Source organism: Metapseudomonas otitidis (assembly GCF_011397855.1).
Taxonomy (GTDB): Bacteria; Pseudomonadota; Gammaproteobacteria; order Pseudomonadales; family Pseudomonadaceae; genus Metapseudomonas; species Metapseudomonas otitidis.
The window spans coordinates 5,527,606-5,642,131 of sequence record NZ_AP022642.1; the positions used below are offsets into that span (position 1 = coordinate 5,527,606).

A 114,526-nucleotide genomic window follows, 5' to 3' on the forward strand; every position below is an offset into this window, starting at 1 on the left:
TGCCGAGCACCACCACCTGCATCTCGTAGCCCAGCTCCTGGAGCACCCGCTTCACCACCTGGGGCGCCAGGCCGCGTACGGCCTGGCCATCGCTCCAGGACACGGGCGGGTACACCGGGTAGTCGCAATAGCGCATGGTCTCGGCCGCCAGCCCGAGGCTGCACCAGCCCCAGGCCAGGAGTGCCAGCCAGCGCATGCTCAGGCCTCGCTGGGGGTGGCGGTGAACAGGTAGCCGGCGCCGTGGATGGTGATGATCAGCTGCGGGTCGGCGGGGTCGTCGCGCAACTTGCGGCGCAGGCGCCCGACCAGCACGTCGATGGAGCGGTCGTTGGGCAGCCATTCGCGGTTGCGGATCTGGTCCATCAACTGGTCACGGCTGAGGGTGTGCCCGCTGTTGCGCAGGAAGGTGCTGAGCAACTGGAACTCGCCCTGGGTGAGCAGCGTTTCATGGCCGGTGGAATCGATGATGCGGCGCCGATCGGTGTCCAGCAGCCAGTCGCCGAACTGCTTGAGCACCTGGCGCACGGGGCCGGGCTCGGCCTGGGCATGGCGGACCCGGCGCACCAGGTTCTTCGCCCGGGACACCAGCTCGCGGGGGTTGAGGGGCTTGATCACGTAGTCGTCGGCGCCGCATTCGAGGCCGACGATGCGGTCGATCTCGTCGTTGCGCCCGGTGATCAGGATGATCCCGATCTCGGAGCGCACCCGCAGCTCGCGGGTCAGGGTCAGGCCGTCCTTGCCGGGCAGGCGGACGTCCAGCAGCACCAGCTCCACGGGCTGGCCGAGGTGGGAGGTCTTGGCCAGCACGGCTTCGGCCTGCTCGGCATCGGCCGCGCAGAACACCTCGTAGCCCTCATCGCCCAGGTAGCTCTGCAGCAGCTCACGAATCACCGGATCGTCATCGACGACCAATACGCGGGGAACCATCGCCATCACCTTTCACCTCCGGCGTGCCGGGGCGTTTCTTGTTCTGGTTGTCGGACGGTGACACCCGGGCCGAGGCTCGGGTGGAAGCAGCAGCCTAGCCACTACTGAACAAACGATCAATAAGCGGACGTATCCTCCTGGAAACGCCGGTAGGCGCCGGCCTGCAGACCATCAACCCAGGCTTCGCAGATCACAACGCCCTGCTCGGGGGTGAAGGTGGCGGGATTGAGGCCGGACTCCAGCCACAGCCCGTCCAGCAGCGCGCTGAGGCTGATGGCCGCGAGGCCGGCGTCGAAGGCGGGCCAGCCCTCCTCCTCCGCCAGCAGGGCGAGGGCGTCGGCCAGCAGGCTGCGGTAGTTGCCGTAGGACTGGTCATGGACCCGGCGGATGGATTCGATGTGGGTCACCGCGCCCCAGAACACCAGCCAGGCGTCGAGCAGCTGGGGGTCGAGCATCTCGGCCGAGAACGAGGCCTGGAAGAAGGCCGAGAGGCGCCGCCGGGCAAGCCCCGGGGCGGACTCCACGGCGCAGCGCAGCAGGCTCATGACCCGCTCGCTGACCGCCAGGTAGGCCTCGGCCACCAGCGCGTCCTTGCCCTCGTAGTGGTGGTTGATGAGGCCGACGGAGACACCCGCCTCGGCGCAGATCTTGCGCACGGAGGCGCCCTGGAAACCGTAGCGCTTGAGGCAGACCAGGGTGGCGTCCACCAGCAGGGCCTTGCGCTGCTCCGGCTCCAGCCGGGAAAACCGCACTTCCGTATTCATCACCACGCTCCTGTTCGTTCAACCGCACGGGGCCGGGAAGCGGCCTCACTCCTCGCTGTGCACCACCACCAGCAACTCGGCCTGCTCCTCGCCCAGGGAGCGCAGGCGGTGCGGCTTCTGGGCGTTGAAGTGCAGCGCGTCGCCGGTTTCCAGGGTCAGGCGCTCGGACAGGAAGTCGACCTCCACCCGCCCCCGGTGAACGAAGATGAACTCCTCGCCCAGGTGCTCCTTGAAGGTCGAATGGCTGAAGTCCCGGGGGGGATGGACGATGAACGGCAGCAGCGCGCGGTCGCCGATCTGCCGGGCGAGGGAGGCGTAGGCCGGGCCCTCGTCGTCCCGCGCCAGCGGCTGCCGCTCGTCGTGGCGCACCAGGCTGTAGCCCTCGCTGGCGGCACCCTCCTCGGCGAACAGCTCCTCCACCGGTACGCTGAGCGCCTTCGACAGCCTCAGCGCGGTGGCGATGGAGGGCGTGCTCAGGCCCCGCTCCACCTTGGACAGGTAGCTCTTGGTCATGCCGGTCTTCTCGGCCAGCGTTTCCAGGGTCATCCCCAGTTTTTTTCTCAATAATTTCAATCGCATGGACATGCAGAACGCCCCTTTGGCGTCGGTGCGGGAAACTTTTCTCTTGCCAATGACACTTTGTGTCATTTAGCTTTGTTTGTGTCATTCGCTTCGACATGACCGCGAGCCCCACTCGCGTCACCCGGCTAAGGATGCTCACATGGCAACTACCATGCACCTCCCTAAGGACCAACTGATCCAGCATGCCGAACGGCAGATGCAGACCAGCCTGCTGGATAATACGTGGACGGCCCGGCAAAAACTGGCCCTGACCTGCCGAATCCTCTTCGAGGGCGGCCATGATTCCGGCCTGGCCGGGCAGATCACCTGCCGTGCCGAGGAGCCCGGCACCTACTACACCCAGCAACTGGGGCTGGGCTTCGACGAGATTTCCGCCAGCAACCTGCTGCGGGTCGACGAGGACCTCAAGGTGCTCCAGGGCCAGGGCATGGCCAATCCGGCCAACCGTTTCCACAGCTGGGTGTACCGCGCCCGCCCGGACGTGAACTGCATCATCCACACCCACCCGCTGCACGCCGCCGCCCTGTCGATGCTGGAAGTACCGCTGGCGGTCTCGCACATGGACCTCTGCCCGCTGTACGACGACTGCGCCTTCCTCAAGGAGTGGCCGGGGGTGCCGGTGGGCAACGAAGAGGGCGAGATCATCTCCGCCGCCCTGGGCGACAAGCGCGCCATCCTGCTCTCCCACCACGGCCTGCTGGTGACCGGTGCCAGCATCGAGGAAGCCTGCGTACTGGCGCTGCTGTTCGAACGCGCCGCGAAGATGCAGCTGCTGGCCATGTCCGCCGGCGAGATCCGCCCCATCCCGCCGGCCCTCGGTCGTGAGGCTCATGACTGGATCTCCACGCCCAAGCGCCACGGCGCGGCCTTCAGCTACTACGCACGGCGCAGCCTGCGTCAGCACGGCGACTGCCTGAGCTGACCGCGCGCCACCACACAAGACCTTTCGCCCATTGCCCCAGGTGCACCCATGTCCTCTTCCATCCTCCACGGCATCATCGGCTACACCATCACCCCCTTCGGCGCGGACGGCGCCCTCGACCTGCCGGCCCTCGGCCACTCCATCGAACGTCTGCTGGACGGCGGCGTGCACGCCATCGCGCCCCTGGGCAGCACCGGCGAAGGCGCCTACCTCAGCGACCCGGAATGGGACGCGGTGGCGGAGTTCAGCCTGAGCACCGTCGCCGGCCGCGTGCCGAGCATCGTCAGCGTGTCCGACCTGACCACGGCGCGCACCGTGCGCCGCGCCCGCCTGGCCGAGCAGCTGGGCGCCAGCGCGGTGATGGTGCTGCCGGTGTCCTACTGGAAGCTCAGCGAGGCGGAGATCCTCGCCCACTACCGCGCGGTGGGCGAGGCCATCGGCATCCCGGTGATGCTCTACAACAACCCGGGCACCAGCGGCACGGACCTGCCGGTGGAGCTGATCCTGCGGATCGTCCGGGAGGTGGAGAACGTCACGATGGTCAAGGAGAGCACCGGCGACATCCAGCGCATGCACCGGCTGCACCTGCTCTCCGACGGCCAGGTGGCCTTCTACAACGGCTGCAACCCGCTGGCGCTGGAGGCCCTGGTGGCTGGGGCGAAAGGCTGGTGTACCGCCGCGCCCAACCTCATCCCCCGGCACAACCTGGCGCTCTACGAGGCGGTGCGCGAGGGGCGCCTGGACGAGGCGCGGGAGTCCTTCTATCGCCAGCTGGCGCTGCTGGACTACATCACCCGCCGGGGCCTGCCCACCACCGTGAAGGCCGGCCTGCGCCTGACCGGGCTGGACGTGGGCGTCCCGCGCCTGCCCCTGCAGGCGCTGGATGACGAAGGGCAGCGCTACCTGAGCGGCCTGCTGGCCGAGCTGCGCTGACCGGCGGCCCCGCCCGTCGCACGGCGGGCGGGGCGGCTCAGTCGCGGTAGTCCGGTGCCACCCGGTCCAGCAGGCGCAGCAGCGCCTGCCAGGCCAGTTCGTTGGCATCCGGGTCGCTCAACTCGCCGTCCGCCAGCGGGCGCGCGGGTTCGTTGAACTGGCGCTGGGTGTGTTCGCAGACCTCGTGGGACGGCAGCAGCAGCTCGCCGCCGGCCTGGGCGGCCAGCTGGATGTCGCAGGCCTTCTCCAGGTAGTACATGCGCAGGAAGGCCTGGGCCACCGTCTCCCCCACCGTCAGCAGGCCGTGGTTACGCAGGATCATCACCGGCTTGTCGCCGAGGTCGGCCACCAGGCGCTTCTGCTCGTCGAGGTTCAGCGCCACGCCCTCGTAGCCGTGGTAGGCCACGCGGCCATAGAACTCCATGGATATCTGGTTCACCGGCAGCAGCCCGGCCGGCTGGGCGGCCACCGCGCACCCGGCGCGGGTGTGGGTGTGCAGCACGCAGCGGGCGTCCTCGCGGGCGGCATGGATGGCGCTGTGGATGACGAAGCCCGCCGGGTTGACCTTGTGGCGGGTCGGCTCCACCGGGCGGCCCTGCAGGTCGATCCTCACCAGGTCGCTGGCGCGGATCTCGTCGAACATCAGCCCGTAGGGGTTGATCAGGAAGTGGTGCTCGGGCCCCGGCAGGCGCACCGAGATGTGGGTGAAGATCAGGTCGGTCATGCGGAAGTGCGCCACCAGCCGGTAGCAGGCGGCCAGCTCCTGGCGCAGGGTGCGCTCCTCGGGGGAGCAGGACGAAGGGGGCAGCGGGGCGTGCAGCGGCGTCATGGAAGGCTCCGGGGTCGGTGGAAGGTGAAGTGGCCCACCAAGAGGGCGGGCCGGGTAGCGGCACCCTATCAGCGCACCGCCCAGGCGTTGAAGCGCTCCTCCAGCTCCTCGCCGTGGTCGACCCAGAACTCCACATCCATGGGCAGGGCGTCCGCCAGGGCCTGGGGCGTGGCCGGAATCCAGCGCGCCTGCTCGGCGTCCAGCGCGGCGGCGGCCTCACGGTTGGTCGGGCCGTAGGGGATGCGGCCGATGTAGTCCAGCTGCGGCGCCTTGCGGTTCATGTAGGCGACCAGCCGTTCGGCCTGGGGCAGGTGCCGGGAGCCCTTGATCACCGCCCAGTAGTCCATGCCGTAGAGGCTGCCAGGCAGCACCAGGGCGAAGTTGCGCCCGCCCTGGTGCGCGGCGGCCACGCGTCCGGAGTAGGAGGAGGTCATCACCACATCGCCTGCCGCCAGCCACTGGGTGGGCTGGGCACCGGCCTCCCACCACTGGATCTGCGGCTTGATCTGGTCGAGCTTGGCGAAGGCGCGGTCCACCCCGGCCGGCGTGGCCAGCACCTTGTACACCTCGCCGACCGGCACGCCGTCGGCCAGCAGGGCGAACTCCAGGTTGTACACGGCGCGCTTGCGCAGGCCGCGCTTGCCGGGGAATTTCTCCAGGTCCCAGAAATCCGCCCAGGAGGTGGGCGCCGTCTTCAGGCGGTCGGCGTCGTAGCTCAGGGCCACGCCCCACACCATCGCGGCCGAGCCGCAGTCCTGGGCGGCCTGGTCGATCAGTGCCTCGCGGCCCCCAAGGCGCGACCAGTCCAGCGTCTCGAACAGGCCGCTCTCGCAGCCGCGCACCAGGTCGGGCCCCTCGATCTGCACCAGGTCCCAGTCCACGTGGCCGGTCTCGGCCATCACCCGGATGCGCGCCATCTCGCCGTTGTATTCGGTCTGGATCAGCCGGTGGCCATCCTCGGCCGCGAAGGGTTTGAAGAAGGCTTCGTCCTGGGCCTTCTGGCCGTCGCCACCGTAGCCGACCACCACCATGTCGGGCGCCGCCTGGGCACCCAGGGCGGGCAGCAGCAGGGCCAGGCAGGTGAGCAGGCGGGGCAGGAACGGCGCGCTGCGCCGGTGGAACGGAGATGAGGTGTGGTTTCGCATGAACGTGCTCCCAGTCTTGTTGTTGTTCAGGGATGCCCCGTCGAGGGGGGGCTTTCACGCTAGGGCCGCGCCATTAAAAAAACAAGTTGATTTTTTACTGAAAACAAACAAGTAATGAATTTATAAGAAACGACCTCGCCGAGGCCCCCATGACTGCCTTCCCCCACCTGTTCGAGCCCCTGCACCTGCGCGGCAAGCGCCTGAAGAACCGCATCATGTCCAGCGGGCACGACACCAGCATGCCCACCGACAACCGCGTCAACGACACCCTCATCGCCTACCAGCGCGCCCGCGCCGAAGGGGGCGTGGGGCTGATCGTGCTGCAGGTGGCCGGCGTCCACGACAGCGCGCGCTACACCTCCCACGTGCTGATGGCCACGGACGACACCTGCATCGAGGGCTACCGCGAACTGGCCGAGGCCTGCCACGCCCACGGCACGCTGGTGCTGTCGCAGCTGTTCCACCCCGGGCGGGAGATCATGGAGACCGCCAACGGCCTGCTGGCGGTGGCCTACGCGCCGTCCGTCACGCCCAACGAGCGCTTCCGGGTCATGCCCCGGGCCCTCGACCAGGCCATGATCGACGAGATCGTCGCCGGCTACGGCGCCGCCACCCGGCGCCTGCGCGAGGCCGGGCTGGATGGTGTGGAAGTGGTGGCCAGCCACGGCTACCTGCCGGCGCAGTTCCTCAACCCCCGGGTCAACCTGCGCGAGGACGGCTACAACGGCGACCTCGACGCCCGCCTGCGCTTCCTCCGCGAGGTGCTCGAGGCGGTGCGTGAAGCCGGCGGCGAAGACTTCATCGTCGGCCTGCGCATCTCCGCCGACGAGCGCGACCCTCAGGGGCTGACCGAGGACGAATCCCTCAGCGCCGTGCTCGCCCTGCAGCCGCAGCTGGACTACGTGCACCTGGTGGCCGGCACCTCCGCCTCCTTCGGCGGCGCCGTGCACATCGTGCCGCCGATGGCGGTGGCGCCGGCCTACCTGGCCGAAACCGCCGGGCACTTCAAGGCCCGGCTGGGCATCCCTCTGTTCGTCACCGGGCGCATCAACCAGCCCCAGGAAGCGGAGCAGATCATCGCCAGCGGCCAGGCGGACGTATGCGGCATGACCCGGGCGCTGATCTGCGACCCGCAGATGCCGGAGAAGACCGCCAGCGGCCGGGTGGACGACGTGCGCGCCTGCATCGCCTGCAACCAGGCGTGCATCGGCCACTTCCACAAGGGCTACCCCATCTCCTGCATCCAGCACCCGGAAACCGGGCGCGAGCAGCAGTTCGGGCGCCTCGTCCCCACCGATCGTCCGCAGCGGGTGATGGTGGTCGGCGGCGGCCCGGCCGGCATGAAGGCGGCCGCCGTAGCGGCCCGCCGTGGTCACCAGGTCACCCTCTACGAAGCCGGCGCCCAGCTCGGCGGGCAGGTGCTGCTGGCCCAGTTGCTGCCCCGGCGCAGCGAATTCGGCGGCGCCGCCACCAACCTGCAGCGCGAGCTGGAGCTGGCCGGCGTGCAGGTGCAGCGCAACACTCGGGTGGACCTGGCCCTGGTGGAGCGGGAGCGCCCGGACCGGGTCATCCTCGCCACCGGCGCCCGCCCCTACTGGCCGGCGTTCGAACGCGGCGGCGACCTGCAGGTGGTGGATGCCTGGCAGGTGCTGCGCGGCGAGGTGAAGGTCGGTCGCTCGGTGCTGGTGGCCGACTGGCGCTGCGACTGGATCGGCCCCGGCATCGCCGAGCACCTGGTGCGCCAGGGGCATGCGGTGCGGCTGGCGGTGAACGGCACCCACTGCGGCGAGAGCCTGCCGCTGTACGTGCGCGACCAGATGGCCGGCGAGCTGCATCGCCTGGGCATCCCGGTCACCCCCTACGCGCGGCTGTATGGCTGCGACGACGACACGGTGTACATGCTGCACAGCGCCAGCGGCGAGCCGATGCTGTTCGAGCAGGTGGACACCCTGGTGCTGTGCCAGGGCCATGCGCCGTTCGATGAGCTGGGCAGCGCCCTGGAAGGCCGGGTGCCGTTCCAGCGCATCGGCGATTGCCTGGCGGCCCGCACGGCGGAAGAGGCGATCTTCGAGGGGCTGCAGGCAGCCTGGACGCTCTGAAGCCGGGGCGCGCGGCAAGGGTCGAACCTGCCTTACAATGCCGCGCCCGACACACCGGGCCGCCGGCCTACAAGGACAGCCAGACCATGAGCCCACTGCCGCCCTCGCCCCAGGCCGTACCGCCTGAAAGCCAGTTCCTCGGCACCCGCATCCGCGGCCTGCGCAAGCGCCGCGGCATGACCCTGAGCGAGCTGGCCGAGCAGAGTTCGCTCACCGCCGGCTACATCAGCCAGCTGGAACGCAACCTCGCCTACCCCTCGATCCCGGCGCTGTTCAACATCGCCCGCAGCCTGGGGGTGACCATCCAGTGGTTCTTCGGCAGCGAAGCCCCCGTGGCCGAGGCCGACCGGGGCTACGTGGTGCGGCGCAACGCCCGCATGAGCCTGCATTACGAGGACGGCATCACCGACGAGCTGCTCAGCCCGCAGCCCAGCCGCTCGCTGGAGGTCCTCCATTCGCGCTTTCCGCCCGGCACCTACAGCGAGGAGAGCTACAGCCACGAAGGCGAGGAAGCCGGCTACGTGCTGAGCGGGCAGTTCGAGCTGTGGGTCGGCGAACGCCACTTCCTGCTGAACGAAGGCGACAGCTTCGCCTTCTCCAGCCAGGAGCCGCACCGCTACGGCAACCCCGGCGAGCGGGATGCCCTGGTGCTGTGGATCGTGACCCCGCCGACCTTCTGATCCGGCGCCGCCTCGGCGACGCTCCTCAATTCCTGATTCGGGCAGCCAGGCCAGCCAACAGGCGCTCCAGCGCGCCCTGGTTCGCCCGCAGCACGCCGAGCCCGGCATCGCGCATGGCAGCGGCGCGTGCGGCGTCGGCCCAGAGCGCTTCGACGTCGCGGGCCAGGGCCTCGGCGCCGTCCACCTCCAGCAGGGCGCCGGCATCGCGCAGTTGCGCGGCGATTTCGAGGAAGTTGAACAGGTGCGGGCCGGACAGCACGGGTTTGCCCAGGGCCGCCGGCTCCAGCAGGTTGTGCCCGCCGTTGGGCACCAGGCTGCCACCGACGAAGGCGCTGTCGGCCAGGGCGTAGAGGAACAGCAGCTCACCCATGGTGTCGCCCACCAGCACCTGGGTCTGCGCCGCCACCGACTCGCCACTGGAACGGCGCTGACTGGCGAAGCCGGACTGGCGGCTCAGCTCGTACACCGAGGTGAAGCGCTCCGGGTGGCGCGGCACCAGGATCAGCAGGGCATCCGGACGCAGGGCCAGCACCGCGCGATGGGCCGCGAGGATGATCTCGTCCTCGCCGGCATGGGTGCTGGCGGCGATCCACACCGGTCGCCCGCTGGCGCCCCAGGCGGCGCGCAGCTCGGCGGCACGGGCCGGCAGGGCCGGGTCGATGGTGAGGTCGTACTTGATCGAGCCGGTCACCCCCACACATTCCGGGCGCGCACCCAGTTGGCGGAAGCGCTCGGCCTCGGCCTCGGTCTGCACGGCGATCCAGTCCAGCTCGGCCAGCATCGGCGCGGTGAGCTTGGCGAAGCGCGCATAGCCCCGTGCAGAGCGGGCCGACAACCGTGCGTTGGCCAGCACCACCGGGATCCGGCGCCGCGCGCACTGGTGGATGTGGTTGGGCCAGAGTTCGGTTTCCATGATCACCGCCAGCTTCGGCCGCACCCGGTCGAGGAAGCGCGACGCGGCCCAGGGCAGGTCGTAGGGCAGGTAGCAGTGCTGCACGCGGTCGCCGAACAGCGCCTGGATGCGCTCGGAGCCGGTGGGGGTCATGCAGGTGAGGGTGATGGGCAGGTCCGGGTGGCGCGCCATCAGCTCGCGCACCATGGGCGCGGCGGCGATGCTCTCCCCCACCGACACGGCGTGCACCCAGATGCCCCCCGGCTTGAGCGGTGGCAGGCCGAGGGCGAAACGCTCGCCGATGCGCCGGGCATAGGCCGGCGCCCGCCAGGCGCGCCAGGCCAGGCGCAGGGCCACCAGGGGCAGGCCGAGATGGAACAGCAGGGTGTAGAGGATGCGATTCATGGTGAGGCCAGTGATGCGGACAGGGGGCGGATGATAACTGAGCGGTCCGCCAATCGAAGCGCTTTCGGGCGCCGACGGCGGGGCTTCACCCCAGGGCCTGCAGGTGCTCCGCCAGTTGGTCGGCCAGCCACAGCGCGGCGGGGCCGAGGGCTTCGTCGCGCCGGCAGACCAGCTCCACCACCAGCGAGGGCGGCGTCCAGTCGCTGCGCAGCTCCACCAGGTGGCCCTGGTAGGCCGGGTACTGCGCCACGTGCCGGGGCAGCCAGGCCCAGCCCAGCCCGCGCATCACCAGCTCGGCCATGACGTAGAAGCTGTCGGCGCGCCACACCTGCGGCCCGAGCTGCTCGCCACCGGGGTAGTGGCTGTCCTGCGGGGCCATGAGGATCTGCCGGTGGCGCACCAGCTCGCGGCGGTCGGCGTAGCCGCTGGCGGCCAGGGCATGAGTCGCGCCGCAGACGGTGACCATCTCGATGGTGCCGAGGCGCTGGCGCTCCAGGGCGTCGGGCATGTGTTCGTGGTGGAACAGCAGGCCGAGGTCGGCGCGGCGCTCCAGCAGCTTGCGCGCCACGTCGCCCTGGGCGCTGCTGGCCAGTTGCACCTCCAGCAGCGGGAAGGCTGCCCCCAGCGCCTCCAGGCTGGCCAGCACCGGCTGGTAGGGCATGGCCTCGTCCTGGGCCAGGCGCAGGCGTGCCTCCTCGCCACGGGACAGCCCCTGGGCGCGGCCCTCCAGGCGCTGGCACTGGCGCAGCACTTCGCGGGCCTCCTCCAGCAGGGCCGCCCCTTCCAGCGTCAGCCTGGGCTGGCGCCCGCTGCTGCGGTCGAACAGCGCCACCCCCAGGTCCTCTTCCAGCAGGGCAATGGCGGTGCTGACGGCGGACTGGGCGCGGCGCAGATCCCGTGCGACGGAGGAAAACGAGCGCCCCTCGGCCACGGCGACGAAGACGCGGATCTGTTCGAGGTTCCAGTGCATGGCGGCTCAACCTATCTCTGATTCAGATGGGTAATGACTTTATCCCATCATGGAAAACTCTAGAATCCGCCCACCTGACAGGAGGGCCCCGACCATGACCGGCTACATCTACCTCGCCATCGCCATCGCCGCCGAAGTGGTCGCCACCACCTCGATGAAGGCCATCGACGGCTTCAACAAACCCCTGCCGCTGGTGCTGGTCATCGGCGGCTACGCCATCGCCTTCTGGATGCTGACGATGGTGGTGAAGAGCATCCCGGTGGGCATCGCCTACGCCATCTGGGCCGGGCTCGGCATCGTCCTGGTGAGCATCGCCGCGCTGGTGATCTACCAGCAGAAGCTCGACCTGCCGGCCGTGGTGGGCATGGGGATGATCGTCTCGGGGGTGGTGGTGATCCAGCTGTTCTCCAGCAGCACGGGGCACTGATCCAGCGGCGAACGGCCACGCACGGCTCACGCGACAGGGGCGCTATACTGCGCCCCTGTTTTTTCCCAGGCGTCGTCTCCCATGGCCGAACCCCTCAGCACCGACATCCTCATCCTCGGCGGCGGCATCGCCGGCCTCTGGCTCAACGCCCGCCTGCGCCAGCTGGGCTACGCCACGCTGCTGGTGGAATCCGCCAGCCTGGGCGGCGCCCAGAGCGTGAAGTCCCAGGGCATCATCCATGGCGGCACCAAGTACGCCCTGCACGGCGCCCTCACCGGCGCCTCCGAAGCCATCTCCGACATGCCGCGCCGCTGGCGCGAAGCCGTGGCCGGCAGCGGCGAGCTGGACCTCTCCGGCGTGCGCCTGCTCTCCGACGCCCACTACCTGTGGTCGCCGGGCAGCCTGTTCGGCAACGTCACCAGCTTCTTCGCCAGCAAGGCCATGCGCGGCCGGGTCGACCCGGTCAGCGGCAGCGAGCTGCCCCCGGCGCTGCAACACCCGAAATTCAAGGGCAAGGTCTACCGCCTGGCCGAGCTGGTGCTGGACGTGCCCAGCGTGATCGCCCGCCTGGCCGAGCTGGCCGGTGACAGCCTGCTGGCCGGTCACCAGGTGGAGCCGCTGCGCGACGGCGAGGCCCTGGTGGGCCTGCGCGTGGACGGCCGCGAGATCCGCGCCCAGCGCATCGTGCTCAGCGCCGGCGCCGGCAACGAGGCGCTGCTGCAGGCGCTGGGCATCCAGCAGCCGGCCATGCAGCGCCGCCCGCTGCACATGGTCATGGCCAAGGGGCCGGGGCTGAAGCCGCTGTATGCCCACTGCCTGGGCGGCGGGCCGAAGCCACGGGTCACCGTCACCAGCCACCCGGCGGCCGATGGCCAGTGGGTCTGGTACCTGGGCGGCGACCTGGCGGAAGCCGATGGCGTGGCCCGCAACGAGGCCGAGCAGATCGCCGCTGCCGAGCAGGAGATGCAGCAGTTGCTGCCGTGGATCGACTACACCGGCACCCAGTGGGCGACCCTGCGGGTGGAGCGCGCGGAGCCGGCGCAATCCGGCCTGGTGCGCCCGGACAACGCCTTCCTCGCCGAGCAGGGCAACCTGCTGGTGGGCTGGCCGACCAAGCTGGCCCTGGCGCCGGACTTCACCGACCGTGTGCTGGCCAGCCTGGACCGCGACGGCATCCGCCCCGGCCAGCACGCACCGCTGCCCGCCCTGCCCCGCCCGCCGGTGGCCCAACCGGCCTGGGAGGAACTGCTGGGATGAACAGCCTGCACCACCTGCACCGCCCCCTCGGCGACACCGGCCTGCGGGTCTCCCCCCTGGGGCTCGGCACCGTCAAGCTGGGCCGCGACCAGGGCGTGAAGTACCCCTCCGGCTTCACCATCCCCGACGATGCGGAAGCCCGCCAGTTGCTGGCGCTGGCCCGCGACCTGGGCATCAACCTGATCGACACCGCACCGGCCTACGGCCGCAGCGAGGAGCGCCTCGGCCCGCTGCTGCGCGGCCAGCGCCAGGACTGGGTGATCGTCAGCAAGGTGGGCGAGGAGTTCGAAGCCGGCCAATCGCACTTCGACTTCAGCCCGGCCCACACCCGCCGCTCCGTGGAGCGCAGCCTCCAGCGCCTGGAGACCGACGTGATCGACCTGGTGCTGGTGCACTCCGACGGCAACGACGTGGCGGTGCTGCGGGACAGCGGCGTCTACGAGGCCCTCGCCGAGCTGAAGCAGGCCGGCAAGATCCGCGCCTTCGGCCTCTCCGGCAAAACGGTGGAAGGCGGCCTGCTGGCGCTGGAGCGCGGCGACTGCGCGATGGTCACCTACAACCTCAACGAGCAGGGCGAGCGCCCGGTGCTGGACTATGCTGCCCAACACGCCAAGGGCCTGCTGGTGAAGAAGGGCCTGGCCAGCGGCCATGTCTGCCTGGCACCCGGGGTGGACCCGGTGCGGGCCAGCTTCGAGCTGATCTTCGGTCACCCGGGGGTGACCAGCGCCATCATCGGAACCATCAATCCGCTGCACCTGTCCCATAATGTCGCGACGGCCGCCGCGGTACTGGGTGGGCCAGCCTGACGCCGCGCCCGCGGCCGACCCCGACGCAAGGAGGAGCCGCCATGCCGCGCACCCTGGCACGCAAGGACCCGACCCTCTTCAAGACCCTGCCCCTGCAGGTGGACGCCAGCCCGGACGGGCTGGCCTACCGCAGCCTCGGCCTGCCGATGAACTTCGCGCAGATGCTCGAACGGCGTCGCCAGCCCCTGGTGATCGACGACAACCAGCGCTTCTCGGTGCAACTGGCCAACCTCGGGGTTTCGGTGCGCCTGACCCTGACCCTGCACGGCCAGACCTATTGGGTGGTGGTGCGCCAGCGCCGCCAGGACCGGGGCGACACCGTGCTCAAGCTGATTTCCGGCTATGTGCCGGCCCATGAACTGAACCTGCCGCTGCTGACCGCCATCCAGGAAGTGGCCGAGGAATGCCTGATCGAGACGCCGGACGGCTGGCTCGCCGGCCGCTTCGCCGACACCTGGCTGCCGACGCCCTACCCCAAGGCCCTGCACTACCTGGAGCACGCCTACTTCCGCCTCAGCCCGCTGTCCGGCGCGGCGCGGCCGGTGCAGAGCGGCAGTCTGACGCTACTGGAGCGCCCCCACGCCTACGTGCACCTGCCCACCGCTTCCCTGCAGCTGGTCTACGACCTGGCCCTGGAGCTGCCCCGCGAGGCGCGCCAGCCGAGCCTGTTCCACGTCGATGAAGTGCTGCAGGGCGAAGCCCTGGTGGCCAGCCTGGAGCGCCGCCGGCCGGACATCTACCTGCTGCCCTGCCAGGACGGCCAGCCCACCGGCGAGCTGTTCACCCTGCTGGACGGCGAGCTGAAGCCGGCCAGCACACGGGGGCTGTGGCTATCGGAAGGGTTTGCCGAGCAGGACGGCTGGCTGGTGCGGGACGAGCGGGTGCGCTGGAAGGACTGGCTGGCACGGGTCGGCACCGCGCCGATGAGCCGGCGGCGACTGGCGGGCTGAGCCCGCCAGCCGCACTTGCGGCCTACTTCAGCTCGCTGGAGCTCTTGCCCAGCAGGCGCCGGGCCACGATCAGCAACTGGATCTGCTGGGTGCCTTCGAAGATGTCGAGGATCTTCGAGTCCCGCGCCCATTTCTCCAGCAGTTCGTCTTCCCCGTAGCCCAGCGCGCCACACAACTCGACGCACTTGAGGGTGACCTCGTTGGCGACGCGCCCGGCCTTGGCCTTGGCGATGGAGGCTTCCTTGGAGTTGGGCAGCTTGTTGTCAGCCATCCAGGCGGCCTTGAGGGTCAGCAGCCGCGCCGCTTCCCACTCGGCCTCCAGGCGATAGAGGGTGGCTTCGGCGTGGCTCACGCTGAGCAGCGGCTTGCGGTAGTCGAAGCTGCAGCCGGCCTTCTTCAGCAGCTCGCGGGTCCTGTCCAGCGCGGCCTTGGCGACACCGATGGCCATGCCGGCCACCAGGGGACGGGTGTTGTCGAAGGTTTCCATCACCCCGGCAAAGCCCTTCTGCACGTCGATCTCGGGGTTGCCCAGGAGGTTGGCCGCCGGCACGCGGCAGTCGTTGAAGCTGATGGAGGCGGTGTCGGAGGCCTTGATGCCGAGCTTCTTCTCCAGGCGGGTGACGGTCATGCCCGGGGTGCCCTTCTCCACCACGAAGGACTTGATCGCGGCGCGGCCGAGGCTCCTGTCCAGGGTGGCCCAGACCACCACCGCATCGGCACGCTCGCCGGAGGTGACGTAGATCTTCTCGCCGTTGAGCACGTAGTGGTCACCGTCCTTCACCGCCGTGGTGCGGATGGCGGCGGAGTCCGAGCCGCAGCCCGGTTCGGTGATGGCCATGGCCGCCCAGGTGCTGCCGAAGCGCTTGAGCTGCTCCTCGTTGGCCACGGCGGCGATGGCGGCGTTGCCCAGGCCCTGGCGGGGCATGCCCAGCAGCAGGCCGACGTCGCCCCAGCACAGCTCGATGACCCCCAGCAGGGCCGAGAGGTTGCCGCCGTTGCGCACGCCCTCCTCCGCCTGGCCACTGCCGCGCTTGCTGGCGGAGGTGGCGCCGACGGCATCGGGGGAGCCGGCGTTCATGCCGTCCAGCAGGGCGGCCAGCAGGTCCAGCTCCTTGGGGTAGGCGTGCTCGGCCTTGTCGTACTTGCGGGAGATGGGGCGGAAGTAGTTCGCCGCCACCTGGTGGGCCTGGTTGGCCAGGCCGCGGAATTTCTTCGGGGTTTCCAGGTTCATCACAAAGTCCTCAGGACCGGATTTCGACCGTTCGAGCTAGACGCGCAATCGGTAGAAAACGGTTCTCACAAGTGCAGGCCGCCGGCCATGACGGCCACGGCACGCAGGTCGCGGTACCAGCGCTCGGCCGGGTGTTCCTTGGTGAAGCCGTGGCCACCGAGCAGTTGCACGGCGTCGGTGCCGATCTTCATGGCCTTCTCGGCGCACAGCAGGCGCGCCAGGTAGGCCTCGCGACGGAAGTCCTCGCCGCGCTCGGCACGGGCGCAGGCCCGCCAGACCATCAGGCGCATGGCATCCAGCTCGATGCCGATGTCGGCCACCATGAAGGCCACGCCCTGGCGATGGCTGATGGGCTCGCCGAAGGCGACGCGCTCGTTGCAGTAGGTCACCACGTAGTCCAGCGCGGCCTGGGCGGTGCCCACGGCGAGGGCGCACCAGGCCAGGGTGGTGTAGGCGAGAAAGCGCTCCAGATCGAAGGCGCTGCCGGCCAGGCGGTCCTCCACCGGCACCCGCACGCCCTTCAGGCTCAGCCGGGCGGTGGCGCAGGCCTTGAGACCCATGGCCGGTTCGGGGCGCAGGTTCAGGCCCTTGGCACCGACATCCACACGGAACAGTGCCGGGCCGTCGGCCGTCTGGGCGGCGACCAGGATGGCGCTGGCGTTGAGGCCTTCGAGCACCAGGCATTTCTCGCCGTCGAGCTGGTAGTGACGCCCCTTGCGCTTGGCCCGGGTGGCCAGGCGCAGCGGATCGACCAGCAGGCCCGGTTCGCTGACGGCAATGGCCATGGCCGGCGGGCGCGCAGTCCCGACGAAGGCGGGCAGCCAGCGGGCCTGCTGCTCCTGGGAGGCCCAGCGGCGGATGCAGTTGGCCACCGACAGCGGCACCAGCAGCGAGGCCGCCAGGGACAGGTCGCCCCCGCCGAGGGCTTCGGCGATCAGGGCGTTGGTGACAACGGTGCGCTCACCGGCCATGCCGCCCAGCGCTTCGCTGACGCCGTAGTGGGCCAGGCCCAGTTCCAGGGCCTGGTTGATCAGCTCGGCGGAGACGCAGCCCTGGGCATCCGCTGCTTCCGCAGCGGGTCGCAGGACCTCGCTGGCGAAGGCGCCGAGCATTTCCACGAGCATCTGCTGCTCGTCGCTGAGGGACAGGTCGAAGAGGCCGTCCGGGTCCGCCGGGCGCGGGGCCTTGGCAGATTTGGCGGGCTTGGCCGCCATCCGGAAGCCGGCACGGCTGCCGGTGTACAGGAGGCGTTCGAAGGGTTTGCGCAGCTTGAACCGGTCCGGCCAGTCGGCCTGGGCCACACGGTTCAGCACGGACAGGGCACGGCCCTGCACATCGGTACTCATGGCATCGCTCCACGCGGGGTGAGGATGCCGGGATGATGCGCGCGCGCCACGAGGGGCGCCTATGACCGGGCCGACGCGCCGCTGTGGCGCATCGGCCAGTGGGAACCCCGTTCAGGGGCTGCTGGGCGTCGGCCCTGCCGGACCGTGGGAAAGCTCAGCGAATCAGCGGCTGCGGATCTTCTCGACGATGGCGGTGGTGGAGCTGTTCTCCACCAGGCCGAGTACCCGCACTTCACCGCCGTAGGCACGGACCAGATCGGCACCGACCACCTGCTCGACGCCGTAGTCGCCACCCTTGACCAGGATGTCCGGCTTGACCTCGCCCAGCAGGCGCTCGGGGGTGTCTTCGCTGAAGCTCACCACCCAGTCCACGGCGCCGAGACCGGCGAGCACGGCCATGCGCCGGTCCACCGAGTTGATCGGCCGGCCGGGGCCCTTGAGGCGGCTGACGGAGGCGTCGTCGTTGATCGCCACCACCAGGCGGTCTCCCTGGGCGCGGGCCTGCTCCAGGTAGGTCACGTGGCCGGCGTGGAGGATGTCGAAGCAGCCGTTGGTGAAGACGATCTTCTCGCCGTGGGCGCGGGCGTCTTCGATGGCCAGCAGCAGTTGCTCCAGGCTCAGCACGCCGCGCTCGGAGCCCTGCTCGCGCTGCACCGCGCGGCGCAGCTCGGGGGCGCTGATGGCGGCGGTACCCAGCTTGCCGACCACGATGCCGGCGGCCAGGTTGGCCAGGGCGACGGCCTGGGGCAGGTCTTCGCCGGCGGCCAGGCTGGCGGCCAGGGTGGAGATGACGGTGTCGCCAGCGCCGGTGACGTCGAACACTTCGCGGGCACGGGCCGGCAGGTGCAGGGCCGGGTGGCCAGGGCGCAGCAGGGTCATGCCGTGCTCGCCACGGGTCACCAGCAAGGCACCGAGGTCCAGCTCCTGCATGAGCCGGGCGCCCTTGGCGACCAGCTCGGCCTCGTCGGCGCAGCGGCCGACGATGGTCTCGAATTCATTGAGGTTGGGGGTGATCAGGCTGGCGCCCCGGTAGATGCCGAAGTCCTTGCCCTTGGGATCGGCCAGCACCGGGATGCCCTTGCGACGGGCCGCCTGGATCAGCGCCTGGTGGTTCTTCAGGGCGCCCTTGCCGTAGTCGGACAGCACCAGCACCTTGACGCCGGTGAGCAGGCGTTCCACCTCGGCGGCCAGGGCCTCGGCGTCGGTGTCGAAGGGCTCTTCGAAGTCCATGCGCAGCAGTTGCTGGTGGCGACTCATGACCCGCAGCTTGACGATGGTGGGCTGCCCGGCGATGCGCTGGAAGCGGGCATCCACGCCGGCGGCGCCGAGGCTGGCGAGCAGGCTCTCGGCGGCTTCGTCCTCACCGGTGACGCCGACCAGGGCCGCCGGTGCACCCAGGGCGGCGATGTTCAGCGCCACGTTGGCGGCACCGCCCGGACGGTCTTCGATCTGGTCCACACGCACCACCGGAACCGGCGCCTCGGGGGAGATGCGCGAGGTGCCGCCATGCCAGTAACGGTCGAGCATGACATCGCCCACCACCAGAACGGGGGCCAGATCGAAACGGGGCATGGTGAGCTTCATGAAGACTCCAGGGCATGGAAAAACGGCGCGGATCATACCATAGCAGCCGATCCACCCCGGCGAAGGCGCCCGTCAATCGGAAAGCCGGCGGACCCAGAACAGCTCGTGGCGACGCACGGCCTTGCGGAAGAATTCGTCCTCGCCGGTGGCTGGCCAGCGGCGGCCTGCGAGGCAGCGCTGGATCAGCCGGCGCAGGCGTTTCTTGGTGGGCAGCGGCCCCTGCAGGTCATGCTGCATGGCCAGGGCCTGGGCCTTGTCACGCTGTTGCGCGGCATGCAGGCAGAGGCTCCACAGCGGGTCGGCCGGAAGCGGCTCGATGGCCGGCGGCAGCGCGATGCCCTGGCCGGCGGGCCCCATGGGCCAGCGGTCGTTGTCGTGCAGGTGGTTGGCGTAGAGCAGCAGGCTGGCGGGCTGCCAGTCGGCTTGCTGGATGGCCGCGAGCAATGCCTGGGTCGCGGCGACGTGATCGCTGTGGGGGTCCAGCTCGGGATGGGGCGTGACCACCACCTCGGGGCGGAAATACTCCAGCAGGCGCGCCAGGTCAGCCACCAGATTGGTCCAGCTGGGCACGCCGTCGGCGTCGCCGGGCAGCTCGATGGGGTTGTGCTGGCGCACGGTGCGGACGTCGGCATCCCTGGAAACCTTCGAGCCGAAGCCCTGCTCCGGCGCCTGGGCCATGGCCGGGAGTTGCAGGCAGTAGTAGCCGAGCTGCACACAACGGGATTGCGGGACGCCGCCCCAGAGCGGGATGGCCTGGCTGTCCCAGCTGCGCAGGCGCCCTTTGAGGCGGGCGGCTTCGGCGGCGTCCAGGCCGAGCCGCTGGTAGTGCTCGGCTTCGATCTCGCCCTGGGTGAGGGTGACGATGCTGGCCTCGGCGGCCTGGCTGTACAGCCCGAATGCGGCCAGTTCGGCGTCGTCGGCGTGGGGGGCGATGACCATCACCCGCTGCTGGCGGAAGTCCGGCTGGGCGAGGGCGTAAAGAGTGGCGTCGGCGGCGACCCGGCAGAAACGCCCACGAATGACGAGGGTGCCGGCCTGCAGCGCGTCGTGCTGGCCGGTCAGGTTGAGGTAGCGCCAGCCATCGACGCCGCGCTCGAAGTCCTGGCGGTCGTCACCCACGCAGACTGCCGGGTCCAGCCAGCGGCCCAGCCAGGACGCGCGCAGGCGCACCCGCAGGATCAGCGTGTCCGCCGCGCCTGCGCCCTCGGGCAGGTGGACGCGGCCGCTGGCCAGGTCGAGCGGCCACTCGGGCGTACCGGCCGGGAAGGCGTAGCGGTAGTCATCGCTCGGGGCGTAGAACAGGTGGTCGGCGAACCAGGCCTCATGGGCGATCCAGCCCAGCACCAGGGCCAGCGGCACCAGCCACCCGGCCACGCCGATGCCCAGTGCCACCAGCAGGACGAGGGCCACCAGCAGCGCGATGCGCTTCTGCCGGCGGTGGCGTTTCAGCAGTTGCTGCTTGCGTCCGCTCATGGGTTCACACCTGGTAGACGGGCACGCGGTGGCACCAGCGGTCCTTGTATTCGCGGTCGGCACGCCCAAAGGAGTAGCGCAGCGGCTTGTCCAGGGCGCGGGCCTCGGCCCAGGCGGCCTGGGTGTTGACGAAACTGAGGACGCTGCCGGGGCTGAAGGCGCGCTCCTGGGGGTCGACGCCACCGTTGATGTATTCGAGGCTGACCCAGCGCGGGGCCTCGACCCGGTAGAGCACCTGGATGGCTACGGGGCGGTCCTCCAGGTAGATCAGAGAGCCGGTCATGAACTCACGCATCAGGCCGAACACCTCGGCCAGGTGCGCCTTGCCGGTGGCGTCGAAGCCCCAGCGGCGGTGGAAGAGGTCGGCATAGATGGCCGCCTGCTCCGCCGGTTCCAGCTCCAGCATGGGGCGGATCACGCCGCCCGCCTCTTCCAGCAGGCGTTGCTCGCGGCGCTGGTTGTAGCGGAACTTCTTGCTGTAGTCCTCCGGCTCGCGGGCCAGGGCCAGGCCCTCGGGCTGCTCGCGCAGGCCGGTGATGCCGCTGAGGTTGAGGGCCGAGACATAGCGGGCCCGATGACGCAGGGCTACGCCGGCCTGCTCGGCGATGGGCAGGATGATTTCGGCGTTGCCCAGGTCGAACAGGCCGCGTTTGCCCTGTTGCTTGAGCACGTCCTTGGACAGTGCCAGGTGTCGGCCCCAGGTGGGCAGTGCGGCGACCAGACGACCGCCCTGGCTCCAACCCAGGTAGCGCACGGGGATGCCGGCCAGGCCGGCCAGCCGCTCGACCACCTCGGGGTGGGTGGCGACGCTGCCGCCGAACTCATGCCAGGCACGGGCATAGGTGGCGGCGTCGATGGGCTCCCAGCCCCGCTCACGCCAGGCACGCAGGTAGCTGAGCATCAGGCGTCCTGCTCCACCGCGTCCTTGCCGTCGTCTTCGAACTGCTTGGCGTGCAGGCGGGCGTAGTAGCCGTTGAGGGCCAGCAGCTCGCGGTGGGTGCCACGCTCGACAATACGGCCCTGGTCCATCACCAGGATCAGGTCGGCCTTCTCGATGGTGGAAAGACGGTGGGCGATCACCAGGGTGGTGCGGCCCTTCATCACTTCGTCCAGCGCGGCCTGGATGTGCCGCTCGGACTCGGTGTCCAGGGCGGAGGTGGCCTCGTCGAGGATCAGCAGAGGTGCGTTCTTCAGCAGGGCGCGGGCAATGGCCAGGCGCTGGCGTTGGCCGCCGGACAGCAGCACACCGTTCTCGCCCACCAGGGTGTCGTAGCCCTGGGGCATCTTCTCGATGAACTCGGCGGCGAAGGCGGCTTCGGCGGCGGCCTTGACGTCTTCCAGCGGGGCGCCGGCGAGGTCGCCGTAGGCGATGTTGTTGGTGACCGTGTCGTTGAACAGGGTGACGTGCTGGGTGACCAGGGCGATGTGCCGACGCAGGTTGCGCAGGCGGTAATCCTCGATCTCGACGCCATCCAGCAGAACCTCGCCGTTCTCGTGGTGGTAGAAGCGCGGGATGAGGTTCGCCAGGGTCGACTTGCCGCTGCCGGAGCGGCCCACCAGGGCCACCATCTGGCCGGGTTCGGCGACGAAGGAAATGTCGTCCAGGACGGGCTTCTCGCTGCCCGGGTACTGGAAGTTCAGGTGGCGGACCTCCAGGCGGCCTTCGACGCGCTCACGCTCGACGGTGCCGCGGTCGATCTCGGGCTCTTCGTCGAGCTGTTCGAAGATGCTCTCGGCACCGGCGACACCGCGCTGGATGGTGGAGCTGACTTCGGACAGCTGGCGGATCGGCTTGGGCAGCAGGCCGGCCAGGGTGATGTAGGCCACCAGGTCACCGGCCGAGGAATCACCACGCATATAGAGGACGAGGAACATCAGCACAGCCATGGCGCTGTAGATCACCAGCTGCAGCATGGGGGTGTAGACCGCCGAGGTCTTGGTCATCTTCAGCTGGCGGTCGGTGTTGCTGGTGCTGGCGTCGAGGAAGCGGCTCGACTCGTAGGACTCGCCGCCGAAGCTGCGAACCACCCGGTAGCCCTGGATGGTCTCGGAGGCGACGTGGGTGACATCCCCCATGGCGACCTGGATCTTCTTGCTCTGCTTGCGGAACTTGCGGCTGGCGCTGCTCACCATGAAGGCGATCAACGGCAGGATGGCCACCATCACGAGGGTCAGCTGCCAGTTCATCCAGAGCAGGGAGGCGAACAGGAAGACCACCGTCATGCCTTCGCGGATCACCACCTTGATGGCGTCGGTAGCGGCGCCGGTCACCATGGTGACGTTGAAGGTGATGCGGGAGATGAGGTGCCCCGAGTTGTGGTTGTCGAAGTAACGGTTCGGCAGCACCAGCAGGTTGTTGAACAACGCCAGACGCAGGTCATGGACCAGACCGAGCGAGACCTTGGCCAGGAAGTAGTTGCCCAGGTAGGAGCCGATCCCCTGCCAAAGCGCGATGAACACGATCAGCAGCGGCACGGCCTGCAGCAGTTGCAGGCGCGCCAGCCAGGGGTGGTCCTGCACGAAGGGCACGCCGGCGAAGAAGCTGGCCTCGGGGTTGTTCAGCCCGTCGACGAAGTACTTCAGCACATAGCCGAACATGGGCTGGGTCGAGGCGAAGATCAGGAACCCAACGATGCTGATGAGGAAGAGGCCGATGTAGGGCTTTACGTAGGAGAGCAGCCGGAAATAGATCTTCAGGCTCGAGGTCGATCGCGAGTCTGCAGAGTTGTCGGTCATGGAAGTGCGCCATGGGCAGAGCGGGCGCATATGCTATCACAGCCCCTCGGCCCCGCCAGACACGCGAAATATCCGGCTGTATCCCGTAGAATCGCGCCTCGATTCGACATCAGGGATGCGGGCTCAATGTCTCTCGCTTCACGCGCCTGGCAGCGCAATGCGTTCAACTTCATCAGCGACTGGGTACTACCAGCCGGTCTGTTCTGCCTGCTGACCGGTCTTGCCTGGTTGGGTGAGCGCAACCAGTACCACAAGCTCTTCTATGCGCTCATGGCCGCCCCTGCGCTTATTGCCTTCCTGTTGCAGCCTGCCCAGACGCTGCGTGTGCTTCGGACTCCCGTCACGCTTGCCTTCATAGCATTCTCCGCCTGGGCATTGCTCAGCATCGCCTGGTCCACTACAGATGAATCCGTAAGTTCACTGTTAAAGAGGCCGCTGTACATCCTCATGCTGTTTGTCGCCTGTGCACTGATGGCGCGTGACAACTGCTCGCGCCTTCAGACGACTGTCCATCTGGCCGCACTGTTGATGATTCCGATTGCGGCCTACTCACTGGTCGATTTCGTCCGTCATTACACAGAGGGGGCCCGCCTGATCGGAAGCGGCGCGCTGGACAACCCCCTGCTCAGCTCGCATCTGTTCGGCTTTTTCTGCATCCTCTGGCTCGGCTATGCTATGACCGCCGCGCCTAGAAATGGTCTTGTCGCACTTTTACCTCTGGCTCTGCTGTTCATGGCCCTGCTCGCTACAGGCTCCCGAACACCATTGATTGCAGTTGCAATTGCGTCAGCCTGGATGATGATCTGCTGCTGGAATAGGCGTGCGGTATTGCTTGCGACGATGGGTGTTACCGTCTTGATCTGCCTTCTCCTGCTGTACCCGGAAAGCCTTCTGAACCGTGGCACCTCCTATCGCTTCGATATCTGGCAATTGGCGTTGGAGAAAATCCAGCTCCACCCTCTGATAGGCCACGGGTTCGACGCACCTGTTTCTTTCGTCATCCCAGAAATTGGTTATGCGTTAAGTGAACCCCACAGTTTTTTCCTGGGCGTGCTCTTCTATACCGGCTTAGTGGGAGGGCTGTGCTGGCTATTCATGCATGCCAGCGCCCTCTGGATTTGCTGGAAGCGGCGGAGTGACGTCTGCTTCATCATCGCCGGGGCGTTGGTGCTCTACGGGCTGGGGGCAGGACTGACCGAAGGAGGGGGCATCCTGCCACGCCCCAAAGAGCACTGGCTGCTGACGTGGATCCCCTTGGCATGGGTCGCCACACTGAGCATTGGACGCCAACATGAGAAATCAACCTGATGCTCTTTCTTTCCAACGAGCAGCTGCAGGCGCTAAGTCACGACTCGACCGTTCTGGAGCAGGACGGGCTCGGCCCGAAGGTTCTCCGATTGAGCGACGGCAGCTTTCTCAAGCTGTTTCGCAAACGCCGCATGCTATCCAGCGAAACACTGAAACCCTACGCTCAGCGTTTCGCCGACAACGCCAAGCGCCTGCAAAGACTCGGCCTCGCCACACCGGAGATCGTTGAGGTCTATCGCCTCGAAGATCCTATCAATCGCACAGCCGTGCGCTATCGCCCCCTCCCCGGTGAAACCCTGAGGCACGCCTTGGAGCAATCCGGGCCTTCGCAGCAACAGCCGTTGGTCAAGCAGTTCGGCCAACTGCTGGGCCTATTGCATGAGAAGGGCGTTTACTTCCGCTCCATTCACCTGGGCAACGTACTGCTGCTGCCAAGCTCCGAACTCGGCTTGATCGATCTTGCCGACATGAAAATTGGCCGTCGGCCACTGAGCCTGCGCCTAAGGCTACGCAACCTCAAACATATGCGCCGCTACGACAAGGACAGATCTTGGCTGTTCGAGCAATTCAACGACGCACTGGCTGAGGGCTATGCCCAGCACGCAGGGCATTACGCCAAGGCAGTTCTGGCAAACGATCAGTCAGCATGAAGCTGCCGGTTACTGCTTCTCCAAGGGAGAGAAAAGCAGTCGACCCAATCCACGCCAGGTTTTCTTGTTCCAGGAGCGGAACGGAATCTGGCGGAGCAGTTGGCGAGCATACTGACGATCACGATTGGAGCACTTCAGGAACATCGAGCTGAGGAAGCGCGTTCTGACGAACTCATATTGGGGATGGGCGCTGAACAAGGCATAGGTGCGCAAGATACTGTCCACCATGAACGGCGTGTTCTTGGATGAGTTGCTGCCGTGTTTCCGGTACTGCGCCAATACCTCGCCAAGGCAATCGATAAAATACCCCGCATGGGTGATCTTGAGTTCAATCAGCAGGTCTTCCAAGCGTATCTGCGGATCGAACCCCCCGACGAGCTCCAGCGCTTCCTTGCGGAAAAGCAGCGTAGGCGCCGGAGGGTAAGGTTTGCGTTCCATGAATACATCATCGAAATCCAGCCGGCGGAACGCAGTGTCACGACGTTGACGTGACTCTGGAAACAGTTGGCCAGCCGAATCGATCAGCTCGATGTTCCCGGCACATATCCCGACCTCCGGTTTGTCCTGCATGTAAGCGACTTGCTTGGCGATACGCTCGGGAACCATGATGTCGTCCGAGCCGAACGGGGCAATCAGGCTTCCCTGGGCTCGTGCCACACCTTCGTTAAGAGTATGGGTCAACCCCTTGTTCTGCTGCACACGGAAATCAAATCCGTATTGCTGTTGCAAGCGCTGGATACGCACAACACTGTCGTCAGTGGAGCCATCGTCGATAACCAGCAGCTCAATGTTCGGATAGGTCTGCTGGACGACACTCAAGATGCACTGTTCGATGTAAGGCGCATGGTTATAGGACGCGACGATGACGGTCACCAAAGGCTGTTGCTGGGTCATTTCGCTACCTCTTCCAAAGCCGTTTCAATCAGTTCCAGATACTGCTGGCGAAAAACATCTATGTCGTGCTGCTCCTGCAGATAGCGATAAGCGTTTTCGCCTTTCTCTGCGAGTTGGACATCGCTTAGCGCGAGGTATTGGGACAATGCCTCTTTCAAGGCAGGCACATTGGCCGGCGGCACAGCCAAGCCGCCGGCCCCCTGGATCAATGGCAGCATGGCGGGTACATCGCTCGCGATAACCGGCAGACGCCCACTCATGCCCTCGAGCAGCGCCAGGCCCAACCCTTCAGCCAATGAAGGCATTGCCCAGATGTCGAACGCACGGACATAGCGCAAGGCGTTATCGCGGAATCCGAGCAAGTGAACTCGTCCCGCCACCCCCAGACGTTCGATCTCCTGTTGCAGACGATCATGCTCTCGCCCGGCGCCGATGATTGCCAGGTGGGCATCAGGAAATTGTCCCGCAACTTGCGAGAACGCCTGCACCAGATATATGTGCCCCTTTACCGGAACCAGACGCCCCAGCGCCCCCACCAAACGTGCATGCATGGGAAGCCCCAGCTTCTCACGCGCAACCTCACGAGGCAGTTGCAGCGCTTCCGCCTGGACAATATCGATGGCATTGGTGATCGCAACCGTGTTGCGCTCAGTAAAACCACAGCGACACTCCAATAGATACTGCCGCACAGCTGGAGAAACCCCGACGAAGCGCCAGGATGCGCTGACCAGCCGAGCGGTCTGGCGCCGCCTGTAAGCGCGGTCATACTCTCCAAAACCATGTGCGATACCGATGCAAAGCGGAATCTTCAACCAGCGGTTGAGCATCAGCATCATGTTCACTGGTTTGAAACGATTACAGATCACCACATCGAAGCGCTCGCTTCGGCAGTACTGGTAAAGACGCCACATGGCGCGAATTCGCATGCCTTTGAGCTGGCTGTCGGAAAAGCCGAAGTAAACCGAGCGTTCGGCTCGACTCGCAGGCTGTCCAGCAGCCGGGCGCCCCCGCAGAAAGGCGTTGACAGTTTCGAATCGCTCCGACGGCAAGGCCCGGAAAATCTGTTCCCCCAGATCTGCAAAGTCATGCGCCTTGATGTTGTAGCCAGGGTGCAACTGCAGGACCTTGATACGGCGTCCTTTGTTCATTTCCACTCTGCGAATCCTTTTTCGTCGATCATCCAGGCGTGCGTTTCGGCAAGCGCTTGCATCACCTGCAAGGCGGGTTCCGACTGAGTATTCCATGCATCCCGCTTCCAAATAGCGAAATGGAAATAGGGGTATTGGCGGTCACCATCCATGTCGTTGGTCAAGCTACCGCTTTGCCAGAACCAGCGCTGAGGAAAACGGAAACTGCCATCAATCCATGGAATACACCCATTAGGTGTACTGAACGCCTCGGTGAATTCACTGCGCCGACGCAATGGATTGAATCGACCGACCAAGTTGAAAAGCGGTTCGGGGAAGTTCTTGCGCCACAGAAACAGACGACTGAATGCCCCCTCGTCGAGCGCATGATGCAACTGGTCACTCAATCGCTTCTGCCATTCCGGCATTTGCATGAAAACTTCACGCATCGCTGCGGTGTTGCGCAGCAGGCATAAATGGCCCGAAACGCGACGAGCGTGAGTGGAATAAAGGTCATAGCGCGCCAGTCGCTCGGGGGTGAAGTATTCGCGCAAGCGCCCGTAAAGAACATCAAGATCACCGAAGGCCCAAAAATCGTAGCCCCGCAGCCTGTCCTCATGGATGTAGCCGAGGGCCGGCTTGAGATCACAGAGCTTGTACGGATTTGCCGGCGCGAATGGAATGCCGAGGCGCTGAGACACCCATGCGCAGTAGCTTGCGTAGTCAATAGGCTCGATACGGACATTCGGCGGCAGATGCTCGGGCTCACCACAATCACTGAAGAGCAGCCAATCAATGTCGGAATTGAGCCGGCAGCTTTCCAGAAACAACGGCATCCAGAATGGCCAGCGCCCGAAATAGGGGATGACAAAGCAAATGCTCGGGGACACGGCCACGCTTCCAAACCTCAACTAAAAGAGAACCAATCCTCTATGGGCGCCCCATTCAACACACCAACGCGCGAGAACCAGACACACCCTGCATTCATGTGCGAAACGCCAGGCACAATTCCACTTAGATAGAGGAACAAGGCAAACCCGGGCGTGTTATCTCAACACAACTTTCTCGCCTGTTCGAGCAGATCGCCCAATCGTTGCGCCTGGGAAGCCGTAAGGAGTTTCCGCCAACTTGGCGGCAAATCCTGCTCACCCTCCTCAGATTTGAGAGCGTTCAGGCAATCAAGAGCATAGGCAGGCGCACACGACCGGGAATATCGATCACCGGGCACTTGCAACGCAAAAAAAGCCGCACGCGCGCCCTTGCGAGCTTGTTTATCCAGCCCAATTGCAAGCAGGCGGAACATGAGCCGTTTCAGCAATGAAGGCTTGGGCCGTTGCGAAGGCAATTCGGCGGAAACAGCAACTAGACGCTCGGAAAACTCTTCCCCGTGAATCGAGAAGAACTCAGCGATCATCAGGCGCCAGAAAAGCTTGTCGCCATAGTAGTGGTTGACAATTCCCTGGGCATTCGCGGGCGCACCCAGCCTTCTTAAGTATGCGGCACACCCGACAGCGAACTGCTCGACAACATGGACATCAGGTGCCAGCGGGTAGATCTCGTCAATCAGACGGATCGCCAGATCCATACAAGCATCCGGCTCGTTTCTGAGAGCCAATACGCCAGAGTTGATCAGCGGCATATCGCCCTTGATCTGGTATTCACGCTCCAGCACTTCGGCTGCGGCGTCATGGAGACGCTCGCCCCGCCAGTCATCCCAACGCGCCTCGACTTCATCCACCAACCAATCGGCCTTTTCCAGGCGCTCGAACAATCTGCTCGCAGAGCCCACAAAAAAAGTATCGGTATCGATGAAGATACTGGCGCCTGGGAGGTTGAAAGCATCGTGCATCACTGCTGCTTTCAACCGGTGCATATAACCCTGGCTACCACGCCACTGCTTGAGCCGGTTGTCATCAAGCACTTCCAGATCGACGGGCCAGCCATGGAAATCCTCAGGCCTATCGGTGTACACGAGGATCTGAGGAAGCTCTTCTCGCGGAGTCTGCCGCAGCAGTGAAAGCAGACTGTACTTCGCCTCCCACCGATAATCCGCCTGCCCGCCGTACAGGAGATACACGAGACGACGCTGACAGGCGCTCATTCTGCCTCACTCCAGCGCGAGACCATTGGTAACTCCCAGAAGCATCTTTTCGCTGCAGAGTCAGAAAACACATGCTCAAGGCAAGCAGGTATAGCACTGCAAGGACTCTGAGCGGATTCAATGAGAACGGCAGACAACATAGATGAGTTCGGATAGTTGAATAATCGCCCAGCGCCTTGAACAATCTCGCAAGCCCCTCCGTTGTCACTGGAAACTACGGGGACTTCCGCCGCCATCGCCTCCAGCAGCACCATGCCGAAGGGCTCGTGATCGGACGAGAGCACGAACAGGTCGAACGCACGGAAATAACGCCGACCTTCCGGGACCTGCCCAAGGAAGCGTACCCGGGCAGTAACGCCCAATTGCTCGGCCAGTGCTTTCAGGGAAGCCTCAAGCCGGCCACTGCCCATGATGGCCAGCAGGCTGCCAGTTGGCAGTTGCGGCAACGCTTCGGCGAATCCACGGATCAGCGTGGCCTGGTCCTTGTCCGGGTGCAGGCGGCCGACATTACCGACCACCCAGGCATCCTGGGGCAGGCCCAGCGCCTCGCGCGCTTCTTCGCGAGACTTGAGGCCAGCCTGGACTGCCGCGATATCGATCCGGTTGTAGAGGGTCTCGATCCGTTCAGCAGGCCAGTCGGGCAGGCAACGGCGCATGTCGTCACGCACCGCGTTGGACACCCCCAGCAACGCCAGGCGCTTACGGAAGAAGTTGGCGAACACCCGGCGCGACAGCCGCTGGTAGTCACCGAAGGCATGGTGCACGCCGATCACAGGCAGCGATGTGCCCAGCAAGGCGATGTAGATCGGCTTGAAACGGTGGGCAATGCAGAAGCGGAAATCGCGACCTGCCACGATCTTGCGGATCGCACGGAGCGCTCCGAGCTTGAGCCCCCTCACGTCACGGCTGCTTTGACCGAGGAAGATCACTTCATCGGAAGCCGATCCCTGCACCACCGCCTCACTCGGCTCGCCGGTGAGGTAGACGGTGGTCACCTTGTAAGGGGTACCCTCGAACAGCACGGCGTACTGACGGGCGCAATCCAGAAAGGGCCCGTCATAGCCGTGGCAGAACTGCAGGACGCGCGGTTCAGAGCTGCTCATACCACTCGGCGCCTTCCTTGACCACGAGGATGTCTTCCATGATCAGGTACTGCAGGTCAGACCCGTAGAACATGTTCAGGGCATCGGTCGGCGAGCAGATCATCGGCTCGCCGCGACGGTTCAAGGAAGTGTTCAGCGACACGCCGTTACCGGTCAGCTTCTCCAGCTCGAGCATCAGGTCGTACCAGCGCGGGTTGTGCCGACGCTCCAGCACCTGGGCCCGAGAGGTGCCGTCCTCGTGCACCACCTCGGAGACACGCTCCTTCCACTCCTCGTTGACCTCGAAGGTGAAGGTCATGAAGGGGCTCGGGTGGTCCACCTTGAGCATCTTCGGGGCAACGGTATCGAGCATCGACGGGCAGAAGGGCCTCCAGCGCTCGCGGAACTTGATCTGTTCGTTGATGCGATCGGCAACGCCCGGAACGCTCGGGCAACCGATGATGGAACGACCGCCCAGGGCACGCGGGCCGAACTCCATGCGCCCCTGGAACCAGGCCACCGGGTTGCCGTCGACCATGATGCGGGCGATGCGCTCCGGGGTGTTCTCGATACGCTTGAACACCGGCTTGTTCGGGTGCTTGGCGCAGGCGGCGATGACCTCCTCGTTGGAGTAGGACGGGCCGAGGTAGACGTGCTCCATCTTCTCCACCGGCACACCGCGCTTGTGGGAGACATAGGCCGCGGCGCCCACGGCGGTGCCTGCGTCGCCGGAGGCCGGCTGCACGAACAGCTCCTTCACATCCGGGCGGGCGATGATCTTCTGGTTCAGCTTGACGTTGAGCGCACAGCCACCAGCGAAAGCGATCTTGCCGGTGTCACGGATGATGTCGCCCAGGTAGTAGTCCATCATCTCCAGCGCCAGCTTCTCGAACAGCGCCTGCATGCTGGCGGCGTAGTGGATATAGGGATCGTCGGCGATGTCGCCCTGGCGCTTCGGTCCGAGCCATTCGATCAGCTTGGGCGAGAAGTAGTAGCCCTTGCCGTTCTCCTTGTAGCGGCGGAAGCCGATGACGTTGGCGTAGTCGGTGTTGATCACCAGCTCGCCATTCTCGAACTTGGCCAGGCGGGAGAAATCGTACTTGGCGGCGTCACCATAGGGCGCCATGCCCATGACCTTGAACTCACCGTCGAGCATCTCGAAGCCGAGGTACTCGGTGATCGCGCCATAGAGGCCGCCGAGGGAGTCCGGGTCGAAGAATTCCTTGATCTTGTGGATCTTGCCGTTCTCGCCCCAGCCGAAGAAGGTGGTGGCGTACTCGCCCTTGCCGTCGATCCCGAGGATCGCGGTCTTCTCCTTGAAGCCGGAGCAGTGGTAAGCACTGGAGGCGTGGGCCAGGTGGTGCTCCACCGGCTCGATCTTCACCTTCTTGGCGTCGAAGCCCAGTTGCTCCAGGCACCAGACGATCTTGTTGCGGTAGCGCTTGTAGCGGCGGTTGCCCATGAGGATCGCGTCCAGGGCGCGATCCGGTGCATACCAGTAGCGCTTGGCGTATTGCCAACGGGCCTTGCCGAAGAGGCTGATGGGGGCGAAGGGGATGGCCACCACATCCACATCGGACGGCTTGATACCCGCCTGCTCCAGGCAGAACTTGGCCGACTCGTAGGGCATGCGATTCTTCGCGTGCTTGTCGCGCACGAAGCGTTCTTCTTCGGCGGCCGCGATCAGCTTGCCGTCGATGTAGAGCGCGGCGGAAGGATCATGGCTGAGGGCGCCGGAAAGGCCGAGGATCGTCAGTGCCACAGTGTTAAGCCTCTATCAAAGCGGCCGGGCGTCGTGACGCCCGGCAAGTTGTCCAGTACACAGCCCCTCGGGGCTCATTCCCAGCTTCAAGCCTCGGGCTTCAAGCTGGCCTTGGGTAAACGTTCATCCAGGTGGCGGTACAGCGCCGAATCCGCCGGCCAGTTGCGCAGGAAGCGCTCGCGATCCCGGGCATAGGCCCTGGCGAAGCTGCGCTCGCTGCCGTGTTGCCGGACCGCATCCAGGTCGATCAATGACCAGTGCCCGTCCTGCCAGAACAGGTTGTGCCCCTTCAGGTCGCCGTGGCTGATGCGCTCGCGGATCAGCGCGGCAAACAGGCGATCCAGGGCTTCCAGCTCGGCTTCCGGCGGCAGGCCCTGGTTCGCACCGACCGCCTGGGCGTCTCGAAAACGGGCGATTATATCTTGACCCGGCAGATATTCGGTAATCAGGTACGCGCGCCCGCGCAGGCCCAGCCAACGGTGCTCCACCACCGCCAGCGGACGCGGCGTGGCGATGCCGAGGAAGGCCAGGCGATGACCCTCGCGCCAGCTGTGCCAGGCACGGGACGGCCGCCAGAAGCGTTTTAGCCAGTGCAGCAGGTTCTTGATGTTGTAGCGCTTGACCAGCAGCGTCTCGCCGCCTTGCTCCACCCGTGCCACCGTTGCGGCACCGCCGTCCTTGAAGCGATGACCGGCGGCGATGGCGGCATCCGGCGCAGCCAGCAGCGGCGCCACGCGCGCCTCGGCATCCCGACGAACGGCACGCAGGCCGAACAGCGAGCGCCGGACGCTGAACAGGCTGCATTCGCGGCCAACCTTTTCGAGGAAGTCACGCAGACGCCAGCGGCGGACCCGGGCGATTTCCTTCTCCAGCATTTCCAGCGGCAAGGCGTGCTCGCCGTTGGCCAGCAGGTAATGCACCAGCAGCTCTTCCAGGTAAGGCGCAAGGGTGGCGGGCAACTGGGCGAAGAACACCCCGAGATTGGCGAGCACCTGCTCGCGGGGCAGGGGTTCGCCCTCGCAGACGGCACGCACACCGCCGCCATCGATCAGCTTGAGCTGCCCGTCATGCCGGAGGATGTTGTCCAGATGCAGGTCCTCTTGCACCAGGCCGCGAGCATGCAGGTGGGCGACCAGCTCCAGGGCTTCACCCACGACGCGCTGCTGGCCGTCGGAGAGCAACGGCTCGCCTTCGACCCGGCGCCACTCGTCCCACAGGCTGCTGGCGCCCTCGAGGAACTCGAAAAACAGCCAGCCACCCTGCCCGGGCACCAGCCCGCTTTCCAGCAGGGCCGGAGTCGGCAGGCCCTGGCGCGCCATCAGCTCGGCGCCCTGGCGCTCACGCTCGAAGTGACGGGCTGCCTTGCCCCCCACCAGCAACTTGGCCAGCACCCGGCGCCCTTTCCACATCGCGGCGCCTACATAGCGCTGGCCCGGCAACACACGCAGCAGAGTCTCCAACTGCAGCAGCTCTCCGTTCAGCTCAAGCTGCAGGGGCAAGGCAGGGGAACGCCCCATGCCAGCAAGTTCAACGAGCCTCATGCGCGGCTCTCCTTGTCCCGCTGGCGTCGCATCAGGAGCTGTTCCCAATGCTCGACATCGGCGCTGCTTCCCAGGTAGGCAACCAGGAAGCGCCGGATATCATCGGCGCTCCAGATACGCGCACGGCGCAACAGAGGCTCCAAGTCCTTGATCCGGTCGCGACGACCGAACAGCAGCGGACGCGTCTTCTCCAGGTCGATCAGGCACGCTTCGCAACCAACGGCGGCAGGGCGCAGGAAGATGTGCTTGGGGTAGAAGCAGCCGTGCATCTGCCCGGCTCCGTGAAGCTGCCGCGCCAAACGGCCGCAGGCGTCCAGCAGGGCCTCGCGCTGGCCGGCTTCGACCGCAGGCCATTGGTCGAGCCAGTGGTTGAGTTCCTGCCAACCATCCAGGGCGCGAGTCACCAGGATGGCGTGGCGCTCGCCCGGACGACGGCGCTCGCCAAAGAACACCGCTTGCAAAGCGGGAATCCCCAGCTCGGTATAACGGCGGATATTGCGGAACTCCCGGGCAAACGTCGGCTCGCCGAAGGGGTGCGTCAGGCTGCGGGTCAGGTGGTTGGATTGGCGCTTGAGGTAGTACGCCCGCTCACCCAGCTCCAGGCGGAACACGCTGCTCCAGCCACCGCGCTCGGTGTTGGGAAGGTCCACGGCTTCGAGCTTGAGCGCCCACAAGGCATCGAAGTCGGCCAGGCCGTGGGCCTGCAGGCAGGCCAGGTCGTCAGGGGCCACGAAGTCGTTCATTCGCGCCCCTCGAAGTAACCCAGTACGCGGCGGACCTGAGCCTTGCCGCTGCGATCCAGGCGCGCGAGCCCACGGTATTGCAGGTAGAAGCGCATACGCTGAACGCGGGACAGCTTGTACTTGGCCACCTTGTCGAGGCAGGCGAGGTCCTTGACGATCCGTCGCTCCAGGAAGCGCCCCCACCAGAAGGCTCCCGTGGGGCAATCGATGAAGAACAGCTTCCCGGCCGGGTCCACCAGCAGGTTTCGCCATTTCAGGTCGTTGTGCGCAAACGCGTGATCGTGGAGGGTCCGGGTCGCCTTGGCCAGTTGCCGGCTGATGCCATCCACCCAGCGCCGGTCGAGCAGACGCGGATCATCGGTGAGCGCCAAGTGCGCCAAATCCTCGGTGTCCAGCAGCTCCCGAGTGATCAGCGCACCCCGCAGAAAAGCACCACCCCGGCGCTCCATGCCGTAGGCGACGATGGGCGCGGTGGGTATGCCCCACTTGGCGAACCAGCGCAGGTTCTGCCACTCCGCCTTGACCCGGGGCCGCCCGAGGTAGCGACGCAGGCCCTTGCCCGCCCCCCAGTAACGCTTCACGTAATAACGGATGCCGTTACGCTCCAGGCGTACGACTTCGGACAGCGGATCGCTGGTGATGCGCTCCGCCTCCAGGGCAAAGACGCGATCCAGGCTGCCAAAGTCCTCCGCCAGCGCGGCGTAATCGGGGGCCAGTGTCCAAGCCGCCATCAGAGTGCATCTCCATAGCGCTGCTTGCGCGCATAGAGCTTCGCCGCCTTGCGAGCCAGGTGGGCCAGCAGGGGCCGCTCCTGGCGCAAGACCTCGCTCAATGGCCGGTCGAAATAGACCCGCAGGAAGCGAAGCCAGTCATGTCGGGTCAGCCCGATATCCAGGGCCGAGAAATAGAGCGCAGCCAGGTCCTTGTCGCGCCAGCGGCGCGGCAGGCTCGGGCGGACCTGGGCGCGGTGCAGGTCGATGACCGACAGGCGGAAGTCGCTCGGGGTCACCGGCCGGTCGGTGTGCAGCAGGAAGTGGCAGATGTAGCAGTCGCGGTGGTTGACGCCCGCGCGGTGCATCTCACGCACCATTCGCGCCACCTCGTCGATCAGCGCGCGCTTGAGCGCCAGGGGCGGCGGGTTGCGCGGCCAGTCGAGGGAGAAGTCCTCCAGGCTGACGGTTGGCGCCAGTTCCTCGGTGATGATGAAGGAGTGCTGCTGGGCCGGGTTGTCGCCCCGCTCGCCAAAGGCGACGGCGGTCATGGTCGGCACGCCCACCTCCTGCAGGCGATGGATCGCCCGCCACTCCTGGCCGGCGCCGAGCACCGGCAGCTTGGCGGTGACCAGGTTCTTGAGGATCTCGCCCCAGCCGATGCCACGATGGATCTTGACGAAGTAGCCCCGCCCGTCGACTTCGGTACGCAGCGTGCGGCGGCCGTCCAGCTCGCGATAGACCTGGCCCTGCAGGGCCTCTACCGCTTCGAAGGCGTCACGCCCGCGCCACAGCTGTTCGAAAGGCGCCCTCAGTTCCAGCTTCATGGACGCTCCTGGAGAATCAGGTCGGCCGCCCGCTGGGGCATGCTGTACAGGTCGGCATGATCGGCGAAGGCCAGGCCATTGGCCGACCACCGCTGGCGTGCAGCGTCGTCGATGAGCATCTCGGCAAGCATGCGATTGAGGGTGTCCTGCTCGAAGGGGCTGGGCACCACGCGGCCGGCATCGGCCTCGTCGATGTAGTGGGCATAACCGCAGACGTCGGTGACCAGCACCGGCAGGCCGGCCACCAGCGCCTCCAGCAGCACCGTGCCGGTGTTCTCGTTGTACGCGGGGTGGATCAGCAGGTCGGCCCCCAACAGGAAACGCGGGATGTCACTGCGGCCCTTGAGGATGTCCACCTGGTCGGAAATGCCCAGGGCCTTCACCTGCAGCAGGAACGGCTTGGGGTCGTCCTGGCCGATGACGATCAGCCGGGTGCGCTTGCGCAACTCCCGCGGCAGGGACGCCAGCGCCTTGAGGGAGCGGTCCAGCCCCTTGGTCTTGAACCCGGAGCCGATCTGCACCAGCAGCCGGTCGTCGTCGGACAGCTTGAACTCCCGGCGGAACTCGGCACGGATGTCCGCCGCATTGGCCGGAGCACGACGGTCACTGGCGATGCCCGGTGGCAGCAGGTGGAAGCGCGACGCCGGGGTGGCGTAGTGCTTCACGAACAGCGGCTGCTGCACTTCGGAAATCATCAGCACGTCGGTCTTCGACTCGGGGGCGAACACCGCGCGCTCGTAGTCGGAGAAGTGTTTGTAGCGCCCCCAGCGACGGTATAAGCCGTTGCGCAGGGTCTGCGCCTTGTCCTCGAAGCAGGGGTCGGCGGCGTAGTAGACGTCCAGTCCGGGCATCTTGTTGAAGCCGATCACCCGCTCCACCGGCTGGCGCGCCAGGTCGGCCTCGACCCAGGCGGTGAATTTCTCGTTGCGCTTGTGGTTGAACAGCGCCTTCACCGGCGCGACCCGCACGTCGAAGCCGTCCGGCACGTCGCCTTCCCAGATCATGGTGTAGACGCGGATGGCGTGGCCACGACGCTGGCATTCCTGGGCGATGCGCATGAAGTCGCGCTGCAGGCCGCCGAAGGGGAAGTACTTGTAGAGCACGAAGGCCAGTTGCATCAGTGGGAGTCCTCGGTCAGCAGCAGGGCCTCCAGCTGGGTGGCCACCCGCTGCGGGTTCAGCCGGGTGAAGCACAAGGGCTGCTCGCGCTTGAGGTCGAAGCGACGGCGCTCCTCTTCGCTCGGCTGGTAGGCGCACTGCTTTTTCAGGCAGGGCGCACAGGGGAAGTCGCTGCCCAGGTGGACCTGCGAACGCCCGTAGGCACCGGTGAAGCCCGGGTTGGTCGGGCCATAGAGCGACAGGGTCGGCACATCCAGGGCGGCGGCCAGATGCCCCAGCCCGGTGTCCACCGCCACACAGGCGCGCGCGCCGGCGAGCACCTTGGCCATGCCGGCCAGGGACAGGCGCGGCAGTACGGCGGCGCCATCCAGGCCTTCGGCGAGGCGTTCGGCCCTGGCCTTCTCTGCGGCATTGCCCCACGGCAAGCGCAGGTTCCAGCCATGCTCGCAAACCCGCTCGGCCAGCTCGCGCCAGTAGGCTTCGGGCCAGTGCTTGGTGTCCCAGGTGGTGCCGTGGAGGAACAGCAGGTAAGGCGCGGCGCCCGGCGCGTCGGCCAGTTGCGCGCGATTCAGGCCGTAGTCACCGGTGCTCTGTGGCAACGGGTAATCCAGTGCCTTGGCGAACAGCTGGCGCACCCGCTCGACGGCGTGTTGCCCCCAGGCGACGGCATGGGGCTGGTCGTAGAAACGCGCGGCGATGGGCTCACGGGCGGACTCGCGATCGAGCCCGGCCACCGGAGCCTTGGCGTAGCGGGTCAGCCAGGCGCTCTTGAACAGCCCCTGGGCGTCGATCACCAGGTCGTAGCGGGTCTCCCGCAGGCGCCGCTTGAAACGCCCCCACTCACCACTGCGCAGGGTCTGGAACAGGTTCTTGCGCCAGCGGCGGATTGCCACCGGAATGACCTGGGCCACCGCCGGGTGCCAGGCGGGAATCTCGGCGAATCCTTCCTCCACCACCCAGTCGAACTGGATGCCGGGGATGGCACGTGCCGCATCGGTGATGGCCGGCAGCGTGTGGATCACATCGCCAAGGGAAGAGGTCTTGACCAGCAGAACCCTCATCCGGCGACCTCGATCGGGTCCGCCACCAGGCGCTCGAGGGCCTCGATGACCGGGCGCGGCTTGAGCTGGCGCAGGCAGTTGTAGTGCCCGAAGCGGCAAGTGCGCTCGAAGCAGGGACTGCACTCCAGACCCAGGCGGACGATTTCGACGTGCTCGGCCAAAGGCGGCGTGAACTGCGGCGAGGTGGAGCCGTACACGGCCACCAGCGGGCGGTTCAGGGCGGCGGCGACGTGCATCAGGCCGGAGTCGTTGGAGACCACCGCCTCGGCACAGGAAAGCAGGTCGATGGCTTCGGCCAGGCTGGTCTGCCCGGCCAGGTTGACCACCTCTTCCCGCAGGCCGGGAATGAGGCGCATGCGAATGTCTTCGCCGCCGGGGTGGTCATTCTTCGAGCCGAACAGCCACACCTGCCAACCGGCGCGGATCTTCACTTCCGCCACCTTGGCATAGTGCTCGGCCGGCCAGCGCTTGGCCTCGCCGAACTCGGCACCGGGGCACAGGGCCAGGACCGGGCGATCCAGTCCCAGCCCGAAGCGGCCGAGGGCGGCGTCGCGGCTATGTGCCTCGATGCGCAGGGACGGGCGTGGATACGGCTGGGGCAGCTCGGCGCCGGGCTCGAATGCCAGCGCCATGAAGCGCTCGATCATCAGCGGGTAACGGGCCTTGTCCAGCGTGCGGATGTCATTGAGCAGGCCGTAGCGCATCTCGCCCTTCCAGCCCGTGCGCTTGGGAATCCCGGCGAAGAACGGCACCAAGGCCGACTTCAGCGAGTTGGGCAGCAGGATGGCCTGGTCGTACTGGCCGGCCAGGGACTTGCCGATGCGCCGGCGGGTGGCGAGTTCGAGCACGCCATGCCCGAGCGGGAAGCTCAGCGCCTGGCGGACTTCCGGCATGCGCTCAAGGATGGGGCGGCTCCACTCGGGGGCCAGAACGTCGATCTCGCAGTCAACAGGGCGCGCCTTCAGACACTGGAAGAGCGTCTGGGCCATCACCATGTCACCGACCCACGAGGGGCCTACGATCAGAATTTTCATAAGCGGGCAGCTTCACGCCTCAAGCGACAAGCCGCAAGCTCCAAGCGGTCGCCCACTTGCAGCCTGCGGCTTGCGGTATGCAGCTCAGTCGGATTACTTGACCAGGGTGCGCCATTCACCGTGGGCGGCAGTCTTGCCGGTCACCAGGTCGAAGTAGGCCTTCTGCAGTTTCTCGGTCACCGGGCCGCGGCGGCCGGCACCGATCTGGCGGCCATCCACTTCACGGATCGGGGTCACTTCGGCGGCGGTACCGGTGAAGAAGGCCTCGTCGGCGATGTACACCTCGTCGCGGGTGATGCGCTTCTCGACCACCTTGATGCCCAGCTCGCCGGCCAGGGTCAGGACGGTGTTGCGGGTAATGCCGTTGAGGCAGGAGGTCACTTCCGGGGTGTACACCACGCCATCCTTGACCAGGAAGATGTTCTCGCCCGAGCCCTCGGCCACGTAGCCTTCCGGGTCCAGCAGCATGGCCTCGTCGGCGCCACCGGAGATGGCTTCCTGAAGGGCCAGCATGGAGTTGATGTAGTTGCCGTTGGCCTTGGCGCGGGTCATGGCGATGTTGACGTGGTGACGGGTGTAGGAGCTGGTGCGCACCTTGATACCCGCTTCCAGCGCGGCTTCGCCCATGTAGGCGCCCCAGTGCCAGGCGGCGACGATGACGTGCACCTTCAGGCCGGAGGCGCGCAGGCCCATGCCTTCGCTGCCGAAGAACACCATGGGGCGCAGGTAGGCGCTTTCCAGGCCGTTCTCACGGACGGCGGCGCGCTGGGCTTCATTGATCTCCTCCTTGGTGAAGGGGATCTGCATGTTGAAGATGTGGGCGGAGTCGAACAGGCGGTCGGTGTGGGCCTGCAGGCGGAAGATGGCGGTGCCGTCCGGGGTGTTGTAGGCGCGTACGCCTTCGAACACGCCCATGCCGTAGTGCAGGGTGTGGGTCAGGACGTGGGTGGTCGCATCGCGCCACGGCACCAGTTCGCCGTCATACCAGATCACGCCATCACGGTCGGCCATCGACATATTGCCAGCTCCTCAAGAGTTCGATTGATTCAGCACGGCGAGTTGGCAGGCAGTTAGCTCAAGCCCAACTCGCGCCAGATCCGCATCACGCCGTGGCGTTCCGCCTGGAACTGGTCCCCACTCACCACGCCGGGCTGCTTCTGCAGGGCCAGGCGATGCGCTGCGGAACGATAGGCCTTGTAGGCCTCCTGCAGCAGGCTGACGGTCTCGGCGGTCAGCAGTCCCACCGCGCCGAGACCATCCAGAATGCGGATGTTGTCGGTGTAGCGAACCAGCTCTGGATGCCGTCGCGACCAGGCGAGGGCCGCATATTGCACCATAAATTCGATATCGACGATACCGCCGGCGTCCTGCTTCAGATCGAACGGCGATGCGGCTTCGAAGGCATTCTCGCCGGTGCCGGCAGCGGTCGAGCGGCTGCCCAGGCTGTCGCGCATCTTGGCGCGCATCTCGCTCACTTCGCGGCGCAGGGTGTCGATGTCGCGCTCGCGCCCGAGCACCGCCAGGCGGACCGCTTCGAAGGCCGACGCCACGCGCGGGCAGCCCACCAGCACCCGCGCCCGCACCAGGGCCTGGTGCTCCCAGGTCCAGGCTTCGCTCTCCTGGTAGCGCTGGAAGGCGCCCAGGGAACTCACCAGCAGCCCTGCAGCACCGGAAGGCCGCAGGCGCATGTCCACTTCGTAGAGGTCGCCAGAGGTGGTCTGGGTGGTCAGCAGGTGGATGATGCGCTGCCCCAGGCGGGTGAAGAACTGCGCGCCATCGATGGGCTTGGCGCCGTCGGTTTCGGCCTGTGGATCGCCGTCATGGATGAACACCAGGTCCAGGTCGGAGCCGTGACCGAACTCGAGCCCGCCGACCTTGCCGTAGCCAACGATGATGAAGTCCGGATCGCAGGCCGAGCCATCGGCCCGACGCGGCGTGCCGTGGCGCGCCACGGTGTGGCGCCAGGCCAGGGCCAGCACCTGGTCGAGGATCGCCTCGGCCAGCCAGGTCAGGTAGTCGCTCACCTTCATCAAGGGCAACGTGCCAGCGATTTCCGAGGCCGCGACCCGCAGGCTGTGGGCCAGCTTGAAGTGCCGCAGCGCTTCCATCTGCTGCTCCAGGTCGTCTTCCGGAATCCGCGTCAGGCGCTCACGCAGCTCAGCCGCCAGTTCGGGTGCCAGCGGCGGGTGATAGAGACGCCCTTCGTTCAGCAGTTCGTCCAGCAGCAGCGGGTAGCGGGCGATCTGCTCGGCGACCCAGGGGCTGGCGGCGCAGAGGGTGATCAGGCGTTCCAGGGCGCCCGGGTTCTCGGTCAACAGGACCAGGTAGGCAGAGCGGCGCGCGACCTTTTCCACCAGCGGCAATACCCGCTCCAGCACCAGGTCGGGGGTGGCATGCTCGACGGTCATTGCCAGCAGCCGGGGGATGAAGGCGTCCATCCGTTCGCGTCCCAGGCGCTGCATGGCACGCAGCTGGGGGCCGTTGCGCAGGTCGGTGAGGCGCTTGAAGGCAGCTGGGGCATCCCGGAAACCCGCCTCCTCCAGTTGGCGCTCGGCGCTCTCAGGGTCCAGCGCCTCTTCCCAGAGCGGCAGCCATTCGGCACCGATGCAGGCCTCACCGACACCGCCAGCCTCGTCCTCATCGGGATCGGCAATCACCTGCTGGAAATGCCACTCCACCCGACCACGCCAGTACATCAGGCGCTCATGGAACGCCGCCCAGTCGTCGAAGCCCATGATGAAGGCAACGCGTGCGCGGTCCAGCTCGTCGTCCGGCAGCATCTGGGTCTGGCGGTCAGCGATGGCCTGCAGGGCGTGCTCGGTGTAGCGCAGAAAGGCATAGCCTTCGCGCAACTCGTCGACCACCTTGCCCGGCAGGTAGCCCTGGCCCGCGAGTGTGGCCAGGACCTTCAGCAGCGGACGCTGCTGCAGGCTGAGGTCGCGCCCGCCATGGATGAGCTGGAAGGCTTGGGCGATGAACTCCACCTCGCGGATGCCACCCGAGCCGAGCTTGACGTTCTCGGTCATGCCCTTGCGGCGGACTTCCTGCTGGATCAGCTGCTTCATCGAGCGCAGCGCCTCGATGGCGGAGAAGTCCAGGTAGCGGCGGTAGACGAACGGCCGCAGCATCTCCAGCAGTTGCGCCCCGGCAACAGGGTCGCCCCCCACCACACGGGCCTTGATCATCGCGTAGCGCTCCCAGTCCCGCCCCTGGTCCTGGTAGTACTGCTCCAGCGCATTGAAGCTGAGCACCAGCGCACCGGAGGAACCGTAGGGGCGCAGGCGCATGTCGACACGGAACACGAACCCATCGACGGTGATGGCGTCCAACGCCTTGATCAGGCGCTGCCCGAGGCGGATGAAGAACTCCTGGTTGTCCAGCGCACGGCGCGCGCCTTCCGTCTCGCCGCCCTCCGGGTAGCCGAAGATCAGGTCGATGTCGGAGGACAGGTTCAGCTCATGCGCCCCCAGCTTGCCCATGCCCAGGATGACCATGTGTTGCGGCTGCCCTGACCTTCGGCCCATGGGCGTACCGAACTGGGCGCAGTGGCGCGAGTAGAGCCAGTGGTAGGCACGATCGATACAGGCGTCGGCGAGGTCGGAGAGGTCGCGGCAGGTTTCGGCGAGATCGGCCTGGCGAGTCAGGTCGCGCCAGATGATTCGCACCTGCTGCTGGTTGCGAAAACGCCGCAGGCAGCGACCTAGCGCCTCATCGTCTGCGCAATCGACAAGGAGTTCATCAATTTTTGTACACAATTCTCCGAATTCGAGTGTACATTCAAGCCCGCCCGACTCCACCAACTGCACCAGCAGGGCCGGATCGCGACGCACCTGTTCAGCCACGAAGTCACTGGCTGCACAGACCCGGCGAAACGCCTCCCAGCGTGCCTCGGGCCACTGCTCGAAGGTCGCGCGCAGCGACTCGGGGAGGTGCTCGAGCCCGGCAAGAAAGCTGGTGCGGGCGCGCTCGGCAAGGGGTTGCAGCAGGTGGGGCAGGGCGACAAGCGGGGGCAGGCTCATGGTCTATCCTGTGATCGGCGCGCGCCGGGCCTCGGTTCCAGAGGCCTCGCATCGTGGATCTGTAGTTTTACTACGAAAGATTGTGCCCAGAGAGCTGAATCCGCCGTCGATTTGTAGTAAAACTACACAAGGCCGGTTCGACCCCCCGGTTAATCCAAGAATTAGCTTCTGCCTGCCCAAAAGGCCGGCAGTGAACATAGGCATCCGATTCTGGAAGCCTTTCCGCCCTGGAGCAAGCCATGCAAGACCTCGATACCGTCGAAACCCAGGAATGGCTGGACGCCCTGGAGTCCGTACTCGACAAAGAAGGTGAAGACCGCGCGCACTACCTGCTGACCCGCATGGGTGAGCTGGCCGCCCGCAGCGGCACCAAGCTGCCCTACTCCACGACTACGCCGTACCGCAACACCATCCCGGTCTCCCACGAAGCACGCATGCCGGGTGACCTGTTCATGGAGCGCCGCATTCGCTCCCTGGTGCGCTGGAACGCACTGGCGATGGTGATGCGTACCAACCTCGAAGACCCGGACCTGGGCGGCCACATCTCCAGCTTCGCCTCCTCGGCGACCCTCTACGACATCGGCTTCAACTACTTCTTCCAGGCTCCCACCGAGGAGCATGGCGGCGACCTGATCTTCTACCAGGGCCACGCCAGCCCCGGCATCTACGCCCGCGCCTTCATGGAAGGCCGCCTGAGCGAAGAACAGATGCAGAACTTCCGTCGCGAAGTCGACGGCAAGGGCCTCTCCTCCTACCCGCACCCGTGGCTGATGCCGGACTTCTGGCAGTTCCCCACCGTGTCCATGGGCCTCGGCCCCATCCAGGCGATCTACCAGGCCCGCTTCATGAAGTACCTGGAAGCCCGCGGCTTCATCCCCGCTGGCAAGCAGAAGGTCTGGTGCTTCATGGGCGACGGCGAGTGCGACGAGCCCGAATCCCTCGGCGCCATCTCCCTGGCCGGCCGCGAGAAGCTGGACAACCTGATCTTCGTCATCAACTGCAACCTGCAGCGCCTCGACGGCCCGGTTCGCGGCAACGGCAAGATCATCCAGGAACTCGAAGGCGTGTTCCGTGGCGCCCAGTGGAACGTCAACAAGGTTGTCTGGGGTCGCTTCTGGGACCCGCTGTTCGCCAAGGACAAGGACGGCTCCCTGCAGCGCCGCATGGACGAAGTGGTCGACGGCGAATACCAGAACTACAAGGCGAAGGACGGTGCGTACGTCCGCGAGAATTTCTTCAACAGCCCCGAACTCAAGGAAATGGTCCAGGACCTTTCCGACGACGAGATCTGGAAGCTGAACCGTGGCGGCCACGACCCGTACAAGGTCTACGCGGCCTACCACCAGGCTGTGAACCACACCGGCCAGCCCACCGTCATCCTCGCCAAGACCATCAAGGGCTATGGCACCGGTGCCGGCGAAGCGCAGAACACCGCCCACAACACCAAGAAGGTGGACGTGGACAGCCTGCGCCAGTTCCGCGACCGCTTCGACATCCCGGTCCGCGACGAAGACCTGGAAAAACTGCCCTTCGTACGCCCCGAGCCGGGCAGCGCCGAGCACAAGTACCTGCATGAGCGCCGTGCCGCCCTGGGTGGCTACGTGCCCCAGCGCCGTGCCAACAGCTTCAGCATCCCGACTCCGCCGCTGGATACCCTCAAGGCCATCCTCGACGGCACCGGCGACCGTGAAATCTCCACCACCATGGCCTTCGTGCGCATCCTCGCGCAGCTGGTCAAGGACAAGGAACTCGGCCAGCGCATCGTCCCCATCATCCCGGACGAAGCCCGTACCTTCGGTATGGAAGGCATGTTCCGCCAGCTGGGCATCTACTCCTCCGTCGGCCAGCTCTACGAGCCCGTCGATAAGGACCAGGTGATGTTCTACAAGGAGGACAAGAAGGGCCAGATCCTCGAAGAGGGCATCAACGAGGCGGGCGCCATGTCCTCGTTCATCGCGGCCGGTACCTCCTACAGCAACCACAACCAGCCGATGCTGCCGTTCTACATCTTCTATTCGATGTTCGGCTTCCAGCGCATCGGCGACCTGGCCTGGGCGGCCGGCGACAGCCGTGCCCGTGGCTTCCTGATCGGCGGCACCTCCGGCCGGACCACCCTCAACGGCGAAGGCCTGCAGCACGAGGACGGTCACAGCCACATCATGGCGGCCACCATCCCCAACTGCCGCACCTACGACCCCACCTACGGCTACGAGCTGGCGGTGATCGTGCGTGAAGGCATCCGCCAGATGACCGAAGAGCAGCAGAACGTCTTCTACTACATCACCGTGATGAACGAGGCCTACCAGCAGCCCGCGCTGCCCGAAGGCACCGAGGAAGGCATCATCAAGGGCATGTACCTCCTCGAAGAGGACAAGAAGGAAGCCGCGCACCACGTGCAGCTGCTGGGCTCCGGCACCATCCTGCGCGAAGTTCGCGAAGCCGCGAAGATCCTGCGTGACGAGTACAACGTCGCCGCCGACGTCTGGAGCGTCACCAGCTTCAACGAACTGCGTCGCGACGGCCTGGCCGTGGAGCGTCGCAACCGCCTGCACCCGGAGCAGAAGCCGCAGCAGACCTACGTCGAGCAGTGCCTGACCGGCCGCAAAGGCCCGGTCGTCGCCTCCACCGACTACATGAAGCTGTTCGCCGACCAGATCCGCCAGTGGGTCCCGAGCAAGGAGTACAAGGTGCTCGGCACCGACGGCTTCGGCCGCAGCGACAGCCGCAAGAAGCTGCGCCACTTCTTCGAAGTGGACCGCTACTGGGTTGTGCTGGCTGCCCTGGAGGCCCTGGCAGACCGTGGCGAGATCGAACCGCGCGTAGTGGCCGAGGCCATCGCCAAGTTCGGCATCGACCCCGAAAAACGTAACCCGCTGGACTGCTAAGGAGCGTAGCGATGAGTGAGTTGATTCGCGTACCCGACATCGGCAGCGGCGAAGGTGAAGTGATCGAACTGTTCGTCAAGGTCGGCGACCGCATCGAAGCCGACCAGAGCCTGCTGACCCTGGAGTCCGACAAGGCCTCCATGGAGATCCCCGCGCCCAAGGCCGGGGTGATCAAGAGCCTCAAGGTCAAGCTCGGCGACCGCCTCAAGGAAGGCGACGAACTGCTGGAACTGGAAGTCGAAGGTGCCGCCGCAGCCCCGGCTCCGGCTGCTGCCCCGGCCGCCAAGGCCGAGGAAAAGCCCGCTGCCGCACCGGCCCCGACAGCAGCCCCGGCTGCTTCGGGCGCCAGCGTGCAGGACGTTCACGTGCCGGACATCGGCACCAGCGGCAAGGTCAAGGTCATCGAAGTCATGGTCAAGGCCGGTGACACCGTAGAAGCCGACCAGTCGCTGATCACCCTGGAGTCCGACAAGGCCTCCATGGAGATCCCCTCCCCCGCCGCCGGCGTGGTGGAAAGCGTCATCGTCAAGCTGGACGACGAAGTCGGCACCGGCGACCTGATCATCAAGCTGAAGGTCTCGGGTGGCGCTGCTGCCCCGGCACCGGCCCAGGCCGCTGCACCTGCCGCCGCGCCGGCACCGGCTGCCGCCCCCGCAGCAGCACCGGCTGCCTCGGCCGCCAGCGTGCAGGACGTTCACGTGCCGGACATCGGCACCAGCGGCAAGGTCAAGGTCATCGAAGTCATGGTCAAGGCCGGCGACACCGTCGAAGCCGACCAGTCGCTGATCACCCTGGAATCCGACAAGGCCTCCATGGAGATCCCCTCCCCCGCCACCGGCGTGGTGGAAAGCGTCATCGTCAAGCTGGACGACGAAGTCGGCACCGGCGACCTGATCCTCAAGCTCAAGACCGCAGGCGCCGCCGCGGCTGCCGAGCCGGCCGCCCAGCAGCAACCGCTGCACCGCGTACCGGAAGGCGCCCACCCGGTGGCCGCCGCCGAGGTCTCGGCGATTGCCTCGCTGTCCGCCGCTGCCGCCAACACCACCGGCGTACCGGCCCGCTCCAGCGGTGCCAAGGTCCACGCCGGCCCGGCGGTTCGCCAGCTGGCCCGCGAGTTCGGCGTCGACCTGGCGGCCGTTCCGGCCACCGGCCCCCACGGTCGCGTACTGAAGGAAGACGTGCAGGCCTACGTGAAGTCGGTCATGCAGAAGGCCAAGGACGCCCCGGCAGCTGCTGCCGCGCCCACCGGCGGTGCCGGCATCCCGCCGATCCCCACCGTGGACTTCAGCAAGTTCGGTGAAATCGAAGAAGTGGCCATGACCCGCCTGATGCAGGTCGGTGCCGCCAACCTGCACCGCAGCTGGCTCAACGTGCCCCACGTCACCCAGTTCGACTCCGCCGACATCACCGAGCTGGAAGCTTTCCGCGTCGCCCAGAAAGCCGTGGCCGAGAAGGCGGGCGTCAAGCTCACCGTCCTGCCGCTGCTGCTCAAGGCCTGCGCCTACCTGCTCAAGGAACTGCCGGACTTCAACAGCTCCCTCGCCCCGAGCGGCAAGGCGCTGATCCGCAAGAAGTACGTGCACATCGGCTTTGCCGTGGACACCCCGGACGGCCTGCTGGTCCCGGTGATCCGCAATGTCGACCAGAAGAGCCTCCTGCAGCTCGCTGCCGAAGCCGCCGCCCTGGCCGAGAAAGCACGCACCAAGAAGCTCTCCGCCGACGACATGCAAGGCGCCTGCTTCACCATCTCCAGCCTCGGCCACATTGGCGGCACCGGCTTCACGCCGATCGTCAACGCGCCCGAAGTGGCGATCCTCGGCGTCTCCAAGGCCACCATGCAGCCGGTGTGGGACGGCAAGGCCTTCCAGCCTCGCCTGATGCTGCCGCTGTCGCTGTCCTACGACCACCGCGTGATCAACGGCGCCGCCGCCGCGCGCTTCACCAAGCGCCTCGGCGACGTGCTGGCAGACATCCGCACCATGCTGCTGTAACACCCTTTGCTTCATTGCGAGCACGTCAGGCTCGTACCTCAACCCCGCCGATTGGCGGGGTTTTTTTTGAGTGCGAAACAGAGGGGCAGACAACAACGACCCGCCGCGCAAATGCGCGGCAGGATGCAAGGCAAGGAAGAAGAAAAGAACGGGGGTGCCAAGGGCCGAGGAAGGCCCCGGAACTCAACCCTTCTGGACGTTGCGGATCAGGAAGCTCAGCGCCTTGGCCAGCTCGCCGGCGCCCTTCACGTCCCGCACGATGGTCAGCAGCGGCGCGTTGCTGCCCGGCGCATTGAAGGTGCAGCTGATGCCGCCACGCGGGCACTCGTAGCTGATGCTCGGATCGACGCCGAACACCGGCAGCAAACGGTTGTGCACCGCCACCCCGGTGCCATTGGCGGCGCGGGTTTCCTCGCGCAGCATCAGCTCCCCCGGGCGCGCCAGGCTGAGCTGATAGCGCAGGTCCCGGCGATCCGCCTGGCCAACCTGGTAGCCGGCGCTCAAGGCATAGGTGCTGAGCAGCGAATTGGCGTGTGCGAACAGCGCCTTGCGCTCATCGGAGGTCATGTACAGGCGCTTCAGCTCGGACAGGTAACGCGCCTGTTCCTCGCTGCTCAGGGCCGGTTGCGTCTCCGCCGCGCGCGCCCCAACGGAAAAAAGCAGCCCGCACAGCAACAAAGCCCCACCCAGTTGTCTTGTCAGCCCCATCAGCATGATGCACCCTTGCCCGACGCCAAATTTTAGAAGTGGGCCGAGGCCCGAACTCGGCCAGCATACTGGAACCCACCCGCCCGATGAAAAGCCATCCCGATGCCGCCAGCCGTACGGTGGCCGAGGTTGTGACGCAGTTGCCAGTCCCTTCGCGGCTTGGCCTCATGCGTTTCGAGCGGCTGAACGAAGCCAGTTGGGCGATGCTCTTCCTCGATGCCAGTTGCGAACGCCACATCGGCCTGCCCGCCACCGAACTCTGCGCCCTGGTGGGCTCGCCCTACGCCAGCCTGATGAGCCCCGAGTCGCGCTACCGGCTGCACGACGACATCCAGCAGCAACTGGTCTCCGGCGCCAACTACCAGGTGCACTACCCGCTTCACGGCCCCGACGGCGTGCTCCAGCTGCTGGAGATCGGCGAAGCCTTCCAGCAGCACGGCCGGCAGCTGCTGCGGGGCTACCTGCTGCTGGTGGACACCCCGGTGGAGGAATCCGACCACGCCCAGCAGATCCAGGAGCTGGAAGCCCAGAACGCCCGCCTCAAGAGTTCCCTGGAGCTGTACCAGCGCTCCCAGGAAGACCACCTGCAGCACCTCATCCGCTCCCGCGCCCAGCAAAGCCTCATCGTCCGCCTGGCCCGCCACCGCTACAGCGCGGGTGACCCGGCGCAGGAAGCCGCGCGGCTGATCACCCAGGCCGCCTGCGAAGCCTACGAAGTAGCCCGCGCCTCCCTGTGGATGCTCGAAGACACCACCCTGCGCCCGGTCAGCCGCTACCTGCGCGACCAGGGGCACCACGAGCTGCCGCCGGTGATCGACGTCAGCCGTTTCCCGCGCTACCTGGAGGCCCTGCACAGCGGCCGCGCCATCGACGCCCACAGCGCCCAGCGTGACCCCCGCACCAGCGAGCTGCAGGAGGAATACCTCAAGCCCTCCGGCGTCGTCGCCCTGCTCGACGCCAGCGTGCGCATCGGCGGTGAAGTGGTCGGCGTGCTGTGCCTGGAGCACACCGGCGCACCCCGTGTCTGGCAAAGCGACGAGATCGCCTTCGCCGGCGAACTGGCCGACCAGTTCGCCCAGGTGCTGGTCAACCAGCAGCGCCTCGACGCCACCACCGCCCTGCACCTGTTCCAGCGCGCGGTCGAACAGAGCGCCAGCGCCTTCCTGCTGGTGGACCGCGACGGCCTGGTGGAATACGTCAACCCCAGCTTCACCGCCATCACCCAGTACAGCGCCGACGAAGTCCATGGCCGCCGCCTCTCCGACCTGCCCGCCCTGGAGAACCTCAGCGACCTGCTGTTCGATGCCCGCTCCAGCCTCAGCACCTGCAACAGCTGGCAGGGCGAGTTCCGCAGCCGCCGCAAGAACCTCGAGCCCTACTGGGGCCAGTTGTCCATCTCCAAGGTTTTCGGCGAGAACGGCGAGCTGACGCACTACATCGGCATCTACGAAGACATCACCCACAACAAGCTGGCCCAGCAGCGCATCGAGAAGCTGGCCTACACCGACAACCTCACCGGCCTCGGCAACCGTCCCTACTTCATCCGCAGCCTCGAAGAGCGCTTCCGCCACGAACAGGAGTCGCCCCTCTGCCTGCTGCTGGTGGACATCGACAACTTCAAGCGGATCAACGACAGCCTCGGCCACCAGACCGGCGACAAGCTCCTGGTCAGCCTCGCCCGGCGCCTGCGCAACACCCTGAGCCCCGGCGACATCCTCGCCCGCTTCGCCAGCAACGAATTCGCCGTGCTGCTCGACGGCGCCGACCTGGAGACCGGCCAGAAGACCGCCGGCCAGATCCTCCGCACCCTGGACAAACCCCTGTTCGTCGACAATCAGCTGATCAGCGTCACCGGCTCCCTCGGCCTCGCCTGCGCCCCCCAGCACGGGCGTGACCCGCAGACCCTGATGAAGCACGCCGGCCTCGCCCTGCACAAGGCCAAGGCCAACGGCAAGCACCAGCTGCAGCTGTTCACCGAGACCCTCAACGCCGAGGCCAGCTACAAGCTCTTCGTCGAGAACAACCTGCGCCGCGCCCTGGCGCAGAACGAACTGGAAGTCTTCTACCAGCCCAAGCTGTGCCTGCGCAGCGGCCAACTGCTCGGCATGGAAGCGCTGCTGCGCTGGCAGCATCCCGAGCGCGGCATGATCCGCCCGGACCAGTTCATCAGCGTCGCCGAAGAGACCGGGATGATCATCCCCATCGGCAAATGGGTGATCCGCGAAGCCTGCCGCATGAGCCGCCGCCTCAGCGCCGCCGGCCTCGGCCAGGTGCAGGTCGCCATCAACCTCTCGCCCAAGCAGTTCAGCGACCCCGACCTGGTGGGCTCCATCGCCGCCATCCTCCAAGAAGAGGAACTGCCCCCCGCGCTGCTGGAACTGGAGCTGACCGAAGGCCTGTTGCTGGAGGCCACCGACGACACCCGCCTGCAGCTCAACCGCCTCAAGGCACTCGGGCTCACCCTGGCGATGGACGACTTCGGCACCGGTTACTCCTCCCTGAGCTACCTGAAGAAGTTCCCCATCGACGTCATCAAGATCGACCGCAGCTTCATCAACGACATCCCCGACAACTCCGACGACATGGAAATCACCGCCGCCGTGATCGCCATGGCCCACAAGCTCAAGCTCAAGGTGGTCGCCGAAGGCATCGAAACCGCCGCGCAGCTGGGCTTCCTGCGCCGCCAGCGCTGCGACGTCGGCCAGGGCTACCTGTTCGACAAGCCCATTCCCGGCGCCCAGCTCATCGAGAGCCTGCACCGCTACCCCTGCCGCACGGCTCACTGACGCCGCTGTAACATCAGGCCCCGAAGCGGGTCTATCGACCAGCCCCATCCTCAGGAGAACGCCATGGTCCTGCGCTCACAGATCCTCGCCCACAAGATCGAACTGCCCACCGCCGCCCAGGCGCTGCCCGGCCGTGAGACCCCGATGCCGGTGCCCGAAGCTCATTACGTCAACGGCCACCCGCTGCAAGCGCCCTTCCCCGCCGGGCTGGAACAGGCCGTATTCGGCCTCGGCTGCTTCTGGGGCGCCGAGCGGCGCTTCTGGCAACAGGAAGGGGTCTGGAGCACCGCCGTCGGCTACGCCGGAGGCCACACCCCCAACCCCACCTATGACGAAGTCTGCTCCGGCCTCACCGGGCACACCGAAGTGGTGCTGGTGGTGTTCGACCCGCGTGTGATCAGCTACGAACGGCTGCTCGCAGTGTTCTGGGAAGCCCACAACCCCACCCAGGGTATGCGCCAGGGCAACGACATCGGCACCCAGTACCGCTCCGCGATCTACTGCACCAGCGACGCCCAACTCCAGGCCGCCCGTGCCAGCGAAGCGCGCTTCCAGGCCGAACTGGACAAGGCCGGCTACGGCGCCATCACCACCGAGATCGCCGAAGCACCGGCCTTCTACTACGCCGAGGCCTACCACCAGCAATACCTGGCCAAGAACCCCAACGGCTACTGCGGGCTGGGCGGCACCGGCGTCTGCCTGCCGGCCTGACCCCGAGTGCTGATCGCACCCTGAGCGCCGCAGCGGCAACGCCATCGGCGCTGCGGAAGTCTGCTAGCCCTCGGCGATCAGCCAGTCCAACCGCCAGTCGCCCTGGCTCTGGGCCAGTTCATCGGCCAGCCAGGGCAGCACCTCGCGCAGCTCCTCCTCCAGGCCCCACGGCGGGTTGGCGATGGCCAGCCCCGAACCGTTCAGGCCGATGCTGTTGTCCGTCGGGTGCACCATCAGCTCCGCCCGCAGCAGCTTGGGCGCGCCGGACGCCGACAGCCCCTGGTAGAAGCGCTTCAGCTGGCGCTCGTCCTTGATCGGGTACCAGATCGCCACCACCGTCTGGCGCATCCGGCCAATCGCCTCCTTCAGCGCCGTCACGCAGCGCTCCAGGTCATCGGCCTGTTCGAACGGCGGATCGATCAGCATCAGCGCGCGCTTCTCCGCTGCCGGCAGCAGCGCCCGCGGCAGATGCCAGCCATCACCGAGGCGCACCGTCACCCGGCGATCACCGGCCATGTTCTCCTTCAGCGCCTGGCCGTCTTCCGGGTGCATCTCGTTCAGCACCAGGCGGTCGTGGGGGCGCATCAGCCGGCGCGCCACCTCCGGCGAGCCCGGGTAGTAGCGCAGCGTACCCGACGGGTTCAGCGCGGCCACGGTGCCCAGGTAGTCCGCCATCGGAGCCGGCAGGTCGTCGCGGCCCCATAGCCGGCCGATACCCTCCTCCCATTCGCCGGTGCGGCTGGCCTGGTCGCCGGCCAGGTCATAGAGGCCGACCCCGGCATGGCTGTCCAGGTAGGCGAAGGGGGCGTCCTTGCGCGACAGCAGGGCGATCATCCGGGCCAGGGCCAGGTGTTTGAGCACGTCGGCGTGGTTGCCGGCGTGGAAGGCGTGACGGTAGTTCATGGCATGGTTTCCTCGCGAGGCGCGCAGTTTACCAGCCGCGACCCAGGCCGGGTTTGGCCGCTGCATCACCCTCATGGATGTTGCTAGGCGGCCTTCATTCACCAATCTAGACTCCGGGCATTCCACCGGAGACCGACCATGTCCGAGACCCTGCTCAGCTCCCGCAACCTGGCCTTCGAACTCTATGAAGTGCTCGATGCCGAAGCCCTGACCCAGCGCCCGCGCTTCGCCGACCACAACCGCGAGACCTTCGACGCCGCCCTCGCCACCGCGCGCGGCATTGCCGAAGAACTCTTCGCCCCGCACAACCGCAAGAACGACGAGCACGAACCGCAGTACGTCGACGGCGCCGCCCAGTTGATCCCCGAGGTCAAGCCCGCGCTGGAAGCCTTCATCGAAGCCGGCTTCCTCAACGCCACCCGCGACTTCGAGGTCGGCGGCATGCAGCTGCCCAACCTGCTGTCCCAGGCCTGCTTCGCCCACTTCCAATCCGCCAACGCCGGCACCGCGTCCTACGCCATGCTCACCATGGGCGCCAGCAACCTGATCGAAAGCTTCGGCAGCGAAGAGCAGAAGGCCCGCTTCCTCGCCCCCATGATCGAAGGCCGCTACTTCGGCACCATGGCGCTCACCGAGCCCCACGCCGGCTCCTCCCTGTCGGACATCCGCACCCGCGCCGAACCCCAGGCCGACGGCACCTACCGCCTCAAGGGCAACAAGATCTTCATCTCCGGCGGCGACCAGCCGATCTCCGAGAACATCGTGCACATGGTCCTGGCCAAGCTGCCGGACGCCCCGCCCGGCGTGAAAGGCATCAGCCTGTTCATCGTCCCCAAGTTCCTGGTCAACGACGACGGCAGCCTCGGCAAGCGCAACGACGTCATCCTCGCCGGCCTGTTCCACAAGATGGGCTGGCGCGGCACCACCTCCACCGCGCTCAACTTCGGCGACAACGGTGAATGCATCGGCTACCTGGTGGGCAAGCCCCACCACGGCCTGTCCTACATGTTCCAGATGATGAACGAGGCCCGCATCGGCGTCGGCATGGGCGCCATCATGCTCGGCTACGCCGGCTACCTGTACTCACTGGACTACGCCCGCAACCGGCCCCAGGGCCGCCATGCCGACGGCAAGGACCCGAGCAGCCCGCAGATCCCGATCATCCAGCACACCGACGTACGCCGCCTGCTGCTCACCCAGAAGGCCTACGTCGAAGGCGCCTTCGACCTCGGCCTGTATGCCGCGCGCCTGTTCGACGACACCCAGACCCTCGCCGACGACAGCGCCCGCCAGCAGGCCCACGAACTGCTCGACCTGCTCACCCCCATCGTCAAGTCCTGGCCCTCCGAGTTCTGCCTCAAGGCCAACGAACTGGCCATCCAGGTCCTCGGCGGCCACGGCTACACCCGCGAATACCCGGTGGAGCAGTACTACCGCGACAACCGCCTCAACCCCATCCACGAAGGCACCCACGGCATCCAGTCCCTCGACCTGCTCGGGCGCAAGCTGGCGCAGAACAACGGCGCCGGCCTGAAGCAGCTCAACCGCCTGATGAACGAGACCTGCCAGCGCGCCGCCGCCCACAACGAACTGGACGCCCTGCGCCAACCGCTGGAGCAACTGCTCACCCGCCTCTCCAGCGTCACCCTCGCCCTGCTCGGCGACCTGATGCAGGGCAAGGTCGCCCAGGCCCTGGCCAACTCCGCGCTCTACCTCAACAGCTTCGGCCACGCCGTCATCGGCTGGCGCTGGCTGGAACAGGCCATCCGCGCGCAGGAAGGCCTGGCCAACGGCAACGCCGCCGACACCGAGTTCTACAAAGGCAAACTGCAGGCCGCCCGCTTCTTCCTCACCTGGGAAGTGCCCGGCGTCCACCACGCCCTGGCCATCCTCGAAGCCCGCGACGACACCTGCCTGGGCATGCAAACCGACTGGTTCTGAGTCCAACCGGACCTTTCACGCCCCGCGCACATGCGGGGCTTTTTTATGGCTCGCGGTCAGTCTTCAGCCTTCAACAGCACATACGCCTCACCGCCAGCCCGGTCATGGGCGAGGATGAAAACCTGGCCACCCAGCGTGATCTTCGCAGGCGAGGTTTGTGCAACCGGCGTACCGGACAAATCACGAGCTGCGTCCAGCAATTGCCGGGTAAGGCTCTCGTCCCGCTGCGAAGGCGTGGTCACGACGCACTCCTTCCCTGCCTGGATCTGAACGCCCAGGCTCTTGTCCGCCTTGAAGCCGGCCATCATGAAGCCCATATCGCCCACCTCAACGCCCACCGCCTTGGCGGCAGTCGCTGCCCGGGAAAAGTCGGGCGCAGTCTTCAGGCAGATTTCACGGAACGCCTGAATAGCGGCAGAGGGTGTGTCATTGGAAGTAACCGGAGGAATTACCGGGCCTTGATTGGAACAGGCAGCCACCAGAGCGAAGGCTGCGATAAGAAAAGTACGCTTCATATTCTTTATACCCATTGAATTCAGCCTTAAGCCCCTACCACAAAACCATCTACTCAGACTTGCCCTCAAAATAAATCAAGAGACTTGGCTTACGACTAGATAGCTCTTCCTCCAGCCTAGGAATGAGCAGGGAAGCGGAATAGTCGTTGCATTTCACTAGCAACTTACCCGCAACCTCTGAAATATAGAAATTGTGGTAAAAGGCATTTGCTACCTCACTCGCAATACGCCTAACCACCTCAAGAGCTTCCTGATCAAAACCTTCCACCACAACATACCCCCCAATTGGCGGTATGAACATTGCATTTGTGAGATCAAGCTCCTCTATCGGCGCTCCACAATTGGTGCAATTTAAATGATCTGTAGACTCTCTCAGGCAGCTATAGCACTGATATAGCTTCGCAGTTCTTTTCACTTCCCCTCAACCTCGAACAAATAAAAGCGCACACCACAACCCAATAGAAAAACCACACCACCACATAAAATATTGACAACAACCAATACAACAACAAGCCAACCAGAAAAATATAATCTACAGCCTGCCAAAGCCCTTACAACCCAAAAAACAAAAAACCTCACACAGCATGCAACCGCGTTACCACATAGCTAGCAGAAGAGCAGGGAAAACTCAAAACAAGAAGAATAAAAATGACTAGACCATTAACTCAGCAAACCACTGCTGAATCCTAATAGTAATCGAGCCAATCGCTAGATTTTATCCCTCTCTTACTGATAAATTCCTGATACTTGGCCCTATGCCGCTCTGCGCTGCCCTCAATAGCGATTGGAACAAAGCCACCCCCTCTCTCTTCCACCGACATTGAAATCACTTTGACTACTCTCTGCACGCCACTTGTCATAACGCCACAAACTCTAGCTCGGTGAAATATAAAGCTATTACCTCCTCCCAATGGCAAAATCCGCTCCAATACCGAAAAAATTATTTCTGGCTCAGACATTTCTATTCTCTGAGAGCTCTCGCAATTTTCAACCTGCTCGGCCTGATCAACCTGAACAAGATATAGCTTAAAATCAATTATTATCAGCCACCCAGTTACTACAACAGAACCGCCTGCCGTCATATTTATCCCTTAATAGTCCACCAGTGAAAAACAATCCTCCAACCCCATACTTTAACAGAAGACTCTAAATGATCCGGCCACCATACGAATACTTCCAATCCCCACAACTAACTTAGGCATAGAAATCTACTTGAGCAGAATTCTACCTAACACCTCGTAGACAAGAAAAAATCCTGACCCTATTTTCAAAAACGGCAGGCACTAAAATTGACCACCTACTCCGGCTTACCCTCAAAACAAATTACGATATCTGGCCTACACCCACGCAGTTCATCTTCCAATCTAGGTATCAGCTTAGCGGCAGCAATCTCGTTGCACTCTATTACTAGAGCGCCATCCACTTTAAAAGTAGAGAAATTCTGATAGAAGCGATTCGTCACCTCATCTATCACACGGCTCACAGCACCCAGCTCTTCCTGATTAATGTCATTGATTACCACAACACCCCAAACAGGCGGGATCACCATCGCCCCTGAAAGATCCAACTTCCTGATTAAAACTCCACAATTCGTGCATGTTACTGGATCTTTAGACCCCATCAGGCAGCTATGGCACTCATATAAGCGCGTTGTTTTTTCCATTAACCTTTTCCACCTCTAATCAGAATAGGGGCAACTGCAGAAGACTAGAGCATAGGTCACACCGAGCTCGAGCGTCCGACCTAGGTAATGCTGTTTTTGCTATCGATCCAGCGGAGGTACATTGATATTTTCTGCCGAAGACAGCAGAGCTCTGCTTTGGATCAAGGAAGCGTTAACAGTCAAATCATATTGGTGGCAAGAACACTTTAACGAGCAAGCGACCTGAACCACTTTGGTCAGTTTTTAACTAAAAATCAGCAGTACCTAAAACCAACCAAGAGCGCGAGCACTTGATAAGCAATAATTAACCTTTGCCCCATACTTCGACTTAACTCACGAAAAACCTTGGCTCCACCACTGTAAACTTCACATCATCGCCATTGAAATAAATTTTAGCTTTATAGGCGCATGAGAATCTTAGTCGCACCATCCAAGAAATACTTGCTTAGCCCCATCTAAAATCAGGCTCTATTGAATACCGAACCCCAGCAGAACCAAGAATATCTTTAACTCGTAAAACATCAACTGCTTGACCGGAAAACACTACAAAACGCCCCCCTTTAAGAGCCTTTCTAGCCTCCAAAAAATTTAAGCCTGACACTTCAGCAACAGCTCTTATATGAGCCACGCTCTTAAAACCCCCATCACAGAGGACATAATATTCTTGTTCATCAACCCTGATTTCTGGAATCTGCGTAGTAACCAATGACCAGTCACAATTGACACACTTTAAACCTTGAGCACTTCCCTGATTAAAAGCCTCTAAGCGTCCGCCGCACACCTCACATGCAAGAGAAGACATTTTTTCCATTATGGTCTCCTAGGACTGAATACCTTGAACTTACCTTGCTTCAAAAAATCTGGCGTATTTACAGTGGAGATCTTTTATCTAATGATGCGCGCGGCGCAACCACCATCTGCCCATCACCATAAGCCCAAACTAGGTTGGCAGGCGCCTCAACCGGAACGCCCATTTTATTGGCCAAATTCTGAGCAAAGCCGCTATCACAAGCGTCTGATGAACGAGACTTGCCAGCGCGCCGCCGCCCACAGCGAACTGGACGCCCTGCGCCAACCGCTCGAGCAACTGCTCGCCCGCCTCTCCAGCGTCACCCTCGCCCTGCTCGGCGACCTGATGCAGGGCAAGGTCGCCCAGGCCCTGGCCAACTCAGCGCTCTACCTCAACAGCTTCGGCCACGCCGTCATCGGCTGGCGCTGGCTGGAACAGGCCATCCGCGCGCAGGAAGGCCTGGCCAACGGCAACCCCGCCGACACCGAGTTCTACAAAGGCAAACTGCAGGCCGCCCGCTTCTTTCTCACCTGGGAAGTGCCCGGCGTCCACCACGCCCTGGCCATCCTCGAAGCCCGCGACGACACCTGCCTGGGCATGCAAGCCGACTGGTTCTGAGTCCAACCGGACCTTTCACGCCCCGCGCACATGCGGGGCTTTTTTATGGCTCGCGGTCAGTCTTCAGCCTTCAACAGCACATACGCCTCACCGCCTGCCCGGTCGTGGGCAAGGATGAAAACCTGGCCATCCAGCGTGATCTTCGCAGGCGAGGTTTGCGCAACCGGCGTACCGGACAAATCACGAGCCGCGTCCAGCAATTGCCGGGTAAGGCTCTCGTCCCGCTGCGAAGGCGTGGTCACGACGCACTCCTTCCCTGCCTGGATCTGAACGCCCAAGCTCTTGTCCGCATTGAAGCCCGCCATCATGAAGCCCATATCGCCCACCTCAACGCCAACCGCCTTGGCGGCAGTCGCTGCCCGGGAAAAATCCGGCGCAGTCTTCAGGCAGATTTCACGGAACGCCTGAATAGCGGCAGAGGGTGTGTCATAGGAAGTAACCGGAGGAATTACCGGGCCTTGATTGGAACAGGCAGCCACCAGAGCGAAGGCTGCGATAAGAAAAGTACGCTTCATATTCTTTATACCCATTGAACTCAGCCTTAAGCCCATACCACAAAACCATCTACTCAGACTTGCCCTCAAAATAAATCAAGAGACTTGGCTTACGACTAGATAGCTCTTCTTCCAGCCTAGGAATGAGCAGGGAAGCGGAATAATTGTTGCATTTCACCAGCAATTTACCCGCAACCTCAGAAATATAGAAGTTGTGGTAAAAGGCACTTGTTACCTCGCTCGTTATGCGCCTAACAACCTCAAGAACTTCCTGATCAGAGCTTTCCACCACTACATACCCCCAAACGGGCGGTATGAACATCGCTTTTGAAATATCAATCTCCTGTATCAAAACCCCACAATGGGTACATCTTACTGGGTCTGTAGACTCCATAAGACAACTGTGACAATCATACAAATTTTTAGATTTTTTCAATTTTTTTCACCCCGAATAAAAATAGGAATCACAGGACTATATTTATCTCGACCCCACATAATCCTTAGCGAGAGAAGATCCTCCACCTCTACCTTAAGACCATTCTGCGGATCGAACATTTTCACCCCCCCGTTATTTGGAAGAACCTCAGCATGTATCACATGCTCCAACTGGTCTGCACGCGGGCCAAAAAATAGTGCGTACTGCCCAACAGGAGCGCCTTCCGCAAATGGCGACAACCTCACCGGAGCCATATCCGACTTCGAAACCCTATGAAGAATTTCGACCGCTTCTGGCAATTGCAATCCCCGAGAAGGGTGAACTGATGCGTATATACGCTCAACATCATCAGCGGATAGAAATTCACCTGCGGCTCCATTAAGGCGCTCTGTCATATAGGATGCAACACATGCTATGCAGTTCTCACCCTTAGCTGAGGGGTTCCAGCGAGTAGTCTTCGGATCGCTCAGAGAGCTGCCAATGTGGCTCGTCTCTCCCGCTGTCCCGCTAGCCCCTCTGGAGCCCGACAACCCAGCTTCAGCATCTGCAACACCAGCAAGCACGCCAGCACCGCTAGCCTTCACACTCCCTGCTTTAAATGCATCCTTGGCAAACGCCGATAGCGCCTTGGCACCGCCCCCCACAGGCACAAAATTAGCAGCGAGTTCAGTGTCTCGGGTCCACTCTATCTGTTGGGCAGTCCAGCTATCACCTTGCAGCCAATACAAATAGGCTTCTGCATTTATCGCTTGGTTATGCTCAAAATAACTATCAATCGCAGCGCCTGGCTCTTTGGCAATCGCTGCGATGCCGTTAAGCGCAGCATTCCCTCCTTGCCCCCCCATGACACTTAGGCCGAAGTTGAAAGCTCCCTCGACCGTGTTACCCACGCCATCGTTGAATCCTTTAAGAGCTCCCAGCGTCGAAGAAAGCGGAGACAAACCCTGACTGTAGTTCAGGTATTTCTTGTAGAACTCTCGCTGAGCCGTAACTTCGTCATTGAAGCTCCAATACGAGGTATACCCCAGATATTCCCGATTTATCGACGGATCAAGATATTCAGACGTCCGGGACGAACTGTATCCCTTCAGCAAATCCAGTGTTTCTCTCGCACTGTATTTCTGGATCGGAACTTCCTGCCCGGGAACGTCCGATCCGCTACCGAGAACGGGGACGTCATATCGGGCCGCTAACGGGGCAAGTGCAATAGCCAGGTGTTTGAGCGTCTTGGCATCAAAGAGGCTGTCGCCCTTGCTTGAAATGAGATCGTGCCAATCCTTGTCCACGTAGAATGCGAGCGCCAACGCCATGGATCGCGCGGCCTCGTCTTCTGTCACACCGGTTTCTTCCGCAAGCTTTTTGGCCTGCTCCTTGATGCGCTGAACTTCTTCCGGGTGGAGTTGACGGTTGTAGCGCTCCACGCCAGCGGCGGTGCCGCCTGCCACGGCTTTGCCAGTAATATCTCCTCCACCCGCAACGACTCCCATCGAGGCCGCGAGCACCGTCGAGATCGCGTCACGGTCTTCCTTGCTACCGGAGTAACCGCTGTTTTTCAGCGCGTCCTCTATGGCCGGCATGACGGCTGCGGACAGCCCAGCGCCCAGGGCCCCACTCTGCGGACTTCCCCCCGCTAAGCCCTGCAGTGCGCCGGCAGCGGCGTGCAACGCGACACGAGCCGGCCCGCCCTCTCCCCAGGCGGCCTTGACGGCGGGATCCGTCGCGTTTCTGGCCTGATCGTCCGCGTAGTCGCCGATGCGCTTGAAGGTATCGGCCGCCGTCGTATTGGCAACGATGCCGATTGACGTGGAAGTGCCCGTACCGCCCAGGCCGGCAGCGACCAGGCCGGTGGCGATATCGGCGATCCAGCGGTTTTCACCGCCCACGTTCCACTTTTTCGCTTCCGTCAGTGCAATCTCGGCCGCGTCGGAGTCTTCCTTGGATTGGGTCTGCTTGGCTCGAGCTATCTTCTCGTCGGCGTCCTTCTGCTTGGACTGCGCAATCACGCTGACGACGCTCTGCCCCAGTGCAACGGTGCTCTGGATGAGCTCCATGCGGGTGCGCATGGCCTTCTCATCAGGGCGGTCCAGTCCCTGGTTCGCGCTCGCCGTGTCACGGCTCAAACCGGCCAGGTCCTGAGCACCTTCCGGGTTGCGGACGATGATGGTGCCTTCGCTGACGGCGCTGCGCGTCCAGCTCTTGTCCGACTCGGACAGCGCGAGCGGTAGACCGCCGCCGACGCCGGAATCAGCAAGGACGGTTTCACCACCCTTTGTCTTGCCGCCGGAGCTGTACGAGACACTGACGCTGGCCGACTGGCTCTTGATTTCGCTGCGGTTGCGAATGTCGCTGTGTTCGAGACGGTCAGTGCTCAGGCGGTTCTTGTCAGCGGTCGCCTCACTGGCGATCACGCTACCGTCGAGGCGCGTGGTGCCCTCCACGTTGACGTTGTAGCCACCCTGCCCGGCATACAGGCCGCTCTGCTCGTTGACGGCCTTGTAGTTCATCTCCGTCTTGGCGCCGCCGATGCTGGCGGAACCGCTCACCGTGGCGCCGTAGCAGAACGGCGGCACGCAGATGCTGGCGCCAAAACCGCCGTTCTTCTGGGTCTGCTTGCTGTCGCTCTGGTCTTGCCGGGAGGCGATATTCAGATCCCCGCCGACGACGGCCTGGATCTTGTCCGCGCGAACCTGCGCCCCTGCCAGAGTGGTGTCCTTGCCGCTGACCATCGACAGCGTGCCGGTATCCAGGTGGCTGTTCACCTGGGTCACGTCATGGCCCTTGCCCTGGGCCTTGGCGACCGAGGCGCCAAGGTCGAGCGTGAAGCCGTTCTGCTGTCCGATGTTGAAGCTGGCACCCACGCTGGTGCGATTGGTGGTGTCCTTGTTGTTCCAGTCGCTACGGTTCTGCGCGCTTTCAAGGATGATGTCGCGCTTGGCCAGCAACTCAGTCTCTGCTGCCTTGAGGTTGCTACCAATGACGTGGATGTTGCCCTGGCTGGTTTCAGCGTTGCCGTTTGCAACGATGCTCAGGGTTCCGCCCGCGTTCAGGTTCGACTGCTTGGCCTGCTCGCTGGTGTACTCGCTGGTGGCCTTCTTGTTGGTCAGCGCCACTTCGGTGCCGATCTTGATGAGCGAACCGCTGCTGTTGGCCGGTTTGCCCTCGGAGATGTTCGCTGCCGCGCTGCTCCCCGTCTGGGCCAGCGAAGTAGCGGACATGACAGCCTGAGCAGTTTTCACCGCACGCAGGCGGTCATCGTCGGTATCCCGTGCATCCTTGACGTTGTTGTAGATGCTCTTGGCCGTATCGACGATCTGGCCACCGACCACACGCCCCACTGCAAGGCTGCGAGACGAATCCTTGCTGCTTTGGCTCGCAGTTTCCTTGCCTGCGGCAATCTCCACATCGGAGCCGGTGAGGCTGAGGTTCTTGGCGCTGACGATGTCGCTGGCCACGACACCCAGCTCACGGCCGGCACTGAGCTTAACGCTGCCTTCGCTGGAGCCGATCGTGCTGCCTGTCAGAGTGGTTTCCTGGGCTTTGCTGCTGCCTTTGCCACTGCTCATGGAAAGGTGCAGATCGCCCGTGATGTCATCCAGCCCCAGCTTGTTGGCGGTCAGAATGCCAGTCAGGTCACGGCTCTTGGACTTGTAGCTCGCCTCGCGCTCGAAGGTATTGGTCGCCGCATCGATCGTCAGATCGCGCACAGCCGCGAGTTCGGTGCCCTGGGTGCTGACAACGCTGGAGCCGGTGACGGTGACGTCCCTGCCGGACTGAACGGAAACCTGGTTGCCGGAGATGAGGCTGCCAACGGCCTGAGTACTCGTCTCATTGACCTTGCTCTGCATCTTGCTGGACTTGAAGCCGCCCCAGCTCTTCTTGCTGGAACTGCGCTCATGACGGCTTTGGGTGAGGTCCGATACCACATCGATCTCAACGTCCTCACCCGCCAGAAGGCTCACCTTTGCCTTGCTGGACTCAACGGTGCTGCCCAGCACCTTCAGGTCGTTCTTGGCAACGAGCGCGACGTCGTTCTCAGCGCTGACGATGGCCCCAATGTTGGTGACGGTAGTCGTCTCGTCGAGACTCGACTTCTTGCTGCTCCGGGACTTCTTCTGCTGCTCGCGGAAGGAGTACTGGCTGTTCTCGGCCGCCTGCAGCTCCAGGTTGTTACCGGCGTAGAGGTATGCCTCCGCGCCCGAATCAAGCTGGCTGGCCGTCACGGTCACATCATTGCCAGCCACCAGATTGAGGTTCTTGCCCGCTTCAATTAGCGAGGCTTGCTGCTGGACCTGGCGATCCTCGGTGGTGATGCGCTTGGAACTGCGCCGGTAGCGGTATTCCTGGGAGTGCTCGTTCGCTGCCGAAGTGACGCGCACATCATTGCCGGCCGCGAGGTCAACGCTTCCCTCCGCCCTGACTCGGCTGGCCTGCACCTGCATATCGTGGGTAGCGGTGGCATCCAGATCCCCCCCCACCTGCACATCACTCCCATGCTGGGTGGTGCTGGTGGTGCTCCAGAAATGGCGCTTGTCCTGGCGCATGCTGCCGTTTTCCTCGGCAGCAGAGGCGATGACCAGGTCGTTGCCGGCCTTCAGGGTGGCGTTGCCGCCGGCCTTGAGGCTGCCGCCGATGTTCTGGATGTCCTTCCCGGCGGTGAGGCTCAGGCTGTTGCCGGCCTCGAAGCCGGCCGCCTTGTCCACCACGCTGGTGAGCTGGCTGAAGTTCCTGCCGCTGCGGGACTCCTGGCTGATGGTGCGCTCGTTGATGATGTCGTCGGTGAGGGCGATGGCGCTGACGTCCTTGCCGTTGATGAGGCCGCCACGGGCATTGCGGATGCTGTCGGTGGCGAGCAGGGACAGGCGCTCGCCGGCCTGCATCAGGCCGCTGTTGCTGACGTTGAGGGCCGAGGCCTGGAGGTTGTTGCTGGCCCGCAGGGTGCCGCTGTTGGTGAGGGTGGTGCCGCTGATCAGCGCCACGTCGCGGCCCTGGATCAGCGCGCCGCTCGGGGCCAGGCGGTCCTTGGCCTGGGCCAGGTAGAGCACCGGTACCAGCACCTTCTGCCCACTGACCTCCTGCTCCTCCATCCACACGATGTCGTGGGTCAGCGCGGCGACCTGCTCTGCGCTCAGGGCGATGCCCGGGGCGAGGTTGAGGCGCTCCTTGCTGGCGAGGGCGTTGTCCATCAGGTACTTGAACTGGGCCTCGTCGGAGGCCAGCCCATCCAGGAAGCGCTTGCCGGTACGGGCGATGACCGCCTCCCGGAGCAGGCGCTGCTCATACAGGCCGTCCCCCAGGCGACGCTGGGTCTCGTCCGGCTTGAAGCCCAGGCGGTCCAGCAGGTAGCTGGAATTGATGAAGCCCGACAGGCTGGCGAATACCGGGTTGGTTTCGATCAGGTAGGGGTGGCCGGGGTCGGTGTTGACCCGGAACAACCCGTTCTGCCCCTGGGGCAGGCTGAAGCCGGGCAAGGCGACGGGGTTGATGGCCTGCTGCTGAGCGTCGGGGGCCAGTTGGGCATTCAGCCGGACCACCAACGGCTGGCTGGAATCGGAAACCTGGCTGTCCAGGCTGCGGCTCGCGCCGGCCTGGGGGGCCTGGCCGGTGATGACGGCATCGTTGGTGAGCGGCTGGGTCGCCTGGATGCTCACATTGCCGCCCGCCTGGATGATGGCCGGCGCAGCGGAGCCGGTCGGCGTGCGGGTTTCGATGTCGCTCACCAGATTCCAGGCGTACAGCGCGCCGGGCATCTCCTTGGGCATCGGACGGGCGTTGTAGGGGTCGATGTAGTTCCCGCGGAAACGCTCGTCGGTACCGTCCGTGACGCGCCCGGTGTTGAAGCGGCGCGTGCGTTCGATGGTGCCGCTGGCCGCGCCGGTGTTGTCCAGGCTGGTGGCCACGATGGCGACGTTGCCGGTGGCGCTGAGGCTGCTGTACAGGTTGCTGACCGCACCGCCCTGGATGTCCAGGTTGCCGCCCGAGTTGATCCGGCCGGCAGCGGAATCGCTGGCGACGATGGTCTTGAAGCGTTCGGTGGCCACGTAGTCGACGTTGTGGTGGTCACCGCTGCAGTCGTAGCAGACCACGCTGATGTAGCCGTAGGTGAGCTCACGCCCCTCGACGAAGGTCTCTTTGCGGTTGCTCAGCACGGCGGCCCGCAGGCTCATGTCGCCCGAGCTTTCCAGGGAGCCGGAGATGTTCTCCAGCAGCGCGGCGCGTGCCCCGGCATCATCCCTCGCAACGCTCAGGCTCCCCAGGCTGTAGAGGTCCCCCAGCAGGTTGGTCAGGCTGCCGGTGCGCAGCACCATGTCCGCGCCGCTGAACACCAGGCCGCGCTCGTTGCGCAGGCTGTCGCTCTCGATGCGCAGGGCCTTGGCCGCGCCGAGGGTGCCGCGGTTGTCCACGCTGCCGGCCTTGAGCAGCAGGTCGCCGGCGGCGCTGAGCTGGCCGGCGCTGGTGAGTGCGCCGCCCAGGCGGAAGTCGCCGTTGCCGCCGCTGCGCAGTTGGGCGCCGCTGCCCAGTTCGGCGCTGGCGGCGCTGACGGTCATGTCGCCCTGGCTCTTGAGGCTGCCGTTGCCCTGGTAGCGGCCGCTGAGGGCGAGCTGGAGCTTGCCCTGGGTTTCGATCAGGCCGTCGTTGGTCCAGTCGGTGCCGCTGGCGGTGATGTCGTCGATGGACACCAGTTGCCCGGTGGCCGTCTGGGTGAAGCGGCCAACCTTGAGGTCGATGCGCTGGGCCTGCAGCAGGCTGCTGTTGGTCCAGTCGGCTACGTCGAGGCTGAGGGTGCCGTTGGTGAGGAAGCGGCCGCCGGCCTGGCCGGCGTCGGCCAGGTTGAGGCCGAAGCCCTGGTTGCCGACGTGGCGCAGGGTGCCGCCCTGGTTGCTGAGCTGGGTGCTGCTGAGGCGGAAGGCGGCGTTGCCGATTTCCACCAGGCCGTTGTCGTTGTCGAAGCGGCCGCCAAGGCGGAAGACGCTTTCGCCGCTGCTGCCCAGGGCGCGCAGTTTGCCGTTGGCGTTGCGGGCGTCGTTGAGGTCGAGGCTGAGGGTCTGCGCGGCTTCCACCAGGCCGCCGCTGTTGTCGAGCAGGCCGCCGAGGGTGAGGTCGATGGTGTCGGCGCCGAGGCTGCCGCTGTGGTTGCGCAGGCTGTCGGCGTTCACCGTGAGGCTGTGCTTGGCCTGGATCTGGCCGTTGTCGTTGAGCAGTTCGCCGCGGGTGAGGCTGAGGTTGCCCTGGGTGGCGGTGATGTGGCCTTGGCTGTTGTCGAGGCGGGTGCGGGTGGTGAGGTCGACGCTGTCGCCCTGGAGGCGGCCTGCCGTGTTGTCGAGGGTGTCGCTGCGGGCGGTGAGGGTGCCGTTCTGGGCGATGAGGCGCCCTTGCTGGTTGCGCAGGTCCTGGGCGTCGACGGTCAGAGCGCCCTGGCCGGTGAGGAGTTTGCCGTTGCGGTTGTCGAGGGTGTTGGCGGTGGCCTTGAGTTCGCCGCTGTCGGCCTGGACGGTGCCGTTCTGGTTGTCCAGGGCGGCGGTGTCGAGGGTGAGGCCGTCGGCTTTGGAGAGGATGAGGCCGTCCTGGCGGTTGTCGAGGCGGTCGCGGGCGGTGACGGTGAGGGCTTTGTTGGACGCGACGGTGCCGCCGCGGTTGTCCAGCGTCTGGCCGTCGAGGGTCAGGTCCTGCCGGCCGATGAGTTGGCCGCCCTGGCGGTTGTCGAGGGTGCTGGCCTTGATCCGGGCGCTGCCGCTGGCGACCAGTTCGGCGCTCTGGTTGTCGAGGGTGGCGAGGTCGGTGGTGAGGCTGCCCTGGGCGTTTACGGTGCCACGGTTGCGCAGGGTGCCGCCCTGGATGTCGAGGACGCTGGCGGGGTTGTCGGTGTTGGCGCTGCCGTCGCTGCGTACGCCGGCTTCGAGGCGGCCGGGGTTGTCGATGTGGGTGGCGTTGAGGCGCAGGTCGCCGCCGGCGGCGAGGCGTTCCTGGTTGTCGAGGGTGCCGGTGGTGAGGCGGGCGTTGCCGCTGGCGTAGGTGCTGCGGGTGAGTTCGATGTCGGTGGCGTTGGCGGTGAGGTTGCCGCTGGCGGCGGTGCGCGCGAGGGTCAGCTTGCCGTTGGCGTCGATCTGGATGTCGCCGCCGCTGGCGGCCATGTCGCCGGCCAGTTTGACGCCGACGCCCTGTTCGGTGCCGACGAGGCGGATGGCGCCGGCGTACATGCCGCCCAGGGCGCTGCTGTCGATGGCCAGTTGGGGTTTGTCGGTGCCGTCGTCGGCCTTGGCGGTGGCGGCGAGGGTGGTGGCGTCGACGTCGTTGCGGCCGGTGACCATTGCCAGTTGCCGGGCGTGCAGTTCGGCGTTGATCTGGGCGCTGCGGGTGATCAGTTCGAACTGGTCGACGTTGCCGGCGTTGAGCCCCTGCCCTTCGATGCGGATCTGTCCGCCGTCGACGTCGTAGCGTTTGAGGGTGCCGTTCTCGACCACGGGGGCGCCGGTGCTGAGGGTGGCGCGGGGGGTGTTGATGAAGCCGCAGCCGTCGCAGGTGATGCCGTGGGGGTTGGCGACGATGACGTGGGCGCCCTGCCCGGCCACTTCGGTGTAGCCCTTGAGCTGGCTGGGGTTGGTGCCGGTGACTTCGTTGAGGATGACGCCGGCGGCACGCCCGTTGAGGTTGGGGTTGCCGAGGATGTAGCCGCCCAGCTGGGTGCTTTGCAGTTTGTTGGTGGCGTTGTTGAGGATGAGCCCCTGTTCGCCGACGTTGTAGTCGCTGAATTTGTTGTGCGACAGGCCGTTGCCGTTGGGCGTGGCGATGTTGACCACGGGTACGCCGTTGGCGGCGGCGCCAATACTGGTGTTGCCGCCGGCGGCGGCGTCCACGGCGAGGTCGGCGGCGGTGCTGACGATGGGGTTGAGGAACATGACGCCGATGAGCACGGTGGCGATGTTCTGGAAGAAGGGGCTGCGAACGTCCATGAGGTGAGGCTCCGGGTGACGCGAAATCAGTAGAACAGGTCGATGCGGGCGTAGATCGGGTGCTCCTGGCGTTCGATGACGTCAGGGCGCTCCAGGGACCGCGCGAAGGTGAGCGAGACGGCCAGGTTCGGGCCGCGGGCGCTGAATTCGAGGGCGTTGCCGCTCAGGCGGCCATGGCTGCGGGCGTTGTTGCGGTCGCCCTGGATCTGGCCCAGGTCGTAGGCGAAGGCGAGGCCGTACTGGCGCACGAAGGGCTGCAAGGGTGCCCAGTCCACGGGGCGGGTCCAGCGCAGCTGGTTGCGCCAGTAGCCGCCGCTGTTGCCGGACAGGGATTGGTCCTTGAAGCCGCGCACCGAGCTGAGGCCGCCGATGCTGATGCGTTGGGGGCTGTTGAGTTCGTCTTCGCTGCGCTGGTAGTTGATGAGGCTGTCGAAGCTGAGGGTTTCCCCGAGCAGCTGGAAGGGCTGCAGGTAGCTGGCGGTGAGGCTGTATTTGTCGTAGCGGGCGTTGGTGCCGCTCTTGCCGTCGATGCGGCTGTTCTTGGCGTCCAGGGCGCCGATGCCCTGTTGCCAGCCGAGGTCGAGGTTGACGAAGGCGCTGCCGAGACGGCGGCCGTGGTTGAAGCCCAGCTGGGTTTCGGTGATGCGCGGGCTGGAACTGCCCAGCAGGGCGTTCTCGATGTAGTTGCGGGTTTCCAGGTGGGCGAGGCCGAGGCTGAGGCCGGTCTTGCTGACGCTGTCGCGGTGCAGGACGCGGTCGGCGCGCAGTTGGTGGGTCTTGCTTTCGCCGTCGGAGACGAAGGCGAATCCCTGGCCCGGGGTACGCGTGCGGTAGTAGCTCTGGCTGTAGGCGTAGCTGAAGCTCCACCAGCCATACGGCAGGCTGTAGGCGAAGCTCTGGTTGGCGGAGTGGCGCCAGCGGTCGCTGACGGCGTCGCCGCCGGCGCGCAGGCTGAGCTGGTCGGCCAGGCCCAGGGGGCTGTCCCATTCCAGGCTGGCGCCCCACTGCTGTTCGCCGGTGCTGCGCTGGCCGTCGTTGTGGCGGTTGAAGCCGACCCGCCAGGGCTTGCCGGGCTCGCCCTTGAGCTGGACGCGGCTGCCGCCCACTTCGCTGCCGGGCACCAGTTCCAGTTCGGCGGGGCGCGAGGGCAGGCGGTTGATCTGCTCCACCAGTTGCTCCAGTTCCCGCAGGTTCAGCGGCTCGCCGATCTGCGCCGGGGAGGCCAGGGCCAGTTCGCGGTCGCTGGCGATCGCCGAGCCTTCCACGCCCTCCAGGCGACCCTCGACGACGATGACGTCCAGTTCGCCGTCGGCCAGGTCCTGCTGCGGCAGGTAGGCGCGGGAGGTGACGTAGCCGCGGTCGATGTAGTGCTGGGTGATGGCCTTGAGCAGGTCGTTGAGGCGCCCGCTGTCCAGGCACTGGTGTTCGAAGGGCTTGAGCAGTTCGCGCTGGCGCACCTCGCTGATCAGGTGCACGCCCTGCAGGCGGATGCGCTGGATGTCGAAGCACGGGCCCTGTGCCTGGGGCTGGCTGGGCGCCACCGGCTCGGCACGGCCGGGCAGTTGCTGCAGTTCCTGCAGGCGCTTGCGCTGCTCTTCCAGCAGCCGCTCCTGGCGGTCGCGGATCAGATCGCGGTCGCCGGGGGACGGCACCACGGGATCAGCGGCAAAGACTTGGAAAACAGGAAACAACAGCAGGCAGAAGCCGACTGCAAACGGCTGCATGCGCATGACGACCTTCCTTGGAGTGGTGGCACATCGACATCGGGGCGCGAATTCTAAGAAGTGCAGGGCGCCACACAACGGCCACACGACCAGTTGCACACCTTCACGTCAGAAATGTGACCCAGGTAAAAGAACCCGCACCAAGCTGGAACTTCCGTCCCAGAAGCCTTGAGATCGCCTGTACAGCAACCGACAGCGAGGGGAAGAACGTCCCCCGCCCTGCGGAACCCACTCATCCGCCCCACAGCCCAACACGCCGACCAGCAAGTCGAAAACGTCCCCACGCCCGTCAGACCCGTTCCAAAAAACCTGCGGATCATGGCCAAACTGTGCTTGCGGGCCGTTGCGGTCGGCAGGTTAGAATCCGGCTGGCATGCACGCTGCATGCACCTTTCCGCCCCGCCCTCGTACCCCCTTTGCAGGAGTTCCGCCAACGTGGATGCAACCACCATCAACAGCCTGTTCCTGATCGGCGCGTTGCTGGTGGGCATGAGCATCCTCGTCAGTGCGTTCGGCTCGCGCTTCGGCATCCCGATCCTGGTGATCTTCCTGGTGGTCGGCATGCTCGCCGGCAACGACGGGCCCGGCGGCATTGTCTTCAACAACTACCCCCAGGCCTACCTGGTGGGGAACCTGGCCCTGGCCGTGATCCTGCTGGACGGCGGCCTGCGAACCCGCGTCGCGACCTTCCGCGTGGCCCTCTGGCCGTCGCTGTCCCTGGCCACGGTCGGGGTGCTGATCACCGCCGGCCTGACCGGCGTGGCCGCCGCCTGGCTGTTCAACCTGAGCCTGCTGGAGGGCTTGCTGATCGGCGCCATCGTCGGCTCCACCGATGCCGCAGCGGTGTTCAGCCTGCTGGGCGGGCGCGGGCTCAACGAGCGGGTCAGCGCCACCCTGGAGATCGAGTCCGGCAGCAACGACCCGATGGCGGTGTTCCTGACCATCACCCTGATCGAGATGCTCAGCAGCGGCGAGACCGGCTTCAGCTGGAGCTTCCCGGTGCACATCGCCCAGCAGTTCGGCCTGGGCGCCCTGCTGGGGCTGGGCGGCGGCTGGCTGATGCTGCAGCTGATCAACCGCCTGACCCTCGCCAACGGCCTCTACCCCTTGCTGGTGGTCGCCGGTGGCCTGCTGGTCTTCGCCGTCACCAACGCCGTGGGCGGCAGCGGCATCCTCGCCGTGTACCTGTTCGGCCTGTTTCTCGGCAACCGCCCGATCCGCTCGCGCCACGGCATCCTGCACATGCTCGACGGCCTGACCTGGCTGGCGCAGATCGGCATGTTCCTGGTGCTCGGCCTGCTGGTCACCCCCCATGACCTGCTGCCCATCATCGTCCCGGCGCTGGGCCTGGCGCTGTGGATGATCCTCGTCGCCCGCCCGCTGTCGGTGGCGGTGGGGCTGATCCCCTTCCGCGCGTTCCACAACCGCGAGAAGGCCTTCATCGCCTGGGTCGGCCTGCGCGGCGCGGTGCCCATCATCCTCGCGGTGTTCCCGCTGATGGCCGGCCTGCCCAACGCCCAGCTGTTCTTCAACGTCGCCTTCTTCATCGTCCTGGTGTCGCTGGTGCTGCAGGGCACCAGCCTGCCCTGGGCCGCCAAGCTGCTGCGGGTGACGGTACCGCCGGAGCCGGCACCTATCTCCCGTGCCGGGCTGGAGGTGCACCCCACCAGCGAGTGGGAGCTGTTCGTCTACCGCCTGGGTGCCGAGAAGTGGTGCATCGGCGCCGCCCTGCGCGAACTGAAGATGCCCGAAGGCACCCGCATCGCCGCCCTGTTCCGTGGCACCGAACTGCTGCACCCCTCCGGCTCCACCGTGCTGGAGGCCGGCGACATCCTCTGCGTGGTCGGCCACGAACAGGACCTGCCCGGCCTCGGCAAACTGTTCAGCCAGGCGCCCCAGCGCGGCCTGGACCTGCGCTTCTTCGGCGACTTCGTCCTCGAAGGCGACGCCCAGCTGTCCGCCGTGGCCGCGCTCTACGGCCTGCGCCTGGACGACATCGACGGCAGCCAGCCCCTGGGCCGCTTCATCGCCCACGAGATCGGCGGCGAGCCGGTGGTGGGCGACCAGGTGGAATGGAACGGCCTGACCTGGACCGTCGCCCTGATGGAAGGGAACAAGGTGCGCAAGGTCGGCGTCAGATTCCCCGAAGGTCACGCCCGCCCCGGACCGGGCCTGTTCCTCTGATCACGACGATTGCAGCTAAGCTGCTGCCGGCAGCAGCGACCTGATCAACGCCGCGTGACCGGGCACCACAACCGGCCCGCCACGCAGGCATAAGATTCACCGCAACCCAACCAGAGCCGCCCACGCGACCATGCCCTCCCTGCGCCCCTTACTCACTGCCGCCCTGCTCGGCCTCTGCCTGCTCGGCCCCGGCGCCCACGCCGCCGCCCCGCCCAGCAGCTCCGAAGTCCAGCAGAGCCTCGACACCCTCGCCGAGCGCAAGCTGCCGGAAGCCGAGCAGAAGGCCCTCAAGGCCATCCTCGAACAGACCCTCACCCTGCTGGAGAACCAGGCCGACAGCGAAAAGCGCCTGGCCGACCTCAAGCGCCAGCTGGCCGAGGCCCCCCGGCAGATCAGCGACGCCCAGCGCGAGCTGGCCCGCCTCAAGGCCACCCGCCAGGTGCCGGTGAGCGAGCGCTACGCCAAGTCCAGCCTTGCCCAACTGGAGCAGGTGCTCAGCCAGCGCAGCACCCAGCTCTCCGACGCGCAGAAGCAGCTGGCCGAAGCCAACAGCCTGATCATCACCGCCCAGACCCGCCCCGAGCGCGCTCAGGCCGAGATCAGCAGCAACCAGGCCCGCACCCAGCAGCTCAACGCCCTGCTCAAGGTCGGCAAGGACGCCGGCAAGCCCATCAGCGAAGAGCTGCGCGACCAGTACAACGCCGAACTGGCCGCCCTCGAAGCCCAGACCCAGCTGCGCCGCCAGGAACTGGCCGGCAACAGCCTGCTGCAGGACCTGGGCAACAGCCGCCGCGACCTGATGGTGGAACGCACCCACCGCTTGGAGCAGGAAAGCCAGGACCTGCAGTCGCTGATCAACATCAAACGCCGGGAAAGCTCCGAGCAGACCGTCGCCGAACTCTCCCGCGAGGCCCAGAAGGCCACCCCCGACAGCCTGCTGGCCGCCGAGAGCGCCACCAACCTCAAGCTCTCCGACTACCTACTGCGCTCCACCGACCGCCTCAACGAACTGACCCAGCAGAACCTGCAGACCCGCCAGCAACTGGACACCCTCAGCCAGGCCGACCAGGCCCTGGAAGAGCAGATCAGCGTGCTCAAGGGCAGCCTGCTGCTGTCCAAGATTCTCTACCAGCAGAAGCAGGCCCTGCCGCACCTGCGCCTCGACGCCAACCTCGCCGACGAGATCGCCGACATCCGCCTCTACCAGTTCGAACTGGGCCAGCAGCGCGACAAGATGGGCAACCCGCAGGACTACGTCGACAATCTGCTGGCCCGCCAGCCGCCCGAGCAGGTCACCCCGGACCTGCGCGAAACCCTGCTGGACCTGGCCACCACCCGGGTCGAACTGTTCGACCGCCTGGGCCGCGAGCTCAACGCCCTGCTCAACGAATCCATCACCCTGCAGCTCAACCAGAAGCAGCTCGCCACCACCGCCCAGGCCCTGCGCAACACCCTCGAAGAGCAGATGTTCTGGATCCCCAGCAACAAACCGCTGGACCTGGCCTGGCTCAAGGGCGCCCCGCAGCACCTGAAGACCCAGCTCGCCGAACTGCCCTGGGGCGAAGGCGTCACCGAACTCTGGGAAGGCCTGGTGGACCGCCCCTGGCTGTTCATCCCCCTGCTGCTGCTGATCGGCGCCCTGCTCTGGCGGCGCGGCTGGCTGTACAGCAAGCTCAACGACCTGCACCGCGACATCGGCCACTACAAGCGCGACAGCCAGATGCACACGCCCCTGGCGCTGCTGCTCAACGTGCTGCTGGCGCTGCCGGTGACCCTGTTCCTCGCCCTCTGCGGCCTGGCCCTGCACATCGACGCCCGTGGCCAGAACGCCACCCTCGGCTCCGCCCTGCTGGAGATGGCCCTGGCCTGGCTGGTGTTCTACACCCTGTACCGCATCCTCGCCCCGGGCGGCGTCGCCGAGCTGCACTTCCGCTGGCCGCGCCCCCAGGTGGCGCTGCTGAGCAAGCAGATCCGCCGCCTCGGCGTGGTGGTCATGGCCCTGGTGGCCGTGGTGACCGTCGCCGAGCACCAGCCCCAGGCCCTGGCCGACGACGTCATCGGCATCATCGTCGTGCTCACCTGCTACGCCCTGATGGCCCTGGTGCTGAGCAACCTGCTGCTGGCCGAACCGATGCGCGAGCAGACCTCGCCCTTCCGCCTGCTGATCGGCATCGCCTTCACCCTGCTGCCCCTGGCCTTCATGGTCGCCGTGGGCTTCGGCTACTACTACACCTCGCTCAAGCTCACCGACCGGCTGATCAACACCCTCTACCTGCTGATCCTCGCCCTGCTGATCGAAGCCGCCTTCGTCCGGGGCCTGGCCGTGGCCGCCCGCCGCCTGGCCTACGCCCGCGCCCTGGCCAAGCGCCAGGCGCAGACCAAGGAGAACGCCGAAGGCGAGGAAGTCGCGGTGGAAGAACCGGTGCTGGACATCGAACAGGTCAACCAGCAGTCCCTGCGGCTGATCCGCCTGGCGCTGCTGGGCGGCTTCATCGCCTGCATGTACCTGGTCTGGGCCGACCTCATCACCGTGTTCGCCTACCTCGACCAGATCACCCTCTACCAGTACGGCGCCGGCACCGGCGACACCGCCACCCAGGTGCCCATCAGCCTGCTCGACGTACTCGGCGCGCTGATCATCGCCGGCATCACCGTCGTGCTCGCACGCAACCTGCCGGGCCTGCTGGAAGTGCTGGTGCTCTCGCGCATGAAGCTCGCCCAGGGCAGCGCCTACGCCACCACCACGCTGCTCTCCTACGCCATCGCCGGGCTCGGCTTCGTCAGCGCGCTGTCCACCCTCGGGGTCAGCTGGGACAAGCTGCAATGGCTGGTGGCCGCCCTCTCCGTGGGCATCGGCTTCGGCATGCAGGCGATCTTCGCCAACTTCATCTCCGGCCTCATCCTGCTGTTCGAGCGCCCCGTGCGCATCGGCGACCTGGTGACCATCGGCACCGTCACCGGCACCGTGAACCGGATCCGCATCCGCGCCACCCACATCACCGACAGCGACCGCAAGGAAGTGATCGTCCCCAACCAGACCTTCCTCACCAGCCAGCTGATCAACTGGACGCTGACCGACACCGTCACCCGCATCGTGCTGATCTACAACGTCAACCGTGGCGCCGACCTGGAGCTGGTGCGCAAGCTGCTGCTGCAGGCCACCCAGGAGAACAGCCGCGTGCTGCGCGACCCGGCCCCCAGCGTGCAGCTCAAGACCTACGGCGCCACCGCCCTGGAGCACGAGCTGAAGGTGTACGTGCGCGAACTGGGCGACCGGGGCCTGGCCACCGACGAACTCAACCGGCGCATCGACCAGCTGTTCCAGGAACACGGCATCAACATCTCCTCGGTGCCGAAGATGGACGTCACCCTCAGCCGCAAGCTCCCGCCCGCCCCCGCGCCTGCCGCCGAGGACGAGGCCCCCGCCGCGCCCTGACCCCGCCCCGTGGGGACCGTCGGTCCCCACGGGTTTCCCCCGCCTCCGGGCCGTGACAAGCTGCCGCCATGAAAAATCTCGACGCCCTGCAGTTCGACAACCGCTTCGCCCGCCTCGGCGACGCCTTCTCCACCGACGTGCTGCCCGACCCGCTGGACGACCCGCGTCTGGTGGTGGCCAGCCCCGCCGCCCTGGCCCTGCTGGACCTGGACCCGGCCGAAGCCGACAGCCCGCTGTTCGCCGAACTGTTCGGCGGGCACCGCCTCTGGGCCGACGCCGCGCCCCGCGCCATGGTCTATTCCGGGCACCAGTTCGGCGCCTACAACCCGCGCCTCGGCGACGGCCGCGGCCTGCTGCTGGGCGAAGTGGTCAACCAGGCCGGCGAGCACTGGGACCTGCACCTCAAGGGTGCCGGACAGACGCCCTACTCGCGCATGGGCGACGGCCGCGCCGTGCTGCGCAGCTCCATCCGCGAATTCCTCGCCAGCGAACACCTGCACGCCCTCGGCATCCCCAGCAGCCGCGCCCTGTGCGTGATCGGCTCCAGCACCCCGGTGTACCGCGAGCGCCGCGAGACCGGCGCCACCCTGCTGCGCATGGCGCCCAGCCACGTGCGCTTCGGCCACTTCGAATACTTCTATTACACCCGCCAGCACGAGCAGCTGCAGGCCCTCGGCGAGCACGTCCTGGCCTGCCATTTCCCCCACCTGCAGGGCCATGAACGCCCCTGGGCGGCGATGTTCCGCGAAATCGTCGAGCGCAACGCCGAACTCATCGCCCGCTGGCAGGCCTACGGCTTCTGCCACGGCGTGATGAACACCGACAACATGTCGATCCTCGGCATCACCTTCGACTTCGGCCCCTACGCCTTCCTCGACGACTTCGACGCCAACCACATCTGCAACCACTCCGACGACAGCGGGCGCTACAGCTTCAGCAACCAGGTGCCCATCGCCCACTGGAACCTCGCCGCCCTCGCCCAGGCCCTCACGCCCCAGGTGGAGGTGGACGAACTGCGCGAAACCCTCGGCCTGTTCCTGCCCCTGTACCAGGCCCACTGGCTGGACCTGATGCGCCGCCGCCTCGGCCTGACCCGCGCCGAAGACGACGACGCCGACCGGGTGCAGCGCCTGCTGCAACTGATGCAGACCAGCGCGGTGGACTACACCGGCTTCTTCCGCCGCCTCGGCGAAGACGCGCCGGAGCAGGCCGTGGCCGTGCTGCGCAACGAGTTCGTCGACCTCGCCGGCTTCGACGCCTGGGCCGCCGACTACAGCCAGCGCGCCGCCCGCGACGGTGGCGAGCCGGCCGAGCGGCGCCAGCGCATGCACGCCGTGAATCCCCGCTACATCCTGCGCAACTACCTCGCCCAGCGCGCCATCGAGGCCGCCGAGCAGGGGGACTACAGCGAAGTGCGCCAGCTGCACGCCGTGCTCGCCCGCCCCTTCGACGAACAGCCCGGCATGGAGCGCTACGCCGAACGCCCGCCGGAGTGGGGCAAGCACCTGGAGATCAGTTGCTCCTCCTGAACCCCGCTCAGGACGCCAGCAACCACTCCAGCCCCATCGCCACGTGCCGCTCGGTGCTGTCCACCAGCGGCAGCGGCGCCTCGCAGCCGTCCAGCAACAGGCCGATCTCGGTGCAGCCGAGGATCGCCGCCTGGGCGCCGGATGCGCGCAGGCGCTCCAGCTCGGCCAGGTAGAAGTCACGCGAGGCCGGCAGGAAGCGGCCCTGGCACAGCTCCTCGTAGATCACCCGGTCCACCTCGGCCATCGCTTCCGCCCCCGGCACCTGCACGCGGATGCCGAAGCGCTGCGCCAGGCGCTCGCGGTAGAAGGCTTCCTGCATGGTGAAGCGGGTGCCCAGCAGGGCCACGTTGTCCACCTGCATCGCCTGCAGGCTGTGGCCCACCGCATCGCCGATGTGCAGCAGCGGGATCGCCAGCGCCGCCTCCAGGGCCGGGGCCACCTTGTGCATGGTGTTGGTGGCCAGCAGCAGCGCCCCGGCACCGGCCCGCTCCAGCCCCTGCGCCGCCTCGGCCAGGCGCAGGCCGGCCTCGTCCCAGCGGCCACCGGCCTGCAACGCGGCGATGCCGGCGAAGTCCACCGAATGCACCAGCAGCGGCGCCGAATGCAGGCCACCCAGGCGCGTGCGCACCCCCCCGTTGAGCAGCCGGTAGTAGCTCAGGGTCGACTCCCAGCTCATCCCGCCCAGAACACCCAGCACCTTCATACACACCTCCCGGAAAATGGCCCCCAGCCTAGCCCAGGGCCCATGGCGGGCGGCGCATACAGTTGCCGAGGGATGGGCCGGTACAGCCCGGTGGCCAATGCCCCTTCAAATCAAATGGAATAAGAACCTGCGGAAATCTTCTTAGACTCTCTAAGCAAAGCCGCTTATCTTCGCCGCCTGTTTATTCCGGCCTGTTCTACCACCCACTGTCAGGCGCCGTACCCCTCATGAAGATCCGCAACCTCGACCTCAGCCAGAGCCCGGTCAACAGCGAACACCAGGCGCTCGGCATCCCCCCCGTCGAGGACTTCGTCACCCACCCCGACAACCACCCGGTGCTGCGCGCCGCGATGTGGGTCGCGGTGCTGATCCTCGTGAGCCTGCTCGGCTTCCTCGCCTGGCGCCTGTTCTTCGGTGACCACGGCGGCGAAACCGGCCTCGACATCATCGAACGCGCCCTCACCAGCCCCAGCTTCTGGAGCGCCGTCGCCGTGGGCTTCCTCGCCCAGGTGGTGGATGGCGCCCTGGGCATGGCCTACGGCATCACCGCCACCACCTTCCTGCTCACCGCAGGCGCCTCCCCGGCGGCGGCCAGCGCCAGCGTGCACATCGCCGAAGTGTTCACCACCGGCCTCTCCGGCATCTCCCACGTCAAGCTGGGCAACGTCAACAAGTCCCTGTTCCTGCGCCTGCTGCTGCCCGGCATCATCGGCGCCGTGCTCGGCGCGGTGCTGATCACCTCCTTCGACGGCGCCGTGCTCAAGCCCTTCATCTCCGCCTACCTGCTGCTGATGGGCCTGTACATCCTCAGCAAGGCCTACCGCCACGTCGCCCAGCGCCGCGCGCCCAAGCACGTGGCCAAGCTGGCGCTGTTCGGCGGCTTCGTCGACGCCGCCGGTGGCGGCGGCTGGGGCCCGGTGGTCACCAGCAGCCTGCTGGGCTCGGGCAGCGACCCGCGCACCACCATCGGCTCGGTGAACTTCGCCGAGTTCTTCCTGACCATCTCCAGCGCCACCTCCTTCATCCTCCTGGCGGGCGAGCTGAACACCTGGTTCATGGTGGCCGGCCTGGTCTTCGGCGGCCTGTTCGCCGCGCCCTTCGCCGCCCTGCTGTGCAAGAAGCTGCCGGCGCGCACCCTGCTGACCCTGGTCGGCACCCTGATCACCCTCATCAGCGCCTTCAACATCTACATCGCGCTGCGCTGACCGGTTCTAGCCCCCAGGCTTTTCGGTCTAAAAACGCCCGAATCCGATTGCCTCAGGTCATTGACCCGGGGCCCCGGCGTTTTCCATGCTGCGCACCTCCATCGCACCCTGAAGGAACGCAGGCCCAATGAAACCGGAAACCCTTGCCATCCACGCCGGCTACAGCCCCGACCCGACCACCAAGGCCGTGGCCGTGCCGATCTACCAGACCACCTCCTACGCCTTCGACGACACCCAGCACGGCGCCGACCTGTTCGACCTCAAGGTCGCCGGCAACATCTACACCCGCATCATGAACCCCACCAACGACGTGCTGGAGAAGCGCGTCGCCGCGCTGGAAGGCGGCGTCGGCGCCCTGGCCGTGGCCTCCGGCATGGCCGCCATCACCTACGCCATCCAGACCGTCGCCGAGGCCGGCGACAACATCGTCTCGGTGGCCAAGCTCTACGGCGGCACCTACAACCTGTTCGCCCACACCCTGCCGCGCTCCGGCATCCAGGTGCGCTTCGCCGCCCATGACGACATCGCCGCCCTGGAAGCGCTGATCGACGAGCGCACCAAGGCCGTGTTCTGCGAATCCATCGGCAACCCGGCCGGCAACATCATCGATCTCGCCGCCCTGGCCGCTGCCGCCCACCGCCACGGCGTACCGCTGATCGTCGACAACACCGTCGCCACGCCCATCCTCTGCCGCCCCTTCGAGCACGGCGCCGACATCGTCGTGCACTCGCTGACCAAGTACATCGGCGGCCATGGCAACAGCATCGGCGGCATCGTCGTCGACTCCGGCAAATTCCCCTGGGCCGAGCACAAGGACCGCTTCCCGCTGCTCAACACCCCCGACCCGTCCTACCACGGCGTCACCTACACCGAAGCCTTCGGCCCCGCCGCCTTCATCGGCCGCTGCCGCGTGGTGCCGCTGCGCAACATGGGCGCCGCCCTGTCGCCGTTCAACGCCTTCCTCATCCTCCAGGGGCTGGAGACGCTGGCCCTGCGCATGGAGCGCCACACCGAGAACGCACAGAAGGTCGCCCAGTTCCTCCAGGCCCACCCCCAGGTGGCCTGGGTGAAATACGCCGGCCTGCCGGACCACCCCGAGCACGAACTGGCCCAGCGCTACACCGGCGGCAAGCCGGCGGCGATCCTCTCCTTCGGCATCGTCGGTGGCGCCGAAGCCGGCGCGCGCTTCATCGACGCCCTCAACCTGGTGGTGCGCCTGGTGAACATCGGCGACGCCAAGTCCCTGGCCTGCCACCCGGCCTCCACCACCCACCGCCAGCTCAACGACGAAGAGCTGGAGAAGGCCGGCGTACCGCGCGACATGGTCCGCCTGTCCATCGGCATCGAGCACATCGACGACATCCTCGCCGACCTCGGCCAGGCCCTGGAGGCATCGCGCGGCTGACGCGCGGGGCTTGATATTCGGCCGGTCGGCTCCAGATCAGGGAAACCTGATCCGGAGCCGACCATGACCGACCCCCTGATGATTCCCTGCGCCCACTGCGCCGGCCTCAACCGCATCCCCGCCAACCGCCTGGGCGACTCGCCCCGCTGCGGCCACTGCAAGGCCGCCGTGCTGCCGGCCAGCCCCTTCGACCTCAGCGAAGCCACCTTCGCCAAGCAGCTGCGCGGCGACCTGCCGTTGCTGGTGGACGTCTGGGCCGACTGGTGCGGCCCCTGCAAGGCCTTCGCCCCCACCTACCAGCAAGCCGCCGCCCAGCTCCAGGGCCGCTGCCGCCTGGGCAAGCTGGACAGCGAAGCCAACCGGCAACTGGCCGGGCAGCTCAACATCCGCTCCATCCCCACGCTCATCCTGTTCAAGGGCGGCGTCGAAATCGCCCGCCAGAGCGGCGCCCTGCCCCTGCCGCAACTGCTGGGCTGGCTCAAGAGCCAGGGGATCGCCTAGATCGCATACCAGGCACCCGTAGGATGGGCTGAGCTGTGCGAAGCCCATCGGGGCCAGGCACGGCCCGGATGCGATGCGGTTCGCCGAGCTCACCGCATCCTACGGATTGCGCACGCGGCACCGCGTGGGGTGGATCGCGCTCCACCGAGCCACCATCGAGCGCCACGGGAACGCCCGACGCTGGGCACCCGTAGGATGGGCTGAGCTGTGCGAAGCCCATCGGGGCCAGGCCCGGCTCGGATGCGATGCGGTTCGCCGAGCTCACCGCAGCCTACGGATTGCGCACGCGGCACCGCGTGGGGTGGATCGCGCTCCACCGAGCCACCATCGAGCACCACGGGAACGCCCGACGCTGGGCACCCGTAGGATGGGCTGAGCTGTGCGAAGCCCATCATCGCGGGCGTTCAGGCGTTCGGCAGGCCCCGGACTGAAGTCCGGGCTACGGGGCGTCTCGCCCGCCCCGCAGGTTGCGCGCCTGTCGGTCAGCCGATGACCCGGGGCCGGGCCTGGGGCAAGACCGGGCAATCACCCAGGTGAACCCAGGCCTTGCCCTGCCAACGCAACACCTCCAGCGGACACGCCTGCCACTGCACCACATCGCGGTAAGGCCGCAGGGCGTCCGGGTGCTGGGCCTCACGCAGGCGCGGGATCACCTCGCGGCTGATCCAGCGACGGATGCCGCTGTTCTCCGGGTGGTAGTAGAAGATCAGCAACGCATAGACCCCGCAGTCGCTCACCAGCAGCTCCCGCCGGTACTCGCCACGGCTGTCGCGCACCCAGGCGGGCTGCAGCTGGTCCGGGTCCAGGTTGCGCGGCGCACGCTCGTCGAGCGGCACGCGGTTGATCAACCGCGCCAGGTCGTTGAGGACGAACCAGGGCTCGTCGTCCAGCAACAGCGCACGGAGCTGGCGGCGATGACGGGTGAACAGGGAAGGAATAAGGATTTCGTCGTCGTGACGGGGGGAATCAGGCATGTCCAGGACCTCTGCTTGGAAGCCGCTGAGCTTTCGGGAGCGGTGGACCGCTGCTTGATTGGGCGTTTCTTAGGCGCCGGCGACAGAGACTATGAGTGCCATCCGGAAGCAGCAAGGCAGTTAGCGCGTGGGAAATTGCTGGTGCCCACGCGTACGCCGGCAATGATGGGCTTCGCACAGCTCAGCCCATCCTACGGAGGTCAGCACATGTCGGATGCACCGGGTGTATGGGCTGGGTGTGGGCTCCCGGACTGAAGTCCGGGCTACGGGCTGATCGCTTCTTTGCTGTGATGGGGCCGGGAGCTAAGAAACCCACCAGAGACGGGCCGGGCGTATTCCCCTTTCGAGTCTTGTATTAGCCCACTCCCGACATGACAGACGTAGAACGACAGCAAAGGCAGTCCGGCATTCATGGGTGCCGGGAGTTAAGAAACCCCACGTAGAAGGCCGGGCCTATTCCCCTTCCGGGTCTTGTATTAGCCCACTCCCGACAAAGCACACCACGAACACCCCGGCCCGCTTGAGGGCAACGGCGTACCACCAGGTTGCAGAGGCTATGAAGTGACACCTGAAGGGGCAATGCAGTTGGCGCGTGGGAAATGGCTGATGCCCACGCGCACGCCGGCAATGATGGGCTTCGCACAGCTCAGCCCATCCTACGGAGCGCCCTGCCAAGCCGTAGCCCGGACTTCAGTCCGGGAGCCCACACACAAGGCATCCGCCATGCACCGGCCTTCGTAGGATGGGCTGAGCTCGGCGAAGCCCATCGCCCCGGTAGAAGCCCATGCCACTGAGCCGTAGCCCGGACTTCAGTCCGGGAGCCTGCGCCCGAGCATCCGGCATACGCCGCCCATCGCCCCGGCTGGAGCCCATGCCCCTGAGCGTTTCGGTCACCCCCGCTGGCCGCGCCGGTCATTGCCCGGTGGGCATGAGCGACTAGGCTCCAGGCATTCGTCCAGCCGGAGTTCGCCATGCAATTCAACGAAGAGATGGCCCGCCACTTCACCGAAGACAAGATCGCCTTCGTCAGCCGCATGGGCCTCAAGGCCCTGACCCTGGAACCGGGCTACGTGAAGCTGATGGCCCCTCTGGCTGGCAACCAGAACCACATCGGCACCCTCTATGCCGGCGCCCTCTTCACCCTGGCCGAGGTGCCCGGGGGTGCGCTGTTCCTCACCAGCTTCGACACCCGGCGCTTCTACCCCATCGTCAAGGAGATGAACCTGCGCTTCCGCCGCCCCGCCACCGGCGACATCACCGTGGAGGCGCGGCTCGGTGCCGATGAGATCGCCCGCATCCAGGCCGAGGCCAGCGAGACCGGCAAGGCCGAGTACCTGCTGGAGCTGGACCTGGTGGACGCCAGCGGCGAAGTGGTGGCCAAGAGCCGGGGGCTGTACCAGCTGCGCGCCCACTGATCGCGCGGGGCCCTTGCCGTGGATCAAATTGCCGCGCGGCACCATGCCTCACAGTGACGCGTCTTCGCCTGAGCGCCCCGGTGGGCGCCCTGCTTGACTCCGGCAGTGCCAGCCTCGCCTCCGAAAACGCAGGCGAGGCCGTCAATGCAGGTCGTTTTCGACAGGCCCTTACAGGAGGTTCCCGCCACCATGTTCAAGCACATCCTCATCACCCACGACCTGAGCCGCGAATCCGACCTCGCCCTGCAGCGCGCCGTCGCCCTGGCCCACGGTTACGGCGCGCGTCTGACACTGCTGCATGTTCTTGAAGACCACCTGCCCAGCACCCTGCAGGAGAACCTGCGCGACGGCGCCCAGAAGCTGTTCCAGCAACGCCTGGAGCAACTTGGCGCCCTGGACGCCCAGGTGCTGCTGCGCAAGGGCCGGCCGGCCCTGCAGATTCTCGAAGAGGTGGAGGAAAGCGGCGCCGACCTGCTGGTGATCGGCAACCACCACCACAACGCACCGGAACTGTTCATCGGCACCACCCTGGAGCGCGTCACCCGCCACGTGGCCATCCCGGTGCTGCTGGTGGTGGGCGAGAAGCCCGAGCCCTACCGCAGCGGCGTGGTGGCCCTGGACTTCTCCCTGTGCGCCTGCGACGCGCTGCGCGCCGCCTGCTCGCTGCTGGGCGCGGAAGGCCGCCTGACGGCGGTGAACGTGATGGAGCTGACCGGGCGCCTGCTGGCCAAGGCCGGCACCGCCGGGGACTACGTCGGCACCCAGCGCGGCCTGCTGGAGCGCCTGCTGGCCGATGAGCTGGGCCACGTCAAGGACACCCCCAGCATCGACCTGCAGGTGACCCAGGGCGCCCTGCCCCACGCCCTGGACGAGCGCATCGCCGCCGCCAAGCCGCAGTTCGTCGCCCTCGGCAGCCACAGCCGCAGCATGGTCGCCCAGGCCCTGCTCGGCAGCCAGGCGCTGCACCTGCTGCAGCGGCCACCGTGCGACGTGCTGATCGTCAAGTAAGGAAAGACGGGGCGCGCAACGCGCCCCGGTGGGAGGTCAGGCGTCCAGCAGGTCGTGCAGTTCGACGAACTGCTGGGTCAGCTTGTGGCTGCGGTCCAGGTGGATCAGCGGCGTGCACACCTGGTGGGACTCACGCATCTTCACCGAACTCATCAGGTTCACCGGCAGCACCGGCAGGCCCTCGGCGACCAGTTCGTCCAGCAGCTGCTGGGGCAGCGTGGCGCGGGGCTGGAACTGGTTGACCACGATGCCCTCCACCTCCAGGTCCTCGTTGTGGTCTTCCTTCAGCTCCTCGATCTCGGCCAGCAGGCCGTAGAGGGCATTGCGCGAGAAGCTGTCGCAATCGAAGGGAATCAACACGCGATCCGCCGCGATCAGCGCCGAAACCGTATAGAAATTCAGTGCCGGCGGCGTATCCAGGTAGATGCGGTCGTAGTCCTCGGCCAGCTCGTCCAGCAGTTTGCGCAGCTTGTTGATCTTGTGCTTGGCCTCCAGCTTGGGCTGCAGGTCCGCCAGCTCGGCGGTGGCGGTCACCACGTGGAGGTTGTCGAAGGGCGTCTCGTAGATGTCCACCTTGCCCTTGCGGGTGAAGGGGCTGGAGGCCAGCGTCTGCTTGAAGAAGTCGGCAATGCCGATGGGGATGTCCTCCCCGGTGAGGCCGGTCAGGTAGTGGGTGGAGTTGGCCTGGGCGTCCAGGTCGATCAGCAGAGTGCGATAGCCCTCCGCCGCACTCACCGCCGCCAGGTTGCAGGCGATGCTGGACTTGCCCACGCCGCCCTTCTGGTTGAACACCACTCGCCGCATCTCACACCCCCTGTCCCTTGGAATAGACCCCGGATTCTATGCAAAGCCCATGACAAGGGCGAGGGACGTGCAGGACTTTTCCCCACCCGTCAGAAGTTGTGCCTTACATCCGAATTTTGTGTCAGCAATTTGCAGATAGGTCCGTAGGACTGAAATAATGTGGCGCTTTGCTATGGCGTCATCGACCGGGCTTCTGCCGTCAGCGATTGCCAGTCGACATGGACGCCCGACAGGGGCCGAAAAGAGCTCTTTCAGCGTGACTCACTTCAGCATCGAACAATGGCGTGCCTGGGCCCCAGGCCTGGAAACCGTGGACGCCTGGCGTACTTGGTGCGCAGAGCCCTTCCTGCCCGATCTTGTCGATGCCCAGCCCGATGTCGCCTTCCTCCCGGCCATGCAACGCCGCCGCCTGTCGCGCCTGGCGCGCATGGCCATGAGCGTCGCCTGGCCCCTGGTGAGCGAGGGCGAGCAGGTGCCCATGGTGTTCGCCTCGCGGCACGGGGAAACGCCCCGCACCCTGGCGCTGCTGCAGGACCTGGCGCGCGGCGAGCCGCTCTCGCCCACCCAGTTCAGCCTCTCGGTGCACAACGCGGTCATCGGCCAGTGGTCGATCCTGCGCGGCGACACCAGTGAGATGACCGCCGTGGCCGCCGAAGGCGACGGCCTGGAACACGCCCTGCTGGAAGCGGCCGGCCTGCTGGCCGACGGCGCACCGGCCGTGCTGCTGGTGATCACCGAAGAGAGCCCGCCGGACCTCTACCGCCCCCTGGTCGACGACGTGCCGTTCGCCTACGCCCTGGCCCTGCGCCTGGTGCCCGGCCACGACTGGTCGCTGACCCTGGCCCCCGCCCCGGCGGAGGCCACCCCCGCCGCCTGGCCCCATGCCCTGGGCCTGCTGCGGGCCCTGCACCTGGACCTGCCACGTATTCAGCATCATTGGAAGAGCCGTACATGGACCTGGCAACGCAACCGACCCTGAGCCCCTGCGCCCCGCTCCCCACCGCCCGCACGGCAGGTGCCCGATGAACGCACCGGAGCGCTTCCTCACCCCGGCCAGCGTCGAGCGTCCCGACGCGCCCTACTGGTGGCGCCTGATCGCCACCGCGCTGTCCTTCACCCTGTTCGGCATCGGCGGGGTGCTGCTGCGCATCCTCGTGTTCCCCCTGCTCTCGCTGCTGCCGGGCGACGCCACCGACCACCGCCGCCGCGCCCGCGCCACCACCAGCCGGCTGTTCTGGCTGTTCGTGCAGTTCATGCACCGCAGCGGCGTGCTCACCTATGAAGTGGAAGGCGCCGAACGCCTGGGCCGCCCCGGGCAGATGGTCATCGCCAACCACCCCTCGCTGATCGACGTGGTGGTGCTCATCGGCCTGATCCGCGACGCCAACTGCGTGGTCAAGCAGAGCCTCTGGGACAACCCCTGCATGCGCGGCCCGATCCGCGCCGCCCAGTACATCAGCAACAGCGGCAGCATGGACATGCTCGACGAGGCCGCCCGTGTGCTGGAGGAAGGCCAGACCCTGATCGTCTTCCCCGAAGGCACCCGCACCACGCCGGGGCAGGCCCCGCAGTTCCACCGGGGCGCCGCCGCCATCGCCCTGCGCGGCGCACGCATCGTCACCCCGGTGACCATCAGCGTGACGCCCACCACCCTGACCAAGGCCGAGCCCTGGTACAGCATCCCGTCGCGGCGCTTCCACTTCCATCTGCGCGTCGGCCAGGACATCGATCCCAAGGCCTTCGCCGACCAGGGGCCGGCGCCGATCGCCTCGCGCCGCCTCAACGACCATCTCCACCACCATTTCATGAAGGAGCTCGGCCTGGATGAGCGCTCTGCAACTTGAGATCAAGAACCTGATCATCGAGGCCCTCGGCCTCGAAGACATCGGCCCGCAAGACATCGGCGACGAGCAGACCCTGTTCGGCGAAGGCCTCGGCCTGGACTCGGTGGACGCCCTGGAACTGGGCCTGGCCATCCAGAAACGCTTCGGCATCAAGATCGACGCCGAAGCCAAGGACACCCGCAAACACTTTGCCAACGTGGCCAGCCTCGCGGCCTTCGTGTCGGCACAGAAAGCCGCCTGAGGGGGCCGCGATGCAAAACCGTGATGAGATCTTCGCCACCCTGCGCGACGCCCTGGTCGAGCTCTTCGAGCTGGAACCCGAGCGCGTCACCCTGGAGGCCAACCTCTACGAAGACCTGGAGATCGACAGCATCGACGCCGTCGACCTGATCGACCACATCAAGCGCCAGACCGGGCGCAAGATCGCCGCCGAGGAATTCAAGGCCGTGCGCACCGTGGGCGACGTGGTCGAGGCCGTGCACCGCCTGGTGAACCCCGCCGAATGAGCCGGCTCGTCGGGCTGCTGCTGGTGCTGGCCGGGCTGGGCTACCCCTTCGCCGTGTACTACGGCATGGAGCACCTCTCGCCGCGCCTGTTCGCCCTGCTGCTCGGCGGCCTCTGGCTGGCCCGCAGCCTGGGCAGCGCACAGCGCCCCGGCAGCCGCCTGACGGCCTTCGCCGCCCTGGGCTTCTGCCTGCTGCTGGGGCTGGCCAACCAGGCCGACCTGCTGCGCTGGTACCCGGTGCTGATGAGCGCCGTGCTGCTCGGCCTGTTCGGCGCCAGCCTGCTGCACGGCATGCCCGTGGTGGAGCGCCTGGCGCGCCTGCGCGAGCCCGAGCTGCCCGAGGTGGCCGTGCGCTACACCCGCCGCGTGACGGCGGTGTGGACCCTGTTCTTCCTGCTCAACGGCCTGGTGGCGGCCGCCCTCACCCTGTGGGCGCCGCTGACCTGGTGGACGCTCTATACCGGCCTCATCGCCTACCTGCTGATGGGGCTGCTGTTCGCCGGGGAATGGCTGGTGCGCCAGCGTGTACGGAGATTCGCGTGACCTGGATCGTCCCACAGGAGCTGCTGCTCGACGCCCACCCCGGGCGCCCGGTGGCACTCGACCCCGCCCTTGACCACGCCGGCTTCGCCCAGCGTGCCCTGGCCCTGGCCGGCGCCCTGCAGGCACGCGGCACCCAGCGCGTGGCCCTGTACCTGGAAGACGGCGCAGACCTGGCCATCGCCCTGTTCGGCGCCTGGCGTGCCGGCGTCGACGTGCTGCTGCCGGCCGACGCCCAGCCCGAGACTCGCCGGCGCCTGGCCGACGGCTGCGACCTCTGGCTCGACAGCCTCGACGGCCTCGACGGCCCGGCCCTGCCCGCCGCCGCCCTCGACCCCGAGCACTGCCGGCTGACCCTGTGCACCTCCGGCTCCAGCGGCGAACCCAAGCTGATCGGCAAGACCCTGCGCCAGCTGGGCAACGAAGTAGAGGCCCTGGAAGCGCTCTGGGGCGCCGACCTGACCGGCGCCACCCTGGTCGCCAGCGTCTCCGCCCAGCACATCTACGGCCTGCTGTTCCGCGTGCTCTGGCCGCTGTCCGCCGGCCGCCCCTTCGTGCGCCGCGCCCAGCCCTTCGCCGAAGACCTCCAGCGCGCCAGCCTCGCCGCCGCGCCCGCCGGCTTCGCCTGGGTGGCCAGCCCCGCCCTGCTCAAACGCATGGGTGACAACCTCGACTGGCCCGCCCTGGCCGCCGTGCGCCGGGTGTTCTCCTCCGGTGGCGCGCTGCCGGCGGACGCCGCCGAGGCCCTGCAGCAGCGCCTCGGCCAGTGGCCGACGGAAATCTACGGCAGCTCCGAAACCGGCGGCATCGCCTGGCGCCAAGGCGGCAGCCGCTGGACGCCCTTCGCCGGCGTGGCGGTCGGCCAGGACGCCGACGGCGCCCTGCACCTCACCTCGCCCTACCTGCCCGAAGGGCACCGCGAGCAGACCGCCGACGCCGTGCGCATCGACGCCGACGGCCGCTTCGAACTGCTCGGCCGCCTCGACCGCATCGTCAAGCTGGAAGAGAAACGCATCTCCCTGCCCATGCTGGAACAGGCCCTCGGCGAGCACCCCTTCGTCGCCGAAGCGCGCCTGGGCGTGGTGCAGGAAAACCGCGCCTTCCTCGGCGCCCTGGTCGCCCTCTCACCCCAGGGCCTGCACGCCCTGCGCAACGGCGGCCGCCGCGCCCTGACCGAAACCCTGCGCAAGCACCTAGCCGGCCACTGCGAAGCCATCGCCCTGCCGCGCCGCTGGCGCCTGGTGCGGCAACTGCCGTGGAGCAGCCAGGGCAAACTGCCCCAGGTGCAGGTGGACGCCCAGCTCAAGGCCCCACGCCCGACCCGCGTCGAACCCCTCAGCGCCCACGAACAGGACGGCGAATGGCGCCTGGAGCTGGAAGTGCCCCTGGACCTCGCCCACTTCTCCGGCCACTTCACCGCCACCCCCGTGCTGCCCGGCGTGGTGCAGATCGACTGGGCCCAGCACCTCGCCCGCCAGGTGATGACCCTGCCCCCGCGCTTCGCTGGCATGGAAGTCCTCAAGTTCCAGCAACTGGTCCGCCCCGGCGACCGTCTGCACCTGTCCCTGCGCTTCGACACCGACAAGGGCAAGCTCTACTTCGCCTTCCGCAACGGCGAAGCCGCCTGCTCCTCCGGGCGCATCCTCCTGGTGGCCGACCATGCGTAAGGCCTTCAACGCCCTGAGCGGCACGCGCGCCGGTTCCCACAGCGTTCAAGAACGCGTGCTGCACGAGGTTCCTGCGCAGTACATGGCCCTCTCCAGCTCAGCCGGTGGGGCGGGGACAACGCCCCTTCAGGAGGCCGAGCGGAATCGTTGCAGAGGGAGTCGAGCGGCATGGATGCCGCGAGAGGCGCGATCTGGCCAGGGATGGCCTGTCGTGCCGGGCTCCCGGCGCAACGATGGGAGCGAGGGCACCCCGGCGCAGCCGGGGCCGGATGCAGGGGCAAGCCCTTTTGGTCCCTTTTGGGTGGTTCGGCACCCCGACGACTGCCAAAAGGGACTCGCCCGGCAAGGCGAAACAGAAACTCGACGCACACTCGCCCACGAACCGGGCGCTGAACCCAACCCGCACCACCCGATGCCGACATGAACCCGTTCAAGCCCTGCGCCGTCATCCCCGTCTACAACCACGAGCACGCCCTGCCCCTGGTGGTCGACGCCCTGCGCCAGCACGGCCTGCCCTGCGTACTGGTGGACGACGCCTCCAGCCCCGCCTGCGCCCAGGTGATGGACCAGCTGGCCACCCAGCCCGACGTCCACCTGGTGCGCCTGGCCGTCAACCAGGGCAAGGGCGGCGCCGTCATGGCCGGCCTGCGCGAAGCCGGCCGGCTGGGCTTCTCCCACGCCCTGCAGGTGGACGCCGACGGCCAGCACGACCTCGCCGACGTGCAGCGCTTCCTCGCCGCCGCCCAGGCCCGCCCGGGCGAGCTGATCTGCGGCTACCCGCAGTACGACGAAAGCGTGCCCAAGAGCCGCCTCTACGCCCGCTACCTGACCCATGTGTGGGTGTGGATCAACAGCCTCTCGCTGTCGATCCGCGACGGCATGTGCGGCTTCCGCGTCTACCCCCTGGCCCCGACCTTGGCACTCACCGAGACCACCCGCCTCGGCAAGCGCATGGACTTCGACCCGGAGGTCCTCGTGCGCCTGGCCTGGCGCAACCAGCCCATGCACTGGCTGCCGACCAAGGTGCATTACCCGCTGGACGGGCTCTCGCACTTCCGCCTGTTCCACGACAACGCGCTGATCTCGAAGATGCACGCCAAGCTGTTCTTCGGCATGTTGCTGCGCGCGCCACTGATCCTCTGGCGCAGGTGCCGGGGATGAGCCGCGAGCACTGGGCCGACCAGCGCGAGCGCGGCAGCTTCCTGCTGATGAAGTTCACCGCGCTGATCGCGCGGCGCCTCGGGCGGCGGGTGCTCAGCCCGCTGCTGCACCTGATCGTCCTGTACTTCTTCCTCTTCGGCGGCAAGGCCCGCCGCGCGGCGCGCTACTACCAGCAGCGCCTGGCCGACTGGAGCGGCCGCCCGGAGCTGGCGCCCAGCCTCGGCTCGGTGTTCGCCCAGTTCATGGCCTTCGCCGATGCCCTCCTGGACAAGCTGGACATCTGGGGCGGGCGCATCGGCCTGGACCAGGTGGACCTGCACGACCCCAGCGGCCTGCACCAGCACATGCGCAGCACACGCGGGCAGATGCTGGTGGGCGCCCACCTGGGCAACCTGGAGGTGTGCCGCGCGCTGGCCGAGCTGAGCGAGCAGGTGACCATGAACGTGCTGGTGCATACCCGCCATGCCGAACAGTTCAACCGCCTGCTGGGCGAAGCCGGGGCCACGCACCTGCGGCTGATCCAGGTCAGCGAGCTGGACCCGGCGGTCATGCTCCAATTGAGCGAACGCCTGGAGCGCGGCGAGTGGCTGGCGATTGCCGGCGACCGCGTGCCGCTGCACGGCGGTCGCAACGTCCGGGTCGACTTCCTCGGTCGCCCCGCCGCCTTCCCCCAGGGGCCCTGGCTGCTGGCCGGGCTGCTCAAGTGCCCGCTCAACCTGATGACCTGCCTGAAGATCGGCGGGCGCTACCAGGTCCACCTCGAACCCTTCGCCGAGCAGGTGCAGTGGCGCCGGGGCGAGCGTGACGCGGTGATCGAGGCCTGGGTGGCCCGCTATGCCCAACGCCTGGGCGAGCTGTGCCTGCTGGCACCGCTGCAATGGTTCAACTTCTATCCGTTCTGGAACGAACATGACGACACAACAGCCTGAACCGGTGGTGTTCGGCGAACAGCCGCTGTCCATCGAGCACGTCGTGGCCCTGTCCCAGCGCCGCGCCCCCGCCCTGCTGCAGGGCGACGCCGCCTGGCGCGAGCGCATCGCCAAGGGCGCGCGCTTCCTCGACACCCTGCTGGACAAGGAAGGCGTGATCTACGGCGTCACCACCGGCTACGGCGACTCCTGCGTGGTGGCCGTGCCGCTGGAGCAGGTGGAAGCCCTGCCACGCCACCTGTTCACCTTCCACGGCTGCGGCCTGGGCAAGGTGCTGGACGAGGCCGCCACCCGCGCGGTGCTGGCGGCGCGCCTGCAGTCGCTGTGCCACGGGGTTTCCGGCGTGCGCGTGGAGCTGCTGGAGCGCCTGCAGGCGTTCCTCGAACACGACGTGCTGCCGGTGATCCCGGAGGAAGGCTCGGTGGGCGCCAGCGGCGACCTCACCCCGCTGTCCTACGTGGCCGCCACCCTCTCCGGCCAGCGCGAGGTGGTCTACCAGGGCCAGCGCCGCAGCGCCGCCGAGGTGCACGCCGAGCTGGGCTGGGAGCCCCTGGTGCTGCGCCCCAAGGAAGCCCTGGCGCTGATGAACGGCACCGCCGTGATGACCGCCCTGGCCTGCCTGGCCTACGCCCGTGCCGACTACCTGCTGCATCTGGCCACCCGCATCACCGCGCTCAACGTGGTGGCGCTGGAGGGCAACCCCGAGCACTTCGACGAACGCCTGTTCGCCGCCAAGCCGCACCCGGGGCAGATGCAGGTGGCCGCCTGGCTGCGCCAGGACCTGGCCATCGACGCGCCGACCGCACCGCTGCACCGCCTGCAGGACCGCTACTCGCTGCGCTGCGCGCCCCATGTGCTGGGCGTGCTGGCCGACAGCCTGGGCCTGCTGCGGCAGTTCATCGAAACCGAGCTGAACAGCGCCAACGACAACCCGCTGATCGACGCCGAGGCCGAGCGCGTGCTGCACGGCGGGCACTTCTACGGCGGCCACATCGCCTTCGCCATGGACAGCCTGAAGAACCTGGTGGGCAACGTCGCCGACCTGCTCGACCGCCAGCTCGCCCTGCTGGTGGACGTGCGCTACAACCACGGCCTGCCGAGCAACCTCTCCGGCGCCCCCCAGGCCACGGCGATGATCAACCACGGCTTCAAGGCCGTGCAGATCGGCGCCAGCGCCTGGACCGCCGAGGCGCTGAAGAACACGCTGCCGGCCAGCGTCTTCTCGCGCTCCACCGAATGCCACAACCAGGACAAGGTGAGCATGGGCACCATCGCCGCCCGCGACGCCCTGCGCAGCCTGGAGCTGACCGAGCAGGTGGCCGCCGCCACCCTGCTGGCCGCCAACCAGGGCGTGTGGCTGCGCCAGCGCGCCGGCGAGCGTGACCTGCCCGCGCCCCTGGCCGCCATGCATCGCCAACTGGCCGGGGACTTCCCGCCGGTGATCGAGGACCGCGCCCTGGAAGGCGAGCTGCGCCTGTGCCTGGAGCGCATCCGCGCCCGCCACTGGAGGCTCTATGCGTAGCGCCGGGGTGATCCAGGCCGAGGTGGAGATCCTCGTGCCGTTCTTCGACGTGGACATGATGGAAGTGGTCTGGCACGGCCACTACGTGAAGTACCTGGAGGTGGCCCGCTGCGCCCTGCTGGACCGCATCGGCCACAACTACGGGCACATGCGCGACGCCGGCTACGCCTGGCCGATCATCGACCTGCAGCTGCGCTACGTGCGCGGCGCGCGCTTCGGCCAGCGCATCCGCGTGCGGGCGGACCTGGTGGAGTGGGAGAACCGCCTGAAGATCAACTACCTGATCACCGACGCCGAGACCGGCGAACGCATGACCCGCGCCAGCAGCGTGCAGGTGGCGGTGGAGATCGCCAGCCGCGAGATGCAGCTGGCATCGCCCAAGGTGTTCACCGATGCCGTGGAGCGCGCCCTGCCATGATCCGCGCGCCCTGGCTGCGGGCCCTGCTGCTGGTGCCGGCGCTGCTGGCCAGCGGCCTTGCCCAGGCCTTCGACCTCGACCAGCTGGCCCAGCGCCTCGCCGCCCCGGCGGTGGTGCGCGGGCCCTTCGTGCAGGAGAAGCACCTGCGCGCCCTGCCGCAGCCCCTGACCAGCACCGGCCAGTTCACCCTGGCCCGCGAAGGCGGCCTGCTCTGGCGCCTGGAAAAGCCCCTGCGCCAGGACTACCGCATCAGCGACCAGGGCATCGCCCGGCGCGTGGACGGCCAGTGGCAGGCCCAGCCCGGCCAGGACGTCGCCGCCCAGCAGAGCCGGCTGTTCCTCGCCGTGCTCAAGGGCGACCGCAGCGGCCTGGAGCGTGACTTCGCGCTGACGCTGGAAGGCGACAGCCAGCACTGGACCCTGCACCTGGCGCCGCGCGCCCTGCTGCTGCAACAGATCTTCAGCGCCATCCGCATCGAAGGGGGCGCCCTGGTGGAGCGCATCGAGCTGGTGGAAACCCAGGGCGACCGCACCCTGCTGCGCCTGCCGGCCAGCCAGGCCGCCGACACCCTGACCGCCGACGAGGCCGCCGACCTTGCGCGCTGAGCGCCTGCTGCCGCGCCTGTTCCTGCTGGCCCTGGCGGGCCTGCTGGCGCTGGCCGCCTGGCAGTGGCGCAACGGCCCGCCGGTGGCCGCCGACATGCTCGCGCTGCTGCCCCAGGGCGCCGGTGATGCCCTGGTGCGCCAGGCCGAACAGCGCATGCAGGAGCCGCTCAACCGCGAAGTCCTGCTGCTGGTGGGCCACCCCGACGCGGCGCGCGCCATCGACCTGGCCCGGCGCCTGGGCCAGGGCTGGCAGAACGACCCACACATCGAGCGCGCCCAGTGGAGCCTGGAGGCCGACCTGCCGGCCGTGCGCCGGCAACTGCTGGACAGCCGCCTGGCGCTGCTCGGTGCGGCGGACCGCACGCGCCTGGAACAGCAACCGGAGGCCTTCGTCGCCGCCCGCGCCGAACGCCTCTTCGACCCCTTCGCCAGCACCGGCCTGGTGAGCACCGAGGACGACTGGCTGGGCCTGGCCGGCCTCGGCCAGCAGGCCCTGGTGCCCGCCGGGCGGGTGCGGGCCGACCTGGCCAGCGGCGCGCTGCTGGTGAAGGACGGCGACACCACCTGGGCGCTGCTGCGGCTGCGCACCCGTGACGGCGCCTTCGACATGCAGACCCCGCCCTGGCTGGCCGGGCAGGTGGCCCAGGCCCGCCAGCAGGTGGAAGCCGACGGTGGCCGGTTGCTGGCCGCCAGCGGGCTGCTGCACGCGGCCGCCGGCCAGGCCAAGGCCAGCCGCGAGATCGCGCTGATCGGCGGCGGCGCCAGCCTCGGCACCCTGCTGCTGATGCTGGTGGTGTTCCGCCGCCCGCGCACCCTGCTCAGCCTGCTGCCGGTGGCCCTGGCCCTGGGCGCCGGCTGCACCGCCTGCGTGCTGGTGTTCGGCGAGATCAACGCGCTGACCCTGGTGCTCGGCGCCAGCCTCACCGGGGTCGCCGCCGACTACCCGCTGCACTACCTCAGCAAGGGCTGGAGCGACCCACGCTGGCGTGCCTGGGATGCGGTGCGCGCCACCCTGCCCGGCCTCAGCCTGAGCCTGGGCACCAACCTGGTGGGCTACCTGGCCCTGGCCTTCACCCCCTTCCCGGCGCTGACCCAGATCGCGGTGTTCTCCGCCGCCGGGCTGGTGGCCGCCTACCTCTGCTCGGTGTGCCTGCTGCCGGCCCTGCTCGGCGGCCTGCGCCTGGCCCCGCCGACGGCGCCGCTGCGCCTGGCCGAGGGCCTGCTGGCCCGCCGCACGGCACTGCTGGCGCGCACCGGCAGCCTGCCCTGGCTGCTGGCCCTGCTGGCCTTCTGCGCCGCCGGGGTGTGGCAGGTGCGCCCGCAGAACGACCTGCGCCAGTGGCTCGGCGCCGAGCCGCAGCTGCTGGACGAAGCCCGCGAGATCGCCCGCCTCACCGGCCTGCAGCCCACCAGCCAGTTCTTCCTGGTGCGCGCCGCCGACGAGGCCCAGTTGCTGGAACGCCAGGCCGCCCTCAGCGAGCGCCTGGACCGGGCGGTGGCCGACGGCCAGCTGCAGGGCTACCGCGCCCTCAGCCAGCTGGCGGCACCGCCCAGCCGCCTGGCGGCGCTGCACCAGGCCCTGGAGGCCCTGCCCGCCCATTGGCAGCCGCTGCTGGACCTGGGCCTGCCGCTGGACGCCCTGGAGGCCGAACGCGCGCGCCTGCTGAACACCCCGCCGCTGTCCCTGGAGGCGGCCCTGGCAGGCCCCCTGGGCGAGGCCTGGCGGCCGCTCTGGCTGGGGCGCGATGCCCAGGGCCGGGTGGCCGGCATCGTCAGCCTGCAAGGCGCGGCCTCCCCGGCGCTGCTGGAGCAGGCCGCGGCCGGGCTGGAGGGCGTGCAGGCGGTGGACCGCATCGGTGAGCTGAACCGGCTGTTCGCCGCCACCCAGGTCAGCGCGGCCGAGCTGAAACTGGCCTCCTGTGCGGTGATCCTGCTGTTGCTGTGCCTGCCCTTCGGCCTCGGCGGCGCGCTGCGGGTGGTGGCGCTGCCGCTGCTGGCGGCGCTGGCGTCCCTGGCCTGCCTCGGCTGGCTGGGCCAGCCGCTGACGCTGTTCAGCCTGTTCGGGCTGCTGCTGGTGACGGCCATAGGCGTGGACTACGCGATTCTCATGCGCGAGGCGGTGGGCGGTGCGGCGGTGAGCCTGCTGGGCACGCTGCTGTCGGGCCTGACCAGCTGGCTGTCGTTCGGCCTGCTGCTGCTGAGCCAGACCCCGGCCATCGCCAATTTCGGCCTGACCATCAGCCTCGGGCTGTTCTTCTGCTTCCTGCTGGCGCCCTGGGCGCAGGCGGACGTGCCCCACGGCAAGGAGCTGCCGGCATGACCCTGGTGCTGTTCTGGATCGGCCTGCTGGGGCTGTTCGCCCTGTTCACCCGGGTGGGTCGCCTGCTGGGGCTGATCCCCATCGTCAGCCAGCTGCTGCTGGCCAGCTTCGGCCTGCCCCTGGTGATGCTCTGGCTGGCCGCGCCGGTGGGCCTGGACAACGCCCAGGTGCTCACCGCGCCCTGGCTCAAGCCGCTGTACGGGGTGGCCTTCACCCTGCTGCTGGGGCACATCCTCAGCGATGTGATCGACCTGCGCCTGGAGGCGGCCAGCGTGAAGATCGCGCTGCCGAGCTTCTTCGTGCCGTTCTTCTGCGGCCTGGCCTGCGCCACCTGGCTGTTGCCGGCGGCGAGCCTGCTGTCGAACGTGGCGGTGGGGCTGCTGTTCGCCCTCACCGCGATCCCGGTGCTGTTCCTCTACCTGCGCCACCTGGGCTACCCGGAGCCGACCATCCGCCGCCTGCTGCAGGCGGCGATCCTGATGGACCTGATGTGCTGGTGCCTGTTCGGCCTGGCCCAGGGCAGCGCCGCGCCCACCACCCTGCTCTGGCCGCTGCTGGCCGCGCTGCTGCCGCTGGCGCTGTATCTGGTGCGGGTGCGCGCGCCGCTGGTCTACAGCCTGGCCTTCTTCGCCCTGCTGCTGACCCTGCAACAGCTCAAGCTCAATGCCCTGGTGTTCGGCATCGCCTACCTGCTGGTGATGGCGGCGCTGCGCGTGCCCTTCCGCCTGCCGCTGCCGGTGGCGGTGTTCCACGCCCTGCAGGTGTGGCTGGCGGTGCCGCTGATCCTCGCCTACGGCCTGCTGCAGATCGACTGGCACACGGCCTGGCAGGGCTATTCCTGGGTGCAGTTCAGTGCGCTGCTGGTGCTGCCGGTGCTGAGCAAGCTGGCGGGCAACTGGCTGGGGCTGTCCTGGGCCGAGGGCCGCCTGGCCGCGAGCCCGGCGAAATGGCGCCAGAGCGTGCTGCTCAATACCCGCGGGCTGACCGAGATCGTCTTCCTCAACCTCCTGTTCCAGCAGCAGATCATCAGCGCGCAGCTGTACTTCGCGCTGATGCTGATGGGACTGATCGCCACCCTGTTGCCGGCCCTGACCCAACGCGCCCGGGCCGTTCCCTCTACCGTTTCGGAAAGGAGTCCCCATGAAGTCCATTGAAGTCCAGCAACGCCAGGTGGTGGTGATCGGTGCCGGCCCCTCCGGCGCCATCGCCGCCGCCCTGCTCAAGCGCAAGGGCCACGACGTGCTGATCCTCGAGCGCCAGCGCTTCCCGCGCTTCTCCATCGGCGAGAGCCTGCTGTCCCACTGCCTGGACTTCGTCGAGGAAGCGGGGATGCTCGACGCGGTCATGGCCGCCGGCTTCCAGGTCAAGCACGGCGCGGCCTTCGCCTGGGGCGAGCGCTACACCGACTTCGACTTCCGGGAGAAATTCACCCCCGGCAAGGGCAGCACCTTCCAGGTGCAGCGGGCGCCCTTCGACCAGTTGCTGGCCGATGAGGCGGCACGCCAGGGCGTGGAGATCCGCTACGAGGAGGAGATCATCGCCGCCGACTTCTCCAGCGACTGCCCGCGCCTGACGGTGCAGCGCCTGGACGGCAGCCAGTACCAGGTGGAAACCGCCTTCGTGCTCGACGGCAGCGGCTACGGCCGGGTGCTGCCGCGTCTGCTGGACCTGGAGGCGCCGTCCAGCTTCCCGGTGCGCCAGGCGGTGTTCACCCACATCGAGGACCGCATCGACGACCCGGCCTTCGACCGCGAGAAGATCCTCATCACCATCCACCCCGAGTACCGCGACGTGTGGTTCTGGCTGATCCCCTTCAGCAACGGCCGCTGCTCCCTGGGCGTGGTGGGTGAAAGCAGCCACTACGCCAACCGCCCGGAGGACCTGGACGCCTGCCTGAAGGCCTTCGTCGCCGAGACGCCGAACCTGCGCCGCCTGCTGGCCAATGCCGTGTGGGACACCCCGGCCCGCGCGCTGGGCGGCTACTCGGCCAACGTGAAGACCCTGCACGGCCCGGGCTTCGCCCTGCTGGGCAACGCCGCCGAGTTCCTCGACCCGGTGTTCTCCTCCGGCGTGACCATCGCCATGCGCTCGTCGAGCATGGCGGCGAACCTGCTGGACCGTCAGTTGAACGGCGAGCCGGTGGACTGGGAAAGCGACTTCGCCACGCCGCTGAAGAAGGGCGTGGACGCCTTCCGCGCCTATGTGGAGGGCTGGTACGAGGGCACCTTCCAGGACGTGATCTTCTACCAGGGCGGCTCGCCGGAGATCCGCGGGATGATCTGCTCGATCCTCGCCGGCTATGCCTGGGACACCCGCAACCCCTTCGTCGCCGAGCCCAAGCGCCGGCTGCGGATGATCAGCGAACTGTGCGCGGCGCAGTGAGGGCATGAGCATGCAGCGCGCCGCCGCCACCTACGTCGAGGAAACCCGCTTCGGCTTCTGGTTCCTGCAGAGCCACACCTGGGAGCACCACGTGCTGCGGGTGGCGATCAACGACCTCAAGGGCCTGTTCCACGCGCCGCTGCCGGAGGCGCCGGTGCTGCTGGACGCCGGCTGCGGCCAGGGCAAGTCCTTCCGCCTGCTGGCGGACGCCTTCGCGCCGTCGCGGATGATCGGCCTGGATGCCGACCCGCACAGCCTCGACTGCGCCCGCGCCGAAGCCGAGCGCCAGGGGCTGGCGGTGGAGCTGCTGGCCAGCGACTGCGCCGAACTGCAGCTGCCGGACGCCAGCGTGGACCTGCTGTTCTGCCACCAGACCTTCCACCACCTGGTGGAGCAGGAGCGCGCCCTGGCGGAGTTCTGGCGGGTGCTGAAGCCGGGCGGCTACCTGCTGTTCGCCGAGTCCACGCGCTACTACATCGACACCTGGGTGATCCGCTGGCTGTTCCGCCACCCGATGCACGTGCAGCGCACCGCCGCCGAGTACGAGGCGATGGTGCGCGGCCAGGGCTTCGTGTTCGAGCCGCGCAACGTCTCCTACCCGTACCTGTGGTGGAGCCGCTCCAGCGACTTCGGCCTGCTGGAGCGCTGGGGCCTGCGCACGCCGCCCCCGCCCGGGCAGCGCAACGAGACGCTGGTGAACCTGGTGGCCCGCAAGCCCCTGGAGGCACCGGCAGCATGACCTGGCGCGCGCTGACCCTGCTGGCCTTCCTGCTGCTGGCCGCCTGTGCCGGGACCACCCCGGTGCCGGCGCGCGTGCCGCCGCTGGAGCTGCCGCTGTCGCTGCACGTGGCCCGCGAGGCCCAGGGCGAGCAGCGCGACTGGCTGCTGGTGGTGCAGGACGAGGGCGGCGTGCTGCGCTGGTCGCTGTTCGATCCGCTGGGCGTGCCCCTGGCGCGCCAGCGCCTGGAGGCCGGCGCCTGGCACAACGACGGCCTGCTGCCGCCCAACCCCGAAGCCCGCGAGCTGTTCGCCGCGCTGCTCTACGCGCTGGTGCCTTCCGAGGCGCTGCCCCGCGTCTACGCCGGCATCCCACAGCAAGTGGGCGCCGACGGCAGCCGCGAGCTGGATGGCCGCTGGCGGGTGGCCTACCGCACGCCCCTGCAGTTCGACCTGCAACGCCGCGAAGGACCGCATTACCGCATCAGCCCGCTGACGGGCGAGGAGCCTCGATGACCGCATCCCTCAACGCACTGGGCCTGGTCTGTGCCCTGGGCCAGGGCAAGGCCGCCGTGGCCCGCCACCTCCTGGCCGGCGACACCGCCGGCATGCGCCCCCACGCCGACTGGGTGCCCGAGCGCACCCTGACCCTCGGCGCGGTGGACACCGAACTGCCGGCGCTGCCGGCCGAGCTGGCCGCCTGCGACAGCCGCAACAACCGCCTGCTGCTGGCCGCCGCTCTGGAGATCGAGCCGGAACTGCGCGCCGCCGTGGCCCGCCATGGCGCGGCACGGGTGGGCGTGGTGCTGGGCACCAGCACCTCGGGCATCCAGGAAGCCAGCCTGGGCATCGGTGAGCAGCTGCGCACCGGCGCCCTGCCGGCGGACTACCGCTACGCCCAGCAGGAGCTGGTGGCGCCGGCGGCCTTCCTGGCGGCCTGGCTGGGCAGCGCCGGGCCGGCCTACTGCATTTCCACCGCCTGCACCTCCAGCGCCCGGGCCCTGCTCAGCGCGCGCCGCCTGCTGCAGCTGGGGGTGTGCGATGCGGTGGTGTGCGGCGGGGTGGATTCGCTGTGCGGGCTGACCCTGAACGGCTTCGCCGCGCTGGAGGCGGTCTCCGACAGCCTGTGCAACCCGCTCTCGCGCAACCGCCGGGGCATCAACATCGGCGAGGGCGCGGCGCTGTTCCTGATGGAGCGCGACGCCGGCGGCATCGCCCTGCTGGGCGCGGGTGCCGGCTCCGATGCGCACCACATCTCCGCCCCCGAGCCCAGCGGCCTGGGGGCCCAGCGCGCGATGCGCCAGGCCCTGGCCGATGCCGGGCTGGAGCCGTCGGCGATCGACTACCTGAACCTGCACGGCACGGCCACCCAGCACAACGATGCGATGGAGAGCCTGGCCACCACGGCGGTGTTCCCCGAGGGCGTGCCGGCTTCGTCCACCAAGCCGCTGACCGGCCACACCCTGGGCGCCGCCGGGGCCCTGGAGGCAGCCTTCTGCTGGCTGGCCCTGAGCCCATGGAACCCGGAGCACCGCCTGCCACCCCACCGCTGGGACGGCGAGCCCGACCCCGAGCTGCCGGCCCTGCGCCTGGTGGACGCGGCCTCGCGCCTGCCCGCCCAGCGCCCGCGCCGCCTGATGAGCAACTCCTTCGCCTTCGGCGGCAGCAACATCAGCCTGATTCTCGGAGACGCGCCATGAGCGATTGGCCGATAGCCGAACTGGTCCCCCATGCCGGGGACATGATCCTGATCGACCAGGTCCTGCGCTTCGGCGATGAGGACGTGGAAACCCGCCTGACCGTGCGCCCGGGGTTGTTCACCCAGGACGACGGCAGCCTGCCGGCCTGGGTCGGCGTGGAACTGATGGCCCAGAGCATCGCCGCCTACGCCGGCTGCCAGGCCCGTCAGGCGGGACAACCGGTGGAGCTGGGCTTTCTGCTCGGCACCCGCCACTACCAATGCAACGTCGACCGCTTCCCGGCCGGCGTGGACCTGCACATCACCGCCACCCGCTCCCTGCAGGACGACAGCGGCATGGGCGTCTTCGAATGCCGCCTGACCGGGCCGGGCATCGAGGCCTTCGCCCGCCTCAACGTCTTCCGTCCGCCGCAGGTGGCGAGCTACCTGGAGGAACCCCAAGCATGACCGAGACCATCCTGGTCACCGGCTCCAGCCGCGGCATCGGCCGCGCCATCGCCCTGCGCCTGGCGCGCTCGGGCTACGACCTGGTGCTGCATTGCCGCTCGCGCCGCGACGAGGCCGAGGCGGTGAAGGCCGAGATCGAAGCCCTGGGCCGCAACGCCCGGGTGCTGCAGTTCGACGTCTCCGACCGCGCCGCCTGCCGCGAGCAGCTGGAGGCCGACGTGGAGGCCCACGGCGCCTACTACGGGGTGGTGTGCAACGCCGGCCTGACCCGCGACGGCGCCTTCCCGGCGCTGACCGACGAGGACTGGGACAGCGTGCTGCGCACCAACCTGGACGGCTTCTACAACGTGCTCCACCCGCTGAGCATGCCGATGATCCGTCGCCGCAAGCCGGGGCGCATCGTCTGCATCACCTCGGTGTCGGGGCTGGTGGGCAACCGTGGGCAGGTCAACTACAGCGCCTCCAAGGCCGGGGTGATCGGCGCGGCCAAGGCGCTGGCCATCGAGCTGGCCAAGCGCCACATCACGGTCAACTGCGTGGCGCCGGGGCTGATCGATACCGAGATCCTCGATGAGCGGGTGCCGGTGGAGGAGATCCTCAAGATGATTCCGGCCCAGCGCATGGGCACGCCGGAAGAAGTGGCCGGTGCGGTGAATTTCCTGATGTCCGAGGAGGCCGGCTACATCACCCGGCAGGTCCTCGCTGTGAACGGTGGGCTGTGCTGATGAAACGTGTAGTGGTCACCGGCATGGCCGGCATCACCTCCCTGGGCGACGACTGGGACAGTATCTGGAGCCATTTCACGGCCAACCGCAGCGGTATCCGCCGGATGGACGAGTGGGACCGCTTCGCCGAGCTGAACACCCGCCTGGCCGGGCCCATCGACGGCTTCACCACGCCGTCGCACTGGACCCGCAAGCAGATGCGCAGCATGGGGCGGGTCTCGAAGCTGTCGGTCTACGCCGCCGAGCGGGCCCTGGCGGACGCCGGGCTGGCGGGCGACGAGCGCATCCGTGACGGGCGCATGGGCGTGGCCTGCGGGTCGTCCACCGGCAGCACCGAGGAGATCAAGGCCTTCGGCAACATGCTGCTGAACTCGGTGGCCGACGGCCTCAACGCCAACTCCTACGTGCGCATGATGCCGCACACGGCGGCGGCCAATATCAGCATCTTCTTCGGCCTCAAGGGCCGGCTGATCCCCACCTCCAGCGCCTGCACCAGCGGCAGCCAGGGCATCGGCTACGCCTACGAGGCGATCAAGTTCGGCCGCCTGCCGATGATGCTGGCCGGCGGTGCGGAGGAACTCTGCCCCACCGAGGCGATGGTGTTCGATGCGCTCTACGCCACCAGCCTGAAGAACGATGCGCCGCACACCTCGCCGCGCCCCTACGACACCGGCCGCGACGGCCTGGTGATCGGCGAGGGCGCCGGCATCCTGGTGCTGGAGGAACTGGAGCATGCCCTGGCCCGTGGGGCGCGGATCCACGCCGAGATCGTCGGCTTCGGCTGCAACGCCGATGGCCAGCACACCACCAAGCCGGAGCAGGCGACGATGCGCGGGGCGATGGAGCTGGCCTTGCAGGACGCGGGCCTGCCGCCTTCGGCCATCGGCTACGTGAACGGCCACGGCACCGCCACCGAGCAGGGCGACGTGGCCGAGACCCTGGCCACCAGCAGCCTGTTCGGCGCGCAGATGCCCATCAGCTCGCAGAAGAGCTTCCTCGGCCACACGCTGGGTGCCTGCGGCGCGCTGGAGTCCTGGTTCAGCATCGAGATGATGAACCGCGACCAGTACATCCACACCCTCAACCTGGACGCGGTGGACCCGGCCTGCGGCGAGCTGGACTACCTGCGCGACGGCCCGCGCCAGATGAGCAACGAGTACGTGATGAACAACAACTTCGCCTTCGGCGGGGTCAACACCTCGTTGATCTTCCGTCGCTGGCGCTGACACGGAGCCCCACGATGCAAGGAACACGTCCCCTCGCCGTCCTCGCGCTGGCCCTGGCACTGGCCACCGGCTGCAGCACCCAGCGCCCGGTCCTGAACCCCCACGAGCCGGTGCCGCCGAGCCTGAACGTGAGCCAGTCGCAGATGCAGGCGGCCATCCTCGCGGCGCTGCAGGCCCGCGACTGGACGCCGACCCGCGTCACGCCGACCGAGATCAGCGCCAGCATCAATGTGCGCAACCGTCATCGCGCGGAGATCGCCATCGCCTACAGCCCCCTGGACTTCGACATCCAGTACCGCAACAGCAGCGGGCTGAACTACGAGAACGGCGAGATCCACCGCAACTACAACCGCTGGGTGAATAACCTCAGCAACACCATCCTGCGCGAGATCCAGACCCGCGCAGCGATCGCCGGACAATGACCCCAAAAGCCGTCAAGGAGACGACCATGCAACGCAAGACCTGGACCGCCGTAGCCCTGCTCACCGCCACCCTGCTGCCGGGCATCAGCCAAGCCCGCGATACGACGCACTTCCTCGACTTCAACTCCGTGGTCGCCGAGGCCGTGCAGGCCGGCCGCCTGGACGGCACCGTGAAGTTCTACCTGGCGGGCAACACCCCGGCGGGCCAGGTGACGGTGATCAACCCGAACGTGACCACCAGCCAGAAGACCAACGCCTTCAACAAGACCGACGAGGAAGCCTGCCGCTGGGCCCTGCAATCGGCGCTGATCCGACTGCAGAACGCGGCCAAGTCCGCCGGTGCCAACGCGGTGGTCGACATCGCCAGCAACTACAAGAACAAGGAGTACAAGGACAGCGCCAAGTACGAGTGCCACGCCGGTGCGCTGATGGCGGGCGTTGCCCTGAAGGGCAAGGTGGCCAACGTCAAGTAAGCCGCACTGCCGGGAAAAGAGGCCGCCTTGTGCGGCCTTTTTGCTTTCTGGCGGCGGCTGGTTCGGCCGCCCTTCAAGGGCCCGTCGATACACGCCTGATCCTCGGAAATTTCCTTCAAGGCCCTACGCCCGGGTGCCCCAGGACCCCGTGCTAGCCTCGCGGCCCCGCGCTTGCGGGTCTCCAAACTCCAACAAGAAGGAACAAGCCGTGCGTGTACGTTTTGCCATCGCCACCCTGGCCCTCGCCCTCACCACCGGTTGCGCCACCGGCCTGAACTCGGTGCAGAAGGCCGAGCTGGACCACTACGAAGCCCGCGGCATGGCGGTGCAGGAAAAGAACCCGGGCCTGGGCGCGGGTTTGGGCCTGCTGCCGGGCGGCGGGTCGTTCTACGGGCGGGAGTACGGCTTCGGGGTGGTCAACCTGCTGCTGTGGCCGCTGTCGATCCTCTGGGACCCGGTCAGCGGCTACGAGGCGTCGCGCTCCATCAACTACCAGGCCACCCGTACCCACATCGAACGGCAGCGCAAGAAGGCGCTGGACGAGCTGGACGCGAAACTGGCGGGCAATGAGATCGACCTGAAGGAATACACGCTGCAGCGGCGCCAGGTGGAGGAGCGCTACACGGCTTACTGATCCAACCCCAAGCTCAGTGCGCACTCTTTATGTCTGCCGCTCGGAAGGTGGGGCGGGGACAACGCCCCTTCAGAAGGCCGAACGCAGTCGTCGTGAAAGGGGTTGAGCGACATGGATGTCGCGAGAGCGCTGTCGGGCCAGGGATGGCCCGTCAGCGCGGCCCCTGGAGCGGCGACGAAGTGAGGGAACCCGACGTAGTCGGGCCGGATGCAGGGGCAAGTTTTTTGGTTCCTTTTCACCGGGCTGGCGATCCAGCGACTGGAAAAGGGACTCGCCCGGGAGGGCGAAACCAAAAACACCAGCAGAACTCGCTAACAAGCTGGGCACCCGACCTTGAGCCACGCCCGACAAAGACACGTCCATGAAAAAGGCCGCTGATGCGGCCTTTTTCATTGGGGTGGCGATCAGCCGTGGTACTGGGCCGACAGCTCGTGGACGGCTTCGAAGAAGGCGCCGGCGTGGGCCGGGTCCACTTCGGGGGTGATGCCGTGGCCGAGGTTGAAGACGTGGCCGGTGCCCTGGCCGTAGGCGGCGAGGATGCGGCTGACTTCGTTGCGGATGGCGGTGGGGCTGGCGTAGAGCACGGACGGGTCCATGTTGCCCTGCAGGGCGACCTTGCCGCCGACCCGGGCGCGGGCGCTGCCGATGTCGCAGGTCCAGTCAAGGCCGAGGGCTTCGGCGCCGGTGTCGGCCATGGACTCCAGCCACAGGCCGCCGCCCTTGGTGAAGAGGATGACGGGGATGCGGCGGCCTTCGTGCTCGCGGATCAGGCCGTCGACGATCTGCTTCATGTAGGCCAGGGAGAATTCCTGGTAGGCCGCTGCGGAGAGGGCGCCGCCCCAGGAGTCGAAGATCTGCACGGCCTGGGCGCCGGCGAGGATCTGGCCGTTGAGGTAGGTGGTGACCGAGCGGGCCAGCTTGTCCAGCAGGGCGTGCATGGCCTGCGGGTCGTTGTAGAGCATGGCCTTGGATTTGCGGAAGTCGCGGCTGGAGCCGCCTTCGACCATGTAGGTGGCGAGCGTCCAGGGGCTGCCGGAGAAGCCGATCAGCGGGACGCGGCCATCGAGTTCGCGACGGATGGTGCGCACGGCGTCCATGACGTAGCCCAGGTCTTCCTCGGCATCGGGGATGGGCAGGGCGTCGATGTCGGCGCGGGTGTTGATCACCTTGCGGAAGCGCGGGCCTTCGCCGGTCTCGAAGTACAGGCCCTGGCCCATGGCGTCGGGGATGGTGAGGATGTCGGAGAAGAGGATGGCCGCGTCCAGCTGCGGGTAGCGGTCCAGGGGCTGCAGGGTCACTTCGCAGGCCAGTTGCGGGTTCATGCACAGGCTCATGAAGTCACCAGCCTTGGCGCGGGTGGCGCGGTACTCGGGCAGGTAACGACCGGCCTGGCGCATCATCCAGACGGGGGTGACGTCGACGGGCTGCTTGAGCAGGGCGCGAAGGAAGCGGTCGTTCTTCAGAGCGGTCATGGCAGGTTCCCAGCAAAAAAGTGCCGGCATTTTCGCAAAGCCCAACGCAAAAGGCACGGCGGGTGCCATGCCTTTTGTCTTTCGCGACAGAATGTCGCGGCGAAGGGCTACAGACCGAGGGGCACATTAGAGTGGACCGCGCTTTATCGGTCCACCTTTCGTGTTCGCCGGCCACTCCGCCTGGTGGATGCCAAGAGCGGCATCCACCCTGCGCACTGGCGGCGTGTGGCTTGCCGCTTAAACGCCCAGGTAGTCGAGGATGCCTTCGGCGGCGGTGCGGCCCTCGAAGATCGCGGTGACCACCAGGTCGGAGCCGCGCACCATGTCGCCACCGGCGAAGACCTTGGGGTTGCTGGTCTGGTGCTTGTACTGCGCCTGGGCCGGGGCGACGACGCGTCCCTGGCTGTCGATGCGGATGTCGAACTGCTCGAACCACGGCGCCGGGCTGGGACGGAAGCCGAAGGCGATCAGAACGGCTTCGGCCGGGATGATCTCTTCGGAACCGGGGATCGGCTCGGGGCTGCGGCGGCCACGGGCGTCGGGCTCGCCGAGGCGGGTTTCGACGACCTTGACGCCTTCCACCTTGCCGTCGCCGACGATGGCGATGGGCTGGCGGTTGAAGAGGAACTTCACGCCCTCTTCCTTGGCGTTCTTCACCTCTTTGCGCGAGCCGGGCATGTTCTCTTCGTCACGGCGGTAGGCACAGGTGACGGCCTTGGCGCCCTGGCGGATGGAGGTGCGGTTGCAGTCCATGGCGGTGTCGCCGCCGCCGAGGACGACGACGCGCTTGCCCTTCATGTCGACGAAGTCCTCGGGGGACTTCTCGAAGCCGAGGTTGCGGTTGACGTTGGCGATGAGGAAGTCCAGGGCGTCATGCACGCCGGGCAGGTCTTCGCCGGGGAAGCCGCCCTTCATGTAGGTGTAGGTGCCCATGCCCATGAACACGGCATCGAACTCACCGAGCAGCTGCTCCATGGTGATGTCCTTGCCGACCTCGGTGTTGAGGCGGAACTCGATGCCCATGCCGGTGAAGACTTCGCGGCGACGGCTGAGGACGTGCTTCTCGAGCTTGAACTCGGGGATGCCGAAGGTCAGCAGGCCACCGATCTCGGGGTTCTTGTCGAACACCACGGGGGTCACGCCGTTGCGCACCAGGACGTCGGCACAGCCGAGGCCGGCCGGGCCGGCGCCGATGACGGCGACGCGCTTGCCGGTGGGCTTGACCTTGGACATGTCCGGGCGCCAGCCCATGGCGAAGGCGGTGTCGGTGATGTACTTCTCCACCGAGCCGATGGTGACCGCGCCGAAGCCGTCGTTGAGGGTGCAGGCCCCTTCGCAGAGACGGTCCTGCGGGCAGACGCGGCCGCAGACCTCGGGCAGGGTGTTGGTCTGGTGGGACAGTTCGGCGGCGGCGAGGATGTTGCCTTCGGAGACCAGCTTCAGCCAGTTGGGGATGAAGTTGTGGACCGGGCACTTCCATTCGCAATAGGGGTTGCCGCAGCCCAGGCAGCGGTGGGCCTGATCGGCCGCCTGCTGGGGCTTGAAGGTGTCGTAGATCTCGACGAATTCCTTTTTGCGCTGGCGCAGCAGTTTCTTCTTCGGATCCTTGCGCCCGACCTCGATGAACTGGAAGTCGTTGTTCAGACGTTCAGTCATTTGGAAAACCTCTTAACAGCAGCGGCACGTCAGGGCGGCACGCTGCAAGACTCATCACGGTTGGCCAGCGGGCCCGGCGTCGGTGACGCGCGGGCTCGCGGCTCGGGCGCTTGTTATTGCGGGTTGGCTCGGGTGCTGGAGAGCAGCGACGCGAGGTTCGCAGCCTTCGGCTTGACCAGCCAGAACCGGCGCAGGTAGTCGTCCAGGTTTTCCAGCAGGTGGGCACCCCAGTCGCTGGAGGTTTCCTTGACGTACTCCACCAGCACGCTGTGCAGGTGGCTGCGGTAGGCCTCCATGGACTCGTTGCTGATGCGCTGGATTTCCACCAGTTCGTGGTTGACCCGGTCGACGAAGCTGTTGTCCATGTCCAGCACGTAGGCGAAGCCGCCGGTCATGCCGGAACCGAAGTTGTAGCCGGTCTTGCCGAGGACGCAGACGAAGCCGCCGGTCATGTATTCGCAGCAGTGGTCGCCGGTGCCTTCCACGACGGCATGGGCGCCGGAGTTGCGCACGCCGAAGCGTTCGCCGGCGGTACCGGCGGCGAACAGCTTGCCGCCGGTGGCGCCGTAGAGGCAGGTGTTGCCGATGATGGCCGACTCCTGGCTCTTGAACGGGCTGCCCTTGGGCGGGGTGATGACCAGCTTGCCGCCGGTCATGCCCTTGCCGACGTAGTCGTTGGCGTCGCCTTCGAGGTAGAGGTCCAGGCCGCCGGCGTTCCACACGCCGAAGCTCTGGCCGGCAGTGCCCTTGAAGCGGAAGGTCACGGGGGTGTCCTTCATGCCCTGGTTGCCGTAGCGGCGGGCGATCTCGCCGGAGATGCGTGCGCCGATGGAGCGGTCGCAGTTGCCGATGGTGAGGTCGAAGCAGCCACCGGACTTGCTCTCGATGACGCCCTTGGCCATGTCCCACATGCGCTCGGCCAGCAGGCCGGGGTCGAACGGCGGGTTGCGGTCCACCTGGCAGTACTGGGGCTTGTCGGCCGGGATGCGGTCGCTGCCCAGCAGGGGGGTGAGGTCGAGGTTGCCCTGCTTGGCGGTTTCGCCCGGCAGGATGTCCAGCAGGTCGGTGCGGCCGATCAGTTCGCCGAGGCTGCGCACGCCGACGCGGGCCAGCCACTCGCGGGTTTCTTCGGCGACGTAGGTGAAGAAGTTCATCACCATTTCGACGGTGCCGATGAAGTGGTCCTTGCGCAGCTTGTCGTTCTGGGTGGCGACGCCGGTGGCGCAGTTGTTCAGGTGGCAGATGCGCAGGTACTTGCAGCCCAGGGCGATCATCGGGGCGGTGCCGAAGCCGAAGCTCTCGGCGCCGAGGATGGCGGCCTTGATGACGTCGAGGCCGGTCTTCAGGCCGCCGTCGGTCTGCACGCGAACCTTGCCGCGCAGGTCGTTGCCACGCAGGGTCTGGTGCGCTTCGGAGAGGCCCAGTTCCCACGGGCTGCCGGCGTACTTGATGGAGGTCAGCGGGGAGGCGCCGGTGCCGCCGTCATAGCCGGAAATGGTGATCAGGTCGGCATAGGCCTTGGCCACGCCGGCGGCGATGGTGCCGACGCCGGGCTCGGCCACGAGCTTCACCGAGACCAGGGCCTGGGGGTTGACCTGCTTGAGGTCGTAGATCAGCTGGGCCAGGTCTTCGATGGAGTAGATGTCGTGGTGCGGCGGCGGCGAGATCAGGGTGACGCCGGGCACGGCATAGCGCAGGCGGGCGATCAGGCCGTTGACCTTGCCGCCGGGCAGCTGGCCGCCTTCGCCGGGCTTGGCACCCTGGGCGACCTTGATCTGCAGCACTTCGGCGTTGACCAGGTACTCGGGGGTGACGCCGAAGCGGCCGGTGGCGACCTGCTTGATCTTGGAGCTGCGCACGGTGCCGTAGCGGGCCGGGTCTTCGCCGCCCTCGCCGGAGTTGGAGCGCGCGCCCAGGCGGTTCATGGCCTCGGCGATGGCTTCGTGGGCTTCGGGCGAGAGGGCGCCGAGGGAGATGCCGGCGGAGTCGAAGCGCTTGAGGATGTCGCCGACGGGTTCGACGTCATCGAGGGACAGGGGCTGGGTGCTCTCCTTGACCTTGAGCAGGTCGCGGATCATGGACACCGGGCGCTGGTCCACCAGGGCGCTGTACTGCTTGTAGGTCTCGTAGCTGCCCTGCTGCACGGCGGCCTGCAGGGTGTTGACCACGTCGGGGTTGTAGGCGTGGTACTCGCCGCCGTAGACGAACTTGAGCAGGCCGCCCTGCTGGATCGGCTTGCGGTTGCTCCAGGCTTCCTGGGCAAGCAGCTTCTGTTCGCTCTCGATGTCGACGAAGCGGGCGCCCTGGATGCGGCTGGCAACGCCACGGAAGCTGAGGTCGACGACTTCGTCGGCCAGGCCGACGGCTTCGAACAGCTGGGCGCCACGGTAGGAGGCGATGGTGGAGATGCCCATCTTCGAGAGGATCTTCAGCAGGCCCTTGGAGATGCCTTTGCGGTAGTGCTTGAAGACTTCGTAGAGGTCGCCGAGGACTTCGCCGGTGCGGATCAGGTCGGCAAGCACTTCGTAGGCGAGGTAGGGGTAGACGGCGGAGGCGCCGAAACCCACCAGGACGGCGAAGTGGTGCGGGTCGCGGGCGGTGGCGGTCTCGACCAGGATGTTGCAGTCGCAGCGCAGGCCCTGCTCCACCAGGCGGTGGTGCACGGCGCCGACGGCCAGGGAGGCGTGGGCGGGCAGCTTGCCGGGGGCGATGTTGCGGTCGGTGAGGACCAGCAGCACCTTGCCGGCGCGCACGGCTTCTTCGGCCTGGTCGGCGATGTTGCGCACGGCGGCTTCGAGGCCGATGGACTCGTCGTAGTTGAGGTCGATGACCTGGCGCTCGAAGCCTTCGCGGTCGAGGGTCATCAGGGCGCGCCACTTGGCCGGGGAAATCACCGGGCTGCTGAGGATGACGCGGCTGGCATGGGCCGGGGACTCGGAGAAGATGTTGCGCTCGGCGCCCAGGCAGATCTCCAGGGACATGACGATGGCTTCGCGCAGCGGGTCGATCGGCGGGTTGGTGACCTGCGCGAACTGCTGGCGGAAGTAGTCGTAGGTGGAGCGCACGCGCTTGGACAGGACGGCCATGGGGGTGTCGTCGCCCATGGAGCCGACCGCTTCCTGGCCCTGCTCGGCGAGCGGGCGCAGTACCTGGTCACGCTCTTCGAAGGTGACCTGGAACATCTTCATGTACTGCTTGAGCTGGTCGCTGTCGTAGCTGGCGACGCCGTGGTCGTCGTCGAGCTTCGCCTGGATGCGCACGGCGCTCTGGCGCAGCCACTGCTTGTAGGGGTGGCGCGACTTGAGGCGGCTGTCGATGTCCTCGGTGTTGAGGATCTGGCCGGTCTCGGTGTCGACGGCGAGGATCTGGCCGGGGCCGACGCGGCCCTTGGCGATGACGTCCTCGGGCTTGTAGTCCCACACGCCGATTTCGGAGGCGAGGGTGATGTAGCCGTTCTTGGTGGTGACCCAGCGGGCCGGGCGCAGGCCGTTGCGGTCGAGCAGGCAGACGGCGTGGCGGCCGTCGGTCAGCACGACGCCGGCGGGGCCGTCCCAGGGCTCCATGTGCATGGAGTTGTATTCGTAGAAGGCACGCAGGTCGGCATCCATGGTTTCCATGTTCTGCCAGGCCGGCGGGATGATCATGCGCACGCCACGGAACAGGTCGATGCCGCCGGTGACCATCAGTTCGAGCATGTTGTCCATGCTGGAGGAGTCGGAACCGACACGGTTGACCAGCGGGCCGAGTTCGTCGATGTCGGGCAGTTGCTCGTTGGCGAACTTGGTGCGACGGGCGACGGCCCAGTTGCGGTTGCCGGTGATGGTGTTGATCTCGCCGTTGTGGGCGAGGAAGCGGAAGGGCTGTGCCAGCGGCCACTTCGGCAGGGTGTTGGTGGAGAAGCGCTGGTGGAAGACGCAGATGGCGGTCTGCAGGCGTTCGTCACCCAGGTCCGGGTAGAACTGCTGCAGGTCGGCCGGCATCATCAGGCCTTTGTAGATGATGGTCTTGTTGGAGAAGCTGCAGACGTAGTGGTCGGCGTCGGCGGCGTTGGCCACGGACGAGCGACGACGCGCGCTGAACAGCTTGACCGCCATCTCCTGGTCGGACAGGCCTTCGCCGCCGATGAACACCTGCTCGATCTGCGGCAGGCGCTCCAGGGCCAGTTGGCCGAGCACGCTGGTGTCCACCGGGACCTTGCGCCAGCCGACCAGTTGCAGGCCGGCGGCTTCGATCTCGCGGTTCATGTTCGCGCGAGCGACCTCGGCACGGGCGTTGTCCTGGTTGAAGAACACCATGCCCACGGCGTATTGCCCGGGCAGGTCGACGCCGAAGGTTTCCTTGGCGATGGCACGCAGGAACAGGTCGGGTTTCTGGATCAGCAGGCCACAGCCGTCGCCGGTCTTGCCGTCGGCGTTGATACCGCCGCGGTGGGTCATGCAGGTCAGTGCTTCGATCGCGGTTTGCAGAAGATGGTGACTGGCCTCGCCCTGCATGTGGGCGATCAGGCCGAAGCCGCAGTTATCCTTGAACTCATCAGGATGGTACAGACCTGCTTTCATAGGGGGAACTCTCACCAGAGCGGCCTCTTTTTAGAGGCGGAATTTCTTTTAATTCAACCACTTACCTCTCGCACCGGACTTGACGCCAGCTTTGCGTAGGCAAAAGGGAGGTCAGTGTACATATCCACTGGGGTCGTTACAAATCTGCACGACGATTCGGTGAAAGTTTTTGTCGCAAAAGCGAAGGAATAGACCGGAAGGTCGTGCTAGCGACTTTCCGGTCACATCTGGGGAGTCAAGTGACAGGTGAGCCCGGGACCGGGCTCAGCGGGCCATCTCTTGCTGGATGCTGGCGAAGCTCTTCGGCCAGGGCTTGCCGGCCTGCACCTTGGCGGGCAGGGCCTTGATGGCGGCCTGGGCGGCGTTGCGGCTGGGGAAGTTACCATAAGTGACCACGTACAGTGGCTTACCCTGGTGCAGCTTCTTGAAGTAACGGTACTCGCCACCGTTCTGCTGGACGAACGACTTGGCGCTGGCTTCGGAGCTGGTGCCGAGGATCTGCACGGCGTAGTTGCCACCTGCCTGGGCACGGTACCAACCATCACCTGCACCACCACCCGTGGAGGCGACTGCAGCCGGTTTGGCAGCAGGCTTCTCGGCCGGCTTGGCTGCCGGTGCGGTCGCTGCAGGCTTGGCGGTCGGCGCCGGGGTTGCTGCGGGCTTGGTCGGCTGCGCACTGGGGGTGGCCTGAGCCACGACCGGAGCAGCAGGCGCGGTAGCCGGCGCTGCCGGTCGGGTAGCCGGCTGCTGGGTGACGATGGGTGCGGGCGGCTGGGCCGGCGCGGGGCTGGCCGTGGCTCCGACGGGCGGGGCGACCGTGGTCACGGTGGGCGGCACGGCGCTGCCTGCGGGTGGGGTACCGGCTTCATCCTGGTCTTCCTGCCCGGCGGCCTGGGCCAGCGGCTCACGGATGACCGGCTGGGCTTCGCCCACCAGCGGCAGGGGCAGCGGCTGCGACGAGCCGGCGAATTCGACGGCCGGCGCTTCACCGGGTTTGCCCGGCTGCTCAGGCGTGGACGGGGCAACGCCCTGGCCCAGGGGCAGTTGTGCCGTAGTGGGCTGGGCCGGTGCGGTGTGTTCGGAACGACCCTGCATCAGCCAGGCGGCGACGACACCGACGGCAACGACGCCCAGTGCCAGCAGGTGCTTCTTCGGTAGATTCAAGCTGAACCCTCCTTTGCGCGATGCGCCCCGCTCGGCGAGCATCGCTTCCACCAGGAGCTCGCGAGCGGCCTGATTGATGCCGCCGGGCCAGCCTCCGGACTGGAGGTGGATGTCTTCGATCTGTTCCTCGGTCAGCAGGTCGATACTCTGGCCGGCCCCTTCGAGGCGCTGCGCCAGGTATTCGCGGGTTTCGTCCTCGCTGTAGGGCAGAAGTTCAATGGCGTGGA

At 66.7% G+C, this 114,526-nt stretch carries 90 protein-coding genes and 1 pseudogene (2 of these 91 running past the window's edge); 47 read left to right on the forward strand and 44 right to left on the reverse strand.

Annotated elements, in window-relative coordinates:
- From PotMrB4_RS25655 to PotMrB4_RS25670, 4 genes are all read right to left on the reverse strand, one after another.
- Positions 1–202: the beginning of a substrate-binding periplasmic protein gene (locus tag PotMrB4_RS25655; protein ID WP_394354047.1), read on the reverse strand. It extends 572 nt beyond the left edge of the window; only the first 202 of its 774 coding nucleotides appear in the window; the start codon lies at positions 200–202; its stop codon lies beyond the left edge, outside the window.
- Complete coding sequence (locus PotMrB4_RS25660) at positions 199–933, reverse strand: response regulator transcription factor (RefSeq protein WP_107331359.1); 735 nt, start codon at positions 931–933, stop codon at positions 199–201. The genes PotMrB4_RS25655 and PotMrB4_RS25660 overlap by 4 nt, the downstream gene beginning before the upstream one ends.
- 110 nt (positions 934–1,043) lie before the next feature.
- On the reverse strand, positions 1,044–1,691 hold the full coding sequence (locus PotMrB4_RS25665) for a TetR family transcriptional regulator C-terminal domain-containing protein (protein ID WP_172434806.1): 648 nt from the start codon (positions 1,689–1,691) through the stop codon (positions 1,044–1,046).
- A gap of 45 nt (positions 1,692–1,736) precedes the next feature.
- A complete protein-coding gene (locus tag PotMrB4_RS25670; RefSeq protein WP_172434807.1) occupies positions 1,737–2,276 on the reverse strand; it encodes a helix-turn-helix domain-containing protein in 540 nt (179 codons plus the stop codon).
- A 136-nt stretch (positions 2,277–2,412) separates the two neighbouring features.
- On the opposite strand from PotMrB4_RS25670, the gene PotMrB4_RS25675 reads away from it, so the two are divergent.
- A complete protein-coding gene (locus PotMrB4_RS25675; protein ID WP_044401056.1) occupies positions 2,413–3,195 on the forward strand; it encodes an aldolase in 783 nt (260 codons plus the stop codon).
- Positions 3,196–3,243: 48 nt separating this feature from the next.
- Positions 3,244–4,128, forward strand: coding sequence for a dihydrodipicolinate synthase family protein (locus PotMrB4_RS25680; protein ID WP_172434808.1), 885 nt, complete (start codon positions 3,244–3,246; stop codon positions 4,126–4,128).
- 37 nt (positions 4,129–4,165) lie between these two features.
- On the opposite strand, the gene PotMrB4_RS25685 is transcribed toward PotMrB4_RS25680, so the two are convergent.
- Together PotMrB4_RS25685 and PotMrB4_RS25690 are read right to left on the reverse strand one after the other, a co-directional pair.
- Positions 4,166–4,957 carry a class II aldolase/adducin family protein gene (locus tag PotMrB4_RS25685; RefSeq protein WP_172434809.1) on the reverse strand — a complete coding sequence of 264 codons (792 nt, stop codon included), beginning with the start codon at positions 4,955–4,957 and terminating at the stop codon, positions 4,166–4,168.
- A gap of 68 nt (positions 4,958–5,025) precedes the next feature.
- On the reverse strand, positions 5,026–5,988 hold the full coding sequence (locus PotMrB4_RS25690; protein WP_371320946.1) for an ABC transporter substrate-binding protein: 963 nt from the start codon (positions 5,986–5,988) through the stop codon (positions 5,026–5,028).
- Between the two features lie 263 nt (positions 5,989–6,251).
- Between PotMrB4_RS25690 and PotMrB4_RS25695 the strand changes: the two genes are divergently transcribed.
- Both PotMrB4_RS25695 and PotMrB4_RS25700 read left to right on the forward strand, forming a co-directional pair.
- A complete protein-coding gene (locus tag PotMrB4_RS25695) occupies positions 6,252–8,201 on the forward strand; it encodes an oxidoreductase (RefSeq protein ID WP_172434810.1) in 1,950 nt (649 codons plus the stop codon).
- Between the two features lie 86 nt (positions 8,202–8,287).
- Positions 8,288–8,881 carry a cupin domain-containing protein gene (locus PotMrB4_RS25700; protein ID WP_044401043.1) on the forward strand — a complete coding sequence of 198 codons (594 nt, stop codon included), beginning with the start codon at positions 8,288–8,290 and terminating at the stop codon, positions 8,879–8,881.
- Between the two features lie 25 nt (positions 8,882–8,906).
- Here the strand turns inward: PotMrB4_RS25700 and waaA are convergent, their stop codons facing one another.
- Together waaA and PotMrB4_RS25710 are read right to left on the reverse strand one after the other, a co-directional pair.
- Entirely contained in the window at positions 8,907–10,178 is a 1,272-nt protein-coding gene (gene waaA / locus PotMrB4_RS25705; protein WP_172434811.1) for a lipid IV(A) 3-deoxy-D-manno-octulosonic acid transferase, read from the reverse strand.
- Between the two features lie 85 nt (positions 10,179–10,263).
- Positions 10,264–11,148, reverse strand: coding sequence for a LysR family transcriptional regulator (locus PotMrB4_RS25710; RefSeq protein ID WP_074970621.1), 885 nt, complete (start codon positions 11,146–11,148; stop codon positions 10,264–10,266).
- 94 nt (positions 11,149–11,242) lie between these two features.
- Here PotMrB4_RS25710 and PotMrB4_RS25715 point away from each other — a divergent pair, with 94 nt between their 5' ends.
- The 4 genes from PotMrB4_RS25715 to PotMrB4_RS25730 all read left to right on the forward strand — a co-directional run bounded on the left by PotMrB4_RS25715 (position 11,243) and on the right by PotMrB4_RS25730 (position 14,588).
- Complete coding sequence (locus tag PotMrB4_RS25715) at positions 11,243–11,575, forward strand: DMT family transporter (protein WP_044401034.1); 333 nt, start codon at positions 11,243–11,245, stop codon at positions 11,573–11,575.
- A gap of 81 nt (positions 11,576–11,656) precedes the next feature.
- On the forward strand, positions 11,657–12,832 hold the full coding sequence (locus PotMrB4_RS25720; protein WP_142013844.1) for an NAD(P)/FAD-dependent oxidoreductase: 1,176 nt from the start codon (positions 11,657–11,659) through the stop codon (positions 12,830–12,832).
- On the forward strand, positions 12,829–13,638 hold the full coding sequence (locus PotMrB4_RS25725) for an aldo/keto reductase (protein WP_172434812.1): 810 nt from the start codon (positions 12,829–12,831) through the stop codon (positions 13,636–13,638). Before PotMrB4_RS25720 ends, PotMrB4_RS25725 begins: the two co-directional genes overlap by 4 nt.
- 41 nt (positions 13,639–13,679) lie before the next feature.
- Positions 13,680–14,588, forward strand: a complete 909-nt coding sequence (locus PotMrB4_RS25730) for a hypothetical protein (RefSeq protein WP_044401024.1) — start codon at positions 13,680–13,682, stop codon at positions 14,586–14,588.
- A 22-nt stretch (positions 14,589–14,610) separates the two neighbouring features.
- On the opposite strand, the gene PotMrB4_RS25735 is transcribed toward PotMrB4_RS25730, so the two are convergent.
- The 6 genes from PotMrB4_RS25735 to msbA form a co-directional block, all read right to left on the reverse strand.
- Positions 14,611–15,819, reverse strand: coding sequence for an acyl-CoA dehydrogenase family protein (locus PotMrB4_RS25735; RefSeq protein WP_044401021.1), 1,209 nt, complete (start codon positions 15,817–15,819; stop codon positions 14,611–14,613).
- Positions 15,820–15,884: 65 nt separating this feature from the next.
- Positions 15,885–17,165, reverse strand: coding sequence for an acyl-CoA dehydrogenase family protein (locus PotMrB4_RS25740; RefSeq protein WP_172434813.1), 1,281 nt, complete (start codon positions 17,163–17,165; stop codon positions 15,885–15,887).
- Positions 17,166–17,327: 162 nt separating this feature from the next.
- Complete coding sequence (hldE, locus tag PotMrB4_RS25745) at positions 17,328–18,749, reverse strand: bifunctional D-glycero-beta-D-manno-heptose-7-phosphate kinase/D-glycero-beta-D-manno-heptose 1-phosphate adenylyltransferase HldE (protein WP_074970633.1); 1,422 nt, start codon at positions 18,747–18,749, stop codon at positions 17,328–17,330.
- A 72-nt stretch (positions 18,750–18,821) separates the two neighbouring features.
- Positions 18,822–20,222, reverse strand: coding sequence for a PIG-L deacetylase family protein (locus tag PotMrB4_RS25750; RefSeq protein WP_172434814.1), 1,401 nt, complete (start codon positions 20,220–20,222; stop codon positions 18,822–18,824).
- Between the two features lie 4 nt (positions 20,223–20,226).
- Positions 20,227–21,123 (reverse strand): GNAT family N-acetyltransferase, encoded by an 897-nt coding sequence (locus tag PotMrB4_RS25755; protein WP_172434815.1) that lies wholly within the window; start codon positions 21,121–21,123, stop codon positions 20,227–20,229.
- Positions 21,123–22,958, reverse strand: coding sequence for a lipid A export permease/ATP-binding protein MsbA (gene msbA / locus PotMrB4_RS25760; protein ID WP_172434816.1), 1,836 nt, complete (start codon positions 22,956–22,958; stop codon positions 21,123–21,125). Before msbA ends, PotMrB4_RS25755 begins: the two co-directional genes overlap by 1 nt.
- Positions 22,959–23,084: 126 nt before the next feature.
- On the opposite strand from msbA, the gene PotMrB4_RS25765 reads away from it, so the two are divergent.
- Together PotMrB4_RS25765 and PotMrB4_RS25770 are read left to right on the forward strand one after the other, a co-directional pair.
- Positions 23,085–24,266 carry an O-antigen ligase family protein gene (locus PotMrB4_RS25765; protein WP_172434817.1) on the forward strand — a complete coding sequence of 394 codons (1,182 nt, stop codon included), beginning with the start codon at positions 23,085–23,087 and terminating at the stop codon, positions 24,264–24,266.
- On the forward strand, positions 24,266–24,916 hold the full coding sequence (locus tag PotMrB4_RS25770) for a lipopolysaccharide kinase InaA family protein (protein ID WP_172434818.1): 651 nt from the start codon (positions 24,266–24,268) through the stop codon (positions 24,914–24,916). Before PotMrB4_RS25765 ends, PotMrB4_RS25770 begins: the two co-directional genes overlap by 1 nt.
- A gap of 9 nt (positions 24,917–24,925) precedes the next feature.
- Here PotMrB4_RS25770 and PotMrB4_RS25775 read toward each other — a convergent pair whose 3' ends face one another.
- The 15 genes from PotMrB4_RS25775 to glnE all read right to left on the reverse strand — a co-directional run bounded on the left by PotMrB4_RS25775 (position 24,926) and on the right by glnE (position 42,935).
- Entirely contained in the window at positions 24,926–25,810 is an 885-nt protein-coding gene (locus PotMrB4_RS25775; RefSeq protein ID WP_172434819.1) for a glycosyltransferase, read from the reverse strand.
- Positions 25,807–26,958 (reverse strand): glycosyltransferase, encoded by a 1,152-nt coding sequence (locus tag PotMrB4_RS25780; RefSeq protein WP_172435156.1) that lies wholly within the window; start codon positions 26,956–26,958, stop codon positions 25,807–25,809. The genes PotMrB4_RS25775 and PotMrB4_RS25780 overlap by 4 nt, the downstream gene beginning before the upstream one ends.
- Positions 26,955–27,773: a DUF6625 family protein gene (locus tag PotMrB4_RS25785; RefSeq protein ID WP_232060878.1), complete on the reverse strand. Its 819-nt coding sequence runs from the start codon at positions 27,771–27,773 to the stop codon at positions 26,955–26,957. The genes PotMrB4_RS25780 and PotMrB4_RS25785 overlap by 4 nt, the downstream gene beginning before the upstream one ends.
- A gap of 215 nt (positions 27,774–27,988) precedes the next feature.
- Positions 27,989–29,038 (reverse strand): hypothetical protein, encoded by a 1,050-nt coding sequence (locus PotMrB4_RS25790; RefSeq protein ID WP_172434821.1) that lies wholly within the window; start codon positions 29,036–29,038, stop codon positions 27,989–27,991.
- On the reverse strand, positions 29,035–30,141 hold the full coding sequence (locus PotMrB4_RS25795; RefSeq protein ID WP_172434822.1) for a glycosyltransferase: 1,107 nt from the start codon (positions 30,139–30,141) through the stop codon (positions 29,035–29,037). Before PotMrB4_RS25795 ends, PotMrB4_RS25790 begins: the two co-directional genes overlap by 4 nt.
- On the reverse strand, positions 30,128–31,882 hold the full coding sequence (locus PotMrB4_RS25800; protein ID WP_172434823.1) for a carbamoyltransferase family protein: 1,755 nt from the start codon (positions 31,880–31,882) through the stop codon (positions 30,128–30,130). Before PotMrB4_RS25800 ends, PotMrB4_RS25795 begins: the two co-directional genes overlap by 14 nt.
- An 86-nt stretch (positions 31,883–31,968) precedes the next feature.
- Positions 31,969–33,423, reverse strand: coding sequence for a lipopolysaccharide kinase InaA family protein (locus PotMrB4_RS25805; protein ID WP_172434824.1), 1,455 nt, complete (start codon positions 33,421–33,423; stop codon positions 31,969–31,971).
- Entirely contained in the window at positions 33,420–34,166 is a 747-nt protein-coding gene (locus tag PotMrB4_RS25810; RefSeq protein WP_172434825.1) for a lipopolysaccharide kinase InaA family protein, read from the reverse strand. The genes PotMrB4_RS25805 and PotMrB4_RS25810 overlap by 4 nt, the downstream gene beginning before the upstream one ends.
- Positions 34,163–34,897, reverse strand: coding sequence for a lipopolysaccharide kinase InaA family protein (locus PotMrB4_RS25815; protein WP_172434826.1), 735 nt, complete (start codon positions 34,895–34,897; stop codon positions 34,163–34,165). Before PotMrB4_RS25815 ends, PotMrB4_RS25810 begins: the two co-directional genes overlap by 4 nt.
- A complete protein-coding gene (gene rfaP, locus PotMrB4_RS25820) occupies positions 34,897–35,703 on the reverse strand; it encodes a lipopolysaccharide core heptose(I) kinase RfaP (RefSeq protein ID WP_142013806.1) in 807 nt (268 codons plus the stop codon). The genes PotMrB4_RS25815 and rfaP overlap by 1 nt, the downstream gene beginning before the upstream one ends.
- Positions 35,700–36,821, reverse strand: a complete 1,122-nt coding sequence (locus tag PotMrB4_RS25825) for a glycosyltransferase family 4 protein (protein WP_172434827.1) — start codon at positions 36,819–36,821, stop codon at positions 35,700–35,702. Before PotMrB4_RS25825 ends, rfaP begins: the two co-directional genes overlap by 4 nt.
- Positions 36,821–37,882, reverse strand: coding sequence for a lipopolysaccharide heptosyltransferase I (gene waaC / locus PotMrB4_RS25830; RefSeq protein ID WP_044400975.1), 1,062 nt, complete (start codon positions 37,880–37,882; stop codon positions 36,821–36,823). The genes PotMrB4_RS25825 and waaC overlap by 1 nt, the downstream gene beginning before the upstream one ends.
- On the reverse strand, positions 37,879–38,916 hold the full coding sequence (gene waaF / locus PotMrB4_RS25835) for a lipopolysaccharide heptosyltransferase II (RefSeq protein ID WP_172434828.1): 1,038 nt from the start codon (positions 38,914–38,916) through the stop codon (positions 37,879–37,881). The genes waaC and waaF overlap by 4 nt, the downstream gene beginning before the upstream one ends.
- Before the next feature lie 93 nt (positions 38,917–39,009).
- Complete coding sequence (locus tag PotMrB4_RS25840) at positions 39,010–39,933, reverse strand: branched-chain amino acid transaminase (RefSeq protein WP_044400969.1); 924 nt, start codon at positions 39,931–39,933, stop codon at positions 39,010–39,012.
- A 53-nt stretch (positions 39,934–39,986) separates the two neighbouring features.
- Positions 39,987–42,935, reverse strand: a complete 2,949-nt coding sequence (gene glnE, locus PotMrB4_RS25845) for a bifunctional [glutamate--ammonia ligase]-adenylyl-L-tyrosine phosphorylase/[glutamate--ammonia-ligase] adenylyltransferase (protein ID WP_172434829.1) — start codon at positions 42,933–42,935, stop codon at positions 39,987–39,989.
- A 239-nt stretch (positions 42,936–43,174) separates the two neighbouring features.
- Between glnE and aceE the strand changes: the two genes are divergently transcribed.
- On the forward strand, positions 43,175–45,820 hold the full coding sequence (gene aceE, locus PotMrB4_RS25850) for a pyruvate dehydrogenase (acetyl-transferring), homodimeric type (RefSeq protein ID WP_044400963.1): 2,646 nt from the start codon (positions 43,175–43,177) through the stop codon (positions 45,818–45,820).
- Positions 45,821–45,831: 11 nt separating this feature from the next.
- Entirely contained in the window at positions 45,832–47,811 is a 1,980-nt protein-coding gene (gene aceF, locus PotMrB4_RS25855) for a dihydrolipoyllysine-residue acetyltransferase (RefSeq protein ID WP_172434830.1), read from the forward strand.
- A 183-nt stretch (positions 47,812–47,994) separates the two neighbouring features.
- On the opposite strand, the gene PotMrB4_RS25860 is transcribed toward aceF, so the two are convergent.
- Positions 47,995–48,525: a hypothetical protein gene (locus tag PotMrB4_RS25860; protein ID WP_107328978.1), complete on the reverse strand. Its 531-nt coding sequence runs from the start codon at positions 48,523–48,525 to the stop codon at positions 47,995–47,997.
- Positions 48,526–48,605: 80 nt separating this feature from the next.
- On the opposite strand from PotMrB4_RS25860, the gene PotMrB4_RS25865 reads away from it, so the two are divergent.
- Together PotMrB4_RS25865 and msrA are read left to right on the forward strand one after the other, a co-directional pair.
- Positions 48,606–51,305 (forward strand): putative bifunctional diguanylate cyclase/phosphodiesterase, encoded by a 2,700-nt coding sequence (locus PotMrB4_RS25865; protein ID WP_172434831.1) that lies wholly within the window; start codon positions 48,606–48,608, stop codon positions 51,303–51,305.
- A 63-nt stretch (positions 51,306–51,368) separates the two neighbouring features.
- Complete coding sequence (gene msrA / locus PotMrB4_RS25870; protein WP_044400952.1) at positions 51,369–52,016, forward strand: peptide-methionine (S)-S-oxide reductase MsrA; 648 nt, start codon at positions 51,369–51,371, stop codon at positions 52,014–52,016.
- 63 nt (positions 52,017–52,079) lie between these two features.
- On the opposite strand, the gene PotMrB4_RS25875 is transcribed toward msrA, so the two are convergent.
- Positions 52,080–52,919, reverse strand: coding sequence for a 23S rRNA (adenine(2030)-N(6))-methyltransferase RlmJ (locus PotMrB4_RS25875; RefSeq protein ID WP_172434832.1), 840 nt, complete (start codon positions 52,917–52,919; stop codon positions 52,080–52,082).
- Positions 52,920–53,057: 138 nt separating this feature from the next.
- Between PotMrB4_RS25875 and PotMrB4_RS25880 the strand changes: the two genes are divergently transcribed.
- On the forward strand, positions 53,058–54,860 hold the full coding sequence (locus PotMrB4_RS25880) for an acyl-CoA dehydrogenase (protein ID WP_172434833.1): 1,803 nt from the start codon (positions 53,058–53,060) through the stop codon (positions 54,858–54,860).
- Between the two features lie 56 nt (positions 54,861–54,916).
- Here PotMrB4_RS25880 and PotMrB4_RS25885 read toward each other — a convergent pair whose 3' ends face one another.
- From PotMrB4_RS25885 to PotMrB4_RS25895, 3 genes are all read right to left on the reverse strand, one after another.
- Positions 54,917–55,375, reverse strand: a complete 459-nt coding sequence (locus PotMrB4_RS25885; protein WP_172434834.1) for a hypothetical protein — start codon at positions 55,373–55,375, stop codon at positions 54,917–54,919.
- 1,297 nt (positions 55,376–56,672) lie between these two features.
- Positions 56,673–57,038, reverse strand: coding sequence for a hypothetical protein (locus PotMrB4_RS25890; RefSeq protein ID WP_172434835.1), 366 nt, complete (start codon positions 57,036–57,038; stop codon positions 56,673–56,675).
- Positions 57,039–57,483: 445 nt separating this feature from the next.
- Positions 57,484–57,849, reverse strand: coding sequence for a hypothetical protein (locus PotMrB4_RS25895; RefSeq protein WP_172434836.1), 366 nt, complete (start codon positions 57,847–57,849; stop codon positions 57,484–57,486).
- 219 nt (positions 57,850–58,068) lie between these two features.
- Here PotMrB4_RS25895 and PotMrB4_RS25900 point away from each other — a divergent pair.
- Positions 58,069–58,446, forward strand: a pseudogene (locus PotMrB4_RS25900) (acyl-CoA dehydrogenase C-terminal domain-containing protein); the annotation flags it as partial.
- A gap of 56 nt (positions 58,447–58,502) precedes the next feature.
- Here PotMrB4_RS25900 and PotMrB4_RS25905 read toward each other — a convergent pair.
- From PotMrB4_RS25905 to PotMrB4_RS25915, 3 genes are all read right to left on the reverse strand, one after another.
- A complete protein-coding gene (locus tag PotMrB4_RS25905; RefSeq protein WP_172434837.1) occupies positions 58,503–58,961 on the reverse strand; it encodes a hypothetical protein in 459 nt (152 codons plus the stop codon).
- A gap of 411 nt (positions 58,962–59,372) precedes the next feature.
- The gene (locus tag PotMrB4_RS25910) at positions 59,373–68,324 is read right to left on the reverse strand and encodes a hemagglutinin repeat-containing protein (protein ID WP_172434838.1); all 8,952 of its coding nucleotides are present in this window, start codon (positions 68,322–68,324) and stop codon (positions 59,373–59,375) included.
- Between the two features lie 26 nt (positions 68,325–68,350).
- On the reverse strand, positions 68,351–70,054 hold the full coding sequence (locus tag PotMrB4_RS25915; protein WP_394354010.1) for a ShlB/FhaC/HecB family hemolysin secretion/activation protein: 1,704 nt from the start codon (positions 70,052–70,054) through the stop codon (positions 68,351–68,353).
- Positions 70,055–70,483: 429 nt separating this feature from the next.
- Between PotMrB4_RS25915 and PotMrB4_RS25920 the strand changes: the two genes are divergently transcribed.
- From PotMrB4_RS25920 to selO, 3 genes are all read left to right on the forward strand, one after another.
- Positions 70,484–72,232: a potassium/proton antiporter gene (locus tag PotMrB4_RS25920; protein ID WP_160483321.1), complete on the forward strand. Its 1,749-nt coding sequence runs from the start codon at positions 70,484–70,486 to the stop codon at positions 72,230–72,232.
- Positions 72,233–72,362: 130 nt separating this feature from the next.
- Positions 72,363–75,668, forward strand: coding sequence for a mechanosensitive channel MscK (gene mscK / locus PotMrB4_RS25925; RefSeq protein WP_172434839.1), 3,306 nt, complete (start codon positions 72,363–72,365; stop codon positions 75,666–75,668).
- 68 nt (positions 75,669–75,736) lie between these two features.
- Positions 75,737–77,197, forward strand: coding sequence for a protein adenylyltransferase SelO (selO, locus tag PotMrB4_RS25930; RefSeq protein ID WP_172434840.1), 1,461 nt, complete (start codon positions 75,737–75,739; stop codon positions 77,195–77,197).
- 7 nt (positions 77,198–77,204) lie between these two features.
- On the opposite strand, the gene PotMrB4_RS25935 is transcribed toward selO, so the two are convergent.
- Positions 77,205–77,900 carry an aspartate/glutamate racemase family protein gene (locus PotMrB4_RS25935; RefSeq protein WP_172434841.1) on the reverse strand — a complete coding sequence of 232 codons (696 nt, stop codon included), beginning with the start codon at positions 77,898–77,900 and terminating at the stop codon, positions 77,205–77,207.
- A 227-nt stretch (positions 77,901–78,127) separates the two neighbouring features.
- On the opposite strand from PotMrB4_RS25935, the gene PotMrB4_RS25940 reads away from it, so the two are divergent.
- The 3 genes from PotMrB4_RS25940 to trxC all read left to right on the forward strand — a co-directional run bounded on the left by PotMrB4_RS25940 (position 78,128) and on the right by trxC (position 81,011).
- Entirely contained in the window at positions 78,128–79,105 is a 978-nt protein-coding gene (locus PotMrB4_RS25940; protein WP_044400627.1) for a sulfite exporter TauE/SafE family protein, read from the forward strand.
- A 127-nt stretch (positions 79,106–79,232) separates the two neighbouring features.
- Entirely contained in the window at positions 79,233–80,510 is a 1,278-nt protein-coding gene (locus PotMrB4_RS25945) for a bifunctional O-acetylhomoserine aminocarboxypropyltransferase/cysteine synthase (protein WP_069563457.1), read from the forward strand.
- A 63-nt stretch (positions 80,511–80,573) separates the two neighbouring features.
- A complete protein-coding gene (trxC, locus tag PotMrB4_RS25950) occupies positions 80,574–81,011 on the forward strand; it encodes a thioredoxin TrxC (RefSeq protein ID WP_069566189.1) in 438 nt (145 codons plus the stop codon).
- A 482-nt stretch (positions 81,012–81,493) separates the two neighbouring features.
- Here the strand turns inward: trxC and PotMrB4_RS25955 are convergent, their stop codons facing one another.
- Positions 81,494–81,985, reverse strand: coding sequence for a BRO-N domain-containing protein (locus tag PotMrB4_RS25955; protein ID WP_160483214.1), 492 nt, complete (start codon positions 81,983–81,985; stop codon positions 81,494–81,496).
- 971 nt (positions 81,986–82,956) lie between these two features.
- Here PotMrB4_RS25955 and PotMrB4_RS25960 point away from each other — a divergent pair.
- Positions 82,957–83,400: a YiiD C-terminal domain-containing protein gene (locus tag PotMrB4_RS25960; protein ID WP_044400616.1), complete on the forward strand. Its 444-nt coding sequence runs from the start codon at positions 82,957–82,959 to the stop codon at positions 83,398–83,400.
- Between the two features lie 189 nt (positions 83,401–83,589).
- Positions 83,590–84,408: a universal stress protein gene (locus PotMrB4_RS25965; RefSeq protein ID WP_044400613.1), complete on the forward strand. Its 819-nt coding sequence runs from the start codon at positions 83,590–83,592 to the stop codon at positions 84,406–84,408.
- A 36-nt stretch (positions 84,409–84,444) separates the two neighbouring features.
- Here PotMrB4_RS25965 and PotMrB4_RS25970 read toward each other — a convergent pair whose 3' ends face one another.
- Positions 84,445–85,212 carry a ParA family protein gene (locus tag PotMrB4_RS25970; RefSeq protein WP_044400610.1) on the reverse strand — a complete coding sequence of 256 codons (768 nt, stop codon included), beginning with the start codon at positions 85,210–85,212 and terminating at the stop codon, positions 84,445–84,447.
- 256 nt (positions 85,213–85,468) lie between these two features.
- On the opposite strand from PotMrB4_RS25970, the gene PotMrB4_RS25975 reads away from it, so the two are divergent.
- The 23 genes from PotMrB4_RS25975 (at position 85,469) to PotMrB4_RS26085 (ending at position 105,448) form a co-directional block, all read left to right on the forward strand.
- Positions 85,469–86,191, forward strand: coding sequence for a beta-ketoacyl synthase chain length factor (locus PotMrB4_RS25975; RefSeq protein ID WP_232060769.1), 723 nt, complete (start codon positions 85,469–85,471; stop codon positions 86,189–86,191).
- Between the two features lie 43 nt (positions 86,192–86,234).
- On the forward strand, positions 86,235–87,056 hold the full coding sequence (locus PotMrB4_RS25980; protein ID WP_164707400.1) for a lysophospholipid acyltransferase family protein: 822 nt from the start codon (positions 86,235–86,237) through the stop codon (positions 87,054–87,056).
- Positions 87,037–87,297 (forward strand): phosphopantetheine-binding protein, encoded by a 261-nt coding sequence (locus PotMrB4_RS25985; protein WP_044406810.1) that lies wholly within the window; start codon positions 87,037–87,039, stop codon positions 87,295–87,297. The genes PotMrB4_RS25980 and PotMrB4_RS25985 overlap by 20 nt, the downstream gene beginning before the upstream one ends.
- Before the next feature lie 10 nt (positions 87,298–87,307).
- A complete protein-coding gene (locus PotMrB4_RS25990) occupies positions 87,308–87,562 on the forward strand; it encodes an acyl carrier protein (RefSeq protein WP_074974116.1) in 255 nt (84 codons plus the stop codon).
- Entirely contained in the window at positions 87,559–88,104 is a 546-nt protein-coding gene (locus tag PotMrB4_RS25995; protein WP_107330500.1) for a COG4648 family protein, read from the forward strand. Before PotMrB4_RS25990 ends, PotMrB4_RS25995 begins: the two co-directional genes overlap by 4 nt.
- A complete protein-coding gene (locus tag PotMrB4_RS26000; protein WP_172434843.1) occupies positions 88,101–89,768 on the forward strand; it encodes an AMP-binding protein in 1,668 nt (555 codons plus the stop codon). Before PotMrB4_RS25995 ends, PotMrB4_RS26000 begins: the two co-directional genes overlap by 4 nt.
- 420 nt (positions 89,769–90,188) lie before the next feature.
- Positions 90,189–90,929: a glycosyltransferase family 2 protein gene (locus PotMrB4_RS26005; RefSeq protein WP_074974120.1), complete on the forward strand. Its 741-nt coding sequence runs from the start codon at positions 90,189–90,191 to the stop codon at positions 90,927–90,929.
- Positions 90,926–91,858, forward strand: coding sequence for an LpxL/LpxP family acyltransferase (locus PotMrB4_RS26010; protein ID WP_044406796.1), 933 nt, complete (start codon positions 90,926–90,928; stop codon positions 91,856–91,858). The genes PotMrB4_RS26005 and PotMrB4_RS26010 overlap by 4 nt, the downstream gene beginning before the upstream one ends.
- Positions 91,839–93,380 carry an HAL/PAL/TAL family ammonia-lyase gene (locus PotMrB4_RS26015; protein WP_172434844.1) on the forward strand — a complete coding sequence of 514 codons (1,542 nt, stop codon included), beginning with the start codon at positions 91,839–91,841 and terminating at the stop codon, positions 93,378–93,380. Before PotMrB4_RS26010 ends, PotMrB4_RS26015 begins: the two co-directional genes overlap by 20 nt.
- A complete protein-coding gene (locus PotMrB4_RS26020; RefSeq protein ID WP_044406790.1) occupies positions 93,373–93,798 on the forward strand; it encodes an acyl-CoA thioesterase in 426 nt (141 codons plus the stop codon). Before PotMrB4_RS26015 ends, PotMrB4_RS26020 begins: the two co-directional genes overlap by 8 nt.
- A complete protein-coding gene (locus PotMrB4_RS26025) occupies positions 93,795–94,403 on the forward strand; it encodes an outer membrane lipoprotein carrier protein LolA (RefSeq protein WP_074974123.1) in 609 nt (202 codons plus the stop codon). The genes PotMrB4_RS26020 and PotMrB4_RS26025 overlap by 4 nt, the downstream gene beginning before the upstream one ends.
- Entirely contained in the window at positions 94,393–96,723 is a 2,331-nt protein-coding gene (locus tag PotMrB4_RS26030; protein WP_172434845.1) for an MMPL family transporter, read from the forward strand. The genes PotMrB4_RS26025 and PotMrB4_RS26030 overlap by 11 nt, the downstream gene beginning before the upstream one ends.
- On the forward strand, positions 96,720–97,877 hold the full coding sequence (locus PotMrB4_RS26035; protein ID WP_107330495.1) for a cation:proton antiporter: 1,158 nt from the start codon (positions 96,720–96,722) through the stop codon (positions 97,875–97,877). Before PotMrB4_RS26030 ends, PotMrB4_RS26035 begins: the two co-directional genes overlap by 4 nt.
- Positions 97,864–99,105 carry an NAD(P)/FAD-dependent oxidoreductase gene (locus PotMrB4_RS26040; protein WP_160481835.1) on the forward strand — a complete coding sequence of 414 codons (1,242 nt, stop codon included), beginning with the start codon at positions 97,864–97,866 and terminating at the stop codon, positions 99,103–99,105. Before PotMrB4_RS26035 ends, PotMrB4_RS26040 begins: the two co-directional genes overlap by 14 nt.
- Before the next feature lie 4 nt (positions 99,106–99,109).
- Positions 99,110–99,844, forward strand: a complete 735-nt coding sequence (locus PotMrB4_RS26045; protein WP_394354011.1) for a class I SAM-dependent methyltransferase — start codon at positions 99,110–99,112, stop codon at positions 99,842–99,844.
- Positions 99,841–100,338 (forward strand): hypothetical protein, encoded by a 498-nt coding sequence (locus PotMrB4_RS26050; RefSeq protein WP_172434846.1) that lies wholly within the window; start codon positions 99,841–99,843, stop codon positions 100,336–100,338. The genes PotMrB4_RS26045 and PotMrB4_RS26050 overlap by 4 nt, the downstream gene beginning before the upstream one ends.
- Positions 100,335–101,522 (forward strand): beta-ketoacyl-[acyl-carrier-protein] synthase family protein, encoded by a 1,188-nt coding sequence (locus PotMrB4_RS26055; RefSeq protein ID WP_172434847.1) that lies wholly within the window; start codon positions 100,335–100,337, stop codon positions 101,520–101,522. The genes PotMrB4_RS26050 and PotMrB4_RS26055 overlap by 4 nt, the downstream gene beginning before the upstream one ends.
- Positions 101,519–101,968, forward strand: a complete 450-nt coding sequence (locus PotMrB4_RS26060; RefSeq protein ID WP_160481833.1) for an ApeP family dehydratase — start codon at positions 101,519–101,521, stop codon at positions 101,966–101,968. The genes PotMrB4_RS26055 and PotMrB4_RS26060 overlap by 4 nt, the downstream gene beginning before the upstream one ends.
- Entirely contained in the window at positions 101,965–102,693 is a 729-nt protein-coding gene (gene fabG, locus PotMrB4_RS26065; protein WP_172434848.1) for a 3-oxoacyl-ACP reductase FabG, read from the forward strand. Before PotMrB4_RS26060 ends, fabG begins: the two co-directional genes overlap by 4 nt.
- The gene (locus tag PotMrB4_RS26070) at positions 102,693–103,919 is read left to right on the forward strand and encodes a beta-ketoacyl-ACP synthase (RefSeq protein ID WP_044406764.1); all 1,227 of its coding nucleotides are present in this window, start codon (positions 102,693–102,695) and stop codon (positions 103,917–103,919) included. The genes fabG and PotMrB4_RS26070 overlap by 1 nt, the downstream gene beginning before the upstream one ends.
- A gap of 14 nt (positions 103,920–103,933) precedes the next feature.
- Positions 103,934–104,341, forward strand: a complete 408-nt coding sequence (locus PotMrB4_RS26075) for a hypothetical protein (protein WP_044406761.1) — start codon at positions 103,934–103,936, stop codon at positions 104,339–104,341.
- Positions 104,342–104,367: 26 nt separating this feature from the next.
- Positions 104,368–104,814, forward strand: coding sequence for an excinuclease (locus tag PotMrB4_RS26080; protein ID WP_044406758.1), 447 nt, complete (start codon positions 104,368–104,370; stop codon positions 104,812–104,814).
- A gap of 208 nt (positions 104,815–105,022) precedes the next feature.
- Positions 105,023–105,448, forward strand: coding sequence for a hypothetical protein (locus tag PotMrB4_RS26085; RefSeq protein WP_044406755.1), 426 nt, complete (start codon positions 105,023–105,025; stop codon positions 105,446–105,448).
- 404 nt (positions 105,449–105,852) lie between these two features.
- Here the strand turns inward: PotMrB4_RS26085 and hemE are convergent, their stop codons facing one another.
- From hemE to PotMrB4_RS26105, 4 genes are all read right to left on the reverse strand, one after another.
- The gene (gene hemE, locus PotMrB4_RS26090; protein WP_044406752.1) at positions 105,853–106,920 is read right to left on the reverse strand and encodes a uroporphyrinogen decarboxylase; all 1,068 of its coding nucleotides are present in this window, start codon (positions 106,918–106,920) and stop codon (positions 105,853–105,855) included.
- A gap of 237 nt (positions 106,921–107,157) precedes the next feature.
- The gene (locus tag PotMrB4_RS26095) at positions 107,158–108,576 is read right to left on the reverse strand and encodes an FAD-dependent oxidoreductase (RefSeq protein WP_074973707.1); all 1,419 of its coding nucleotides are present in this window, start codon (positions 108,574–108,576) and stop codon (positions 107,158–107,160) included.
- A 113-nt stretch (positions 108,577–108,689) separates the two neighbouring features.
- Positions 108,690–113,135, reverse strand: coding sequence for a glutamate synthase large subunit (gene gltB, locus PotMrB4_RS26100; protein ID WP_044406745.1), 4,446 nt, complete (start codon positions 113,133–113,135; stop codon positions 108,690–108,692).
- A gap of 264 nt (positions 113,136–113,399) precedes the next feature.
- Positions 113,400–114,526, reverse strand: the 3' portion of a protein-coding gene (locus PotMrB4_RS26105) for an SPOR domain-containing protein (RefSeq protein WP_172434849.1). The gene runs 541 nt beyond the window's last position; the window shows 1,127 of its 1,668 coding nt (coding positions 542–1,668); the start codon falls outside the window, past its right edge; the stop codon is at positions 113,400–113,402.

What these genes read in the sequence shown, in the direction of transcription:
- PotMrB4_RS25885 (WP_172434834.1), bottom strand. Translation starts at nt 55,375, where the DNA reads ATGAAGCGTACTTTTCTTATCGCAGCCTTCGCTCTGGTGGCTGCCTGT.
- msbA (WP_172434816.1), bottom strand. Translation starts at nt 22,958, where the DNA reads ATGACCGACAACTCTGCAGACTCGCGATCGACCTCGAGCCTGAAGATC.
- PotMrB4_RS25685 (WP_172434809.1), bottom strand. Translation starts at nt 4,957, where the DNA reads ATGACGCCGCTGCACGCCCCGCTGCCCCCTTCGTCCTGCTCCCCCGAG.
- PotMrB4_RS25680 (WP_172434808.1), top strand. Translation starts at nt 3,244, where the DNA reads ATGTCCTCTTCCATCCTCCACGGCATCATCGGCTACACCATCACCCCC.
- PotMrB4_RS25695 (WP_172434810.1), top strand. Translation starts at nt 6,252, where the DNA reads ATGACTGCCTTCCCCCACCTGTTCGAGCCCCTGCACCTGCGCGGCAAG.
- PotMrB4_RS25740 (WP_172434813.1), bottom strand. Translation starts at nt 17,165, where the DNA reads ATGAGTACCGATGTGCAGGGCCGTGCCCTGTCCGTGCTGAACCGTGTG.
- PotMrB4_RS25660 (WP_107331359.1), bottom strand. Translation starts at nt 933, where the DNA reads ATGGCGATGGTTCCCCGCGTATTGGTCGTCGATGACGATCCGGTGATT.
- PotMrB4_RS26020 (WP_044406790.1), top strand. Translation starts at nt 93,373, where the DNA reads ATGCGTAGCGCCGGGGTGATCCAGGCCGAGGTGGAGATCCTCGTGCCG.
- PotMrB4_RS25775 (WP_172434819.1), bottom strand. Translation starts at nt 25,810, where the DNA reads ATGACCCAGCAACAGCCTTTGGTGACCGTCATCGTCGCGTCCTATAAC.
- PotMrB4_RS25770 (WP_172434818.1), top strand. Translation starts at nt 24,266, where the DNA reads ATGCTCTTTCTTTCCAACGAGCAGCTGCAGGCGCTAAGTCACGACTCG.
- PotMrB4_RS26035 (WP_107330495.1), top strand. Translation starts at nt 96,720, where the DNA reads ATGACCCTGGTGCTGTTCTGGATCGGCCTGCTGGGGCTGTTCGCCCTG.
- PotMrB4_RS25985 (WP_044406810.1), top strand. Translation starts at nt 87,037, where the DNA reads ATGAGCGCTCTGCAACTTGAGATCAAGAACCTGATCATCGAGGCCCTC.
- PotMrB4_RS26010 (WP_044406796.1), top strand. Translation starts at nt 90,926, where the DNA reads ATGAGCCGCGAGCACTGGGCCGACCAGCGCGAGCGCGGCAGCTTCCTG.
- PotMrB4_RS25860 (WP_107328978.1), bottom strand. Translation starts at nt 48,525, where the DNA reads ATGCTGATGGGGCTGACAAGACAACTGGGTGGGGCTTTGTTGCTGTGC.
- PotMrB4_RS25785 (WP_232060878.1), bottom strand. Translation starts at nt 27,773, where the DNA reads ATGCCGTTGTTTCTGGAAAGCTGCCGGCTCAATTCCGACATTGATTGG.
- PotMrB4_RS25710 (WP_074970621.1), bottom strand. Translation starts at nt 11,148, where the DNA reads ATGCACTGGAACCTCGAACAGATCCGCGTCTTCGTCGCCGTGGCCGAG.
- PotMrB4_RS25910 (WP_172434838.1), bottom strand. Translation starts at nt 68,324, where the DNA reads ATGGACGTTCGCAGCCCCTTCTTCCAGAACATCGCCACCGTGCTCATC.
- trxC (WP_069566189.1), top strand. Translation starts at nt 80,574, where the DNA reads ATGACCGACCCCCTGATGATTCCCTGCGCCCACTGCGCCGGCCTCAAC.
- selO (WP_172434840.1), top strand. Translation starts at nt 75,737, where the DNA reads ATGAAAAATCTCGACGCCCTGCAGTTCGACAACCGCTTCGCCCGCCTC.
- PotMrB4_RS25965 (WP_044400613.1), top strand. Translation starts at nt 83,590, where the DNA reads ATGTTCAAGCACATCCTCATCACCCACGACCTGAGCCGCGAATCCGAC.
- PotMrB4_RS26075 (WP_044406761.1), top strand. Translation starts at nt 103,934, where the DNA reads ATGCAAGGAACACGTCCCCTCGCCGTCCTCGCGCTGGCCCTGGCACTG.
- mscK (WP_172434839.1), top strand. Translation starts at nt 72,363, where the DNA reads ATGCCCTCCCTGCGCCCCTTACTCACTGCCGCCCTGCTCGGCCTCTGC.
- aceF (WP_172434830.1), top strand. Translation starts at nt 45,832, where the DNA reads ATGAGTGAGTTGATTCGCGTACCCGACATCGGCAGCGGCGAAGGTGAA.
- PotMrB4_RS25795 (WP_172434822.1), bottom strand. Translation starts at nt 30,141, where the DNA reads ATGAGCAGCTCTGAACCGCGCGTCCTGCAGTTCTGCCACGGCTATGAC.
- PotMrB4_RS25880 (WP_172434833.1), top strand. Translation starts at nt 53,058, where the DNA reads ATGTCCGAGACCCTGCTCAGCTCCCGCAACCTGGCCTTCGAACTCTAT.
- glnE (WP_172434829.1), bottom strand. Translation starts at nt 42,935, where the DNA reads ATGAGCCTGCCCCCGCTTGTCGCCCTGCCCCACCTGCTGCAACCCCTT.
- PotMrB4_RS25730 (WP_044401024.1), top strand. Translation starts at nt 13,680, where the DNA reads ATGCCGCGCACCCTGGCACGCAAGGACCCGACCCTCTTCAAGACCCTG.
- PotMrB4_RS25690 (WP_371320946.1), bottom strand. Translation starts at nt 5,988, where the DNA reads ATGGTGGTGGTCGGCTACGGTGGCGACGGCCAGAAGGCCCAGGACGAA.
- PotMrB4_RS25750 (WP_172434814.1), bottom strand. Translation starts at nt 20,222, where the DNA reads ATGAGCGGACGCAAGCAGCAACTGCTGAAACGCCACCGCCGGCAGAAG.
- PotMrB4_RS25805 (WP_172434824.1), bottom strand. Translation starts at nt 33,423, where the DNA reads ATGAGGCTCGTTGAACTTGCTGGCATGGGGCGTTCCCCTGCCTTGCCC.
- rfaP (WP_142013806.1), bottom strand. Translation starts at nt 35,703, where the DNA reads ATGAAGCTGGAACTGAGGGCGCCTTTCGAACAGCTGTGGCGCGGGCGT.
- PotMrB4_RS26060 (WP_160481833.1), top strand. Translation starts at nt 101,519, where the DNA reads ATGAGCGATTGGCCGATAGCCGAACTGGTCCCCCATGCCGGGGACATG.
- hldE (WP_074970633.1), bottom strand. Translation starts at nt 18,749, where the DNA reads ATGAAGCTCACCATGCCCCGTTTCGATCTGGCCCCCGTTCTGGTGGTG.
- PotMrB4_RS25840 (WP_044400969.1), bottom strand. Translation starts at nt 39,933, where the DNA reads ATGTCGATGGCCGACCGTGATGGCGTGATCTGGTATGACGGCGAACTG.
- aceE (WP_044400963.1), top strand. Translation starts at nt 43,175, where the DNA reads ATGCAAGACCTCGATACCGTCGAAACCCAGGAATGGCTGGACGCCCTG.
- PotMrB4_RS25670 (WP_172434807.1), bottom strand. Translation starts at nt 2,276, where the DNA reads ATGTCCATGCGATTGAAATTATTGAGAAAAAAACTGGGGATGACCCTG.
- PotMrB4_RS25790 (WP_172434821.1), bottom strand. Translation starts at nt 29,038, where the DNA reads ATGAGCGCCTGTCAGCGTCGTCTCGTGTATCTCCTGTACGGCGGGCAG.
- PotMrB4_RS25970 (WP_044400610.1), bottom strand. Translation starts at nt 85,212, where the DNA reads ATGCGGCGAGTGGTGTTCAACCAGAAGGGCGGCGTGGGCAAGTCCAGC.
- PotMrB4_RS25895 (WP_172434836.1), bottom strand. Translation starts at nt 57,849, where the DNA reads ATGGAAAAAATGTCTTCTCTTGCATGTGAGGTGTGCGGCGGACGCTTA.
- PotMrB4_RS25720 (WP_142013844.1), top strand. Translation starts at nt 11,657, where the DNA reads ATGGCCGAACCCCTCAGCACCGACATCCTCATCCTCGGCGGCGGCATC.
- PotMrB4_RS25995 (WP_107330500.1), top strand. Translation starts at nt 87,559, where the DNA reads ATGAGCCGGCTCGTCGGGCTGCTGCTGGTGCTGGCCGGGCTGGGCTAC.
- PotMrB4_RS25955 (WP_160483214.1), bottom strand. Translation starts at nt 81,985, where the DNA reads ATGCCTGATTCCCCCCGTCACGACGACGAAATCCTTATTCCTTCCCTG.
- PotMrB4_RS26015 (WP_172434844.1), top strand. Translation starts at nt 91,839, where the DNA reads ATGACGACACAACAGCCTGAACCGGTGGTGTTCGGCGAACAGCCGCTG.
- PotMrB4_RS26050 (WP_172434846.1), top strand. Translation starts at nt 99,841, where the DNA reads ATGACCTGGCGCGCGCTGACCCTGCTGGCCTTCCTGCTGCTGGCCGCC.
- hemE (WP_044406752.1), bottom strand. Translation starts at nt 106,920, where the DNA reads ATGACCGCTCTGAAGAACGACCGCTTCCTTCGCGCCCTGCTCAAGCAG.
- PotMrB4_RS25665 (WP_172434806.1), bottom strand. Translation starts at nt 1,691, where the DNA reads ATGAATACGGAAGTGCGGTTTTCCCGGCTGGAGCCGGAGCAGCGCAAG.
- PotMrB4_RS25825 (WP_172434827.1), bottom strand. Translation starts at nt 36,821, where the DNA reads ATGCAACTGGCCTTCGTGCTCTACAAGTACTTCCCCTTCGGCGGCCTG.
- PotMrB4_RS26095 (WP_074973707.1), bottom strand. Translation starts at nt 108,576, where the DNA reads ATGACTGAACGTCTGAACAACGACTTCCAGTTCATCGAGGTCGGGCGC.
- PotMrB4_RS26005 (WP_074974120.1), top strand. Translation starts at nt 90,189, where the DNA reads ATGAACCCGTTCAAGCCCTGCGCCGTCATCCCCGTCTACAACCACGAG.
- gltB (WP_044406745.1), bottom strand. Translation starts at nt 113,135, where the DNA reads ATGAAAGCAGGTCTGTACCATCCTGATGAGTTCAAGGATAACTGCGGC.
- PotMrB4_RS26025 (WP_074974123.1), top strand. Translation starts at nt 93,795, where the DNA reads ATGATCCGCGCGCCCTGGCTGCGGGCCCTGCTGCTGGTGCCGGCGCTG.
- fabG (WP_172434848.1), top strand. Translation starts at nt 101,965, where the DNA reads ATGACCGAGACCATCCTGGTCACCGGCTCCAGCCGCGGCATCGGCCGC.
- PotMrB4_RS25780 (WP_172435156.1), bottom strand. Translation starts at nt 26,958, where the DNA reads ATGAACAAAGGACGCCGTATCAAGGTCCTGCAGTTGCACCCTGGCTAC.
- PotMrB4_RS26040 (WP_160481835.1), top strand. Translation starts at nt 97,864, where the DNA reads ATGAAGTCCATTGAAGTCCAGCAACGCCAGGTGGTGGTGATCGGTGCC.
- PotMrB4_RS25890 (WP_172434835.1), bottom strand. Translation starts at nt 57,038, where the DNA reads ATGGAAAAAACAACGCGCTTATATGAGTGCCATAGCTGCCTGATGGGG.
- PotMrB4_RS25960 (WP_044400616.1), top strand. Translation starts at nt 82,957, where the DNA reads ATGCAATTCAACGAAGAGATGGCCCGCCACTTCACCGAAGACAAGATC.
- waaA (WP_172434811.1), bottom strand. Translation starts at nt 10,178, where the DNA reads ATGAATCGCATCCTCTACACCCTGCTGTTCCATCTCGGCCTGCCCCTG.
- PotMrB4_RS25915 (WP_394354010.1), bottom strand. Translation starts at nt 70,054, where the DNA reads ATGCGCATGCAGCCGTTTGCAGTCGGCTTCTGCCTGCTGTTGTTTCCT.
- PotMrB4_RS25725 (WP_172434812.1), top strand. Translation starts at nt 12,829, where the DNA reads ATGAACAGCCTGCACCACCTGCACCGCCCCCTCGGCGACACCGGCCTG.
- PotMrB4_RS25675 (WP_044401056.1), top strand. Translation starts at nt 2,413, where the DNA reads ATGGCAACTACCATGCACCTCCCTAAGGACCAACTGATCCAGCATGCC.
- PotMrB4_RS25935 (WP_172434841.1), bottom strand. Translation starts at nt 77,900, where the DNA reads ATGAAGGTGCTGGGTGTTCTGGGCGGGATGAGCTGGGAGTCGACCCTG.
- PotMrB4_RS25945 (WP_069563457.1), top strand. Translation starts at nt 79,233, where the DNA reads ATGAAACCGGAAACCCTTGCCATCCACGCCGGCTACAGCCCCGACCCG.
- PotMrB4_RS25715 (WP_044401034.1), top strand. Translation starts at nt 11,243, where the DNA reads ATGACCGGCTACATCTACCTCGCCATCGCCATCGCCGCCGAAGTGGTC.
- PotMrB4_RS25735 (WP_044401021.1), bottom strand. Translation starts at nt 15,819, where the DNA reads ATGAACCTGGAAACCCCGAAGAAATTCCGCGGCCTGGCCAACCAGGCC.
- PotMrB4_RS25875 (WP_172434832.1), bottom strand. Translation starts at nt 52,919, where the DNA reads ATGAACTACCGTCACGCCTTCCACGCCGGCAACCACGCCGACGTGCTC.
- PotMrB4_RS26080 (WP_044406758.1), top strand. Translation starts at nt 104,368, where the DNA reads ATGCAACGCAAGACCTGGACCGCCGTAGCCCTGCTCACCGCCACCCTG.
- PotMrB4_RS25980 (WP_164707400.1), top strand. Translation starts at nt 86,235, where the DNA reads ATGAACGCACCGGAGCGCTTCCTCACCCCGGCCAGCGTCGAGCGTCCC.
- PotMrB4_RS26045 (WP_394354011.1), top strand. Translation starts at nt 99,110, where the DNA reads ATGAGCATGCAGCGCGCCGCCGCCACCTACGTCGAGGAAACCCGCTTC.
- PotMrB4_RS25810 (WP_172434825.1), bottom strand. Translation starts at nt 34,166, where the DNA reads ATGAACGACTTCGTGGCCCCTGACGACCTGGCCTGCCTGCAGGCCCAC.
- PotMrB4_RS25755 (WP_172434815.1), bottom strand. Translation starts at nt 21,123, where the DNA reads ATGCTCAGCTACCTGCGTGCCTGGCGTGAGCGGGGCTGGGAGCCCATC.
- PotMrB4_RS25990 (WP_074974116.1), top strand. Translation starts at nt 87,308, where the DNA reads ATGCAAAACCGTGATGAGATCTTCGCCACCCTGCGCGACGCCCTGGTC.
- PotMrB4_RS25865 (WP_172434831.1), top strand. Translation starts at nt 48,606, where the DNA reads ATGAAAAGCCATCCCGATGCCGCCAGCCGTACGGTGGCCGAGGTTGTG.
- waaC (WP_044400975.1), bottom strand. Translation starts at nt 37,882, where the DNA reads ATGAGGGTTCTGCTGGTCAAGACCTCTTCCCTTGGCGATGTGATCCAC.
- PotMrB4_RS25765 (WP_172434817.1), top strand. Translation starts at nt 23,085, where the DNA reads ATGTCTCTCGCTTCACGCGCCTGGCAGCGCAATGCGTTCAACTTCATC.
- PotMrB4_RS25940 (WP_044400627.1), top strand. Translation starts at nt 78,128, where the DNA reads ATGAAGATCCGCAACCTCGACCTCAGCCAGAGCCCGGTCAACAGCGAA.
- PotMrB4_RS26070 (WP_044406764.1), top strand. Translation starts at nt 102,693, where the DNA reads ATGAAACGTGTAGTGGTCACCGGCATGGCCGGCATCACCTCCCTGGGC.
- waaF (WP_172434828.1), bottom strand. Translation starts at nt 38,916, where the DNA reads ATGAAAATTCTGATCGTAGGCCCCTCGTGGGTCGGTGACATGGTGATG.
- PotMrB4_RS25700 (WP_044401043.1), top strand. Translation starts at nt 8,288, where the DNA reads ATGAGCCCACTGCCGCCCTCGCCCCAGGCCGTACCGCCTGAAAGCCAG.
- PotMrB4_RS26055 (WP_172434847.1), top strand. Translation starts at nt 100,335, where the DNA reads ATGACCGCATCCCTCAACGCACTGGGCCTGGTCTGTGCCCTGGGCCAG.
- PotMrB4_RS25905 (WP_172434837.1), bottom strand. Translation starts at nt 58,961, where the DNA reads ATGAAGCGTACTTTTCTTATCGCAGCCTTCGCTCTGGTGGCTGCCTGT.
- msrA (WP_044400952.1), top strand. Translation starts at nt 51,369, where the DNA reads ATGGTCCTGCGCTCACAGATCCTCGCCCACAAGATCGAACTGCCCACC.
- PotMrB4_RS25815 (WP_172434826.1), bottom strand. Translation starts at nt 34,897, where the DNA reads ATGGCGGCTTGGACACTGGCCCCCGATTACGCCGCGCTGGCGGAGGAC.